This window comes from Halomonas sp. MMH1-48 (assembly GCF_022348105.1).
Lineage (GTDB): Bacteria > Pseudomonadota > Gammaproteobacteria > Pseudomonadales > Halomonadaceae > Vreelandella > Vreelandella piezotolerans.
Genome location: NZ_JAKRFL010000010.1, coordinates 1 through 113,163, shown reverse-complemented (window position 1 = coordinate 113,163; position 113,163 = coordinate 1). Strand labels below are relative to the sequence as shown.

Below are 113,163 nucleotides of genomic sequence, written 5' to 3'. Positions count from 1 at the left end.
GAAGTAACAGGGCCTCGAAAAGGCTCTTTAAGAGGCTGTTTTGATCACGTCCAGCATTGACTTTCACATGTGAAAGTTAATGAGCATTACCGCTTCACAAAATGATGCCGTGATGGTGGCGGGTGACAGCGGCCGTTCACATTTTCACCAGATTTCGCCCAAAAACCGATGAGGCTCCCATGAAAGCCGCCCTAATGAAAGAAATTAACCTTTAATTTCAGCCATTTATAATTTTTTCTCTTTGCGCCCCAAATGGCCAATTCCGCGGTTCTGGTCCTGACTCCTGATTACTAATAATCACTCCTGCCGTTAATCAACGAACCAGGAGTAGATAATGAAACACATGTTTTCCAGCGAGACCAGCGAGCGCTTGCTCACATATGAAGAATTGTGCGCCGTCACTCAGCTATCGCAAGCCACGCTGCGTCGGTACGTCCGATCAGGTCGCTTCCCCGCCCCCATCAAGCCCAACCCCACTGGGCGAGCCGTCAGATTTCGAATTCAGGATGTTCGTGACTGGCTGGACCGGTTATGACGGAGGTGCAAATGAAATTTCAGCTGAGGGATTCCGGCTTGTACAGCTACAGCTCTGAGCAGTGGCACTGGCTTGGCGGCTGGCTAGAGGTTGTCGCCCGGACTCGTCTTACCGGAAAGAAGCACGGTCACGGCGTGCTACTACAATGGAAAAACTTTGATAACGCCATGCTGAGGGAGGTGGTTTACGCCCGCGACCTGCACGGTGAGAACGCTCGTCAGATAAAAGAGCTTTTTGTCGACACGGGTTATCCGCTTAAGCCCGGCAACGCAGCTTGGTCGCAGATATTGCAATATTTGCTTGAGGCGATGGCAAAAGCGCCGCCGGCGACCACCGTCGACCGCACCGGCTGGCATGGCCCCATTTTCGCAACGAGTAGTTGGACGGCAGGTCAGGCGGATGAGCAGCATCACTTCGTTGGGCAGTTATCAACCGACCACATTTTGTCAGAAAAGGGCTCTCTCCAAGATTGGCAGGCTCACGTAGGCCGCCTTTGCGCTGGAAACTCTTTAGCGGTATTCAGCGTCGGCGTGGCATTGGCTGCACCGCTGTTGCAACCCGCTGACCTTGAAAACGGCGCTTATCACTTCGGCGGCCACTCCGGATCTGGAAAAACTACTTTATTGCAAATCGCTACCAGCGTTTGTGGCGCCCAGACGTTCATGCGTAGTTGGATATCGACGTCCAACGGACTGGCGGCAGTATCTGCAGTGCATAATGACATGCTGCTGGCACTCGATGAGATCGGCTTAGGCAAGCCTGAAGATGTTGATGTAGCCACTTATCAAATCCTTAACGGTACGAGCAAATTACGCGCCCAGAAAACCGGAGACCTTGCCCCTCAAACGCACTGGCGAACGCTGGGCCTCAGCTCGGGAGAAATCTGGCTTTCAGAGATTTTTCAACAACTCGGGAAGCCTGTAAGAGCGGGGCAAAAAACTCGCCTGGTTGAAATACCCGTTTTTGGGAAGTATGGCGCTTTTGATGATTTGCATGGGCTTCCGAGCTCTCAGGAGCTGGTAGACACACTAAAAAAGCACACGAAGAAATACTACGGTGCGCTATTCCGAGAATGGATAGAACGCCTGACCGACGACATTGATGAGCTACCTATATACATCCAGCGGGAAACTAAAAAGCTGCTGGACACCTGGGTCACTCCACATATGGCTTCCCAGGTAATCCGCGTGCTCAAGCGCTTTGCTCTCGTAGCCATAGCATTGTGTCTAGCCTGCAGAAATTATCTGCTGCCTTGGACGGAAACCAGCTCAGTGCAGGCAGTCGAGAGAGTCATAGCTGCATGGCTTCAGCGTCGTGGACATGTTTTTGACGCTGAGGAACATAGTATCCTGATTCGTCTACGTGACGCAGTCGAGCGCTGGAACCACAGATTCTCAAAATTCGAACGCGGGCACTATGGGAGACTGTTGGGCTTTAGGCGAGAGGTAAGCGGCGAGCTCCAATGGCTAGTCAGAAGGGAGACTTTCCTCAAAGAGCTAGGCTTACCGAGCCGGTACAGGGCCGACATTGAGCCCCTTTTTCAGAGGGGTTTTCTGGAGACAAACGAGCAAAACCGTGGAACACTGAAAGTCACGCTTCCGGACCGCTCCGAGCGCTTTTTTGCCGTCTGGCCCGATAGAGTGCGAACGTACTGGCAGAGTGTTCCAAATGGAGACACCCTTTCCCAGTTTCCCACTTTTCCCAGCGACAACCCGGAGGTGGTAGAGGATGAGTGACAAAATCTTCAGCCCGCCTCCGGAAGAGCTGCGAGCCAGGTTGCTGGCTCTTTCGGGACAGTGCGAGCGACTGGTCAGAGAGCCGGATCGCCGTGCGATTACCGGCGTCAGCCGAACTCAGTGGTGGTCGCTGGAGCGAAAGCAGGTTGCTCCGGCACGGCTCAAGCTGGGCTGTAACTCGGTGGCATGGCGGCTGTCGGATTTGCTAGCATGGATTGAGCAGCAAGGGGCCTGAAGGGGCCCCTTACTCTCCAGAACTAGCCTCACCTCTAACAATCGGGGCAAGCCACTCACAGAGCGCCTCGTGAGCCGCTCGCCGTTCCTCAAAGTATCCATGCTTGTTATAAACACGGTCTGTCCTGTTGCCGGGCAGCTGGTTCAGGCAGCGCTGGGCCAGATTGTCATCAAAACCAAGCTGCCCTAGTTTTGTTCTGGCGGTGCCACGCAGGTCGTGAACGCGACGTTTATCAAACGAGAAGAGCTTTTTCTCAAAGAGCTTCTTGAGCGCATGGTTCAGCGTATTCTCGCATACGTGCGGAGTCCGTGCTTTTTTGCTGATCCTGCGAGCTGGGAAGACCCACTCACTCCCACAGGAGCGTACTTTCAGTTCATTCAACCATTCCACGGCGGGTTCCGCCAACGGGATATCGATGGCCCTTCTCTTTTTGGTCCTTTCCTCGGGCAGGTACCAGATACGGTTCTCCAGATCGAATTCCGACCAAGGCGCGGCCAAAAGCTCCATCTTTCTCGTACAAGTCGCTATCAGCAACGCGCAGGCCAAGTAGTTCTCTCGACTGAACTGCGCCGGAATCACCCTAAGTTTGGTAAAGAACTCGGTGACTTCGTCTTCATTCATTGGGTAGTTGGCGGCCTTCTCCTCCCCGCCGGCGTCCCTGGGGCGGAATGGCGAAGCTGGATTGAACCTGGTGACGTCCAGTTTGATGCCATGATCAAACAGGTTCCTCAGCAGGCGCATCAAGTCATTTGAGAGGGTCGGGCGAGGCTTATTGTCCTCATAGCCATTGGCCACGTCGCGCAGGATTTCGCTGATATCCACTGGCCGGATCTTTTCAAGTTCCACCTTTCCGATGCGCCAGGCGACCTCACGCTCGTACAGGCTCTTCTCTTTATGGTGGGACGCGATTTCTCGTTTGCGAAGCTCGTAGTAGTCCGCGTACAGGTCATTGAGCGTTTTGAAGGGGTTTTGGTTGACCCTCTGCCGCTCCTGAACCGGGTCAGCACCCTCACGCTTGATCGCCAACCTCAGCTTCGCCGCCTCATCACGGGCGTCGGCCAATGACCAGTCGTCCACCTTGCCGATGGTGTATTCGCGCCGGAGCTTGGTAGCTGGCGTGGTGTATCGCAGCATCCAGTAAGCGTCGCCGCGCTTCGGGGTCATGAGGTAGAGGCCATTGCCGTCGGCATGTCGCACGGATGGCTTCTCTTTGATCAGTTTCTTGACGGTCTTGTCGTGTAGCTTGCCCACTTTCCTGCCTTAAAAAAATTGGGGAGTACAATCTCGCTGATACAATATAGCGAGAAAATACTCCCCAATCTACTACCCACCACTACCCAAACTTGGCAGAACTTACACGAACGCGGTGACCGTCAAAATTACATAACCATTTGATTTTTAAAGAGCTAAAGAACAACGACAAACACCCAAGAACATCACTCTATGTTTTGAATCTGCTCCCGCATCTGCTCGATCAACACCTTCAGCTCCACCGCGCAGCGGGTGGTCTCTGCCACCACGGATTTCGATGAGAGCGTATTCGCTTCGCGGTTGAGCTCCTGCATCAGGAAGTCCAAGCGGCGGCCTTTGGGGCCTTTTTGGGCGAGCTGGTGGCGCACTTCGTCGATATGCGCGGTGAGGCGGTCCAGCTCTTCGTCCACGTCGGCTTTTTGGGCCACCAGTACCAGCTCGGCTTCCAGACGCTGGGGGTCGAGTTCGGTTTTGGCGATGTCTAAACGCTCTAGCAGTTGGGCACGTTGGCGCTCCAAAATCTGCGGCAGCAGGCTGCGTACGGTGGCCACTTGCTCGCTGACCGCCTCCAGGCGGGTGGTGATCATCTCGGCGAGCTTGTCGCCTTCGCGGGCGCGGGCGTCGATCAGCTCGTCCAGGGCTTGGTCAAACAGCGCGTTGGCGGCGGCTTTGATGGCGTCTTGGTCGAGGTGCTGGGTTTCCATCACGCCGGGCTGGTTGAGCAGTGCTAGCGTGGTGGGCGGCACGGCGCCGGGCACCTGCTGCTGAATGGCGACCAGGGCATCGGCTATCTCTTTTAGTCGCTGGGCGTTCACGGCCGGTGCTTGGGCGGTATCAGCGCTCTCAAAGCGTACGCTGCACTCCACCTTGCCACGCGCCAGGCGCGTGCGCAGCGCTTCGCGCAGCACCGGCTCTAGATCCCGCAGGCTTTCGTGTAGGCGAAAGTGCGGCTCTAGGTAGCGCTGGTTCACCGAGCGAATCTCGACCTGCAGGGTGCCAAACGGGGCGGCCTGCTCGGTGCGGGCGAAAGCGGTCATGCTATGTACGTGGCGGGAAGCGGCCATAAGTGAGCATCCTATCCATCAATGTGATTCCGGACAGTCTAACCGATAGGCCCATCCACGCACGCTCAGACGTGTACAATAGAGGGCTTTCCACTTTTAACATGATGTGAGGTGCTATGCGTCCTGATGTTGTTCGCCCCAGCGGTCGCGAGGCCGACCAGCTCCGTGAGATTCGCTTGACCCGTGACTACACCCGCCATGCGGAAGGCTCCGTGCTGGTGGAGTTTGGCGATACCAAGGTGCTGTGCAACGCGAGCGTGGAAGCGGGCGTGCCGCGCTGGCTGCGAGGTAAGAATCAGGGCTGGATTACCGCCGAGTACGGCATGCTGCCCCGCGCTACCCACTCCCGCAGCGGCCGCGAAGCGACCCACGGCAAACAGGGTGGCCGCACGCTGGAGATTCAGCGGCTGATTGGCCGCAGCCTGCGTGCAGCGGTGAATTTGAAGAAACTGGGCGAATTCACCATTACCGTGGATTGCGATGTCATCCAAGCCGATGGTGGCACGCGTACGGCGGCGATTACCGGTGGCTGCGTGGCGCTGGTGGACGCGATTCGCTATCTGCAGCGGGAGAAGAAGATCAAAGGCGACCCCTTCAAGCAGCTGGTCAGCGCGATCTCGGTGGGTATTTACAAGGGCGTGCCAGTGCTGGACCTGGACTATCCCGAAGACAGCAAGGCCGACACCGACCTGAACGTGGTGATGACTGAAGACGCTGAGCTGATCGAAGTGCAAGGCACGGCGGAAGCGGGCGCGTTCAGCCGTAAAGAGCTGAATGCCATGCTGGACCTAGCCGAAAAAGCCGGTAATGAGCTGCGCGAGAAGCAGCGTGAAGCACTGGGCATTCGACCTTGAGCGAGCCAAACGCAACAGGCCAGCGGTAAGCTGGCCGGTTGGCGGTGCGACGCGGGAAGTAGCTAACGCTTAAAGCGCTAGATCGTACTCGACGATCAGCGGTGCGAACTCGGAGAAGGTCGCATCGTAATCGATCCACGCGTCGACCACGTGACGACGGAAGTTGGGGCCGACCAGCTGGTAGTCGATCCGCCAGCCCTCTTGGCGATCACGGGGCACGTCTTGGTCAAGCTTGGGCCACCAGGTGTATTCGCCAGCGTCGCGATTGATTTCGCGGAAGGTGTCGATAAAGCCGGTGGGGCCAAGCACCTGGTCCATCCAGGCACGCTCTTCCGGGCGGAAACCGGAGGTGAGCTGGTTGTCCGACCAGTTGGCCAAATCGACGGTTTTGTGGGCAATGTGCCAGGTGCCGCAGATGATGTATTCGCGGCGCTTGCGCGACATCTTCGTCAGGTACTCTTGGTACTGCTCCATGAACGCCTGTTTGGCTTTTTGGTCGCTGCCATCGGGCATCAGGAAGGTGGCAATACTGAAGCGGTCGTAGTCCGCCTGCAGAAAGCGCCCTTCGTGATCGCACTGAGGGAATCCCAGGCCGTACATGATGGCTTTAGGAATTTTGCGGCAATAGAGTGCCACGCCGGCGAAACCATCCTCCTCGGCATCCAGGAAGTAGCCTTCATAGCCTTCCGGATAGAGGATATGGTCTCCCAGTTCGAAACTTTTCGCCTTGATGTTCTGCACGCAGACCACGTCGGCATCCTGCTGAGCCAGCCAGTCCAGGAAGCCACGGTCGACGGCATCACGTATACCATTGACATTGATGCTGGCAATTTTCATAAATCGTCCCTTTTGCGTCGCTGCTGTATGATACCCGACGTTTAGACGTTTGGGTAAATAGACAAACCAAATCTTGCTATTTAGCCCCGTTTTATTGTTGCGTTTGACTTACATTCTTATCGACCACCCCTACCGACAAGAGAACACCGCCGTGGCCACCACTCTACAACCCTACCAACGCGATTTCATTGCCTTCGCTATTGAGCAGGGCGTGCTCAAGTTTGGCGAGTTCACGCTGAAGTCGGGGCGAGTAAGCCCTTACTTTTTCAACGCCGGGCTGTTCCAAACGGGCCGCGCGCTGGCCAAACTGGGCCGCTTTTACGCCCAGGCGATCGTCGATAGCGGTTTACGAACGGACGTACTATTTGGCCCGGCCTACAAGGGCATTCCGCTGGCGGCGGTCACCGCGGCGGCCCTGGCCGACCACCATGACCGCGACATGCCCTACGCGTTCAACCGCAAAGAGGCCAAGACCCACGGCGAAGGCGGCAACATCGTAGGGGCTCCGCTGGCCGGTGATATCTTGATCATCGATGACGTGATCACCGCAGGGACCGCCATCCGTGAAGTGATGAGTCTGATCGAGCAAAGCGGCGCGCGGGCAGGCGGGGTGATCATCGCCCTCGACCGACAGGAGCGCGGCCAGGGGGAACAGAGCGCCATTCAAGAAGTGCAGGCGCAGTACGGCATGCCGGTGGTCAGCATCGTCACCCTCGAACAAGTGCTCACGTATTTGGAAGAGCACGCAGGCGGCGAGATGCTCGCCTACGCTGATGCGGTACGCGCTTACCGCGACCAGTACGGTATTGCCGGGTAAAGCTAGATCGCGAGGGCGCCAGCGTAATTCTGCTGGCGCCACGCCTCATAACTCACCACCGCTACCGCGTTGGAGAGATTCAAACTACGGTTATTGGGCTGCATGGGAATACGCAGTTTATGCTCGGCAGGCAGCATGGCGTGCACCTCAGGGGAAAGCCCGGCGGTTTCCGAACCAAATAGCAGCACATCCCCCGGTGCGAAGTTGGCATCGCTGTGGGCGCGGGTGCCCTTGGTGGTAATCGCCCAGATGGTGCGCCCCTGCATGGCGGTGTAAAACGCCGTAAAATCCGCGTGTCGGGTCACGTTGGCGAGGTCGCGGTAGTCTAATCCCGCGCGGCGCAGCTTTTTCTCTTCGAGATCGAAGCCTAGCGGCTCGATCAAATGGAGTCGGCAGCCGTTGTTCGCCACCAGGCGCATAATGTTGCCCGTATTGGGAGCCATCCGCGGCTCGAATAGCGCTACTTCAAACATCACCACCTGCCTATGAGTTACCTGCTGTATTTGCCCGCTGCGCCTTCGTCAGCGCCGCTGATTGTAATGGAAATCGCTCCGAAACACTTGTAGAGGTCACCCTTCGCCATGACGCCCCAACCGCCAAAGAGCATTCTTAGCCGTATCAAAGGGCTCAACCCACGCCAGCAAGAGGCGGTGCGCTACATCGATGGCCCCTGCCTGGTGTTGGCGGGCGCGGGGTCGGGCAAAACCAGCGTGATCACCACCAAGATTGCCTACCTCGTGCAAGAGTGCGGCATGAGCGCCCGCAAAATCGCGGCGGTGACCTTTACCAACAAGGCCGCCCGAGAGATGAAAGAGCGGGTGGGCCAAATGCTGAAAGGCAAAGAGGGCCACGGGCTGACGGTCTCGACCTTCCACAACCTGGGGCTCAACATCATTCGCGGCGAGCTGAAGACGCTGGGCTACAAGCCGGGCTTTTCACTCTTCGACCCGGAAGACGCCAAGGCGCTGCTGCGCGACTTGATGAATAAAGACGCTCAGGTCGATGCCGAGCAGATCAACGCCGTGCAGGCCAAGATTTCCCAGTGGAAGAACGACTTGGTACTGCCGGGGGAGGCGCTCTCGTTCGCGGCGGACGATGACGAGCACTTCGCCGCGCGGGTGTACGAAGCCTACGTTCGCCACCTGAAAGCCTACAACGCGGTGGATTTCGACGACCTGATCCTGCTCCCGGTGGTGCTTCTACAGCGCGACCCCGAGGCGCTGGCCCGCTGGCGGCGTAAAATCCACTACATGCTGGTGGATGAGTACCAGGACACCAACGTCTCCCAGTACCTGTTGGTGAAACTGCTGATGGCGGAACGGGCCACCTTTACCGTGGTGGGCGACGACGACCAGTCGATTTACGCCTGGCGGGGCGCGCGGCCGGAGAATCTGGTCACGCTAGGGGAGGATTTTCCCCGTTTGAAGGTCATCAAGCTGGAGCAGAACTATCGCTCTACCGGCACCATCCTGCGTGCCGCCAACACGCTGATTGCCAACAACCCCCACGTCTACGATAAAACCCTGTGGTCGGACATGGGCGACGGCGCGCCGATTCGCGTGGTGGTGAACCGCCATGAAGAGGCCGAAGCCGAGCGGGTGGCTAGCGAAATGCTCACCCGGCGCATCAAAGAGAACGCCGAGTGGCGCGATTTTGCGGTGCTCTACCGGGGCAACTTCCAGGCGCGGCTGCTGGAATTGAAGCTGCAGCACTATCAAATCCCCTACAAGCTCTCCGGCGGTACGTCGTTTTTCTCGCGTAACGAGATCAAGGACGCCATGGCCTACCTGCGCCTGCTGATCAACCCCGCCGATGACAACGCCTTCTTGCGTATCGTCAACGTGCCCCGGCGGGAAATTGGCCCCGGCACGCTGGAAAAGCTCGCTAACTATGCCACCGAGCGCTCGATCTCGCTATTTGCCGCCTGCCACGAACTTGGGCTCGAGCAAACGCTGCCCACCCGCGCCGTGGAGCGGCTCTCGCGCTTTACCCACTTCATCGACGGCGTACGCAAACGGATGGACCAGGGCGATGCGATTGCCGCCATCCGCGATATGCTGCGGGATATGGATTACGAAGCGTGGCTCTATCAAAACGCCAGCGCCCCCACCATTGCCGAGCGGCGCATGGCCAACGTGTGGATATTGATCGACCAGTTGGAGAAGTCGCTGGATCGCGATCCGGAGGACGCAACGGACGCTGCGGCCACTGAAACCGACGGTGTGGAAGCGGCGATCTCCCGCCTGGTGCTGCGCGACATTCTCGAACAGCAGGCGGAGGAGGATGACTCGGACCGGGTGCAGCTCCTCACCATGCACGCCTCCAAAGGCTTGGAGTTTCCTCACGTCTACCTGATGGGCTTGGAGGAGGATCTGCTGCCCCACCGCAACGCCATCGAAATGGATACCGTGGAGGAGGAGCGCCGCTTGGCCTACGTGGGCATTACCCGCGCACGGCGCACGCTAACGCTGACGCTGGCCCGCCAGCGCAAGGCGTATGGCGAGCTGATGGACTGCCAGCCCAGCCGCTTTTTGGATGAGCTGCCCGCGGATGATTTGGAGTGGGAGGGCCGCGCCGATAAAGAGGACCCGGAGAAGAAGCAGGCACGAGGTAAAGATGCCATTGCCGGATTGCGTTCGCTGCTGGGATGAGCGTACGAAGCAAAGGGCGCACATAAAAATATCCACAGGGGGTTTTGAATGCCCACCTGTGGATATCTTATAAAGACTGATGCCCCCACCCTACGGTTAGGGTGAGGTATCCACTTACTGTACTTGTGAGACCATGTAGTCGACGACGGCCATGATCTCTTCATCGGACGCGCTGCTGCCACCGCGCGGCGGCATCACGCCCTTACCGTTGAAGACACTTTGGTAGAGTGCATCAGTGCCCTGCTCAAGGCGCGGGCCCCAGGCTTCCGCATCACCGATGGCGGGGGCACCCGCCACACCAGCGGCGTGGCACGCTGCGCAGCCAATGCTGGCGTAAAGCGCTTCACCGTCTAAACCGCTGTCACCACCGGATGCTTCGGCATCGCTGGCGGCGGTTTCCTCAGCGGGCGCTTCAGCGGTTGTTTCGTTAGCCGCCATGTCGTCGCTCGCGCCTTCGTCGGCGGCTTCTGCTGAAGCTTCTTCACCGCCGCCCAGCTCCGGGACTTCCATCACGGGAGAGACCAAGTGAGCAACGGCGGCTTCCACCTCTTCATCAGAGAGGTTGGGGTTGCCGCCACGGGCAGGCATCGCGCCAATACCGTTGATGGCGTGGTCTAGCAGCGTGGCAAAGCCTTGCTCGGTGCGCTCGGCCCAGGCCGCTTCATCGCCACGTACCGGGGCACCGGCTGCGCCCGTTTCGTGGCACGCCATACAGACGTTGTTGTAAATACCGGCACCGTCAATTTCACCACCACCGCCACTGCTGGCCGCGGCCGGTGCTGCGGCCGTACCACAGTCTTGGCCTTGAAGGCAGAGTTGTCCTACCGGCGCTAGGCGCTCAGCGATTGCGTCACGTTCAGCATCTTGGGCATAAGCACCGGATGTGCCTGCCATGACGCCGAGGGCCGCCAGCCCGCTCATGATCAGCTTAGATTTCACTCTCACCACCTCTTGAGTTTTATGTAATAAACGCGTTGCGCTTCAAAACGAGTGCGTCCGTTTTTGCTTATGCTGACTACCTAGCGCTTGGAGACACCGCTCTTGCCGAAGTGCGGCCATGCCACTGTCGATGAACTCTGCCACCGGGACACCGAAACGCCAAGACATACGTATAGAGTTAGTATACCGAGAACATAAAGGGTAAGAAAATGCTACTAAGCGCGGCAATTCAACCCACGGTAATGGTGCTCATTCGTTGCGACCGCTGAAGACGACTTCAATACCACCCTAACAGGCGCTCGCGCCCCCGTAGTTCGAAGCCTGTGTGGTCATATACACGCCGTGCGGGTGTGTTTTGCGCATCGACCGTTAAGCTCAGGCTCTGCGCCCCAGCCTCGGCGGCCAACGTTTGCGCATGGCCGATGATGGCTCTCCCCAGCCCTTGGCCCCGCCATTCGGGCACCAGCCCCATCAGTTGCAGGCTCCAGTGCGAGGAAGAGGTGCCCAGTAACAATACCCCCACCTCTCGCTGCTGGTACGTCAACCCAAACCAATGCGATGGTTGAGACGACCCCGCCTGAGCCTGGAACCCCGCCAGCAAAGTCGTCACGGGCAGTGCATCGCGCAGCGCTGGGCAATCCAACGACGCTTCCCCCACCCGCGCCAACAGCGCATGCTGTTCAGCCAGAGGAAACATCGTGAACGGACGTAACCCCAGAGATGGCTGGGGAGCAACGGAAGTTTGGCATGTCCATACCCGATGCTCCAGCGTGGCCATGGCCCGCATTCCGCCATGAACCAGCGTTCTCTCCCATGCGTCCCATGGCGAAGGCAGCACCACATGGCACAGCGCGATGGGCTCACGACTGACCCACTCTCGTAGGGCGTTTAACAAGGGCAGCGCGGCATCGACGTGCCTGGGCAACCATAGCTGCGCCGTTTGGCTCGACAGCGGCTGCACCCAAGCAGCCGCGAGAATATGCTCGCCCGCCATGGCCACCCATAGGCCTCGCCAATCGGCCGAGCGGGCCGTGGTCAGGGCGTGCTGCAAATCCGCCTGCTGGGTAGCGTCTTGAACGGCTGCCAAATGCAGCAGCGCCTCGCGCCGACGGTGGTCGGAGCAGGGTCGAACGACAAGGTGGCTGAGTGGCGAACGACGTGTCATGTTAGATAACCGGGTAATATGAAATAGCCCCTATGAGTCAAGGAGGGTCCCCCTACGTTATGCGCCTGTTATTAGTAGAAGACGACCCCAGCTTAGCATCGGGAATTCGCATCGCCCTAAAACCCGAACACTATACGGTGGATCATCTTACCGATGGAGAGAGTGCGCTCAACGCACTCCAAAGCGAACCCTTTGATGCCGTCATACTGGATCTCGGTTTACCCAACGTGGATGGTATAGAGGTATTACGGACGATTAGACGTCACGGCAATCACGTGCCCATTTTAGTACTCACTGCCCGTGATGCCGTGGATCATCGCATTGAAGGACTCGATTCAGGCGCCGATGACTATCTCACCAAGCCATTTGAGGTGGATGAACTCAAGGCACGTTTACGCGCCCTGCTACGTCGTAGCCAAGGCCACACGCATGACGTGTTGAGATTTCGCGGCATTAGCTTGGATCCTCAATCATTGATCGTGACCTATCAACACCAGACGGTTCCCCTGTCACGTCGTGAACTCGCGCTGCTTCAAGAGTTTATGAGTCATCCAGGACGTGTTTTCACCCGAGATACGCTCACTCGATTGATTTATGGGTGGGAAGAGGAGGTAGAGAGCAACGCCATTGAAGTTCATATCCATCATTTAAGGCGCAAGCTATTTCCCGATGTGGTGCGAACGGTACGAGGGATTGGTTATGTCATGGATAAACCCGAGCAGGTAGCTCCATGACCTCCATTCGCCGTCGCACGTTAGGCCTCGTCCTACTCGTCTTTGGCATTAGCATGCTGATCATTGGCTATATCAGCTATCGCTATGCCGCTCGCGAAATCGAGGCGTTGCATGATAGGAGCTTGGCGCAAAATGCCGTGTTGCTAGAGGGACTACTTCAAGCCCCTTTGCCCGAATACGAACAGTCATTGCTGATTAGTAGCCTAGAAAAAGCCCTATCGGCCCCCCACCAACGTGTTACCTCTGCGACAGCTGACACCCTGCGTGAACTCGCCTTTCAATTGTGGGAAGAGGACCGTCTGCTACTACGCTCTGCCAGCGGACCGAGCACGCCGCTGGTTCAGCAACCGACTGGCTACTCGACGATCACGGTGGATGAGTACGAGTGGCGCGTGTACGTCCTTGATGTTCCCAACAGCCCCAAACGCGTGGTGGTCAGCGAGCGCGAGGACGTGCGCGGCGAGCTGATCAGCGCCGTGGCGCTTCGCACGCTGCTGCCCGACCTCATCGGGCTACCCTTCCTGACGCTGCTGCTATGGTGGTCCATTGGCTGGGGACTGGCACCTTTGTCTCGCCTGGCAGAGCAGATTCGTAGTCGAGATCCGCACAATCTCAAACCATTACCGCTCTATCCGATGCCACAGGAGCTGGGCACCATCGCTGGCGCACTGAATAGGCTGTTGGAGCGGCTGCGTCAACTGCGAATACGCGAAAAACGGTTTATTGCCGACGCCGCCCATGAACTGCGCACTCCTTTGGCCGTGCTGGATCTTCACGCCCAAAATGCGCTAGCGGCCGATAACGCCGAAGATCGTGAAGCGTCGCTGCACTACTTGCGTAGCGGTGTCGCTCGCTCGACGCGTCTAGTGTCCCAGTTACTCACCCTAGCGCGCCTCGACCCCGAAGAGGAGCCGCTGCCAGAAATACGCTTCGCCAACGTGCTGCAGGAAACTCAGGAAACCCTGGCAAAGCTCTCGCCACTGGCCGCCGAACGCCAACAGCAGCTGCTGCTCAATGCCGATCAGCATGCCGACTGGCAGATGGAAGAGGAGCCTGGTGCCATCGAAACACTCATACAGAATTTGGTCGGCAATGCCATGCAACACTCCCCGGCTCAGAGCATCGTGACGGTGACGCTCGAAGCCGCTTCCCAGGGCATCACGATCATGGTCGATGACCAAGGTCCCGGCATCCCTGTCCAAGCGCGCAGTCGGGTCATCGAACGCTTCCAGCGTGCAGGCCCGGGAGCGGGTGCGGGACTTGGGCTTTCCATCGTCGAGCGTGTGGTCAAACGCCACGAAGGCTTGTTGCGGTTGGAAGAGGCTCCAAACGGCGGCCTGCGGGTGAGAGCGGTCGTGGCAAGAGATGCGTTGACGCAGCGCCAGGCAAAAGAATGAGAAAAAATGTAACACGAGGGATGTCTTAAGATTGTGATAAGAATTCCGTGCAAATGTGAAGGTACAAAGCAGGCGCGTGGTGAATGACCTGCTTCTTCACAACCACGGAGGTACCCCTCGATGAACCAACTCATGCACTCACATAAGCCGCTCGTTCAGTTTGGTGCGACTCCGGTGCTCACGACGCCGACGCCCAAGCAGTTGACGCCCGATAGCCCGGCCATGTCGGTACTCACCGACTTTACTCATGTCATGCCGCAATCGATCGCAGGCGACACGCCCATCGATGACGCTCATCTGAAAATGCGCCATGGCGGTATTCGTTTACTATTCGTGATGGACAAACAGTCCCACTGCGTGGGCGTGCTCACCGCCAAAGAGGTCATCGGTACCCGGCGCATCAATCTGGCCATGCAGCAGCGTAACCTAGAGCGCTCCGAAGTGACCGCCGCCATGATCATGACACCCTGGGAGAAACTCAGCGCCATGCCGCTGGAGCAGCTCGCGTCGCTCACCATCGAAGACCTCGTCCTCTCCATGGAAAGCTTTACCGAGCAGCATCTGTTGATTACCGAGCGCAAGCCAAACCAGGAGCTCAGCGTAAGAGGCATCATTTCTGCCGCTGATATCCAGTCGGCCATGGGCAGCCGTTTAAATACCCAACCACCCACGACGGTGGTTCCCATGGCGCGCAGCTTCGCCGATATCTGCCAAGTCATTACCGGCCACGACTTATAAGCCACCAAGGCGCGTGGTCTTAAATGCCACGCCGCCTGTCGACATATAGGCTCCTAACGAAACGCCCCTTATCCAACGATAAGGGGCGTTTTTATTGGCCTGCCTAACCAAGCGGCTAGGCAGGATAGCCAACCGCCTTAGAAAAGACTGGCGTTGATCAGCAGGTGTGCCACGATACTGGCTACGTAACCTAACAAAATAGCGGGCACCCAGCGCAAATGCACCGCAAACGTGTAGATACCACGGGCTTGCCCCATCAGCGCTACCCCGGCAGCCGATCCCATGGAGAGCAGGCTGCCCCCCACACCGGCCGTCAGAGTGATCAGCAGCCAGTTGCCTTCCGACATATCCGGCGCCATGGAGAGCACGGCGAACATCACTGGAATGTTATCCACCACCGCTGAGATCAGCCCCAGCACGACGTTGGCCCACACCGGGTCCCAGCCGCCGTAAAGCGTTTCCGAAAGCAGGCTGAGATAGCCCATGAACCCCAGGCCACCCACACACATCACCACCCCGTAGAAGAACAGCAGCGTGTCCCACTCGGAACGGGCAATACGGCTGAAGATATCGAACGGCACCACGCTGCCTAGCTGCTCCAGCTTTTTCCAATCTCCGCGGCGGGAGTAACGCTCACGTTTGCGCTCCAGCGAGCGGGGCAAACTGCGACGCAGGTAATAGCCAAAGAATTGCAGCAGGCCTAGACCAAACATCATGCCCATAGCGGGCGGCAGGTACAGAATCGAGTGGCACAGCACCGAGATCGCCACGGTGATCAAGAACAGTACGATGATGCGCCGGGCGCCCCGCTTCAACCACACGTTTTCGGTGAGCGCAGCGGGCTGACGATTGACGATGAAAAAGTTCATGATCACCGCAGGCACCATGAAATTCACGATAGCAGGTACCAACAGTGCAAAGAAGCCTTCGAAAGGCACCTGACCGGCTTGCCACACCATCAGTGTGGTGATATCGCCAAACGGGCTGAACGCACCACCGGCGTTGGAGGCCACCACCACGTTGACACAGCAGAGGCTGATAAACTTGTTATCCCCCTCGGCGACCTTTAGCACCACCGCACACATCAGCATGGCAGTCGTCATGTTGTTGGCGATGGACGAAATACCGAACGCCAAACAGCCGGTAATCCAGAATAGGCTCCGGTAGCTAAACCCCTTGCGCACCAGCCACGCACGCAGTGCATCGAACACACGACGCTCTTCCATGGCGTTGATGTACGTCATCGCCACCAGGAGGAACAGCAGCAGCTCGGTATACTCGAGCAGCGTCTCTTTGAAGGCGCTCTCAGCCTCATGGGGCATGCCCGCTTGTACGTAGACCCACGCGACCATGGCCCAGATCAGGCCAGCGGCCACCAGAACCGGTTTGGATTTACGCATGTGGATGATTTCTTCACTCATGACCAGGGCATAGGCCAGAATGAAAATGATCACGGAGGCAATACCGGCAAGCGAGGTGGTGAGATCGAGGGGGCCAGCAGCAGCAAAAGCAAGAGAAGGAAAAGCGAAGAGGCAGAGTGCGGTCAACAACCAAGCAACGCGGCAAGCGGGATGCCGAGTTGCAAGGACGTTAGGTGGTTTCATAGCAGCGTGATCCTGGCAGGGTTAGAGAGTACCGCCACGATCATAAGCACACTAACTATGTGCTGCAACGCAGCGATGGCGCATAAGATGCGGCTATTTGCCGCATCTTGTAAAGCGCTTTATTCATTCGATTGCAATTAATTGTGACGCTTCGATCATTCGACGGTCACGCTCTTGGCAAGGTTACGCGGTTGATCCACATCGGTGCCTTTCAGGACCGCCACATGATAGCTCAGAAGCTGCAGTGGCAAGGTATAGAGTAGCGGTGCCAGCGCTTCGTGAACATTCGGTAGCTCCAAAACGTGAATATCGTCTTGGGAGTTAATCCCTACCTTTTGATCGGCAAATACGAATAGCTGTCCCCCACGGGCGCGTACTTCTTGGAGATTGGATTTTAGCTTTTCCAGCAGGTCATCGTTGGGGGCTACCGAGATGACCGGCATCTCGCTATCCACCAGCGCCAGCGGGCCGTGTTTGAGCTCGCCGGCCGGATAGGCTTCCGCGTGGATATAGGAAATCTCCTTGAGCTTCAGCGCGCCTTCTAAAGCAATGGGGTAGTGCGCCCCACGACCCAGGAAGAGCGCGTGATGCTTCTCAGCAAATGCCTGAGAAAGCACTTCGATCTGCCGATCGAGACCCAACACCTGCTGACAGAGCGCGGGCAGTGCCTGCAGGGCGCCAATGATCTCTGGCTGCGCTGGCTGGCCCTTCGCTTTACTGACCGATAGCGTCAGCAGCATCAGCGCAATCAACTGAGTGGTAAACGCTTTGGTCGAGGCGACGCCAATTTCGGGGCCCGCGCGGGTCATCAGCGACATGTCGGACTCCCGCACCAGGGAGCTTCCGGGCACGTTGCAGATCGCCAGCGAGCCGACATAGCTCAGCGTCTTGGCAAAGCGCAGCGCCGCCAGCGTATCGGCGGTTTCGCCCGATTGGGAGAGCGTGACGAACAGTGTCCCTTCCGGCACGACTGGGTGACGGTAGCGATACTCGGAGGCCACTTCGACCTGTACCGGCACCCCGGCGTAGCGCTCCAACCAGTAACGCGCCACCAAGCCTGCATGATAGCTGGTGCCGCAAGCAATGATATGCACCTGCCGGGCTTTCTGGAACAACGCCTGGGCCTCTGGCCCAAAACTTTCGACCAGTACGCTGCTGGCGCTCAGCCGCCCTTCCAGAGCGGCTTCGATAACCTTGGGCTGCTCGAAAATTTCCTTGAGCATGTAGTGACGATACTCGCCCTTGCTGGCCGCGCCGTCGCCATGCTCGAAGGTATGCACCGGGCGCTCGGCCGTATCGCCCTGCCGATCGACGATGCGAAGGGCACCGCCCTCACGCAGCTCGACTACATCGCCCTCTTCCAGATAGATAAAGCGATCGGTCACCTGTAAAAGCGCCAGCGGGTCAGAGGCTAAAAAGGCTTCGTCGATCCCGACACCCACGACTAGCGGGCTTCCTTGGCGCGCGCCCACCACCACATTGGGTTCGGTCACGCTCATCACGCCCAGTGCGTAAGCACCGCCAAGACCCTGCACGATCTCCTGCGTCGCCTCGAACAGCGTTTTGCCCGCAGCGAGTGTTTCCGCCAGCAGGTGGGCGATCACTTCGGTATCGGTTTCCGAAGTGAACGTGTAACCGCTGCCTTGCAGCGTCTCTTTGATCTGCTCGTAGTTTTCGATGATGCCGTTATGAACCACGGCAACGGTATCGCTGCTGTGATGCGGATGCGCATTGGCCTCGGAGGGTTTACCGTGCGTGGCCCAGCGAGTGTGCGCAATACCGCTACTGCCCGGTAACGCCGCAATATCCAATCGTTCGGCCAATGCCGAGACCTTACCCAAGGCACGGTGCCGCGTTAAGGCACCGTCGTTCAGCACCGTCATGCCAGAGGAGTCATAACCGCGATACTCCAGACGTTTGAGTCCTTCCAGCAAAATTCCCTGCACATTGCGCTGTGCAACCGCTGCGACGATGCCACACATAACTCTTTCTCCTAGGGCGTTTGCACGCCGTATTATTCAACGTGTCGATGCACTTATTTAGTCGTTTTCACCGGGCGCGGCCAGTCGGGCTTCTCTAGCTGTCGGCTGCGGGTCACGGCCAGGGCGTGCTCAGCGACGTCTTTGGCAATCGTGGATCCCGCGCCGACGGTGGCCCCTTTGCCCACCGTGACGGGTGCCACCAGTGCGGTATTGGAACCGATGAAGGCATTATCGCCAATCTCGGTGCGGTGCTTGTTCACGCCGTCGTAATTGCAGGTGATGGTGCCGGCGCCCACGTTCACATCGCGCCCCAGACGAGCATCCCCCACATAACTCAAATGATTGATTTTGCTTCCTTCACCCACGTCAGCGTTTTTGGTTTCGACAAAATTACCGACCTTGGCTTTGACTGCCAAGCGGGTTCCGGGGCGCAGCCGCGCGTAGGGTCCCACCTGGTTAAGGCCTGCCGCCACGGTCGTATCGACCACGCTGTGGCTGTGAATCTCGCTTTCCGCGCCAATGGTGCTGTCCTTGATGACGCAGTAGGGCCCGACCCGCACGCCTTCGCCAAGTTCGACGTTCCCTTCGAACACGCAGCCTACGTCGATGAAGACGTCGTGACCGCAGGTGAGCTTACCGCGCACGTCGATGCGTGCGGGGTCGGCCAAGGCAACACCTTGAGCCATCAGCGTCTCCGCCGTTTGCTGCTGGTAGGCACGCTCTAGACGGGCCATTTGCACGCGATTATTGACCCCTTCCACCTCTGTGGCAGCGTGTGGCTGTGCGGTGGCGACCTTGATGCCCTCACTGGCCGCCATGGCGATCACGTCGGTCAGGTAGTACTCTCTCTGGGCATTCTCTGCCGAGAGTTGGGGCAGCCAACGCTTCAGTTGAGCGCTGGTCATGGCCATGATGCCGGTGTTGCACTCGTTAATCGCCAGCTGCTCCTCATTGGCATCTTTCTGCTCGACGATCGCCACGGCGTGGCCCTCGACATCGCGCACGATACGCCCATAGCCACTGGGGTCTTCCAGCGTGACGGTGAGCAGGCCCATGTGCTGCTCATCCACCTTGGCCAGCAGGTCGGCCAACGTATCGCGACGAATCAGCGGTACGTCGCCATACAGTACCAACACGATACCGCTGCCCAACTGAGGCTGCGCCTGAGCCACCGCATGTCCGGTGCCTTTTTGCTCTTCCTGCAGTGCAAACGAGACATCATACTCCGCCAACGCGTCGCGAAGTTGGTCAGCACCATGGCCAATCACCACGTGGGTACGACTCGGATTCAGGCCACTGGCCGTTGCCAGTACGTGCTCTACCATGGGCTTACCCGCTAGCGTGTGCAGTACTTTGGGCAACTGAGAGCGCATCCGTGTGCCTTTACCTGCGGCTAAGATGACGATATCGAGGTCGTGCATGTCATTCACCTGTTTGCATTTGGCGATTCGCTGAGGAGGCCGTCCAGGGCTCGATGCCCAGTTCATCGATCAGCGCATCACCGAAATAGTTGACGAAGGCGGGGCTCGCCAAGCTACGCCAACGCTCCCCCTCACGTACTAACATCAAAATATTGAGGTTGTTTTCGACGGCCAGCTGCATACCCTGCTCGCTCCCCACGACGGTGAGCGCCGTGGCCCAAGCATCGGCCCAGGCATTGGAGGGGTGGAACACCGATACCGACGCTAGCTGATGCTTGATGGGCTGACCGGTTCGCGGATCCAGAAGATGAGAAAAGCGCTCGCCATCGACTTCAAAGTAGTTGCGATAATCGCCCGACGTGGCCACTGACATCCCCTCCAGCGCCAACACGTGCTGCGCTTCCGGCACGCCGCTTTGCGGCACTTCAATGCCGACACGCCAAGGCGTTTGATCTTCGATGTCCCGGTAACCGCGGGCAATCAGCCCGCCACCGATATTGACCAGGTAATTATCGATGCCCTGCTGATCCAGATACGCCGCCACGCGGTCGGTGGCGTGGCCTTTGGCGACGCCGGAGAGATCGGCAAAGACATCACGCAGGCGACGTGCTTGCATGCGCTGGGTATCGACTTCCACCGCATCGAAACCAATGGTGGCCATACGCTCGCTGAGTTCGGCATCGCTGGGCACCTCTTCGGGACGTGCCTCGGGCCCAAAGCTCCATAGATTCACCACATCGCCAATGGTGATATCGAAGGCCCCTTCGCTTGCTTCCGACACCGAACGGCTAATCGCCAGCACTTCGATCAGCTCGTTGGAGAGCGGCTGCCACTCCCCAAGCGGCGCTTCGTTAAAAGCGACCAGCTCGGAGTCGTCGCGGTAGGTCGACATGGCGTGGTCCACGTCTTCCATCTCGGCTAGGATGCCCTCTTCCAATGCGTTCGCGTCGCCCTGGGTGAGTGGGTCGACCAGAGTCATTTGATAATACGTACCAAAAATACCGCCCTCGAAGCGCACCGGAGACTCCAGTGGCCGATCACTTTCCGAACAGCCTGCCAATAGCGTGCCGAGCAGTGCCACGACGCCCAGTCGCCTACACGCGGTTTGATAGCCCTTCATCCGATGTCCTTCATTGAACGCGCGGGTTAAAAATGAAAAAACCAGAGTAGCCAGGCACCAAACAGCACGCGGTATACCACGAACGGCTGCATCCCCAGCTTTTTGATTACGACGAGAAAGTAGTGAATACACACGAAGGCGCTGATACCCGATAAAAGCGCCCCTATTAGCATAGCGGGTACGTCGATCGAGTGAGGCGCTTTGAAGAGATTCACCGCTTCGAGGCCACCGGCGAGCACGATGACGGGAATCGAGAGCAAGAACGAGAAGCGCGCGGCGCCTTCTCGATTCATGCCAACCATCAGCGCCGCGGTCATCGTGATCCCCGAGCGCGACGTACCGGGGATCAGCGCTAATACCTGAGCGCCGCCGATGATCAGCACGTCTTTTAGCGTCAACTGATACTCGCTGCGGATACCACGCTTTTTCCAGTCGGCGTAGCCTAGCAGTAAGCCGAACCCGATCAGGCTAAGGCCGATGATCAGCGTCGAGCGCATGTAGCCTGCGATCAGGTCATGGAGAAGAAAGCCGACGATGCACACCGGCAAGGTGGCCACGACCACCCAAAACGCCAGACGCGCATCCTCATTGACGCCTTTGCCTCTTACCGCCGTGAGGCTGCTAGCGATCATTTGCCAAATTTCCTGGCGAAAATAGAGGACGACGGCGCTCAAGCTACCCAAGTGGAGTGCCACATCGAACGCGAGACCTTGGTCTTCCCAGGTGGTGAGCACCGGCACCAAAATCAGATGAGCGGAGCTGGAAATCGGAAGAAATTCAGTGAGCCCCTGCACCACCGCCAATACTACCACTTGGAGCCAATCCATAGGTCGTCCTGTCTATGTTCTGTGTTGCGTTATGAAATGAGGTCGTCTCACCTGCAGCGGCGCTTAGGATACACATCCCAACTTTCATTGTCCGCACCGGTAACGCCTGAGAATGCACAAGAGGGTATAGAGCTTGCCCGGCGGTAAGCTACAATGGGCATCTAATGGAAGTGTGCGTCCCTGCAGGTACCTCATGACTCAGACCGTAGAAACGCCAGTGGTTCCCAACCACGAGCTAGATAGCCAAGAAGCCAAGCGCGTGACCTATATCGGCGCTTGGCTAGACGGTTTCCTGAGCGTCATTAAAGTCGCTGTGGGCTTTTTGGTCGGTTCGGCAGCCCTCATTGCCGATGGTATCCATTCGCTCTCCGACCTCGTGACCGATGGGTTCGTGCTGGCAGCCATTCACTATGGCCGCCAAGAGCCCGATAACGACCACCACTACGGCCATGGCCGGATCGAAACCCTGACCACGCTGCTGCTCGGTAGCGTGCTGATTTTCGTGGCCGGGGGTATTGCCTGGTCGAGCCTGGATCGCCTGTTCAGCGGCACGGAAGTCAATGCCCCTGGCCTGATCGCCATTGCCATTACCGTTTTGGCCCTGCTTAGCAAAGAGTGGATCTTCCGCTACACCATGCGAGTAGCAAAGCGGGTGAAATCCAAATTGCTTGAAGCCAACGCTTGGCACTCGCGCAGCGATGCCCTGTCGACTGCCGTGGTACTGGTGGCACTGGTAGGCGCTCAGTTTGGCCTGGGTTGGCTAGACGCCATCGCCGCGATCATCGTCGGGCTGTTAGTGGGTAAGGTGGGTTGGGATTTATTGTGGGAGTCCGCACGCGAGCTGGTGGATACCGCGCTGCCCGAAGATATTCAGCAGCAGATGCACGACGTCGCCTGCAGCGTGCCGGGGGTGGATAGTGTCCACGACCTGCGCACTCGCCAGTCTGCCGGGTGGGTGATGGTGGATCTGCACGTGGTGGTCGGGCCGAAGATCACCGTGTCGGAAGCCCATGAAATCGGCAACGAAGTGAGCCGTCGCCTGCGCCATGAATTCCCACTGCTGACCGACGTCATCTTCCACGTCGACCCAGAAGATGACGCTGGTGAAGGCGACCCGAGCCGCCTACCCGGCCTGCCGCTGCGTCCAGAAGTGGAAGCGGCGCTGAACGAGCGATGGTACCGCCACCCGGTGTGGCGCACGCTGAATGACCTACAGCTTCACTACTTGGACGATAAGGTCTCGGTGTCGCTGATCATTGGCGACGCCGTTCACCAGCCGCCTCAGTGTTTGGCGAGCCAGCTCAAGGCGCTCGCCAGCGACATCGAGTGGCTGGGTCATGTGGAGGTCATGTTCATCACCCGGGCGGCCAGCAGCGCCATGCGCTAGGCTACCCTAACCCAGATCAGACGCCGGCAAGTATGGCCGTTGCAATACTGAAGTAAATCAGTACGCCGGTTGCATCGATCAGCGTGGTCACCAGCGGAGCCGAGGCCGTCGCGGGGTCTACTTTGAAGCGCTCCAAAACGAACGGTAAGCACATGCCGATCAAGCTGCCAAACAGCACGATGGTCACCATGCTGAGCGCCACGATGATGGCCACCGCTTCCCCGCCGCGAAAAATCCCAATGGGGGCGACGGCAATGGCCATGGTCAAACCCAATGAACCGGCCACCAACAGCTCACGCCCAAGCATCTTGCTCCAATCCTTCACGCCCACATCGCCGGTGGCCATGCCGCGCACCATCAGCGTGGCGGCCTGCGCTCCGGCATTACCGCCACTACCGATCAGCAGCGGTAAGAAAAATACCAGCGCCACCTGAGCAGCAATGGTCTCCTCGAAATAAGCGATGCCAGCCCCCGAAAAAAGGTTGGCAAAGACCAGTAAGACCAGCCAAAACACGCGTTTGCGGTAAAGACTCCACAGCGGTACCCGGCTCACGCCATCCTCTAGCTGACCGATGGACATCCCTTTGTGGATATCTTCGGTGGCTTCCGACTCAGCGACGTCCATAGCATCGTCGTGGGTCACGATGCCGACCATACGACCATCGGCATCGATCACCGGCAGCGCCAGCAAATCGTAGCGGGCCACGATACGCGCCACCTCCTCCTGCGCTTTGTCCACGGGCGTGTTGATGACGTCTTTGATCATGATGTCATCGACCACTGCCCCAGGTCGCGCGACCATGAGTTGACGCAGCGACATGGTGCCGATCAGATGGCCGTCGCTGTCCAACACATAGAGCTGGTAGACCGTTTCCGCATCGGGCGCGGTTTGGCGCACGCGCATCATTGCTTGTGACACCGTCATGCCACTGGCTATGGCAACATAGTCAGAGGTCATGATGGCGCCGGCAGTGCCCTCTTCATAGCTCGCCAAGCGCTTGAGATCCTCGCGCTCCTGGTGCGCCATACGACGCAACAGCGCTTCGCGACGGTCTTCCCCAAGCCGGTTGAACAAATCCGCCCGCTCATCGGAGCCCATCTCTTCGAGCAGCTTGAGCACCTGGGTATCGGACAGTTCACCTACGACCTCGAGCTGGCTCTCTTTGGGTAGATAGCCCAACACATTGGCGGCTCGTTCGGTGGAGAGAATGTCCAACACCGTCAAAGCGGCGCTTAACTCTTCATCCTCTTCGATCAGCTCTTCGAGCACTTCGCCGATGTCAGCCGAGCGGATTTCGGCGAGGCGTTCCGCCAATTGCGACTTACTGGGATCTTCCTTGACCAGCTCATCGAGCAGCTCGGTCTTCAACGCCTGTAAGGCCTCTTCGTTTAGCGCCATCGCTCGCTCCTGAGACGTTCAACTCTGGGATGACTCACCCGCATATTAACAGACAAAAAAAACGCCCCTTAAACCCTGAATCGGGTTTAAGGGGCGTTTGATTACGCAGAGCGTCTAACTAGCCTTTACCCGCCTTTTTACGCAGCTGCTGAATCGTTCGCAGCTGAGCAACGGCTTCGGCAAGTTCAGCGGCAGCACGGGTATAATCCAGCTCCGCTGACTTCTCGTTAAAGGCTTTCAGCGCCTGCTGACGCGCTTCCTCGGCAGCGGCCTCGTCGAGGTCGCTGGCACGCGCCGCAGCGTCTGCCAGGATCGTCACGACATCTGGCTGGACTTCCATGAAGCCGCCAGAGACAAAGAAGTTCTCTTCCTTGCCATCATCGTGGATCACGCGGATCGGGCCCGGCTGAAGCTCGGTCAGCAGCGGGGCGTGCCCCGGCAAAATGCCGAGGTCACCCATAATCCCGGAAGCAATCACCTGCTCAACCTTACCTGAGAAGATGGATGCTTCTGCGCTGACGATATTGCAAGTGAAGCTATTCGCCATAGCGAATCCCCCTAATGGACGGGATTACTTCTTCATCTGGTTGGCTTTTTCGACAGCTTCGTCGATGGAGCCGACCATGTAGAAGGCCTGTTCCGGCAGATCGTCGTAGTCACCCGCGAGGATGCCCTGGAAGCCACGAATGGTGTCTTTCAGCGACACGTACTTACCGGGCGAGCCCGTGAAGACCTCGGCCACGAAGAACGGCTGCGACAGGAAGCGCTGGATCTTACGCGCACGGGCAACGGCCAGCTTGTCTTCGTCAGACAGCTCGTCCATACCCAGAATCGCGATGATGTCCTTCAGTTCCTTGTAACGCTGCAGAACGTTCTGAACGCCACGTGCTACGTCGTAGTGCTCTTCACCGACAACCAGCGGATCCAGCTGACGCGAGGTGGAGTCCAGCGGGTCGATCGCGGGGTAGATACCCAGCTCAGCGATGGAACGCGCCAGTACCACGGTCGCATCCAGGTGCGAGAAGGTGGTGGCTGGCGAGGGGTCGGTCAAGTCATCCGCCGGGACGTAAACGGCCTGTACGGAAGTGATAGAGCCCGTTTTGGTCGAGGTGATACGTTCCTGCAGAACGCCCATCTCTTCGGCCAGCGTCGGCTGATAACCTACCGCAGACGGCATACGACCCAGCAGGGCGGATACTTCGGTACCGGCCAGGGTGTAACGGTAGATGTTGTCGACGAACAGCAGAACGTCGCGGCCTTCATCACGGAATTTTTCCGCAATGGTCAAACCGGTCAGCGCCACGCGAAGACGGTTACCGGGCGGCTCGTTCATCTGACCGTAGACCAGCGCTACCTTGTCGATAACGTTGGACTCGGTCATTTCGTGATAGAAGTCGTTACCCTCACGCGTACGCTCACCGACACCCGCGAAGACAGAGTAGCCGCTGTGCTCGGTGGCGATGTTGCGGATAAGCTCCATCATGTTAACGGTTTTACCAACACCCGCACCGCCGAACAGACCGACCTTACCGCCTTTCGCGAAAGGGCAGACCAGATCGATGACCTTGATACCGGTCTCGAGCAGCTCGTTAGACGCTGCCTGATCGGCATAGCTCGGCGCTTTTCGGTGGATCGGCATACGCTCTTGCTCACCGATCTCACCTGCTTCGTCGATCGGCTCGCCGAGTACGTTCATGATGCGACCCAGCGTTTCCTTACCGACCGGTACGGAAATCGCGGCACCTGTGTTGGTTACGTCCAAGCCACGTTTTAAGCCCTCGGTGGAGCCCATGGCAATGGCGCGTACTACGCCGTCGCCCAGCTGCTGCTGGACTTCGAGGATGGTCTCAACGTTGGAGACCTTCAGCGCGTCGTAGACCTTGGGCACAGAGTCCCGCGGAAACTCTACGTCAATCACCGCGCCGATGATTTGTACGATACGTCCGCTCATCTTGGTTCCTCTCAAAAACCTGCAAATGAAACCTGTTTGCCGGGAGCCACCTTAGCGATGGCAGGCTCCCTTGGCGTTATACGGCTGAAGCGCCGCCGACGATCTCGGAAATTTCCTGGGTGATGGCGGCCTGACGGGCCTTGTTGTACACCATCTCCAGATCGTCGATCAGGTTGCCCGCGTTATCAGTGGCACTCTTCATAGCGATCATTCGGGCGGCCTGTTCGCACGCACCGTTTTCGACTACCGCCTGATACACCTGCGATTCGATGAATCGAACCAACAGGCTGTCTAGCAACGCCTTGGCATCCGGTTCATACAGGTAGTCCCAGCTTCCGGGACGGGCGTTTTCTTCGTCATGCTTAGCGTCAGCGCCCATGTCAGGCGACAGCGGAAGAAGCTGACGCACGACGGGCCGCTGGGTCATGGTGTTGACGAACTCGTTATACACCACGTACAGACGATCCAGGCGTCCTTCGTCATACGCTTCGAGCATGACCTTGACACTACCGATCAGACCCTCGACGGTCGGTGCTTCCCCTAGTCCGCTCTTGGCCGCAATCAAGTTGCCGCCATAGTTGCGGAAGAAAGCACCGGCTTTCGAACCGAGGGCACAGAAGTCCAGCTCAGCGCCTTGCTGTTTCCAGGCAACGGCGTCTTTCACCACTGCCTTGAACAGGTTGACGTTCAAGCCGCCACACAGGCCACGATCGGTGGAGACCACAATGTAACCAACACGCTTTACCTCGTTACGCTCGACCATATAGTCGTGCTTGTACTCGGGGTTCGCGTCGGCAATGTGGCCTACCACGTTACGAATCTGCTTGGCGTACGGCTGGCCAGCCTTCATCAGATCTTGCGCTTTACGCATTTTCGATGCAGCCACCATTTCCATGGCGCTGGTAATCTTCTGCGTATTTTTAATGCTCCCGATCTGGGTGCGTATCTCTTTTGCAGCTGCCATAGCGATCTACCTTTCGTTCGTGGCTCTCAGAAAGCATGCAAGCCCGCCCGTAGGCGGGCCGGACATTACCAGCTCTGAGTCGCCTTGAACTTCTCGAGACCTGACTTCAAGCCGTCCTGAATCTCACCGTTGTAGTCGCCGGTCTGGTTGATCTTATCGAGCAACTCGCTGTGCTCGGACTTCATGTAGTCGTGCAGGGCACGTTCGAAATCCAGCACCTTGTCGACGCTCACATCGTCCAGGTGACCTTCGTTAGCGGCGTACAGAGACAGCGCCATTTCCGCCACTGACATCGGCGAGTACTGCTTCTGCTTCATCAGTTCGGTCACGCGTTGGCCGTGCTCGAGCTGCTTGCGCGTCGCTTCATCAAGGTCAGAGGCAAACTGCGAGAACGCCGCCAGTTCACGATACTGAGCCAGGGCCAGACGCACACCGCCCCCCAGCTTCTTGATGATCTTGGTCTGCGCAGCACCACCGACACGAGAAACCGAGAGACCTGCGTTGATCGCCGGACGAATACCGGAGTTGAACAGGTTGGTTTCCAGGAAGATCTGACCATCGGTGATAGAGATAACGTTGGTCGGAACGAACGCCGATACGTCACCACCTTGTGTTTCGATGATCGGCAGTGCGGTCAAGGAACCGGTTTTGCCCTTCACTTCGCCGTTGGTGAACTTCTCGACGTAGTCGGCGTTGACGCGAGCGGCACGCTCCAACAGACGCGAGTGGAGATAGAACACGTCACCCGGGTAAGCTTCACGGCCCGGCGGACGACGCAGCAGCAGCGATACCTGGCGGTAGGCAACGGCCTGCTTGGAAAGATCGTCATACACGATCAGCGCGTCTTCACCGCGGTCACGGAAGTACTCGCCCATGGTGCAGCCAGAGTAAGCGGCCAAGAACTGCATCGGTGCCGGGTCGGCAGCGCCCGCGGCCACGACGATGGTGTGATCCATCGCGCCGTGCTCTTCTAGCTTGCGCACCACGTTAGCAATGGTCGACTGCTTCTGACCGATGGCGACGTAGACACAGGTCACGCCTTTGCCTTTCTGGTTGATGATCGCATCGATGGCAATGGCGGATTTACCGATCTGACGGTCACCGATGATCAGCTCACGCTGACCACGACCGATCGGTACCATGGCGTCGATGGATTTCAGACCGGTTTGGATCGGCTCGTCAACGGACTGACGGGTAATGACGCCAGGCGCCACTTTTTCGACCGCGTCAGTCTGTTTGGCGTTGATGTCGCCTTTGCCGTCGATGGGGTTACCCAGCGCATCGACCACACGACCCACCAGCTCGGGGCCTACCGGCACTTCCAGAATGCGACCGGTACACTGGGCGGTCATGCCTTCTTCGAGCTGCAGGTAGTCACCCAGGACAACGGCACCCACGGAGTCACGCTCCAGGTTGAGTACCATGCCGAAGATGCTGTTGGGGAATTCGATCATTTCACCGAACATCGCGTCTTCGAGGCCGTGAATTTTCACGATACCGTCGGAAACGCTGACGATGGTGCCCTGATTACGGGCTTCGGATGCGACGTCAAGCTTCTCGATTCGCTGCTTGATGATGTCGCTGATCTCGGAAGGATTCAGTTGCTGCATGCCATGTCCCTCAGACTCAAGCGGTCAGCGCTTCGGAAAGTCGGTTCAATCGACCACGCACCGAACCGTCAATGACGGTATCGCCGGCACGCAGGATGACACCGCCAATCAGCGCCTTGTCCACCTGAGTAGTAATGGAGATTTCGCGATTCAGACGTTTCTTGAGCGCGTTTGCTAGCTTGGTCTGCTGTTGGCTGTCCAACTCGTAGGCGGACGTGACCAATACCTCGACTCGCTGCTCATGATCGGCACGCAGGTGCTCGAACTGTTCAGCGATGAAAGGCAGAGCCAACAGACGACCTTGGTCGGCCAGGGTATCCAGAAAGCGCGATACGTCGGTGCTCTGCTCCGGCAACATATCAGAGAGCAGAGCGACCTTTTTGTCGTTCTCGAGCTTTGGACTGCCCAGCAGGCGACGTACATCGCTGTTGGCAACCGCTGCGCTTAAAAAACCCAGCGCTTTGGACCAGCTATCAAGCGCCTCATGATCACGCGCGTATTCAAACGCCGCCTTAGCGTAAGGACGAGCGACGGTCAATAATTCCGCCATGGGTCACCTCCTTACAGTTCAGCAGCAAGCTCATCAAGTAACTTGCGATGTGCTTTCTCGTCGACCGAAGCTTCAAGGACACGCTCGGCACCTAGGATGGCGAGGTGAGAAACCTGGGCACGAAGCTCGTCTTTTGCACGATTCACTTCTTGCTCGATTTCGGAACGAGCGCTTGCCATCAGGCGTTCGCCTTCAGCGCGAGCCTGTTCGCGTGCTTCTTCGATCATTTGAGCAGAGCGCTTGTTGGCTTGCTCGAGAATTTGAGAAGCCTGCTCCTTGCTTTCACGCAGCGTTTGCTCAGCACGCTCTTGAGCAAGCTCAAGGTCGCGCGTCGCACGGCTGGCTGCGTCCAAGCCATCAGCAATTTTCTTCTGACGCTCGTGAAGCGCGTTGCTGATCGGAGGCCACACATACTTTATGCAAAACCAGACAAAGATCGCGAAGGCGATCGTCTGCCCGATAAGCGTCATGTTGATATTCACAGGGATGTACCTCTGACAAGTTCGTGGCGACCGGAGTGAAACAAAACCGAGCGGATGACCGCTCGGTCAAGCTGCATTAACCGGCGACAACGAAGATCAGGTACATCGCGATACCAACACCGATCATCGGAACGGCGTCCAGCAGGCCGGCCATGATGAAGGTTTTGGTTTGCAGCTGGTCGCCCAGTTCCGGCTGACGCGCAGTCGACTCGAGCAGTTTGCCGCCCAGAAGAGCGAAGCCAATACCGGTAGCCAGTGCGCCCAGACCGATGATGATAGCAGCTGAGAGATAAACCATTTCCATGATGTTGCTCCTGAGTTTAAGTTTTGGTTAAGGGTTGAGGGTTAATGAAAACGTCGTTGCTTGGTTTAGTGGTGTTCGTGCGCCGCGCTGAGGTAAACCACCGACAGCGTGGTGAAAATAAAGGCCTGCAGCGTTACCACGAGGATGTGGAAGATGGCCCATGGCACGTCCAACAGCCAGATTGCCCAGAACGGTAGTAGCGCAATCAGGATAAAGATAACTTCACCGGCGAACATGTTACCGAACAGACGCAGGCCGAGACCCAGCGGCTTCACAAGCAGGCCAATCACTTCCAACACCAGATTGAAGGGGATTAGCGCCCAGTGATTGAACGGCGTTAGTGACAATTCTTTGGCGAAACCACCGGCACCTTTGACTTTGATGCTGTAGTAGATGATCAAACAGAACACGCCTAGCGCCATACCCAGCGTGGCATTGGGGTCCGTAGTCGGTACGATTTTCATGTACTCGACGCCCAGACGCTTGAAGAGCTCGGGGCCATAGTCGACCGGGATGATCTTCAGCGTGTTCATGAGCAGAATCCACACGAACAGCGTGAGCGCCAGAGGCGCAATGATGGGGTTGCGGCCATGGAACGTGGCCCGCGTGAGGTTTTCGATGAACTCGACAACCATCTCAACGGCATTTTGCAGGCCGCTGGGAACGCCGGTGGTCGCCGCTTTACCGGCTTTACGGAAAATCCAGATGAACAGAAGGCCCATGGCGATGGACCAGCCCATGGTGTCCAAGTGAATGGCCCAAAAGCCCATTTCACGGGCTTCTTCGGCGGAGTGCGCCAGCGACCAGCCATTCTCTGGGTGTTTACCAAAGGTCAGGTTCTGCAAGTGGTGCTGGATATAGTAAGTCGATGAGACTTCGTTTCCTGCGGCCATAGACATGTCACCTCAATCAGTTGTGCGATTTCCCAGGCATTAGCCAAGGCGCAAGCCAATGCGTCAGAACAACCGCAACATAAGCACTAAAAAAGAAAGCGGGGTTTGAGGGGGGCACTACCACGAACACCAGCGCAAACAGCGCCACCGTCAAACCAAACTTGCCTGCCTCGGCACGAAACAGGTCCATTGCGCCCGATATTCGGCGCGTATTGCGAAAAATTCCTAACCGCTGTATGAAGAAAGCATGCGGTAGCAGTGCTACCAACGCTCCCGTTATGACCGACACGACCCCTGGCATCTGAGCAAAGGGGTAAACAAGCATTGCGCCGACTAGCATGACAACGAGCTGGGCGCAGATAAGTCGGACTACATAGGCTCGCCTGCGCTGGGTTTCAATTCGCTGCATATGCTTTCAACATCGTGCCTGTTCGCCAACGATTCCCCAGCGCGTTAAGCGGGTTGCTCACGGTGCCTTCTGGCATACCTATAAGCAACCTGCACAAATCTTGCGCGATTATAGGGAAGCGCTATCACACCTTCAACCGAAGTTGCACGGATTTCGCGCGTTTCAGCGCCGACTTGCGACCAAAGGGTGAAAAACTGGCCGCATCTTCCATTAGCCTGCTATTTAATATGCGCCAGGATTCCGTCCAACTCTTCGAGGCTAGTGTAGCGAATGGTGACCTTCCCCTTGCCCTTTTGGCCATGGTCGATCGACACCGGGGCACCCAGCAGTTCGCCTAAATGCGTCTCGAGCCGAGCAACGTCCGGTGTTTTGGAGACCTGCTTGGGAGATGAGGTAGACGCCTGTTGAGTCTGAACTTTTTTTACCAATGCCTCGGTGTCGCGCACCGTAAGATCTTTATTGACCACTTCGTGGGCCACCTGACGCTGCTGGGCACTGGACAGCGATAGCAGCGCTCGGGCGTGGCCCATATCGAGATCTCCCCGCTCCAGCAGTGTCTGCACTTCCGGGTCGAGGGCGAGCAGGCGCAGAAGATTGGCCACTTGGGTTCGGGATTTTCCTACTGCATCGGCGATCTGCTGCTGCGTTAGCTCGAATTCGTCGCCCAGGCGCTTCAAGGCCAATGACTCTTCGATCGCGTTGAGATTTTCCCGCTGAATGTTTTCGATCAGCGCCAGCGCCAGCGCTACCTCATCGCTAACGTGGCGAATGACGGCGGGAATGACGTCTAGCTCGGCCAACTGCGCCGCTCGCCAGCGCCGCTCACCGGCAATGATTTCGTAACGCTCTTGGCCAATGGGACGAACGACAATGGGTTGCATGACCCCTTGGGCGCGAATGGAGTCGGCAAGCTCTTCCAGCGCTTCGGGCTGAATGTCGCGGCGAGGTTGATACTTGCCACGTGTCAATTGACCCAGCGGCAGGCGCTCCAAACGTTCGGGGGCGTCATCCGACATGCCCTCGGGTAGGGACGCCTCAGCGTTGTCCAGCGTTGTCTCGCCGGTGAGATCCAAACTGTCACGACGACGGGCGCCCGCACCAATCAGGGCATCCAGGCCACGTCCTAGCGCGCGTTTACGCGTCATTCGCTTTCCCTCGTACTTTTTATGTTACGTACTGTTAACGCTACGGTAGCCACCGTTACAACGATAGGCGCCGAATCATCTCTTTGGCCAGCACGCGATAGGCTTGGCTACCCCGCGAGAAACGCGCATATTGGGTCACAGGAACACCATGGCTCGGCGCTTCAGCGACTTTGACGTTGCGCGGAATGGTCGTTTTGAGCAGCGCATCACCGAAAAAGTCGCGCAGTTGCTTATCCACTTCCCGAGTGAGGCTGGTGCGCTTGTCGTACATGGTGCGCAGAATGCCCGACACGGCAAGCTCGGGGTTCACACTTTGCTTGATCTGTTCCACGGTATCTAGCAATGCCGAGAGGCCTTCCAGCGCATAAAACTCGCACTGCAGCGGGATCAGCACGCCGTGGGCTGCCGTCAGAGCATTCACGGTCAGCATGTTCAGCGACGGGGGGCAGTCGATCAGCACCACGTCATAGTCGTTTGCAACGCTGGCGAGCGCTAGTGACAAGCGACTTTGGCGTTGGTCGCTATCCAGTAGTTCCACTTCTGCTGCGGTCAGGTCGCCGTTACCAGGGAGCACATCGTAGCGCACCGTCTGCCCGCGCACGATGACGTCACCGGCGGAGGCCTCGCCAAGCAGCACGTCGAGTACGCTTTTTTCAAGATCGTATTTATCGATCCCGCTGCCCATGCTGGCGTGTCCCTGGGGATCGAGATCCACCAACAGTACGCGGCGATCCAGAGCCGCCAGGCTCGCGGCCAGGTTAACGGCTGAAGTGGTCTTGCCCACGCCGCCTTTTTGGTTGGTCAGGGCAATGATCTGGCTCACTACGCAACTCCTTTTGGGGTCAGGATCAACAGCTGCCGCTCGGCGGTTTCGAAGGGTACATTCAACAGGTGGCGTTCACTCAGTGCAATGCCGTCGGGCAATTCACGTAGCTCGTCATCGGCACCGGGACCTTTCATCGCTAGCCACTGACCGTCGGCGGCAGGCAGCGAGTGGGTTAACGTCACGAAGTCGACCAGACTGGCAAACGCCCGCGAAATCACTTGATCGAACGATTGCCCGGTAAACTGCTCGACGCGGGCTTGGGTCGGGGTCACGTTCGTCAGTGACAGCTCCATCACTGCTTGACGCTGGAAACGTACTTTTTTGCCATTGCTATCCAACAGCGTTACCCGAAGCTCCGGGTTCATGATGGCCAGTACCAAGCCCGGCAGGCCTGGCCCCGCCCCTACGTCGAGAAGCTCAGGACCATGAACGTAGGGCGCCACGGCGGCGCTATCCAGCATATGACGGGAGACCATCTCCTCGACATCGCGCACTGCAGTGAGGTTATAAGCCCGATTCCACTTGTGCAACAGCGCTAGTAATCCGAGCAGTTGCTCTCGTTGCGTCGTCGTCACGGATACGCCCAGGTCGGCCAGCCCCTGGTCCAACTTAGGCGCAACGCCGCTGGGCAGCAGATCGATCAATGGCTGCAGTGCGCTCATCCGTTGGCGACCTCGGTATGACTGACCAAACGGCGCTTTTTCAGGTGAATCAACAGAATCGATACCGCCGCTGGCGTCACACCGGAAATACGTGCGGCTTGCGCGAGGGTTTCCGGGCGCGCAGCGCTGAGCTTTTGGCGGATCTCATGGGAGAGCCCTTCCACCGTCTGATAATCCAGTTCGGCGGGTAACGGGGTCGCTTCGTGGCGCTTCAGCTTATCGATTTCATCCTGCTGACGGTCGATATAGCCCTGATACTTGGCCTGAATCTGCACCTGCTCGGCGACCGCGTCGTCGTCGATATCGCCGCTCTCCATGCCAGGTAGCTCGGCGATATCGGCATAGGTTAGCTCGGGCCGCTTCAGTAGATCACTCAGATTGTACTCACGCGGCAGCGGTTTACCGGTCTTTTCGGCAATTTTCGCAGCGGCCGGGCTGTTGGGCTGTACCCAAGCAGTGGCCAGACGCGCCGTTTCACGCTCGATGGCGTCACGCTTTTGACTAAAGGCTGCCCAACGAGCATCGTCGACCAAACCCAAACTGCGGCCTTTCTCGGTCAAGCGCAGATCGGCATTGTCTTCACGCAGCAGCAAACGGTACTCCGCACGGGACGTGAACATACGGTAGGGCTCTTTGGTGCCCATGGTGATCAAGTCGTCTACCAGTACGCCCAAGTAAGCTTCATCACGGCGTGGGTACCACGCCTCGAGCTGCTTGGCGCGGCGAGCGGCGTTCAAGCCCGCCAAAAGACCTTGCGCGCCGGCTTCTTCGTAACCGGTGGTGCCGTTGATCTGTCCGGCAAAAAACAGGTTGTTGATAAATTTCGTTTCCAGAGAGTGTTTCAAATCCCGTGGATCGAAGAAATCGTACTCGATGGCGTAACCAGGACGCGTGATGTGCGCGTTTTCGAGCCCTTTGATCGAGCGCACCACCTGCAACTGCACGTCGAAAGGCAGCGAGGTCGAGATGCCGTTGGGGTAGAGCTCGTGGGTATCCAGACCTTCCGGTTCGATGAACACCTGATGGCTCGATTTGTCGGCGAAGCGATGCACCTTGTCTTCAATCGACGGGCAGTAGCGTGGGCCGATGCCTTCGATTACGCCGGAGTACATGGGGGAACGATCGAGGTTGTTCAGGATGATCTCGTGGGTGCGCTCGTTGGTGTGCGCAATATGGCAGCTCACCTGCCGGGGATGCATGTCGCGGGAGCCAAGGTAGGACATCACCGGCGTTGGCGTATCGCCTGGCTGCTCTTCCAATTGGGAAAAATCGACGGTCTTGGCGTCGATACGCGGCGGCGTACCGGTTTTGAGCCGGTCAACGTGAAGTGGCAGTGCCCGCAGTCGTTCAGCCAGTGCGTTGGAAGGCGGATCACCGGCGCGGCCGCCGCGGCTTTGATCGAGTCCAATGTGAATAACCCCACCCAGGAAGGTGCCGGTCGAGAGCACGACGGATTCTGCGTGGAAGCGAATGCCCGTCTCGGTCACGACGCCACGCACGGTGTCGTTATCCACAATGAGATCGCCAGCCGCCTGCTGAAAAATCGTCAGGTTGGGTTGGTTTTCCAACATGCCGCGAATGGCGGCTTTGTAGCGGACGCGATCAGCCTGGGCACGAGTTGCGCGCACCGCGGGCCCTTTACGTGCATTGAGCACGCGAAACTGGATGCCGCCTAAATCCGTGGCTAGCCCCATTGCACCGCCGAGCGCATCGATTTCTTTGACCAAATGACTTTTGCCAATGCCACCGATGGCCGGGTTGCACGACATTTGGCCGAGCGTCTCGATGTTGTGGGTCAGCAATAGGGTTTGACAGCCCATACGAGCAGAGGCCAGTGCGGCTTCGGTTCCCGCATGGCCACCGCCGATGACAATCACGTCAAAGCGGTCGGGGTAATTCAAGAGACACCTCGTCTTGCGCCTATTGGCACGATGATGTGGTCAGCGATTCGCCGCTGATGAAATTAGCCCGCCAGTATAAACCTCCTGTGGGTAACCGTCAGGTTTTTCCACACCCCGTATGCAACGCAGTGTCGTTATTAATAACAAAATAAAAATATATAAGAGAAGTTCTGTTAATGTTGTAACTACTGGTGTGGACAAAATCTGTTGATAAGTCAATATTCTCTATATTTTTTATAACCTTATATTGTTGACCTTTACGTGATTAAAGGGCGGAGTGCCTGCGTAGAAGCGGTGGTGGAGCTGTGGATTAAACATCGACTTACCCACAGCGCTGCTTGACAACGGGTTATCCACCTATGGATACCGTGCTTGTTACCGTACCTGTGAACAAGCCGGTCGATACGGCCGTATCGCTTGGAGAGCTGCTTATGCTGGGGGCCGTAGCGCTACGGCGGGACGCGTGTAAAAAATAGTATCCACAGGCAAAAAAATGGCCTGTCAGGAAGACAGGCCATCGGGTGAGTCGCTTTTTGTGCTTTGGTCGCCCTTAACAGAGCGGAGATCAAGTGCGTATCAGTGCTTGAGTACGCGCGCCAAAAACGATTGGGTGCGCTCGTGTTGAGGCGCATCAAAGAGTTGCTCGGGTGGGCCTTGTTCGGCAATTTCGCCCTTATGGATAAAGATGATGCGGTCGGCTACCTCACGGGCAAAGCCCATTTCGTGGGTCACGATCACCATGGTCATGCCCTCCTTAGCTAGCTCTCGCATGGCATCCAGCACTTCACCAATCATCTCGGGATCGAGCGCCGACGTTGGCTCGTCGAACAGCATGAGGCGCGGCTCCATCGCCAACGCACGCGCCAGCGCCACACGCTGCTGCTGGCCGCCGGAGAGCTGGCTGGGATACTTGTTGGCCTGATCGGCAATGCCGACGCGCTCCAGCAGCCGCTTGGCGGTCTCTTCGGCGTCTTGGCGGCTCCAGCCGCGGACCTTCATGGGTGCCAGCGTAATGTTGTCGAGCACGCTCAGATGGGGAAAGAGATTGAACTGCTGGAACACCATGCCCACTTCGGTACGGATGGTTTGCAGCGCCTGGCTGTTTTTACCGTTGGGCAACAGCGTGTTGCCGTCGACCTCTAAACTACCTGACTGAAACTCTTCCAAACCGTTGATACAGCGGATCAACGTGGACTTGCCGGAACCACTGGCTCCGATGACCACGACGACCTCACCCGGGACGATGTCCAGGTCGATATCCTTGAGAACGTGCAGACTGCCAAAGTGCTTGTGGAGCTTTTGCATACGCACAATGGGCGTTTGAGTAGAAGTCATCGTGCGCTCCTTATTGTCCGGCGAGGCCACGGCGCTCTAGTTGACGCAGCACCAGGGAAAGGGTCCAGGTAATGGCGAGATACATCAGCGCCACCATGAAATAGACCTCCAACGCGGTGAAGGTGGTCGCGATATAGATCTGTCCTTGGCGGACTAGCTCACTCACCCCGATGACGGAGAAGAGCGAGGTGTCTTTGATACTGATGATGCCCTGATTGCCGAGCGGCGGAATCATGCGGCGCAGTGCCTGAGGCCAGATGACATAGCGGAAGGCCTGTACCCTAGAGAGGCCAAGCGAAAGCGATGCTTCTCGCTGGCCGCGTTCGATGGATTGCACGCCGCCGCGCACGATCTCGGAGATATAAGCCCCAGAGTTGACGGCAATGGCGGCAATGCCCGCGACCAGGGCGTTGATGGGCCCACCCAGCAGTTGCGGCAAGCCGTAAAAGATGAAAAGCACCTGGACCAAGATGGGGGTGCCGCGGAATACCTCGACGTATACGATGGCAGGCCAGCGTAACCAGCGCACGGGACTAATGCGCAGCAGGCCGAAGAAAATACCGATGAAAAAGCCAATCGCTAGACCGCCAAAGGAGATCAGTAGCGTCCAGGGAATACCGGGTAATAAATAGGGGATCGAGCTAAACGCAGCCGACCAGTCGAACTGAAAGTTAACGTCCACGCGTTATCTCCAGGTAAAGAAAACAACGACACAGGGCCGGGGGAAATGGCCGCCCGGCCCTGTGGTGAGAATCGCTTCAAGCGTTGGCGATGAGCTATTGCGCGATTTAGTCAGCGCTAGGGGCTTCACCGAACCATTTGGTGTAGATCTCGTCGTAGGTGCCATCTTCACGCATAGCGGCTAGTGCCTCATTGGTCGGCTCTACCCACTCGCTGCCTTTGTGGAAGACGATGCCGTACTGCTGACCTTCGTATAGCGGGCCGACGACCTTAGTACGTCCCTCACCACGGGTTTGTGAGAAGTAAGCTACGTTGGGCGCATCGTAAAGTACGGCATCGACGTTACGGCCCAGCAGTGCCATGTACATATCGGCGGTGCCAGGATAGGGCGTGATGTCGGCGTTCTCGCCTAGCTCTTGTTGTAGGAAGTCGTAGCTGGTAGAGCCGATTTTAGTGGCCACTGACAGCCCTTCGAGATCCTCGATGGAGGAGACCTCTTCGTTGTCGGCGCGTACGATGATTTGCAGACCGGAGTCGTAGTAGGGATCGGAGAAGTCGACGACTTGAGCGCGCTCTTCAGTGATAGTGGTGCCCGCAATGGCGATTTCTTGACTGCCGGTTTGCACCGCAGGAATGATGCCCGAGAACTCCATGGTGGTGAGATTGACTTCGAAGCCAGCGCGCTCGGCCACTTCGTTGATGATGTCCATGTCGAAGCCGATCATTTCACCGGTATCGGGGTCGAGCATTTCGAAAGGCACAAAGCTTGGGTCAGTGGCCACGTTGACGGTAGGCGTTTGCGCAAACGCAGTGGTACTGCCCAAGCCCAGTGTAATGGCCGTGGCGATCGCAGAGGTAGTGAATAGGTGTTTCATTAGTTTCCCCATGTTTTATGTGGTTAGCCACGCAATTTATAGAATTTTTTTTCTTATAAATCGGCTAGGCAACCGTTATTGACCTTTCAACCTTGGCGAGAAACCGCCAAGGCGTCAAGTCATGGGGAGCGGTTGTCACCAACGCTGGTCACACCATAAACGAGGCGCCACACCCGCAAGTGGTGGTGGCATTGGGGTTTTGGACACGAAAACGCGCACCCGCCAGGCCCTCTTCATAATCGACCGTGGAGCCGACCAAGTACTGGTAGGAGAGCGGGTCGACGACCAGCGTGGCGTCGCCAAACTCGATCAGCGTGTCGTCGTCGGCAACGCTATCCGCGAAGTCGAAACCGTACTGAAAACCCGAGCAGCCGCCACCGGTGACGTAGACGCGCAGTTTTAGTGCCGGGTTACTCTCTTCGGCCATCAACGCTTTGATACGTTTGCGTGCGCTGTCCGACAGTAACAGGGGGGTTGGAACAAAAGCTTCTGCACCGCTCATGGGTACCTCCCGCGAGCTTTAAAAACGAATAATCCGCAATGAGGGACGATTATGGGTAATTCCCAGCAAATTGGTCAACTATTGCATCGGCATATCAAGCAGAGGGCAGCTCGCCGAGGAGGCGCTGTGAATCCTTCCATGGAAGCTACATTTGCCCCTTGGCAAATGACCTCCTCTCTGAGCTGCCCTCTGCATGCTGGTTTTGCGAGTTGTTTAAGGCATCAGCGCAGGAGCGTTCAGGCCCATGTGTTCGTCGAAGCCAAACATCAGGTTGAGGTTTTGGATGGCTTGACCCGAGGCACCCTTCACGAGGTTATCGATGACCGACAGGACCACGACCGTATTGCCGTCATTCGGGCGGTGGACGGCGATCCGGCAGGTATTGTTGCCTTTGACACTGCGGGTTTCCGGATGGCTACCGGCAGGCATCACGTCGACGAACGGCTCATTGGCGTAGCGTTGCTCGAACAGTGCCTGTAGATCCTCTGGCTCGGCGGTGAGCGTGCCATAGAGCGTGGCGTGAATGCCGCGGATCATGGGCGTTAGATGAGGAACGAAGGTCAATCCCACCGGGTGGGACTGCATGTCGCTCAAGCCTTGACGGATTTCCGGCAGGTGCCGGTGGCCGCTCGCGCCGTAGGCTTTCATGGACTCACTGGCCTCGGCCAGTAGCGAGCCGACCTTGGCACCGCGACCAGCGCCGGTTACGCCGGATTTACAGTCGGCAATCAGCTGGCTCGGATCGATCAAGCCAGCCTCCAATAGCGGTAAGTAACCAAGCTGAACCGCCGTGGGATAGCAGCCGGGCACCGCGATCAGGCGCGCTGTCTTGATCTTTTCGCGATGCATTTCAGGGAGGCCGTAGACGGCTTCTTCGAGCAGTTCGGGCGCGCCGTGGGGTTGGTCGTACCAGCGGCTCCACTCGTCGGCATCGCGCAGCCGGAAGTCGGCGGAGAGATCGATCACCCGAGTGCCGTTGGCCAGCAGCTCGCCGGCAAGCGCGTGAGCAACGCCATGGGGCGTGGCGAAAAAGACCGCATCCATCGCGCCCAGCGCCTGAGCGTCGGGTTCGCTAAACGCCAAGGTGTCATAGTGGCCGCGCAAATTAGGGTACATGTCGCACACTTTTACGCCCGTCTCCGAGCGCGAGGTAATGGCCTTGACGTTTACCTGAGGGTGCTGAGCCAGCAGTCTGAGAAGTTCGACGCCGGTATAACCGGTGCCGCCCACGATGCCAACGTTTATCACAAACCACTCCTTGTGCGCTTCGCGCAATCGACGCTTGAATAATTAACAGCCTAATGAGTGTGACCAGGCTGTCGAAGTGTATCCAGCTATGATACACAAGAGAGGCAGCGCTTGAGAGCGCTGCACAGCACGAGACAATGAAACGAACAACAAACGCAAGGACGGACGTTGTGGCACGTTTTTCTCGGTCAGACTTCACCCTAGAGAGCTTTCGCCGCCAATTGGCGAACGTGGATGCGTTGCCGCAGCTATGTGTGCTGGGGCTGGTGTCCGGGGTGATTACCGGGGCGGTGATGGTGGCGTTTCGCCTGCTGCTGGAAGCGGGGGCGGCGCTCTACATGCCGGACGGTGATCCGGAAGCCTTCGAAGGGTTGACGCCTTGGCTAAGAGCACTTCTGCCGATCATGGCCGTCACGTTGATTGGTCTGTTGCTCTATCGGCAGCGGTCTACCGCACGCAAACTCGGCGTCAGCCATGTGATCGAGCGACTGACCTATCATCAGGGTCGCTTCCCGCTGCGCAACTGGCTGAATCAATGGTGGGTGGGTGTGGTTTCGGTGCTTGGTGGTTTGTCCGCCGGGCGCGAAGGCCCGGCGATCCACTTGGGCGCGGCGGCGTCCAGCGGGTTAGGGCTTAAGCTGCGGCTGCCCAATAATAGCTTGCGGGTGTTGGTGGCTTGCGGCACGGCGGCGGGTATTTCCGCTTCGTTCAATACGCCCATTGCGGGGGTCATCTTTGCCATGGAAGTGGTGATGATGGAGTACACCCTGATGAGCTTCATGCCGGTGATCCTGGCCTCCACCATGGGCGCGCTGGTGGCGCAGGTGATGTATGGCAACGAGCCTGCGTTTCGCATTCCCGAGGTGGCGTTAGGCTCGCTGATGAATCTGCCCTGGATCGTGGTGATTGGCTTGGTCATAGGTTTGATGGCAGGGCTCTTCATCCATATTTCACGAAGTCAGCGCCTACAAACCCTGCCGCTGTGGTTGAGATTGGGCGTCGTGGGTGTCGGCACCGGGGTATTGGCGTGGTGGTTTCCGGAGATTCAAGGAATTGGCTATGACAGTGTCGCCGCGGCACTGAATAATCAGTTGGCTATCAACGTTCTGCTGGCGCTGATGGTGGCCAAACTGTTGATCACGGCGATAACCGTCGCAGGCGGTGTGCCGATTGGTATTATTGGCCCGGTACTGGTGGCGGGGGCAGCCACTGGGGCCCTGGGTGGCATGCTCGGCGGCTGGCTATGGCCCGAGAAAGCCGCTGACCCGGGCATTTACGCCATGCTCGGCATGGCAGCGATGATGGGGGCTGTTCTACAGGCGCCTCTCGCGGCGCTGATGGCGCTACTAGAGCTGACGCATACCCCCAATATCATGTTGCCGGGAATGCTGGTCGTGGTGGTGGCCTGCTTGACGTCGCGCCAGCTGACGGGCTGTGAAGGTTTCTTCATTAGCTCGGTACGCTACGGGTTACACCCCCTTCAGCAGCCGCTGATGCAGGCGCTTTCCCGGGTCTCAGTCCCAGCGGTCATGGAGCGTCGCTTAGTGCGCACTGAACGAATGATCACACCTGACCAAGCCCGCCGCTTGCTGGAAACCAACCCCATGTGGCTGGTGATCGAGCGCTCCAGTGATGACAAGCCCGTGCTGGCGCTGAAGGCGGCAGAGCTTGCTCGCTGGCTCTTGGAGCATGACGAAGCGCTCAATGGCGAAGCACCGCCGGAAGATGAGTTGGTGGATCTCTTGGAGATTCCCGGCCAACGGTTGGAAATGGCCCCGATTGGGCTACAGGCCACACTATCCGAGGCGTTTTTGAAGCTTCAAGACAGCGCGCTTGGGGCACTGTACGTCGTACATGGCTACCGACCAAAGCAGCAGCGAATTTCAGGTATCATTACTCGTGGCGCGATCGAGCGTTATTACCACTACACTGACGCTCGACAGCCGGATGTCCGTGATACTGATCCCTAATAAAGAGCCCACCGCCTAAGGAGAGACCATGTACGAATGGGTAAAGGCCATTCATTTGATGGCCGTTGTGACCTGGTTTGCCGCACTGTTCTATTTGCCAAGACTGTACGTGTACCACGCCATGGCACGCGACAAAGGCGATGAGCAAGCGATCACTTACTTCAAGACCATGGAGCGCAAACTCTATCGTGGCATCATGACGCCATCGATGATCCTGGTGCTGATTTTTGGGGGCTGGATGCTCTATTTGGTGCCCGCATGGTTTAGCCAAGGCTGGATGCATGCCAAGCTCACGCTCGTGGCGCTGCTGATTGCCTATCACCACGTTTGCTTGATTTATTTAAAACAGTTCGATCAGTCGCGCTGCACCAAGAGCCATGTCTTCTTTCGCTGGTTCAATGAAGCCCCGGTGATTGCACTGGTCGCGATTATTTTACTGGCGGTAGTGAAGCCCTTTTGATGCGTCGTCCCCTTCCCCCTGTCGTCTTAGTGTTAGCAGGCCATGATCCAACGGGCGGTGCCGGGCTGATGGCCGATAGCGAAGCCGTCGCCGCCTGTGGCGGGTGGGCCGTCACCATCCCCACGGCGCTGACTGTACAAAATTGTCATAACGTGTCCCGCGTGATGCCCGCTGACCCTGGGTCCATGCGGCAAATGGCCGAAGCCGTCAGTGACATGCAGATTGCGGCGATCAAGCTGGGGCTGCTGGCAGACGAGGCCACGCTGCGCGCTGCCGAGCAGATCATTCGCCGTTTTCCTGGCGTGCCGGTGGTGGCCGATCCGGTGCTGAAAGCAGGAGGGGGCGCTGTGTTATCCACAGCCGCTTTACAGACGCTTTACCGAGACCGGCTGTTGCCGCTTGTGGATATCTTGACGCCGAACCGCTTTGAGTTGGCGGCGCTGACACCGGAAATTCTAAAGTCCCATGACGACACTGCCCGGGCGGTGTCACTGCTGTCACAAGGTTGCCAAGCGGTGCTGGTGACGGCAACGGATGACCCCTTACCCGGTTCAGCCGAGCAGGTGGTGCATACGCTGCACTCGCCCGATACCACTCGCCAGTGGCAGTGGCCGCGCTTACCTGACGTCTTTCATGGTTCCGGCTGTACGCTCGCGTCTGCCCTAGCAGCCCGATTAGCGGTTGGTGAGCGCTTACCAACTGCCTGTGAACAGGCCCAGCACTTTACCTGGGAGAGCTTGTCTCACGGCTACCAGCCCCCGAGTGGCCAATGCTTGCCGAATCGCTTGCCACGTCCCGTGCGCTTTTGATCTCATTGGTAGTAAGTCATTTATACAGAGGATGCCATGACCACATCTGCTGAACTGTTCGACCTCGCGAGTCGCCATATCCCTGGGGGCGTGAACTCTCCCGTCCGTGCCTTCAAAGGGTTGCACCGCCCACCGGTCTTCATGGAACGTGCGCAGGGCGCTTACCTCTTCGATGTCGAGGGCAACCGCTACGTCGATTACATCGGCTCCTGGGGACCGATGATTACCGGTCACGCCGATCAAGACGTATTGGCGGCCGTACGTGCGCGGTTGGATAATGGGCTCTCGTTCGGTACCCCCACGGCCGTGGAAACCACCATGGCAGACCTGATCTGCGACATGATTCCCTCCATGGAAATGGTACGCATGACCAGTTCGGGCACGGAAGCCACCATGTCAGCGATCCGGCTGGCGCGGGGCACCACGGGACGGGATAAGATCGTCAAATTCGAGGGTAACTACCACGGCCACTCGGACTCCCTACTGGTGAAAGCGGGCTCCGGTGCATTGACCCACGGCGAGCCCAGCTCACCGGGCGTTCCGGCGTCGTTGGCCGAACACACCATTACACTCTCCTATAACGACCCGGAGGGGGTGGAAGCGTGCTTTGCCGAGATCGGTGAGCAAATTGCCTGCATCATCGTCGAGCCGGTGGCGGGCAATATGAACTGCATTCCCCCTCAGCCAGGTTTCTTGGAAACCTTGCGCCATGTCTGTAACGAGTACGGTAGTATTCTGATTTTCGATGAGGTGATGACGGGTTTCCGCGTAGCGTTGGGCGGTGCCCAGGCCTACTACGGTGTCACGCCGGATTTGACCTGCTTGGGTAAGATCGTCGGCGGTGGTATGCCGGTCGGTGCGTTTGGCGGCAAGCGCGACATCATGCAGAACATCTCGCCGCTGGGGCCGGTGTATCAAGCGGGCACGCTGTCGGGGAACCCGCTGGCCATGGCCGCCGGGGTGGCACTACTCACCAAGCTGCAGGTGCCGGGCTTCCACGATGCCTTGAGCCAGCGCGTACAAACGCTGTGTAACGGTCTACAAGAGCGCGCCAATGCAGCTCGCGTGCCGATGATGACGCAATCCGCAGGCGGCATGTTCGGTGTGTTCTTCACCTCACAATCCCGTGTGGATAACTTTGCTCAAGCCACGGCGTGTAACCCCGATGCTTTTCGTCGCTTCTTTGGCGCGATGCTGGATCATGGCGTGTACCTTGCGCCTTCTGCCTATGAAGCCGGCTTTATGTCTAGCGCACACACGCCCGAGGATATCCAGCTCACGCTGGATGCGGCCGAGAAAGCCTTTGCCGTTATGTAACGTTAAGTAACTATCTGGCCAAGTGCCTGCTACACTGCAAGAGCCGCTCTTATCGAGCGGCTCTTGTGGTTACCGAGGTAGCTAACATGAAACGATTATCGGCTTGGCACGCGTCACGACGATACGGTGCGTGGTTGACCACCGTTCTTACCCTTGGCTTGTCTTTCCCAGGGCTAGCCGCACAGGAGCAGGATATGACCCAAATCCACATCACCATGAGCGGCTCTCCCGGCGCTGAGTTTTCGGCCGAGTGGCGCATTACCCAGGACGGCGACACCATCGAACATCCTGAAACTCGAGGCACGGTGCCCGCAGAGTTCACCTTCGAAGGAGATACCCTAGAAGGTACCGTTAAACTCCTGAGCGACGATGAGCGGTTGGAAGTCGATATCGTCAAAGGCAGCAACCGTTCGCGCTCTTCTACCCAAGGCAAAGGCGGGACGCTGACGGTGGTGGTACGTTAGGTGACAGCACAAAAAAACCGCCCCCGGAAGGGGCGGTTTTGACGACAAGGCCAAATGTTAGTTGCCTTGACTGACCACGTTATAGTTGCCACTACCAGTGGTTAAGATTTGCGAGAAGTGCTGTCCAGCCCCCCCGAACGCACCACTTTGGTTTACAAAATGGGTGTTGCCATTGCCATTGGTACTGATGAAGGAGTCATGCCCGTAACCCGTTTGGGTCACCGCTGCATAGTTAAAGTCGCCGTCGAGGATGATGTCGCTGTCAAGCTCATCACCTGTTTGGGTGGTATATGTCCGGTTAAAGCTACCGTCAGCTTTCACGTAGCTATCGTTTAGCTCGCCGTCCTGGACGACATTCGACTCGTTGAACCAACCTTCCTGTTGTACCCAAGAGTCGTTTAGTCGGCCCTCTTGCATTACATTAGCCATATTAAATCGACCTTCTTGAACAACAATGGAATCGTTGGTAATGCCCTCTTGAGTTACATAGGCGGTATTTTTAAAGCCGTCTTGATCAATGCTGGAGTAGTTATTGCCTGGTGAAGTAAGGGCCTGACCTACAACATCGTCTTGAGTGACGTTGGCTTTGTTTGAAGTACCCTCTTGCTTGATGCGAGAGTCTTGTGTACCCCATTGTGTTACGGATGTACTGTTAAAATTACCATTTTGCTCGATTTGTGAGTCACTACCCACGGCGCTACCGTTGTAGAGAGAACCACCCATGCTGTCGATATCGGCACGCGAGCCGTTGAACTGCCAGCTCGGTGCAGTTTGAGCCATTGCAGCAGCGCTCATGGTCAGAGCAACGGCAGCAGCGATAGTGGTCATTTGAGTTTTCATGGTTACATCCCCTTTATGATGCTCTTACTTTAGTTATTACTGAGGCCGTATCGACTGCTCAGTAGGTGTCGACGGTGACTGGGCGCGCATTGCCTGAGTAGGCGCGTTGTTCGACGCTAATGCTGCGATAGCCACTCCCCGATTGAGAGACTTGAACATCGCTACGTTGGCCCAACTGAGTCACGTAGGTTTCAAGCGGTTGATCGTTGCCTGACTGGATGACATTAGCGGTGTGATAATTGCCCTTTTGCAAAATGACACCTGCATTATTGCCACCCACTTGTTCGATATTGGCGTTATTCCAATCTCCTCGCTGGCTAATGCGAGAGAAGTTACCTGTTTGATAACTCGCAGAATACGACTGGGTTACGTTCGTACGATTGTTGTTACCAATCTGTTGGATAATGCTGAAGTTACCTTGATAGCTCTGCGCATTGGTATCGTTGAAATACTGCTCAATGCGATGGCTAAAAGAGTCTGCAAAGGTAGGTAATGAAACTGCAGAAGCAATCAAGCAAGCAGCAATAGGTGTCGCTAAGCGAAATGTTGCAGTGCTTTGCTTCGAATCGTTAGGTTTCATTTTTATTCCCTCTGCAACAATTTGTATCTTTTTGTATTTCATGCGTTGAGTTTGGCTGATTTATATTTTGACGCCATAAGTAAAAAATGTATGTTGCAGGCGATTTTTTTAGTTAAATCGAGAAAGAATAGTATGAGAAAACTCATACTTTTATTGGCATATAAAAACGGCTTTGCGTGGTGGCAAAGCCGTCAATAGTTTTATATTGCGTTTCTTTGGTGATAAGTTCAGTAATTCTTATAAAAGCGGCGTGGGGGCATTTAAATAATCGGCCAATACTGAGTTTTGCAAGCTAGCCCCGTTCGATAAATTCCATAGGTTATTCTCTACGCCTCGAGCAATTAAGTGGATAACGGCAGATTCTATGGCTGACATGACGGCAAGCTGGACAGGTTCATTGGTCGTAATGCCGGCTTCCGCTTCCAGGAGCCGCCTAAAATCAATAAAGCGATACACTCCTGCCCGAAGCTCTTTAGAGTAAATGGTTTTGGTCGTCGTCACGTTAGCCAGTATTTCGCCTGTGGATATCTCGACGGCTCGTAAATTGACCGTTACCTGATCCACCTGATACTGCCCTGATGCTCCAATGCCGAAATATTCTGCACCCGCACCACCGGTTCTGACGTTGGACTCATAAGCAATGATGCCTCCTTCAAGCATGACCGATGCTGCTCTTAACGAGGGCAAAGTATCGGGTTGATTAAAGCGCTCAAATTCAGCACGAATGATACGTCGCTCGGTCAGCAGATTTTGCAGCCCCACGCGCTCCAAAGGGATAAACCAACCAGAGTCAGCTAATGCGCCTGTCAACATCGCTGCGGCACCTTGTGTCACGGCGGTGGAAAAAGTACTGGCTGGAGCAGGGCGGTACTGACCCGTTTGGTCTCGAAAATCATACACAGAGACGAAGATTTTCCCTGCCGGTGGAGGTAACGAGACTAAATCTTGATAGGTCGCTCCACGGGGCGTCAGGGTTGCCTGTGCACCCTCTAGATTTTCGGACGTAGCCACCATCCCCGCGCACCCACTTAGGAGACTGACCATTATAATTGAAGCGATGATTTTCATGTTGATCCCCTGGCGACACTTATAGCGTCAGTGTTCGGTTGTTAAACCGTTTTGATTTTCTTAAGTGCCTGTTTTGTTGTTAAGGATTAAATAATCCACCCACGCTAATGTTGGTGACATCCCCTGTTACTTTATCAACTACTCTTACAATAAGCTGTCCACCTTCATCGCGTACAACGACACTGAATTCTCCACTATCGAAAGAGCCTTCACCAATTTCGCCAGCGCCTACATCGCTAATGAGCTGCGAGATGAGTCTGCTTTCAAGACTTTGAATAAGCCGCTCAGTAGAGGATAGAGGTTCGATGCTTCTTGCATTAGGGTCGCTATTGGTGTCCTGTGATTGTGCCTTTCCTAGCAAATAGCTACCCATGAAGGGGTCACCGCCAAAAGATGGGTTGAGAGGCTCGTAAATAAGTTCTCCAGCGGTGCTTTTAAGAGAGAGCGACGCTGCCAAACCAGATATTATCAAGGCACTCAATGTGCTTTTTTTAAGGTTAGCACTCATTAGTTTAACTCCTCTTTTCCTAGGTCTTTGTCTGAGGTAAGCGCTGCCGTGAGCTGCTGTTGCAGAAGCGCTTCTTGGACAACTTGTACAGCTTCTCCTGCGACGCGATCAGCCTCGCTAATACGAGGAGAGAGCTGGGTTCTGAAGTACATTTTATTGCCTTCCATTATCCATAGTTGGCTACCCCAGCGTGCATCGGGGCGTTCCTGTATGGTGAGTGTTGCGTTCCCTATAATGCGGTTGTCCATGGCAAGTTGACTAAATGCACGATAAAAGGTCTTACCTGCCATTGTGATCGTGCGATCCACCATGATGCCGGTCAGCTCACTGCTGCCATGCAGACGGTTCTGTATTTCTGGGCCATCAGGGCTTGATAGCTGGTTAATGTCATCAACAGCTTGGGTATCGCTAACAGACTCTTCCTCGCTAGCGTTAGCACTACCCATTAGGAGTACAAAAAAAAGTAATCCCAATACGTTGGCTGAATGACTTAGGAGGGTTTTTAACATGTCATCAACCTTCATTTAGCTAACGATGGCGCTGCAAACTGCGCGCTGTTTCGATATTGGGTAAAATGGGGCCTAAGTTTTGGTGAATCCAGTTCAGCGCTTGTATACGGTTATGCACATTGATTTTTCTAAAAATATTGTAAAGGTGTGATTTAACCGTGTGCTCACTTACAAAGAGTTTGTCGGCAATCTGTTGATTGGAGGAGCCAGCACTAAGTAGCGAAATGATCTCCATTTCTCGATTGGTCAAGCCGCAGGCAGGTCGAAACGCGTTGCTTTGATATTTGCGGTAAAAAAGGATCAAACGGGCCATCAAATCGCGTGACATCCAAAGCTCACCTTCGAGTAACGCGTGAATCCCTTTACAGATCACTTCAAGACTCTCGTCACGGTAAAAGACGCCTTTGAGCTGGGCGCATGACAGCGCTTCCAGTGCATGGTCCATATCGCGAATATTGAAGGCGGCCAGCGAGGTTTTGGCCAAGTTATCAGGAAGATTTTCCTGCCACTCGGGTAGCTCTTCTACGCCGATATGGTCACTATCGATGAGTATTAACAGCTTGTTTGGAATGATCGTGGGTAGTGAACTTTTAGGTGAGTGAATGCTTACCGTACACCCTGTGTGTTCGTGTAAGTAATCGGCAAAAAGCTGCGCCTGTGGGCTTTTTTCGGTGATGATGTACACCAAGCCGTGCGTTTTTTCTTGGGACATTGGGGAGGCCTCATGAGCGTAAAGCGTGAGCAGGTGACTAAATGAGTGTTGCCTATAAGCTACATTTCGTAAAGATTTGTTATCAAAATAATTATAAAAGTAATTTGAACTTTATTATTACTTTTTGGAATATATAGTTCAAGCTATTGTTTTTATATACATTTACTAGTGGATAATGGTCAATGATTGCGCTGAGTGACAAGATACACTGAGTAACATTGTGTTGCCTTTAGCTGTGTTCTCGATAGGCGTAAACTGGCCCCATCATGTGAAGAGGTCGCCCCTATGAATGCAGCCAATACGCTCGTTTTAGCCAGTGGAAATTCTGGAAAATTAAAAGAATTCAATCAGTTGCTATCGCCCCTTGGACTGGATGTACGCCCCCAGGCTGAGTTTGGTGTGCACGATGTCGAAGAGACAGGACTGACGTTCGTTGAAAATGCGCTGTTAAAGGCCCGTGAAGCGAGTCGCGTAAGCGGGTTACCGGCGCTCGCCGACGACTCAGGTCTGGAGGTCGATGCGTTGCATGGAGCGCCTGGCATTTACTCTGCTCGCTATGCCGGTGAGCCGAAAAGTGACGAGCGTAACAACGAGAAACTGCTGGCAGCACTCAGTGAGTGCGCGGAAGGCCAGCGCACGGGCCGTTATTGGTGTGTCTTGGTCTATTTACGCCATGCAGCAGACCCGGTACCTGTGATCGTTCAACGAAGTTGGGAAGGAGAAGTATTGGCTCATCCCCGGGGAGAGGGCGGTTTTGGCTACGATCCGCTGTTCTGGCTACCCGATCAGGGGATGAGCGTGGCAGAACTGCCCAGTGAAACGAAGAACCGCTTGAGCCATCGCGGACGTGCGTTACACGCGTTGGTGGACATTCTGAAGGTGGCGCATGGCTAATCGATTGCCGCCGCTCTCGCTTTATATTCATACACCTTGGTGTGTACGCAAGTGCCCTTACTGCGATTTCAATTCTCACGAACCTGAATCTGGCGCCAATGACCTACCCGAAGCGGCCTATTTGGCCGCCTTGCTGAGTGATTTGGACGGCGATTTGGCGCTGGCGTCTGGCCGTACTCTTCAAACCATTTTTATTGGCGGCGGCACGCCTAGCTTGCTATCGCCGACGTTTTATCGACAGTTATTCGATGGCATTCGTGAGCGGCTCGCCTTTTCGCCTAGCATTGAAATCACCCTGGAAGCCAATCCAGGCACGACCGAGCAGCAGCGGTTCATTGGTTATCGGGAAGCCGGTATCAATCGATTGTCTTTGGGGGTGCAGAGTTTCCGCCCCACTCAACTGAGTGCGTTGGGGCGAATTCATACCGGCAACGAAGCGGTGACTGCCATCGGTGAAGCCAGAGCGGCGGGATTCGATAACCTCAACATCGATCTCATGCACGGCTTGCCCCAACAAACACCTGAGCAAGCCATGGAAGATATCGATCAGGCGCTTGCCCTCGATCCTGAGCATCTTTCGTGGTACCAGCTCACCCTGGAGCCCAATACGGCGTTTTTTTCTCACCCTCCTCCTTTGCCAGAGGAGGAGGCGTTGTGGGACATTCAGGAGGCGGGGCACCAGCGCCTGGAGCGAGCCGGGCTGCGTCGATACGAGATATCGGCCTACGCCCGTCCGGGATGTCAGAGTCGCCATAACCTAAACTACTGGCGATTTGGCGATTACCTAGGAATTGGGGCAGGCGCTCATGCAAAGCTCTCCTCCATAGATTCCCAAGGGAAGTGGCAGATCGAACGGCGTTGGAAGACGCGCCAACCTAATGCGTACTTGCGCCGTGCCAATGACCCGCGTGGCTTCCTGGCAGGCCAGCAACTCATCGAGCCCCGCGAACTACCACTGGAGTTTGCCATGAACGCGCTCCGACTGACCGAAGGGGTACCATTGGCGGATTGGGAGGCTCACACTGGCCAGCCAGAGGCACTGTTACTTGCGCGTTTACACAGTGCTCAAGAAAAAGGACTTTTAATGGAAATGCCTGAAAAGCTGCGTGCATCGCCCCAAGGTCTATTATTCTTGAACGAGTTGCTGGCCTTGATCAGCGAAGAGTGACCAGCGATCGATTCGGTACACCCTCAATCATAAACAAGGAGTGAGTGATGCGTATTTCTCGACTACTGACCCCACTGGCAGCGGCGATATTACTGGCTGGCTGCGCGACGTCCGATCCTTACGGCGGTCAAACGCAGCGCTCGAGCACCGCCATGGGCACCGGCATTGGTGCAGCGATTGGTGCAGCGGCGGGCGCTTTATCCGGTGATGGCAGTACGAGCCGTCGTGACCGTGCGCTAATTGGTGCCGCTGTGGGTGCGGCCGCCGGTGCAGGCGTGGGTGCCTATATGGACCGTCAAGAGCAGCAGCTTCGCAATAACCTGCAAGGATCGCGTATCGAGATCGATCGGCGCGGTGACGATATCGTGCTCAACATGCCCAGCAGCGTTACGTTCGGATTCGATTCTGCCGAGCTCACCTCGGATGCGCGCAGCGCTCTAAACGAAGTGGCGAATGTCCTCACTCAGTACACCGATACCCGCGTAAACATTGCTGGCCATACGGATAGCACCGGGGATGCCAGCTACAACCAGCGCCTCTCAGAGCGTCGTGCCCAATCGGTCGGCAGCTACCTGAGCCAAAATGGCGTCTCTTCCATGCGGTTGAATACCATGGGCTACGGTGCTAATCAGCCGGTGGCTAGCAATGCTACCGAGCAGGGCCGCGCGCAGAACCGTCGCGTAGAAATCACCCTGACGCCTACCGGCAACGGCCAGTAATATGCGTTAATCCCGGCATTGCCGCCCAACGCCCGCTATGCTCACATAGCGGGCTTTTTTTGTTCAATTGCTAGCGAGCTGCCATGCTGTCGTATCAACACGCCTACCACGCCGGTAACTTTGCCGATGTTCATAAGCATTTAACGCTTTACGCGGTGACAGATTATTTATTACGTAAAAAATCATCAATTACATATATTGATACCCATGCAGGCAGAGGGCTCTACCCGCTCGCCACGAAAGAGACTCAGCGGCTTCAAGAGTATCGAGAGGGCGTCGCACCGCTCTGGCAGGTTCGGCAGCAGTTGAGTGATCCGTTGCTTGGTAAATGGATGGCGTCGTTGGAAAGCGCGCAGCCCCAATCGACTGTGCTTTCGCACTACCCTGGCTCACCCTGGTGGCTGGCTCAAAGGCTGCGTGAGCAGGACTCACTGCGCCTATTTGAGCTGCACCCTGGTGAGCACGAGCATTTGAGCGGGCAAGCGTTGCCCAAACAGGCCCGACGCGTTTATGGGGATGGGTTGCTGGGCCTGAAGCAGCTGTTGCCGGTGGCAACGCCACGGCTGTGCGTGTTGATAGATCCGAGTTACGAGCGCAAAGTGGAGTATCAAGAGGTCGTCGACGCGGCGGCTTACAACCTCGAAAAAGCACGCCACGCCGTGGTGATGATCTGGTACCCGCTACTGCCCGCCGGGCATCATGACACGTTGCTCAGCGGCCTTGAAGCGAGCGGAATTCGCAAGATTTGGCACAGTGAGCTGCTGTTACGCGCCTCGGCGGAGGGCACGCATGGCATGTATGGAAGCGGCATGGTGGTGATCAATCCACCCTGGGGACTGGATGAGCAATTGTCAGCAGCGATGGCTCAGGTGGCACCGCTGCTGGGGAGTGACAGCCACTACCGCGCTAAATGGCTCGTAGGTGAGTAGTGGCGGTGAGTGGTGGGGACTATTTACCAATACAGAAGCTGCCAAAGATTTCACCCAGCAGGTCATCGGCACTGAACTCACCAGTGATCTCTCCTAGTGCTTGCTGCGCATCTCGTAAATCTTCGGCAAGAAGCTCGCCAGCACCGTAGCCATCCAGTTGGGCTCGCCCGGTGTCTAGCGCCGCCATGGCGCGGTCAAGCGCATCCAGGTGACGTCGGCGGGCAGAGAAGCGGCCTTCGGTCGTGGCAGAGAAGCCCATCACCTCCTTTAGGTGCGTTCTCAAACTATCCACACCCTCTCCGGTTTTCGCCGATAGGCGGATGATCGGTGTGGCTGTGGATAAGTCAATGCCTGGCGTTTCTGCACTCGCGTCGATCTTGTTGCGCACCAGCGTTAGCCGCCGTTGATCCGGAAGGCGCTCCACGAACTCTGGCCAGATGCTCATTGGGTTGGTGGCATCCGTGGTGGAAGCATCCACCATGAGCAGTACCCGGTCGGCCTTTTCGATTTCTTCCCACGCCCGGGCAACGCCGATTTTCTCTACCGCATCGGGCGTATCGCGCAGGCCAGCGGTATCGATGATGTGCAGCGGCATACCGTCTAGGTGGATGTACTCCCGAAGGACGTCCCGTGTCGTACCCGCGATATCCGTGACGATGGCGGTATCTTGCTCGGTCAGCGCGTTCAGCAGGCTCGATTTACCGGCATTGGGACGCCCTGCAATCACTACACTCATGCCCTCGCGTAGTAGCGCGCCCTGCCCAGCGGCTTTGCGAACGGCGACGAGTGCTTGCTGAACGCTCTCCAAATGCGTAGCGACATGGCCATCGGCGAGAAAGTCGATCTCTTCCTCTGGGAAATCGATGGCGGCTTCCACGTAAACGCGCAGTTCGATCAGCCGTTCTACCAGAGCCGATACGCGCTGGGAGAATTCGCCCTGTAACGAGCGCACGGCGTTTTCAGCAGCGGATCGGGAAGTGGCATCGATCAAATCGGCAATCGCTTCTGCCTGGGCCAAATCCAGCTTGTCGTTGAGGAACGCCCGTTCGGAGAACTCCCCCGGCCGGGCCAGGCGAGCACCGAGCTGCAGGCAGCGCTCTAGCAGCATATCCATGATGATGGGACCGCCGTGGCCCTGCAACTCCAGCACGTCCTCACCGGTGAAGGAGTGGGGGCCGTTAAACAGGAGCGCGATGCCCTCGTCAATAATGCCCTCAGCGCCGTGAAACGGACCGTAGTGGGCGTAACGGGGAGCAGGGCAATCACCCAGTATCTCAGCGGCTATCGAGCGGCAGGCGGGGCCTGATACGCGAATGATGCCCACGCCGCCACGGCCAGGGGGGGTTGCCAAGGCGGTAATGGTGTCTTGGGTATAGAGTCGGTCGGCCATGACGCTTCCTAAAGACGAAAGAGGGAGAGAGTGTTTCGCGATGGTGCTCATGATGAGTACCTTCGCCCTAAAACGCCAGACCCCCGCAAAGGCGGGGGTCTGGGAGTAGCAGAGGGGGGGGCTATTACTTGGTTCGCATCCCTTTGCCGACGCTTGGATCCTTCTCGATGCTGCGCGTAATGAAATACTGCTGCGCCACCGAGATGATGTTGTTGACCACCCAGTAGATGACCAGGCCGGCCGGGAACCACAGGAAGAAGAAGGTAAAGATGATCGGTAGCATCTTCATGATCTTCGCCTGCATGGGGTCTGGCGGTGTCGGGTTCAGCATCTGCTGAACGAACATCGAGATACCCATCAGAATCGGCAGGATGAAATAGGGATCTTTCACCGAGAGATCCTGGATCCAGAACATGAACGGCGCGTGGCGCAGCTCGACGGATTCCAGCAACATCCAGTACAGGGCGATGAATACCGGCATCTGTACCAGAATCGGCAAACAGCCGCCCAGCGGATTGATCTTCTCTTTCTGATAGAACTTCATCATCTCTTGAGACATTTTCTGGCGGTCGTCGCCATACATCTCTTTGAGACGCTGCATCTCTGGGCCCAGTTTGCGCATACGCGCCATGGACTTGTAGGCCTTGGCAGAGAGCGGGAAGAGCACCAGCTTCACCAATACGGTGAGCAGTACGATGGACCAGCCCCAGTTGCCCACGATGTCGTGGATCTTATCCAGCAGCCAGAACAGCGGGTTGGCAATGAACCACAACCAACCGTAATCCACGGTGAGCTTGAGGTTCGGTGCGACTTGCTCGAGGTAGTCTTGCACCTTCGGGCCCATGTAAAGCGTTGCGCTCAGCGTGGCTTCACCCTCGGCAGCCACGCTGCTGGTGGGGCCAGCGAAGGCCACTACGTTACGATCTCGAGAATCGGTCGTTACGTAGTAGAGATTCTGCTGATTTTGAGGCGGTGCCCAGGCGGACACAAAGTAGTGCTGGATGATCGCTATCCACCCGCCTTGGGCCTCGCGATTCTCGAAGTTACGTTTTTGGATCGTATCGAAATCGATCTTCTCGTAGCGCGCTTCAGGCGTGGAATAAGCAGCCCCTAGGTAAGAATTCATCCCCATGGCCACCCCGCTAGAGGGGTCAGGGCTATTGTCACGGGCTAGCTGGCCAATGAATCGAGCGGAAACCGGTGCTTCGGTATTGTTGGCCAGGTAGTAACTCACATTGACCGCATAGCTACCGCGGTCGAATGTCAGACGTTTGATGACGTCGACACCATTCACGTCAGCCGTCAAATCGACGCTGATCTGCTCTTCGTCATCGCCCAAGCGGTACTCGTTACGCTCGGGAGTAAAAGCAATGCGGCTTGCCTGACCATCCAGTTGAAGGCCGGAGCGAGCAACATAGCTGCGCGTGGCGTTATCTGACAGCAGCACGTAATTACGGTCGGAATCCAGCGTCAGTTTGTGCTGCGGCAAGGCTGCGTAGACGATATCGCCACCGAAGGGATCGATGCGTACGTCCAGAACATCCGTGGTGACCGCAATGAAATCACGGCTGGCGGTGTCGCTTTGCTCATCGCCAACGCCTTCGCTAATAGCGTTGTTAGGTGCCGAAGTACTGGGCACGGAGAGATCGTCGCTACCGCTTTCGTTCGCAGGAGCCCCATTGCTGCTTTGGGTGATCTCTGGCGTCGAATCGTAGGTGGTCTGCCCGTAATCCTGATTCCACTGTACAACCAGAAGGTAGGCTAGTACGGCCAGTGGAATCAGTAATAAAAGTCGTTTTACGTCCATGAGGGTTCTGCCCGATGGGTGGTGAACATGCTAATGGCGCAGTGTCATTTACTCGACCCATGACACACGAAAGCCTGCCAAGCGGCAGGCCGAGGTCGAGCGGCGAGGTGTGTCGTCAAGCGTCACGTGTTACGCCATGAGGCGGGAGAGGTGTTGATGCCGCCTGTGCGTCGCGCTGAAGCCGTTTCCACATGCCGTATAGCTGACGGCTGAGCGTTTCGTTATCGACATCCTGTAGGCCTCGCTTTGCCAATATCACGATATCCACAGAGGGTAAGTGATCTTGACGCAGACGAACGGATTCGCGAACGAGTCGCTTGAAGCGGTTACGATCGACAGCAAGCTTTACATTTTTTTTGCTAACGACCAGTCCGATGCGGGGGTACCCCCGGGTAGTCATGCGCGCTAGCGCCATCATACCTTTGCCATGGACTTTGAGGTCAGCCTGCTCAAACACGTGACTGAAATCCCCGGCAGTTAGCAACCGCAAGCACCGGGGAAACCCTTGAGGCGACACACGCAATCCGAGATCAGGCGCTCAGACGCTTGCGGCCTTTGGCGCGGCGGCGTGCGATCACGGCACGGCCGTTTTTGGTTGCCATACGAGCACGGAAGCCATGCGCGCGCTTGCGCTTGAGAACGCTGGGTTGAAAAGTGCGTTTCATAACTCGTTATTCCCACGTGGTTTAGGACGGAAAGTGAATTCCAAAAGACCCGGTCCAGTGAGGAACTAGCCGGGGAGTTTCAATTCAAGACCGGAAATTGTAGAGACTTCCCGCGCTGGGTGCAATTTTTCCTTGCATAAAAAGCTCGAAAAAGGCAATGGCGGCGCGGCTTGGCGCCCACCACTCGTTTTCTTGCATCGCACTACTATTACTAATGAAGTCATTTAAAACCTACTGTTATTAATAGTGGGGATACTATTTGTGGATAAGTCATTTTATGAGATTGTTATCAACAGCTTGAAGTAATAAAAAATCTGTGCATAAGCATCGAATAACGCGCGAATAAACTGTGAATTTGGTGTGGTCAGGCGGTGACAACTTGCTCGAAAGGAGGGTTGTACCCATGGCGTCACCGGGTTTTCCTAAGCCCTTACGGAAAGTTGTCCACAGGCGAAAAAGAGCCGTTAGCTCGTGTGGATAACCGTGTCGTTGGGCGCTACAATGGTCGGCCGTTTTCAACCGATGGTGAGATGAGTGTCACTCGCGCTTTGGCAACAGTGCCTGGACTACCTGCAGGACGAACTGAATTCACAGCAGTTCAATACCTGGATACGTCCGCTGCAGGCAGAAGAAGGAGACACCAATGAGCTGCGCTTGTTGGCGCCGAATCGCTTTGTGCGCGACTGGGTGAGTGATAAGTACGCCAAGCGTATTAGTGAATTAATGCGCGAGCTTGCACCCTCCAAGCCCCCTAAGGTCAGTTTGACGGTAGGTAGCCGCCGGGCCGCTGCTCCAGCCCCCCAGCCTCGCGATCTGGGTAATCCGGTGTCAGCCGCCCCGGCTCAGCCGACGTCGCCCGCCGTACATACCCCGCCCCGGGGTGATATTGCCGACGAGCGTGAAATCGATCAGCTGCGTGAAGAGAGTGCCTCTCATCGTCGTGGCAACGAGCGTCAGGTGCAGGTAGAAGGCAGCTTGAAACACAATAGCGGCCTAAACCCCAATTTCACGTTCGATACCTTTGTGGAAGGTAAATCTAACCAGTTGGCACGTGCGGCGTCTCGCCAAGTGTCTGAAAATCCTGGCGGTGCCTACAATCCACTGTTCTTATACGGTGGCGTGGGCTTGGGTAAAACCCACTTGATGCATGCCGTAGGCAATGCGTTGGCAGGTCGTCGGGAAAATGCCCGCGTGGTTTATCTTCACTCTGAGCGCTTCGTGGCTGACATGGTGAAGGCGCTGCAGCTCAATGCGATCAACGATTTCAAACGTTTCTACCGCAGTGTCGATGCCCTCCTGATCGATGACATTCAGTTCTTTGCCGGTAAAGAGCGCTCCCAAGAAGAGTTCTTCCATACGTTCAATGCCTTGCTAGAGGGCGGTCAGCAGATGATCTTGACCTCTGATCGCTATCCAAAAGAGATCAGTGGTGTCGAAGAGCGGCTGAAGTCGCGCTTTGGCTGGGGTCTCACCGTCGCCATCGAACCGCCAGAGCTCGAGACGCGCGTGGCGATTCTGATGAAGAAAGCCGATCAGGCCAAGGTGGACCTGCCCCACGATGCGGCTTTCTTTATCGCCCAAAAGATTCGTTCTAATGTGCGTGAATTGGAAGGTGCGCTGAAGAAAGTCATTGCTGATTCACATTTCATGGGCAAGACCATCACCCAAGAGTTCATCCGTGAATCGTTGAAAGATCTTTTGGCGCTACAGGACAAGCAGGTCGGGGTGGATAATATTCAGCGCACGGTGGCTGAATATTACAAAATCAAAGTGGCGGATCTGCTCTCCAAGCGACGCTCGCGCTCGGTGGCGCGCCCCCGGCAGGTGGCGATGGCACTGGCAAAAGAGCTCACCAATCATAGCTTGCCGGAAATTGGCGATGCGTTTGGTGGCCGTGATCACACCACCGTGCTGCATGCCTGCCGAAAAGTAAAAGCGCTGCAAGAAGAGAATGCGGATATTCGCGAGGATTACAAAAATCTTCTTCGCCTGCTAACAAGTTAACCTTTTTTCGTTTACGCCTGCCAAGCGGCAGGCCTTTCAGGATAGAAAACCGGAGTTTCGATGAAATTTACCATTTCCCGAGAGGCGCTGCTTCGCCCGCTGACTCTGGTGGCGGGCGTAGTGGAACGGCGCCAAACGCTGCCTGTGCTCTCTAACGTCTTGATTCAAGTGGAAGGTGACCAGGTCGCGCTGACCGGCACCGACTTGGAAGTCGAGCTGGTAGGCCGCACGGTGGCCAGCCAAGTGGACCAAGCAGGGGCAGCAACCGTACCGGCTAGAAAGCTGATGGATATTTGTAAGTCGCTGCCCGATCAGTCCGACATTCAATTAGCCGTCGAAGAGGGACGCGCCGTATTACGTAGTGGTCGTTCGCGCTTTACACTTTCTACACTTCCTGTGGCAGAGTTTCCTAATATCGAAGATGCCGATGGAAGTCAGGAGCTTAGCGTTCCCCGTGGCACGCTCAAGCATCTGATCGAATCCACTTCCTTCGCCATGGCTCAGCAGGACGTACGCTATTACCTCAACGGTATGCTGTTAGAGATTCAGAGCAACCTGCTACGCACGGTCGCTACTGACGGACACCGATTGGCGATGTGCTCGCGTCCTATCGAGGTCGCGGTGAGCCAAGCCCAAAAACTCATCGTGCCTCGCAAAGGTATCTTGGAGCTGTCCCGTCTTCTGGATGACAGCGACGAGCCGGTTAGCCTGACGCTTGGTTCGACCCATGTGCGTGCCCACACGGGTGACTTCACGTTTACGTCGAAGCTGATCGACGGCAAGTTTCCGGACTACGAACGCGTGGTGCCGCGTAACGGCGATAAAGTGCTCATCGCCGAGCGTGCCGAGCTTCGTCAAGTGCTGTCACGTACCGCCATTCTCTCCAACGAAAAGTATCGCGGGGTGCGCCTCTATCTGGAGGAGGGCAACCTCAAGGTCATGGCGAACAACCCTGAACAGGAAGAGGCCGAGGAGAATGTCGCCGTCGAATACAATGGCAGCGCCATGGAGGTCGGTTTCAACGTGGGTTATCTGGTAGACGTGCTTTCCGTATTGGATGAAGACCGCGTACAGATGACGTTAGCCGACCCCAATAGCAGCGCACTGCTGGAAGAGCCGGGCGGCGGCCATGCGCTTTACGTCGTGATGCCGATGCGCTTATAACGCAAGGAATAGGATGAAGAACGGCGCTTCTGGTTGCAGAAGCGCCGTTTTCGCATAGGGCACGTCTGGCGATTGGAACGGTCTTACAAGGTGCATTGACGGATGAGCGTGACACAACTCACTTTTCAGGGACTGCGCAATTTAGCGCCAGTCACGCTTCATCCCTCATCGCGTATCAACGTGATCCATGGCGTGAACGGTAGCGGAAAGACTAGCTTGCTAGAGGGGATTCACATCCTCGGCATGGGACGCTCTTTTCGCACGCGTCAGCTCAAGAATGCTATTCAAATGGACGCCCCTTATATGACGCTATATGGACGTTTAGCGGGGGATCCTGAGGTGACGCTTGGTGTCAGGCGTATGCGTGCTCAGCGTGAGCTGGAGCTACGTCTGAGGGGAGAGAAAGGCGTAAGGTTAGCCGAGCTCGTCGAAGCCATGCCGCTACAGCTCATCAACCCGGATGCGTTTCGTTTGCTGGAAGGTTCACCCGCCGGCCGTCGCGAGTTTTTGGATTGGGGAGTGTTTCACGTGAAACACCACTTTCTGGATGCTTGGCGTCGGACCCGGCGTGCGGTGAAACATCGGAATGCGCTTCTCAGGCGTGGTAGAATAGTGCCCAATGAAATAGCGGTTTGGGAGCAAGAGTTAGCACTCTGGGGCGAACAAATGGATGCGCTCCGCCAAGCATGGTTTAACGAATTTCTTCCCGTGTTCAACGAGACCCTGAAGACACTATTGCCGCTACCGGGATTAACGTTGCGCTATGCGCGTGGTTGGGATAGACAGCGCTCGTTGGCAGAAGTGCTGCACGATAGCCGTAACACGGACCAGCAGATGGGCTTTACCCAGCAAGGCCCTCAGCGTGCGGATTTGCGCATCCGGCTGAATAAACAGCCTGCCATTGAGGTGCTTTCCAGAGGCCAGCAGAAGCTCGTGGTGAGTGCATTGAAGCTTGCTCAAGGTAGGCTTCTGGAAAGTACCGCACAGCGGCACTGTATTTATTTGATTGACGATTTACCGGCAGAGCTAGATGAGCATCACCGCCGCCAGTTCTGTACGTTACTCGAAGAGATGCAGTGCCAAGCATTTATTACCAGCGTCGAACCCACCGCGCTGAGCGACGTCTGGCAGCCTTCTACAGCCGTGGAGTTGTTTCACGTGAAACACTCCACGCAAGGGCTTAGCCAATGTCAGCCAGATGGGTAGACGACACGGAACGAGACAGACTTCACGACGGAGTGGTCAATGAGCGAGCAGGCTTACGATTCATCAAGCATCAAGGTGCTCAAAGGGCTAGACGCAGTACGTAAGCGTCCAGGCATGTATATCGGTGACACCGACGACGGCACCGGGCTGCACCACATGGTTTTCGAGCTGGTGGATAACTCCATCGATGAAGCCCTGGCCGGCCACTGTAGCGAAATTCGTGTGGTGATCCACCCGGATGAATCGGTAACCGTAAGCGATAATGGTCGAGGGATTCCGACCGAGCTACACGAGGGCGAGGGTGTCTCTGCGGCGGAAGTCATCATGACGGTGCTCCACGCGGGTGGCAAGTTCGACGATAACTCTTATAAAGTATCGGGCGGCTTGCACGGTGTGGGTGTATCGGTGGTGAACGCACTCTCCGAAGAGCTGCGCCTGACGATTTGGCGCCAAGGGGAGGTGTTTGAGCAAATTTATCACCATGGCGTGCCGCAAGCGCCGCTAGGCGTCGTAGGCAAAACGGAAAAAAGCGGTACCCGCGTGCATTTTCGCCCGTCTCCGGCGACGTTTGCCAACATCGAATTCCACTACGATATTCTGGCGAAACGCCTGCGTGAGCTCTCCTTCCTCAACTCGGGTGTAGCCATTCGCCTGATGGATGAGCGTAGCGGCAAAGAGGAGCTGTTCCATTACGAAGGTGGTTTGAAAGCCTTCGTTGACCACTTGAACAAAAACAAAACCGTTCTAAATCCGGTATTTCACTTCAACGCTGGGCGTGATGATGGCGTGGAAGTCGAAGTGGCAATGCAGTGGAGCGATGCCTTCACAGAGAACATTTTCTGTTACACCAACAACATTCCTCAGCGGGATGGCGGTACCCACCTGGCAGGGTTCCGCGCTGCGCTAACGCGTACGCTAAACCACTATATCGAAGCGGAAGGCCTGCTGAAAAAAGCCAAAGTGAACACGTCGGGCGACGACGCCCGTGAAGGCCTGACAGCGATCATCTCCGTCAAAGTGCCCGATCCGAAGTTCTCATCGCAAACCAAGGACAAGCTCGTCTCGTCCGAGGTGAAGACGGCGGTGGAGCAGGAGATGGGTCGCTTGTTTGCCGACTACCTGATCGAAAAACCTAACGAAGCCAAAGCCATCGTCAACAAGATGCTGGACGCGGCCCGTGCCCGCGAGGCGGCGCGAAAAGCTAGAGACATGACCCGCCGCAAAGGCGCTCTGGATATCGCGGGTTTGCCGGGCAAACTAGCCGATTGCCAGGAGAAAGACCCCAGCCAGTCGGAGCTTTACCTGGTGGAGGGTGACTCGGCGGGGGGGAGTGCCAAGCAGGGGCGTGATCGTCGTACCCAGGCCATTCTGCCGTTGAAAGGTAAAATCCTGAACGTCGAAAAAGCGCGGTTCGATAAGATGCTCTCGTCCGCTGAAGTAGGGACGCTGATTACGGCGCTGGGGTGTGGCATTGGGCGCGAAGAGTTCAACCCTGACAAGCTGCGCTATCACTCGGTCATCATCATGACCGACGCCGATGTCGATGGATCGCACATTCGCACGCTGCTGCTGACGTTCTTTTTCCGTCAGATGCCCGAGCTTATCGAACGTGGCCACATTTTTATCGCGCAGCCGCCGCTTTACAAAATCAAGCGCGGTAAGCAAGAGCTCTATCTGAAAGATGAGCAGGCGATGATCGATTACCTGACCACCACCGCACTGGATGGAGCAGGGCTGCACGTCAATGCAGACGCGCCTGGCATTACCGGGTCGCAGTTGGAAGCACTGGTCAATCAGTACCGCAACGTGATGAAACGTATCGATCGCTTGGCACGGGTGTACCCCATCGAAGTGCTCAAGCAAGCCGTCAATGCGACAGCGTTGCAGGGTGAGACCAGCTTGAAAGATCGCGTCACCATGGAGAACTGGATCGCCGAGCTGCAAAAAGCCATGGACGACAGGGTGGCTTACGAGGGCGGCCCACGCTATCAGTTCTACCTGCAAGAAGACACCGAGCGTGGCCTGCATTTACCGGCGGTATCGCTGATTGCCCACGGCGTCACCACGGAATACGTATGGGGCCTGGACTTCTTCGAAAGCGCCGATTACCGCGCTATGGCAGGGTTAGGGGATACTCTCAACGGCTTGCTGGACGAAGGTGCCTACATCGCCCGTGGTGAGCGCCAGAAGCCCGTTGCCCACTTCTCTGAAGTGTTGACGTGGCTGATGCAGGAAGGCCAGCGTGGCCTCTCTGTGCAGCGCTATAAAGGGCTAGGTGAGATGAACCCGGACCAGCTGTGGGAAACCACCATGGACCCGGATAGCCGTCGTATGTTGCGGGTTACCATCGAAGATGCGGTAGCAGCAGATATGATGTTCAACACCCTGATGGGTGACGAAGTGGAGCCGCGTCGCGACTTTATCGAGACCAACGCGCTCGTTGCTAACCTCGACATCTAAGTGGCTTCTTCACTGTGTTTCACGTGAAACATTGAAAAGCAAAAACCGCAGGCAAAGTGCCTGCGGTTTTTTTATGGGTAGTATCAAGGCCAGCGTGAAAACCGTATCGAAAGATTAATCCAAGGCCTCTGCTAATAAGTCGTCAACAAATGCAGCCAAGTCAGCGTAGACCAAGGCGTGCTCCAGCCCGTTCCCATTTGCGAGGGTCTTTTCGCCTTTACCTGTCTTCACGAGAACGCTACGGCAGCCCATCACTTCACCCGCTTGCAGGTCGCGAAGGCTGTCACCCACCATCCAACTGCCTGTCAGGCTGGGAAGCGTCAGCTTGTCACGTATGTCGGTCAACAGCCCGGGCAGTGGTTTACGGCAGCCGCACTGATCATCTGGCCCATGAGGGCAGTAAGCGATATGCGCTATATGACCACCTTCCGCCTGCACCAGAGTATGCAAACGCTCGTGCATGGCACTGAGCGTGGCGTCATCGTAGTAACCACGAGCGATGCCGGATTGATTGGTGGCCACTGCCACGGTAAAGCCTGCCTGGGTTAACCGCGCAATCGCGCGAATGGCAGACGGGTAGGGGATCCACTCGTCCAAGGATTTGATATAGGCATCCGAGTCGTGATTAATCACGCCATCGCGGTCCAGTATCACGAGTTGCTGAGCGGTGATCATAAGGCTCCCTTCAAGAAAACGTCTCTGCTTAGCGTAAGCGCTGACGAGGCAATGAACGAGTGTTTCACGTGAAACACTCCATTACTCAATAGAAAGCCCGGCTTGTCAAAAGCCGGGCTGTCGGTTGTGCCTCTAGAGCAGTCGATGCGCTCAATCCTTCACCGTCTTACTGGGGTAGCTGAGAGATATCGGCTACTTCCAGGAACAGCGCTTGCAGGCTGGCCAGCAAGGCAAGGCGGTTACGGCGAATGGCATCGTCGTCCGCCATGACCATGACTTGATCGAAGAATGCATCGACCGGCTCGCGGAGGGTGGCGAGCGCGTCCAGTGCCTGCTGGTAATTGCCTGCGGCAAACAGCGGCGACACCTGCTGTTGGCTGGCCGTGACCGCTTCGAAAAGCGATTTTTCCGCCGCTTCTTGAAGTAGCGAGGCGTCGACCTGGGTGCTGCCGTCGTGCTCCTGCTTGCTCAAGATATTGGAAACACGCTTGTTGGCAGCGGCCAATGCCGCGGCTTCTTCACGCTGGGCGAAGGCTTTCACGGCACGTAAGCGGCGCGCAAAATCCAGCGGTTTGGTCACCGGGCGAGCACGAACGGCGAGATACATCTCAGCAGAGATACCCTCCTCCTGGCCCCAGGCGCGGAAGCGGTCGAGCATGTAGGTCAACACGTCTACTACGAGGCCCTCGGCTTTCGGGAGATTCTGGTGCTGGTCAGCAGTGATCTGCAGCAGCTCGCGCAGGTCGAGGTTCAACTCGCCTTTGACCAGGATGTTCAATACGCCAATGGACGCGCGGCGCAGGGCGAAGGGGTCCTTGGCGCCGGTGGGGCGTTGACCAATACCGAAAATGCCTACCAGCGTATCCAGGCGGTCGGCCAGAGCCAGCGCTTGGCCGGTCAAACTTTGCGGAATCGCATCGCTGGCAAAGCGAGGTAGATACTGCTCCTCCAGCGCCTGGGCAACCTCCGCCGGTTCGCCATCCTGCTCGGCGTAGTAGCGGCCCATAATGCCCTGCAGCTCGGGGAATTCGAGCACCATTTCGGTAACGAGATCACATTTGGCCAGGGCCACGGCGCGTTGCGCATGAGCCACGTCACCCTGGATGCGCTCAGCGATGAAAGTGGCGATGGCCGTGCTGCGGCGGGCCTTGTCCGCCAACGTGCCCAACTGCTGCTGGAAGACTACGCTTTCCAGTTGCGGTATGCGTGAGCCCAGCGTTTGCTTCCGGTCGGTATCGTAGAAGAAGGCGGCATCCGCCAAGCGCGGACGAATGACCTTTTCATTACCGGAGATCACCTGGTCGGGATCCTGGCTCTCGATGTTCGAGATGGTGATGAACAGCGGCTTCAACTTGCCCTGATCATCCAGCAGGTGGAAGTATTTTTGATTGGCCTTCATCGAGGAAATCAGGCACTCGGCAGGTACTTCCAGGAAGCGCTCGTCGAAGCTGCCGGTGAGCGCCACGGGCCACTCCACCAAACCGCTCACCTCGACCAGCAGGTCTTCATCGATGACGGCGTTGGCTTCCTGAACCTCGGCCTCGGCGAGCACCTGCTCACGAATACGCTCGCGGCGCTGTTGGCGGTCGGCCAGAACGTAGGCATTCTCGAGTGCCGCTAGATAGTCATCGGCGTGCTCGAGCTGGATGGCATCCGGCGCGTGGAAACGGTGGCCGTAGGTGGTACGGCTGGCTTCCAGCCCCAGCGCTTCTGCTGCAATGACGTCTTTGCCATACAGGGCCACGAGCCAGTGCACGGGGCGCGAGAACTCGACGCGGGACGCGCCCCAGCGCATATTCTTGGGCACTGGCAGCGAGTGTAGCGTCTTGCGCACCATCTCCGGTAGCAGCTCTTGAACGCTGTCACCTTGCTGCTGCTCGCGGTAGCCAAGCCAGGTGCCTTTATCGGTGTCCAGATGGATCAGATTCTCCACGCTGACACCGCAGGAGCGAGCAAAGCCTTCCGCCGCCTTGGTGGGGACGCCGTCTTTGAAAGCGGCGGCTAGCGCGGGTCCGCGACGCTCTACTTCGCGATCCGGCTGTTTGTCGGCGAGTCCGGTAACCTTCACGGCTAGGCGCCGCGGGGTGGCGTAGGCGGTCACCGCCTCGAAGGGAATCTCGGCGTCCTGTAAGCCTTTTTCGATGCCCGAGGCAAAGGCGTCTGAGAGCGTGTCTAGCGCGGTCGGCGGAAGCTCTTCTGCGCCCAGTTCTAATAAAAGCGTATTAACGGCCATTATGCGTCTCCCTGCTCGGCGAGCTCATCTTGTAACAGTTCACGGCGCAATTCCTCCGATGCCATGGGGAACCCTGCTGCTTTACGAGACTCGAAGTAGGCAGTGGCAACATCACGCGCCATGGTGCGCACGCGCAAAATGAAGCGCTGACGCTCGGTCACGGAAATGGCGTGGCGCGCATCCAGCAGGTTGAAGGTATGCGACGCTTTGAGCACCTGCTCGTAGGCGGGCAGCGGGAGGCTCGCGGCCAGCAGCTTGCTGCACTCTTTTTCCTGATGGTCGAAGGCAGCAAAGAGCTGGTCGACGTCGGCGTGCTCGAAGTTATACGCCGACTGCTCGCGCTCGTTTTGCAGGTAGACATCGCCGTAGCTGACTTTGCTGCCGTCCGGCGCGATGGCCCATACCAGATCGTAAACGCTCTCCACGTTTTGCAGGTACATGGCGATACGCTCAAGTCCGTAGGTCAACTCGCCGGTGACGGGGTAGCACTCGATACCGCCCGCCTGCTGGAAGTAGGTGAACTGGGTCACTTCCATGCCGTTGAGCCATACTTCCCAGCCCAATCCCCAAGCGCCGAGCGTCGGGGATTCCCAGTTATCTTCTACGAAGCGCACGTCGTGAATCAGCGGGTCAAGTCCTAAACGCTTCAGCGAACCCAGATACAGATCCTGCAAGTTGCTGGGCGAAGGCTTCATTACCACCTGAAACTGGTAATAGTGCTGCAGGCGATTGGGGTTCTCGCCATAGCGGCCGTCGGTTGGGCGGCGGGAAGGCTGAACGTAGGCAGCATTCCAGGTTTCTGGACCAATCGCCCGCAGGAACGTGGCGGGGTGGAAGGTGCCCGCGCCGACTTCCATATCGAGGGGCTGAAGGATGACGCAGCCCTGTTCTGCCCAATACTGTTGCAGAGCAAGGATCAAGCCTTGAAAGGTCGACACATCGGGTGTCGATTGGTTTGTCGAAACACTCATCGCGGAAAGCACCGTTGGCCATGAATTCATAAGCCGTCAAGTATACAATCACAGGCAGATGGGTTATAGGCACGTTAGCCAAAGAGCCGCTTTTGGTAAGGAGAACGAGATGATCGTGGTAACAGGCGGGGCCGGGTTCATCGGCGCCAATATTGTCAAAGCGCTAAATGCTCGCGGCCGTGACGATGTGATGGTGGTCGACGACCTGCGCGATGGCACCAAATTCGTCAATTTGGCGGACTGCACGCTGGCTGACTACTTGGATAAAGACGATTTCATCGCCCGCGTGAAAGCCGCGCTACGTGGTGAAACAGTGGACTTGCCCACCATCGATGCGATTTTCCATGAAGGGGCCTGTTCGGACACCACCGAGTGGGACGGGCACTATATGATGGAGAATAACTTCGAGTACTCCAAAGTGCTGCTCAACTACTGTGAAAAACTGGGCATCCCTTTTCTGTACGCATCGTCGGCGGCGACCTACGGTGGCAGCGAGGTGTTCAAGGAAGCGCCGGAGCATGAGAAGCCGCTCAACGTCTACGGCTACTCCAAGCTACTGTTCGATCAGCACGTTCGCTCGCGCTGGAACGAGCTGACGACTCAAGTGGTAGGTTTCCGCTACTTCAACGTTTACGGGCCGCGAGAGCAGCACAAAGGCAAGATGGCCAGCGTTGCCTATCACAACCATCTGCAGATCCGTAACGGCGAAACGCTGAAGCTGTTCGGTGCTTACGGTGGCTATGAGGCGGGCATGCAGAGCCGCGACTTCGTCTACGTGGGCGATGTGGTCGATGTGAATCTCTGGTTTTTGGATAACCCTCACGCATCAGGCATCTTCAATTTGGGCACCGGGCGTGCCGAGCCGTTCAAGGCGATTGGCGAAGCGGTCATCGATTTTTACGGTCAGGGCGAGATCGATTACATTCCCTTCCCCCAAGAGTTGAAAGGGCGCTACCAAAGCTACACGCGTGCCGATATTAGCCAACTGCGTGCGGCAGGTTGTGACGTGGAATTCAAAACCGTCGCCCAGGGCGTCAAGGCGTACTTGGAGTGGTTGAATGGCTAACTCGGCCAAGCGGCTGCTGGTCGTCGGTCCTTCCTGGGTCGGCGATATGGTCATGGCGCAGAGTCTGTTCATGACGTTGAAGGCGCGCTATCCAGGCGCTACGCTAGGTGTGGTCGCCCCGGGATGGTCCCAGCCGATCTTAGAGCGCATGCCTCAAGTGGACGAAGTGCTACCGCTGGCGGTAGGCCACGGAGAGTTTGGCCTTGCCAGCCGTCGCGAGCTGGCGGCACGGCTACGCGGTCGCTTCGATCGCGCCATCGTTCTGCCGCGCTCTTGGAAGGCCGCCTTGGTGCCCTTCATGGCCCGCATTCCTGAGCGCGTGGGTTTTTTGGGAGAGCACCGCTACGGCTTGCTAAAAGAGCGTCGCAAGCTCGACAAGCAGGTGCTGGATCAAACCGTCAAACGGTTCGTCTCGCTGGGGCTGCCATTGGAAGAGGCACAAAGCGGGCAGTTCTCGATTCCCAAGCCACGGCTCACCATTGACCGTGATAACTTGGTGAATTTGCGCCTGAGCCATACGCTGTCCTCTCGTCCCGCCATCGGCATGATGCCCGGCGCGGAGTATGGTCCTGCCAAGCAGTGGCCGTTGGCGTATTTTCATCAATTGGCTGCGAGACTGATCGACGACGGTTTCGAGATTCGCGTGCTAGGCGGAGCGAAAGATCACCCTGCAGGGCAGAGCATCGTGAATGGCTTGCCGCATGCGCATAATTTATGCGGAAAAACACAGCTGGCCGATGCCGTGGACCTTTTGGCCGACTGTCGCCAGGTCGTTACCAACGATTCAGGGCTCATGCACGTCGCGGCGGCGGTAGGGGTACGCATCCAAGCGCTATATGGCTCGTCATCGCCCGCCTATACGCCACCGCTAACGGATAACGCGGACATCCACTACCTTGGGCTCTCCTGTTCGCCGTGCTTTCAGCGTACCTGCCCGTTAGGCCATACGAACTGCTTGAACGAGCTAGGCGTAGAACGGGTGTATCAGGCCATGCGCACCTAGCGCATGATCTCCATTTCGTCAGCTTGATCGGCGGGTGTTTCGATGATCTGATCGGTGGCGCTCTCTTCAGGCGCACGCCGCTGAGGGGTTAGCCCGTCCCAAAGGCGATGCTGCAGCGCGGTCTCCTCCCGTAGACGTTCATTCAGCGCCTCCAGCCCATGAATCTCGACCAGCGTGGGTTGGCTGCCAAGTAGTGAAGCGCCAAGGCCCGCGCGGTGATCGTTCAATGTGAGGCCCATAGCGTCGAGGATCGTGGGGAAAACGTCTAGCATGGTGGCGCCTCGCCTTACTCGCTGCGGACGGATATCCTCGCCCAGCATGATGAGCGTATTGTCGCGATCCAAGGTGGTGAGCTGATCCCACACCGACACGCGCATGGTGAGATGATCACTGAGTACCACCACTAGCGTGTTTTCCAGCAGTCCTTCTTGCTCTAACCGTTCAACGAGGTCTCGGGCTTGGCGCGCAGAGCACTCTACCGAGTAGAGAATATCCTGACCATCGAATTCGCCCTGGCGGTCCAGACAGGTTTGCGAGGGAAAACCGCTGGGCGCATGGCCCGCAATGCTCAGGTTCACCACGGCCCAAGGACCGTCGTCCTCCTCGCTCAGTCGACGTATTTCGTCGACGGTCACATCGTATAGTGTATCGTCATAAAGACCCCAACTGTTCACATACTCAGGATCCTCGAGATCCGGTAGCAGTTCTTCTTTACCTTTGACGGTATCGAACTGGTGACCACGATAGAAAAGCCCTTTACCAGCAAACTGCGTGCTGGCGCCTCCCAAAAAACTGAGCCGGTAGCCCTGACCGGCCAGCACGTCTCCCAGACACTCAACGCCGGGTACGACTTGGCTGAGCGGTTCGAACTGACTATCGTGCAGCAGGCCGGCGGGCATGAGGGGGACGCCGCACTGGCTGGCGATCATCCCAGCCATGGTCCAGCCCGTATTCTCCATCTGCTGAATGCCCTCGAACACCAACCCGCGCTCGCCCAGTGCCGCTAAATCTGCGTAGGCGTCGCCAAATAGCTCGTTGCTATAAGTGCGCTCCATGCTCTCCAGGTACATCAGCAGTAGGTTGGGTGCATTGGGTTGGTCGCCGGTGGGTGGCGCAACATAGCGTCGATCTAGCCAAGCGCCATCGTCCGTCACTATCGCGGCGCTGCGTTGACCAATGCCGTAGAGCAGTGGGTTGGCCGCCAATAGCGCGATGGCAAAGAAGCGCTCGGTCAAACGCCAGCGCTGATCGTGGCGCGACAACCACGTCACCGATACCAGCACCGCCAACACGGTGAGCGTGTAGGTCAGTGCCAGCAGCATTTTACCTGCCCCGCCATGCTCCGCCATGCCCGCCTGTAAATGAAAAAACACCGCCCCGAGGTCGACGTTTCCGAAGCTGTCGGCCAAATAAACATAGACGCTGAATAGGCTAAGTGGCAGCAGCGACCATGGCCACATTGGACGGTAGCGTGCGTTGATCGGCGCGCCCCAGCGCAGCTTGAGCCCCACCCCAATCCATGCCGCTGCTATCAAAAAGAGCGTCCACCAGGGCAGACGCGTGAGTACGGTGACGGCATAGCCAAGGCTAAGACCCATGACGACGAGCGGTAGCCAAGGGGTGAGTTTGAGTGACCGTGAAGCGAACATCCTGTATCCCTTTTCAGAACGTGCTAAATGAAGCGTCAGCTTATCAAAAGTCGCGCCCCGTGGCCGTGTTAGCATGTCACTAAAATGGGCAGGATCACGGACGAGCCGTGTATGCCTCAAACTGAGTGGGTAAAGGTGAGACGTGTCTATTTCCGCTGTGTTGATTGTCAAAAACGAAGCGCACCACTTACGTGAGTGTCTGGAAACGCTGACGTGGGCTGATGAAATCGTCGTGCTGGATGCGGGCAGCCAGGATGCCACGTGCGAGATTGCGCGAGAGTTCACCCAGAATGTGAACGTCAACGCCGACTGGCAGGGGTTTGGCATTCAGCGCCAGCGGGCAGAAGCCCTGGCAAACGGTGAGTGGATTTTGATGGTCGATGCCGACGAGCGCGTGACGCCTGAATTGCGTGACAGCATTGAGGCGGCCATTCAGCAGCCTCCCGCTGCCTATAGCGTGAGCCGCCTATCGTGGTGCTTCGGCCGCTTCATCCGCCACTCGGGCTGGTACCCAGACCGCGTGCTGCGTCTCTACCCAAGAGGTCAGGCGGGCTATAACGCCGCGCTGGTGCATGAAAAGCTAGTACTCAACGAAGGCTTGGCCGAAAAGCCGCTATCCGGTGACCTGCTGCACTACACCTATCGCGACCTGCGCCACTATCTGGAGAAATCCGCCCACTATGCCCAGGCTTGGGCAGAGCAGCGCGCCGCCCAGGGGAAAACGGCCACGCTAGGGCAGGGCATGGGTCACGGGTTGGCTTGCTTCCTCAAGATGTACGTGCTGAAAGCAGGCTTTAAAGATGGCAAGCAGGGGCTATTGCTGGCGCTGCTCTCCGCACATTCCACTTTCGCCAAGTACGCCGATCTCTGGGTGCGTACCCGCACTGCCGATAAGCAGCGCTGAAATCCGTTCGGCGGCGTTGCCGAGGTCGATCGTGGTCATATCCTGTTGGTCGGCATCAGCAGGGGGGCTAAACGCCAGACGCTTTTCCGCTCGGTTGCAGGTTTGCCAGCGCAGCGGCGTAGCGGAGCGTTTGGCGGGATAAAAACCCGCCGTGGCGATATCGAGACAGCCTGCAATATGCAGCGGCCCGGTCGAGCCGGCAATCAGCATATCCGCTCCGCCAAGCTGCAGTGCAAAGGCATCCACGCTGGGAGTTGCTGGAAAGTGGTCTGCCTCGACGCCTTTTTCGGCTAGTTGTTTCCTCAAGTCTTGTGCCTGTGGCTGTTCACTGGGGCCAGCGCTGATGAGCCAGCGTAGTGGCAGAGGCTGGCACTGTCGGTGAACGTGAGCGATCAGCTCGGCGTACTGCGCAACCGATAGATTGACCGCCGAGCCGCCGCTGCCAGGATGAACCACCACCACGCGTTCTGAGGTGTCGTTGGCCAACGTTTGGCGTTGGACAAGACGCTGCGCGCCATCCATCGGCCAGAACGGGGGCGAAGGCAGGGTGGTCAGCGTTAACGACAGTCGAGCCAACAGTTCACAGGCCAAGTCGACGTTGTACTGGTACTCGGGTTTGGCGGAATGGGAGCGGCGTTGGCGTATTCGCACGTTATAAAACACCTGTGCCCACTTGGTTGCAGGGGCAACGCGCAGCGGAATGCCTGCTTTCATGCCTAGCCAACCGATACGCGGTGTCGAAAACAGCGTTAGCAGTGCATCGAATTTCGATTGTTTCACGTGAAACAATAGCGCCTGCTGCGTCGCTTTATCAGCCTGGCTACCGGGGTCGATGATGACGTCATCGACCCATGGGCACGCCTTGGCTAAGGGGGCTGTATAGGCAGGCACCAGCACGGTCACGTGGGGCATAGGCGAGGCCTGTTTCAAGCACGCTAGCGCTGGCCACGCCAGCATAAAATCGCCGATTTTGTCGTTACGGACGACAAGCAGTTTCTGCGCCATGATTTAGGCCCCGTTAAAAGCAGCCTGTATACTACAAGAGATTGTAAGGATTGTTTAACGGTGCGCGGCTAGGTAGGGCATGCGATGGCGAAGAAGGTACTGCAACTGTGTCTTTCTGATGGCAAAGGCGGAATGGAGCTGTATGTCGATCGGGTGATTGAAGACCTAGTGTCTGAAGGCTGGGAGGTCAGGGGCATCTGCCTGAAAGATACCAAGGTAGAGAGCTATATGCAGCGTAACGAAGTGCCCTATAAAGCCTTTTCGAGCAACGGCCAGGCGCTGTCCCAGCTATTCTCGATCCGCCGCTGGCTCATCAAGGAGGGCATTTCCGTCATTCACTGCCATAAATCGAGTGATCTGCGCCTCACCACCTTGTTGAAAGCACTGCTGCCGACACTAAGGATCATCTACACGGACCACGTGGGCGGGCAGCGGCCGAAAAAAAGCCCCTATCATCGCATGGCTTATGGCTGCGTGGACCGCGTGCTGTCTATCAGCCAGGCAACATACCAGCGCAATATCCGTAATTTGCCGCTTCCCCAGGAGCGGGTGGTGTGTTTGCCCCACGGCGTCGATATCGATAAGTACCAGCCCAATCGTGACCCCGCAGCCATCACGGCTAAGCGCGAAGCACTGAATGTTCCGGCCGATGCTGTATTGATCGGTCTGCCTGGCCGCGTGACGCCGGGTAAAGGCCAAGACATATGGGTAAAAGCGCTGCTGGAATTAGACCCCTCGCTCCATTTCTATGCGCTCTCGATCGGAGGCACGGACTATGCCTCGGGGGGTGTGGAGACATTTTATGCCGGGCTGCAGCGCACCATCGCGGGCACGCCGCTGGCGGATAAGATCGCCTTTCTAGGGCATCGCAGTGACCTGACGGAGATTCTACCCGTGCTGGACGTGGTGTGTATTCCTTCGGAAAACGAAGCGTTCGGTCTGACGATCATCGAGTCCATGGCCTGCGGTATGCCGATCATAGGCTCGAATACCGGGTCGTTGCCGGAGCTAGTAGATGCTGATTCCGGGGTGTTGGTAGGCCCGTTTGACGTGCCCGCCTGGCGCGATGCCATGACCACGTTGATTCGCGATGCCGACACACGCAAGGCCATGGGACTGGCCGCTCGGCGACGAGTCGAAGAGCGCTTCAGCAACAAGCAGCACGTAAAGCGCTTGATCGAGATCTACTCGGCGTCGGCATAGCCTGAGTAAAGCGGCGCCATCAGACGCTTCTCTTGGCCAGGGGCAAACTTCGCCACCGAGCGCTCCAGCCGCTGTAGGTTACGTGCCTGCCACTTGCCAGGCGGGCGCAGTCGGCAGCGGTCGAGATCGATCAGCCAGGGCTTGCCAGCCTCATCCATCAGAATGTTGCGGGCGTTGAGGTCGACATGGTCCAAGCCCGCTTGATGAAATCGCTTGATCATTGCGCCAACGCGCTTTAATAGCGCCTCGTCAGCCTCTTCATTGGTGAGGAGTGAGGCGAGCGCCCGAGCGCCGGGGATGCGCACGGTCAGCAGTGCCGCCTCATAAGTCAGCCCAAACCGGGTGACACAGCAGGCCACCGGACGCGGGACGGGCAGGCCTTGCTCATACAGTGCGGCGGTCAAACGCATTTCACGAAACGCCCGGGTTCGCTCGGCCCCCAGCCACACATAGCGCTGCTGGCTGAGCTTGGCGATGAGCCCGCCGCGCTGGTAAGGGCGCAGCACCCACTGCTCGTCGTCGCGCGCCTTCAGGAACAGGCTGCTACCTCGGCCCGGCGCTTCGCCGACCACCAGACCCCGCGTTCGCCAGTACGCTGCCTCGAACAGCGCCGCGCTTAGGGGGTGAACCGGGGAGGAGAGTTGGTGTGTTGCGCAGGCGTCACTTAAACTGTCTGCATCGTGTAGAATCAGCCCATTTTTCTGCCGGAGTGCCGCTAAGCGCATGAAGCCCTCTCTGCCTGTTCAACCAAACCATATTGCCATTTTGCGCCTCTCCGCGTTGGGAGACGTGTGCAATCTCGTGCCAACGGTGCGAGCGTTGCAGCGCCAGTGGCCGCATGCGCGCATTACCTGGATTATCGGCAAGGGGGAGCACAGTTTACTGGCCGGGCTTTCCGGGGTCGAGTTCGTCGTGTACGACAAAGCGACCGGGCTTACCGGCATGCGGGCCATCTGGCGTGAGCTGGCCGATACCCGCTTCGACGTACTGCTGCATATGCAACAGGCCATTCGCGCCAGCGTGCTCTCGCTTGGTCTCAAAGCCAACGTCCGGGTAGGGTATGACAAGGCCCGTGCCAAGGACGCTCAGCACTGGTTCACCCAGCACCAGTTGGCTCCCCATGCGAATGCCCATGTGCTGGAGTCGTTCATGGATTTTGCCCGTCTGCTGGGCGTCGAAGACGACCGCTTGGAGTGGAATCTTGCGGTGCCTGCTATCGCCTACGAAGAAGCCAGAGGGGTCAGTGGTGACACGCCTTACTTGGTGATCAACCCCTGTAGTAATGCGCGGCTACGTAATTTTCGCAACTGGTCGGTGGAAGGGTATGCGAGCGTGATTGAACACGCCTGGGTACAGCACGGTCTGAAGAGCGTACTCACGGGGGGCGGCAGCCCCTTGGAGCGCGAAATGGGCGACCAGATCGAAGCGCTCTGCCAGTCGGGTAGCGTCATCAACGCCATCGGCGGCACCTCATTGAAAGGTGTCCTGGCGCTGATCGATAACGCCCGCGCAGTGATTGCTCCGGATACCGGCCCTGCCCATATGGGTAATGCCATGGGCACGCCGACGCTTGGCCTCTATGCCACCACTAACCCTCAACGGGCTGCGCCCTATCTGTGGCGCGATTTTGCCGTCGATGCCTACCCCGATGCGGTACGCACTTATCTGCATAAATCGGTGGACGAAGTGAGCTGGGGGCAGCGGGTACGCCATGCCGATGCGATGGACCTGATCAAAGCGGACGACGTCATTGCCAAGTTAGACGCGCTGCTGGCGCACAGCGCAGCACACACCACAACAGGACTCTCGGATGAAAGTTGATCTAACCGCCCTGGAACATGCCCGCGTACTGGTGGTCGGGGATGTCATGCTCGACCGCTACTGGCACGGCGGCACCTCGCGGATCTCCCCGGAAGCGCCGGTGCCCGTGGTACGCGTGGAAGATGCCGATGACCGGCCCGGCGGCGCCGCTAACGTGGCGCTCAACGTGGCGTCCTTGGGCGGGCACGCCGCGCTGGCGGGTCTGGTGGGCGAGGATGACAATGCCGAGCTGCTCTCAAAGCGCTTGGCGGCAGCCAATGTAAGCACTTACTTCCAACGCAGCCCTGATGTACCCACGATTACCAAGCTACGCGTGATGAGCCGTAACCAGCAGCTGCTGCGCCTGGATTTCGAGCAGCGTCTCGACAGCGTCGATACCAGCGCCCTGCTGGCACAAGTGGAGCAGGCGCTGCCGGAGTGCGACGTGGTGATCCTGTCCGATTACGGCAAGGGTACGCTGAATCAGGTCGAGCGATTGATCGACATGGCGCGTCAGCACGGCAAGCGGGTGCTGATCGACCCCAAGGGGCAGGATTTCACCAAGTACCGAGGGGCTAGCCTGATTACCCCCAACCTCACCGAATTCGAGGCCGTGGCGGGGCCTTGCGCCACGGATGCCATCCTTGCCGAGCGTGGCGAAGCGCTGCGTGCCGAACTCGAGCTCGAAGCGCTGTTGATTACCCGCAGCGAAAAGGGCATGACGCTGATTCGTGAAGGCCATGCGCCGCTGCATCTGCCCACCCGAGCTCAAGAGGTCTTCGATGTGACCGGTGCAGGCGATACCGTGATTGGTCTGATGGGCCTGGCCTTGGCCGCTCACCATGCGCTGCCGGAAGCCATGATGCTGGCCAATCTGGGCGCAGGCCTGGTGGTGGCCAAGCCGGGGACCGCCACGCTCTCGATTGCCGAGCTTTACACGGCGCTGCATGGCGACAAACTGGCCGAATTCGGCGTGATCGAACAAGCGCCGCTGGTCGATGCCGTTCGCGCTGCGCAGCTGCGTGGCGAGCGGGTGGTGATGACCAACGGCTGCTTCGACATTCTCCATGCGGGCCATGTGGCCTACTTGGAACAGGCCAAACGCCTGGGCGACCGGCTGATCGTCGCGGTGAACGACGATGCCTCCATCGGCCGGTTGAAAGGGCCGAAGCGCCCTATCAACCCGTTGAACCGGCGAATGCAGGTGCTGGCCGGGCTTGGCGCGGTGGATTGGGTGGTGCCGTTCAGTGACGACACGCCTGCCGCCCTGATCGAGCAGGTACTGCCGGATATCCTGGTCAAAGGCGGTGACTACCGCCCCGAGGACATTGCTGGCGGCAGCGCCGTGATCGCCAACGGTGGCGAGGTCAAGGTGCTGGGCTTCGAAGATGGCGTGTCCACCACGGCAATGATCAGCTCGATCCTGGATCGCGAAAGCTAATGGCCCGCTGGCCACGGCTGGCCTACTCAGCGGCGCTGTATGGCTTAGCGCCGCTGATTGGCTGGCGCATCTGGCGTGAGCAAGTGCCCACTTACTCACGGCTCCAGCGGTTGGGGCTGCGCCTTGAACCACTGCCACCCGAACCGCGCCTTTGGCTGCACTGTGCCTCGGTAGGCGAGGTACGCGCTGCCCGCCCGCTGATCGAAGGGCTACTGGCGCGCTTTACTCACCACAGCCTGCTGCTGACCACCATGACGGCTACCGGCGCCAGACAGGCACAGGCGTTGATAGCAGAGCAGGGTACTGCCGACCAGACGCGTCTTGCCCACCGTTTTCTGCCGTTGGATTTTCCCGGCGCGGCCAGGCGTTTTGTGGCTTGCGTACAGCCGGACCTTGCCATCCTGTTTGAAACCGAGCTGTGGCCGAACCTGCTTCACGCTTGCCATCGGCAGGGGGTGCCCGTTGTCGTAGTGAACGGCCGACTATCACCCCGCGCGTTTGGCCGCTACCAGCGTTTGCGCCCGCTGATGCAGGGGGCCTTGGCCAACGTGACGTGGCTGGCCGCTAAATCACCAGAAGACGCCGAGCGTTTTCAAGCGCTGGGCTGTGCCGCTGAATCGATCTCCGTGGTGGGATCGCTGAAATTCGAGCAAGCCTTACCTGAAAGGGCGCTGGAAGAGAGTGAGCGCTTACTTCATGCGTGGGGTCAGCGTCCCGTCTGGGTCGCGGGCTCAACACGCGATGGTGAAGAAGCGCTGCTGCTCACGGCCCACCGCCAACTGCTTGAACGCTTTCCAGACGCACTGCTGGTGCTGGTGCCTCGCCATCCTCAGCGCTTTGACGAGGTGGCGGCCCTGTGTGAGCGTGAAGAGTTCAAGGTGAGTCGTCGAAGCCAGCAACAGCCCGTCACGCCCACCACCCAGGTCTACCTGGGAGATACGCTGGGCGAGCTGGCGATGCTGTACGGCGCGGGGAGCGTGGCTTACGTAGGCGGAAGCTTGGTGCCACTGGGCGGGCATAACGTATTGGAGCCTGCCGCACTGGGTAAGCCCGTACTGTGCGGGCCGTCGCTGGAGAACTTCAGTGATGTTGCCGAGCCGCTGTTGGTGGCCAAGACACTGACGGTGGTAGCTTCCCACGATGCACTCGCCAATGCGCTGGTAGATGCCTTTACCCACCCGGCCCGCGCCCTGCAGGCGGGCCAAGCGGGTAAGGCGGTCATTAAAGCCCAGCGCGGGGCGCTCGCGCGTACCTTAACGGGTATTGAGCAGATGATCTCGATGCCTTCTTGATAGTAAGCATTCACTCCCTTCTTGCCCTGGCGGCCTACTTATGGGGCTGCAGCATGAACGTTTGGAACGTCAGCTGCTCAAACTCATGATCGAGTACCGCAAGCCCCACCAGCGACGTAAACAGCAGTGACAGCGCATAGCCATAGCCGTAAAACACTGGCCCCAGCATCTGGCTGAGCAGGGTGAGAAGCACATTGGCGATGAAAAATAGCAGGCATAGCCACAGCGCGGGTTTTAGGCGGTCGAGATAAAACAGCACGTTGAGGATTGCCATAAACAGTACTTGTATGGCGACTGCCACGATGTCGATATTAAATAGCGGCAGATACCAGTGGGAAAAACCGAGCCAGGAAAAAAGCATCGGCCCGCTGAGCAGTAAGGCCACGACCGTTATGCCCTGCACTTTAAAGATGTCATAAATGCCGTGCCGCACGCTGGCCATCATCTCACCGCGCAGGTCCTCAATATGCAGCAGCGTATCGCCTTGGCGTATGGCGTCGTAATACGCTTGGCAGCGCTCTGCGAAATCCGTCTCCATACGCATGATGAATACGGCCATGCCCGGTACGATGGAGAGGTACGCCAAGAAGATCGGCAGGTCGTAAATGGGTGAGGCGCGCAGCGGGCCAATAATGGTCTCCGAGGTGCCAGGGTGAAACCAAAAGACGAGCTTGTCTGCCCAGATACCGAGCTGATAAAACAAGCCAATGGCCATCAGCGCCCGCTGACACTGCCCTGCGCGGTGCAGGTCAAAGGCCCATAGCCGATCGCTTGGGTAGTGGCGAATCACCATCGCCAGCAGCGTAAAGAGCAGCAGGCTCTGGCCCAGCACAAAGCCCCCCAGTAACCCGATCAATCCGTAGCTGCTCAGCAGCATGCCACCCACGAAGGTGGCGCCATAGCCAAACGCAAAGGCCCACAGGACTTGGCGATAGGCCTTAACACCGGCAACGAACACCGTGACGCACCAGATCATGCTCAGCACGATAAAGCTCATCAGCATTTCAAGCTGATAAAGCCATGGCGTGCCTTGAAAGGTGAACCATAGAAGGCTTGTCCCGACGCTGGCCGCGACGAGTACCACCAGCGTGAGCAGACCAAACAGGTTCGGCAGAATCGCGCTGTCGCGCTTTTCAAACAGGCGGTCGGCCACAAAGCGGGTAAACAGCAGCTGCACCAGTGACGTGAGAAGCAGTGAACTAGCCACCAGCCAAGTCACCGAGACCAAAAACTCCGTTACATGGGCACTGCCACTGGGGCTTGCCGCTGCCGACAACACCCCAAGCGCCATGACTGCCAGTATCGACAGCACCCATGGCCCGGAACTGATCAAGCCTGCGTAGCCATAGGCACGCAGCAGGCTGACGTAGCTGTCCTGGCGCAGTAACCGCCGAAGCTCAAAACCAATGCCTGCCATAAAGCCTCCTCGGATACGTGGCTAGTGCCTGCTGAGCGCGGTGAATAAGCGAGACGCCGCTGTCATCGGTGCGTTGGCGGGTGGGGTAATAACATCGTCATACAGCTGCTGATAGCGCGCCATCATTAAGGCCTCGGTATAGTCGGCCTCTACGCGGGCGATGCCTGCTGCGCGAGCGTCCAGCCATCTAGCGGGCTGCGTTAGCAGTTGCTCCATGGCATGGGCGGTGGCCATCGGGTTGGCGATAGGCACAATATGGCCCGCTGCCTGCTGTTGAGCAGGGTCGCCGATGACCAGCTCCCGGCAGGCGCCCACATCGCTGCACACCACCGGTATACCCGCCGCCATGGCTTCCAGTACCACCAGTGGCTGAGCCTCGCTAATAGAGGTCAGCACCACTAAGCGCACCTGGGCCAGTATCTCCTCGGTACGTTGGAAGCCGAGAAACCGCACCTGCTTTTCAACGCCTAGCTGCTGGACTAAATCGCGGCACTCTTGGGCGTAAGCTGGGTCTTCACTGTCGGGTCCGACAATCCAGCCCTGAGCGTCAGGGACTTGGCTGATAAGCTGGCGCATCGCGCGAATGAAGGTCTTGATATCTTTGATGGGGGTCACGCGGCCCAGCAGCGCCACGATCGGTTGCTGGTTGTGGGCGGTCGCGCTGCGCAACGGGGCAAAGCGCTCGATCTGAATCCCGTTGGGAATAATCCGCGTGCGCGCCTTCTCAGCACCGTCTTGTATCTGCCGTAGGCGGTTGCCTTCGTGTAGCGTGGTAATGTGCGAAGCGCTGGCATAGGTCATGCGGCCAAGGCCCTGGAAAAAGCGAATCCACATCTGGCGCAGGTAGCCCGTATCGATCTGAAAACCGTGGGATAGCGCATCGGTGGAGGTTTTGATCCACTTTGCCTCTAACAGGTCAATCTGCCGCTCCTTGGTATAAATGCCATGTTCGGTAATCGCGAAGGGGAGGTGGTGAATATGGTGCGCCAGTGCGCCGAGAAATCCCGCGTAACCGGTGGAAATGGCATGTAGGCAGCGCCCTTTAGGCAGTTTTTGCGCAATGCTGGCCAGCAAAAAGAGCGGCGCATGAATATTGCGCACCGACCAAAAGTAGTCGATGAACGAGGGCTCGGTGACGTGGGTCAGGTAGTGGTCAACGATTTGCTGCCAAGCCGCCTGGCTATGTAGAAAATCCTCGCGGCTCAAGCCGCCCCGTTGGCCAATCATTCGCGCCACATCACACAGGGCGCGTAGCGGGTCCTGCTGCTCAGGGTTGCGCAGGTTTTCGTGCAGCTCCTGCACGGTGTCGAACGTACTGAGATTGCCTCGACGCGCTTTGATGGCCGATAACGAGGGCAGGTCGTCCATTAGATAGTGGCACTCCAGATGCACCACGTTCGCGGGCCGCTCGAACAAAATACCCTGGTAGTGATCCGGTCGACTGCCCAAGAAAACCAATGCAAAGCGCAGTTGGGGCAGCCCTCGAATGAGCTGATCCACCCAAGCGCTCACGCCGCCTCGTACCATGGGGTAGGTGCCCTCGAGCAGTAAAATGACATCTGCCGGTGTATCGCGTTTACCCAGGGTGGGCCATGTCATCGCCAATACTCCATCAAGGGGTGTAGTACAGGGTGCTGCGCGGCGCTGGGGCTCAGCCGGGCAAGCTGCTCTTGCATGGCGTGGTAACGCCTGGTTTGGAAGGCCAGCTCCGCGCGGTAAGCGGCTAGGTCATCGTCCTCCATGCCTAGCAATGCGCACTGTGTAAACGCGGCGTCTGCGTCATCGAACGCTTTCAGTGCCAAGCACAAGCGACCGCGTAACAGCTGGCGATGGGCGGAGTTGGCAAGCCGAATGGCGGTATCGATCTCACTCAGTGCTTGGGTCAAATAAAAGTGTGCGGTGCTGCCTTGGGCGAGATGCAGATAGTCGTACTCCCAGTTCAGCATGGCGAGCGCTTCGGCATGATGGCCGTGAGGGTCACCGTGTTGGTCACGGGTGGCCGTCAGCCGCTGAATACGCTCGTCTAAATCGCGCTCAATGTTGCTTAGCATGGAGTAAGCCAGCAAACGCACATCATCGGTTGGGTCTGCCAGCCCTAAGCGCAGTAGGCCAATGGCCTGCCTGGGTGGTAAATGGCGGCAAGCTAGAATGGCTTCTTGGCGTGCCACCGGGCTATCGGAGACGTTCAGGACGCTAGTGAGCCCTTCGCGCATAGCCATCGAATCAGAATTCGGGGGTGTCAGCGGCCGATAGGGAAGGGAGGGTAAATCTAGCGGTTGCCAAGCGCTAGGGCGTGCCGGGGCGGATAAATAGAGCGCGGGCACGACGGCTAGCAGTAAGCCGATAAAGGCAATACCAGGCAGCAGAAACAGCAGCAAGAACAGCACCACTAGAGCGCCCAGTACGGGTTGCTGATAGTTGAGGGGTAGCGCCCGCCGAAGGCCTTCGGCCAGTAACACGCTTCCCGCCGCGTGCCCGGCCAGATGCGTTAGCGAGGGTGCCCCAACGCTTGCGCCCCAGCTATCCACTATCCCGTTATCCATTACCCAGCGATTGACTACCCACCCTTCTACCCCCAAGCCCGCTAACAGCCAGCACAGGCTTGTCAGCACGCGCCAACCGATATGGGGGCGCGCATTAGGACGGTACATGGGACACCTCGGCGTGATCGTGACGCGAGAGAAGCTTTTTGGCCGATAGTCGTCCGTCAATCACTTGGTAGCTGAGGCGAATGGCCTGACAGGCTTCGCCAAGACCAGGTTCAGAGGCCAAGCGTTCCTGCAGGCGCTCTGCGTATATGGTAAATGCGCGTGGCTGGGTTAAGGGTAGCAGCACATACAGGCGCCTTGGGAGACCTGCCTGACACACCATCCAGCTGCGATCCAGACCGCGCTGCTGCTGAGCGACGTTATCAACGGCCTGGTGCAGCTGGGCGTCGCTTAATGACTCCGCAAAATCGATGGCTACGAGCAGTGAGGTGAGCTGATGCTCTCGGGCATGCCGCACCCACTGCGCCACCAGCGAGCGCTGATGGCCCCCGCTGCCTTGGCTAGAGCGCTGGGTGTGTCGAAGCATGTCACCTAGCTGGGCACCTAATACCGCCAGGAGGTGTAAATGACCGCGATGAAAATCAATGAACGGCATCGCCGTCACCGCCACCACGGCGTGAATTTGCTCTTCAACGTCCATGAGCGGTACGACGGCAAGCAGGGGAGCGTTATCAATATTGATGCCCTGGGCCATGGCGCTTTTCAGGCAGATCATGCGGCGCTGTTCAAGGCAGGCCATTAGCATGGGGTCATGCCAATCCAGGGCTGTTTCCCCTCCGAACCACATTGCGGCCTGAGGCATAAGCCGTTGCTGCTGATCCACGGGCAACAGCACGGCTTGCTGAATGCGCGCGTGAAGCGCTAAAAAACCCAGCAGTTCATCACCATGCTGAGCCAGTGGATCCTGGTGTGAGGCAAGTGATAGGAACTTCTCTTCCAGTGCTCGCAGCGCATCACGCAAGGTAAACGGGTTGGCAGCCAGTCGCTCTGCCAGCTGATCGTGGGAGACACGCAGCAGCTGATAGTGGCGCACGAACTCCTCCAGGCGTGTTGATTGCGCACGGTGCAGAATGGCCATTTGCTGAAGACGCCGCCGCCACACATCCGCCATTTCACCTGCCACCATGCCCACCAAAATGAGCGCGATGGCAATCGGCAGCCGCTGGGCACGCTCGACGAACAAGTCGCCGTGATACCAAACACCTTCCAACCCCATGATGGTGACGCTGAGCAAGGCACTGACAAAGCCCAGGGCGAAACCGTAGCGCATCCCGACGAGCAGGGGGGCAATGGCCAGCAGCCACGTCAGGCCACTACCCAAAAGCAGCGGATCGTTTGGATTAATGATCCAGCCAATCACTGGCAGCGCTAGGGTGATGATGAGGGTTTCCAGATAGCGCAGCCAGCGGGGAGCAAGCGCGGGTTGCAGTTCGTCTATATGGGTGGCCATGGCAGACCCCTCTATTGCAAAGGCAGCGTGTCTAGGAGATCCGCCATGAGTTTCTGCGCGACGCCGCTAGTGGTACTAAACCCCCAGCCAGTGCGCGCGCCGCTGGCGCTCCACACGATGTCGCCGCTATTCACATCCACCACTCGCAGGCTCATACCAATCGCCGGTTCGCCATCTAATCCTGCTTTGTATTGCCACTCATCCACCGAGCCGGTGACGCCGTAGCGCACGCCTTGCTGCTGCGCCCAGGCAAGCGCTGCCTGGTAATCCTGGTCGCTGGGCAGGCTGAGTAAGTCCATGGCGTCTGGCCGTGGCGCTTGGCGGAGCGAGTGAATGCCGCGTTGCTGTAACAGGGTCATCAGGCTAGCTTCCGCTTTGTGTCCCGCAAGCGGTGTTTCAGAGTGATTGGCGAGGGGTAGCAGGGCCCAGCTGGCTTGTCGGCTGACGGGGTCAGAGCGATGCACATCGGTAACAGCGCAGCCGCTCAACCACAGGCTCAGCAGCACAAGCCACAAAAGAGGCTTTGATAGGTAGGTATGCATAGCGGTATCTCCGAGGGCGCTCGAGCGGCGCTGCAAGCAGTGGGTGGAGTAACGGCATGGCCGCTGGTTTACCTGTGACATGGCTAGTGCCCCAGAAAGTAGTGATAGGTCAGTGACACGCCCAGGCTAGTGTCACCCTCGCTGCCAGACCCTTGATCCGCTTCTAACTGCAGGCTGAGCGCATCGTTGCCAAATAGGCGACTACCGACAGCCAGGCGAGCGTTTAGCCCAATATCGTTATCGGGCAGCCGGTAGCCGGCCTCTAACCCGACTTCCAGCATGGGGGAGGCCAGCGTTGGCGATGTGGCGTACGGGTTGCCGCGGCGCAGTGTGACGCCCACCCCCATAAAGCTGCTGGTGTCGGTGAGTAAATCGGTGGCTTGGGTGTCTGCTGCGAGCCGCCGCTGAATATCGTCAGGCAGAGCGTCGTTGACACGGTAGTCGGCGTGGTTAGCGAGCAGGCTTATCTCTAGCTGCCGCGTTGCCCCTTTGATCAGCGCATGTCGCCAGGCGGCATCGACGCGGTAACCCTCTCCCAGGCTTGCGCGGGTTTCCCGGCTACGCAGGTCGATATGACTGGCGTTGAGGGTCAGGGTATCGCGGGCGGTGGGTGTCCACTCCAGCTGGGCTCCCACGCGATCCTCAATGGCCAGCAACCGTAGGCGCTCATTGATCTCTGAGGTTTGGCTAATCTCGCCATAGAGCGTACCGGCAAGGCGTGACGTAGCTTGCCAGCGCTGCGTCGCGCTGCTATAGGTGCGATTGACCCGGTCCGTTTGTAGTTGGCCCAAGTTGAGCTGGGTATCGAGCCTGGGGCCATTCCAGCCCAGGGTTAATTCGCCTCCGCGCTCATCGGTGATACCGCTGCTATCAACGTCATTAGAAGGAGCATCCAACTGGCGTTGTACCAGCGTTAGCTGGCCCCAGAAGCGTTCGCCGCTGAGTTGGTAAACGGCTTCTTGTTCGGCAATCTCCAGCTCTCCCAGGCGTTGATAGGAAGCGCTGCTGGATAGCCGATGGGGCATGTCCTGGGCGAGCTCCACAAGGTCTTGGCGATGGTCTTCCCCTGCCTGGGTCAGCGTTTCTGCCAGTGCACGGGCATCCTGGCGGCGGTCAAGCTGGCGCATGATGGCCAGCCGGTCGGTGGCAGAAAGCGTGCGGCCTAGATCACTCTCCAGCAGCTGTTTTAGCGTATCGCGATCATTTTTTTCCATCGCCACGGCGAGCACTTGCCATGGCGGGCTGGGGAAGCCCAGAGCCTGGGCGCGCAGCAGCACATAGCGGGCATGGAGTGGACGCTGCAGGGCGATGTTGGCGTCGAATAACCACTCGCTCTCACGGGCTTGGGCGGGGGTGGTCGCAAACGCGTCGGCCACGATATGACGATACCAGCCGTGTACGCTCTCTGGCCCCTGGCGCTGGGCGACCAGTGCCATCACTTGTATCTGTTCACGGCGTTGCTCACTGCTCAGCGGTGCGTCGAGATCTTTCAGCAGCCCAGGGGAGAATTGGTTAAGGGCGGCGATACGGCGGGTAAAGGCAACGTGATGCTGGCCGCTTTGGTCTAGCGCGTCGGCGTAATAAAGCTGCTGCCAGTCATCCAGCACGCGGGCATCGCTGGCCATGGCGTACCACGTCAATGCGTGGTCCAAATTGCCTAAATAGCGATGGCCCTCCGCCATGGCGCTCATCATGGCGGGCGTATTGGCAGCGGTGGGCTGCCACTCTACGAGGCGTTGGCGCAGCACGTCCGACTCGCCTGCTGCGGCCAGGGCGTAAAGCATGCCCGCTTGTAGGCTTGGGTTATCGGTTGAGAGCTCCAAGGCGCGTTGATAAGCCGCCATGGCCTCGCCTGGAGCTCGCTGCAACAAGGCTTGCTGCGCGACGGCTCCCCAGTAATCGGGCGACTGCGCAAACTGTTCTGGGGCTTGATCGGCCATGGCCAATAGCGTTTGTGTCAGCGCAGGCTGGCGCTCACGCTGGGCGAGGTACAGCATTTGGATTAAGGCATCGCCATCTTTCGCTTGTGTCCAGCGCTTTTCCGATACGCGCATGGCGAGGTCTAACTGTTGCTGATCGGCGGCGGTCTGGATAAGGCGTGAGGTGCCGTCTGCATCAAGGGCACCTTGCTCAAACAGGGCGGTATAGGCTTCTAAGCTGGCCGCACTGTCACCTAACTGCCATGCCAAGGCGGCCCGCTGTTGCCAGTAGCCGGTGGCGGCGTCTTGGGGAGTGGATGGCGCGTTGGCAAGCACGTCGAATGCGCTATCCAGCCGCCAGTTTTGTGCCAATACGTTGCTCTGTGCTTGAACAAACGCAGGCTGAGCGCCGTATTGCGCAGTGATGGCGGTCCAGGCCTCGTCTGCTTCGTCCAAGCGTCCAGTTTGCTCTAGCCAGGTAGCGGCGCGGATGGCCAGCGCCTGGTCGCGAATGCCGGCGGCTTGCCAGGATTGAATGCGGGCGATGGCGGTATCTGGATCGCCCAGCTGTTCCAGCAGGTCTGCCCAGAGACGGCGATCCTCTAGCGTGATGGTGCCATTGCTCTCCAGGCGGGTGAGCGCCTGCAGGGCGGCGTTGCGATCACGCACGCTGAGAGCCAGCGCCACGCCCCATCGATCATGCCGCTCTTCACCTGTCAGTCTCGCTAATGTTTGTGCACTCTGCATGGCCCCCGCCGCATCGCCCGCCCACTGCTGCGTTTGCGCAAACTGCTCTAAATAGCGCGGTTGCTCTGGGTGGCGTTGGCGGAGAAAAGTCAGCGCTTCAAGCGCAACGGCGAGCTCGTTAAGCCCCAGCGCGATGGTGACATGACGCTCCAGCGTTGCAGTGCCGGGCCGTACGTCGATGAGCCGCTGCGACCACGCTAGCGCCTGTTGAGGCTGGCCGTGGGCAAGGGCCAAACGAATGCCCAGGTCCAGCAGCTCAGGATCGTTGGGAAACACACTAAGGTATTCGCGGGCGTAACCAACGCCGTCGTCGTCCTGGCTTTGCTGTGCTGAGCGCAGCGCTTCAAGCGCAGCGGCCCGTCTCGGTGACTCGGGCGATGCTTCGCCAGCTTGAGCGTAGGCAGGGCTCACCAGCCAGCCTAGCCAGCCGAGTGTCATCACGGATGTTTCCGCCACTTGGTAAGCGCGGTGCCAAGCCGCAGCGGAACGATCAGGGTGTCCCGCACGCAGCCACCAGTGGCCTGCCAGTGAAAGCCAGTGGTATTGACGTTCCCGGTCCTGTTCTCCTAGCCGCTCATACAGGGCCGCTGCATGGGCTGGATGCTCCGTGGCCAACCAGTACGTAGCCATGGTTTCCAAATAATCCGAGGACAGAGCCGCATGACGTTGAAAGGCCAGCAGCAAGTGCTGAAAGTGCTGAACGGCGTTCAACCGGTCTGGATGGTCGGGAGCAATAGCCGCCAACAACTGCCACTCGATGCTGAGTCGCAACCACTGCACTGCTGTATCAGGGCTCTCATGCAGCGGTTCTAGGGTTGCGTTTGCGAGCGCAAACTCGCCCACCTGAAACAGTTTGTTGGCGAGGCTGATACGCAGCTCGCTATTGCCAGGGTTAGCGTTGAGCAGCGCCTGGGCGTAAAGGATTGATATCCGGCTTGGCATACTGTCGTTATTTTCCAGCGTGAGCAGATGATGCGCCGGAAAAAGCAGTACCAGTATCAAGGCCACGACGGCAGCAATGAGCCGTAGCGTGAGCGGTCGAATGAGCCGCCGCGAGGGTAGCGCCACCCCCTTACGCGCGGTGGTAGCAGGCTTATCGGTCAGCACAGCGCACCTCGATACGCTCACCCCGAGCGCTGCCATAGTGTAAGACGGTACTGGTACCACGCTGTTCTAGGCGCGCAGTCGGTGCTGAGACTTGGCAGCCCTGGGTGGCCGCAAGCTCCACCTGCAGAGGCACTTGCTCAGCTGCCAAGGAGAGGGTGATGTTGCCTGGAGAGAAGCGCTGCCATGTATCAATACGGCCGTTGGCATAGCGCAAGTGCGGTGTTTGCGGGGCATGAGGGGTGAGATACAGCTGGGCTTCGTTTGTACCTGAGAGTGCCACATAGCGACCTGACGCAATCTCGCGAACACCCGCCACATTCGTTGAGCGCTGCAGATCGGGCCAGCCAAGCGATGTCGGCAGGCGCAGGGTACGCATGTGTTGGGTACCCTGAATCACCCAGCCGCCGTCCAGGTGGCGTGCAACACCCGTGTGGTACCATTGGGTGGCCACATCGCTCCAGGTGCTGGTGTAGACCGGCAGTGTCTCTTGGGTGAGCACGTACTCGTACACTTGGTGCAGTGCCCGTAGCGCGCCGGGACTGGCGGCCGAATAAAAGTGGTAATAGATATCGATGGGCTTTAAGCGGCGAGGCTGATCGGTGATCTGGTAGGTTTCAATGGCGCGCCGATAGCCCCAGAGCGGGCCAAGCATATTGTTGGTGTAGACGTTTTCATTGATTTGCGGCGCGTAGACCTGCAGGTAGTGGCCCACGGGGCGCAGCATCGGAGACACCCGGGTCATAGTGGGGTTGCTATGGGTAACACTGGTGTTGCCGCCATTGATATTGCGAAGCCCCAGCTCATCGGCAATGGCCAAGGCTTCTTCCGGCGGCAGCGCGTTGCCTGTCCAGAGCACGACGCTGACCGGCTTGTCAGTGGGTGCGAGCGCGCGGTTGATGTAGCGGGCAGAACCTTCAATTTCTCGACGTAATGAAAACCGATAGTTGGGTATCGGCAGGTTGTAGTTGAAGCCTGCGGTGGTGGTTCCCTGACCCGCTAAATCATTTTCCTTGAGGCTTTCCCATTCGAAGGGGTGGCTGAAGGTATGGGTCGCCACCTCTACCCAAGGCAGCGCGAAGATACGACGTGCCAAGGGCTCGAGTACCGAGCGGTACTGCGGGTACAGGCCGTCTGGGCCTATTTCACCCTCGATGATCGATACCGTCGTAGGGACTTGGTAGCGCATCAGAATATCGGACAGCATCAATTCGCCGGTAAAGGGCGTGCCCGGCAGATCGGCTCGGCTGACAAAGGCGTCGCCATCGATCTGGGTCATCCAATAACGTGCGCCGTTCTCTGTGGTGGCGTCGGGCACTGGCATATCGGGAAGTGCCAGGGCGCGCTGCAAAAATTTGAATGGGTTGATGTTCCAGCGTTTTTGGTACTCGTTCGCCTCTTCAACCACCCATGGGTGGCTGGCCAAGCCTCCCCAGGCGCCGGTCACAATGGGCGAAAATTGGCGGCCCGTGCTGTCGCGATTGGTGAGGTGGGCGGTGAGCCCACTGCCCACAATTTCGTAGCTGGTTTGTGGCACGGGCGGCGGGGTTGGCATGCCCTCGAAATTGGCGACGTCATCATGACTGGCCAGGGTGAGGCCTTGAGGGTTGATGCCGTAGACCTCACGCAGCCCCATCAAGCGGCCTAGCGTGCCGGAAATCGGGATCCCCGGTATACCCACTATCGCGGCTCGCAAGCCGTTCTCCATCTGGTGCTGTAACCAGGCGCTATAGCGGGGAGCGTTCGCAATAGGTTCGTTGAACCAGGTCACGACACCGGCGTAACGGCCATGTAGCAGATCGCTGGGTAGTGGCCCATTGACGTCCAGATACTCTGCTCCATAACCCAGGTATTCCAGTGGCATCGCCAGGTAGCGATGCGCGTTGGTGTAGGCCAGCTCCCCAGCTTCCGTTTTAGCCTTATCGAAAAAGATCAGCACTCTGCGTGGGATGGGCTCAATGAGTCCCACGCCCATTTGATTGAGCTGCGGCACGCTAACCCAGGGAATAAACCCTTCACCATGAATCCGTTGGGCGGTTTCTCTGGCAAGCGTACGGTTATTGGCGGGTACATAATCAATGGCAATGGCCGGTAAGCGATAGTGGTCGCGCACGCGGGCGAGCTGCGTATACAGCCAGGCTCGATCGTTGTCGGGGACGGCACCATACACTTGGGTGGCCGGGTTCCAGCCGCGATAAAGCGATTCCGCCGCGACGCCAACGATCTGCCCTTGCACCTGGTTCAGCACTTCAAACCCACGGTTGAGGAGCAGCTGCATGTCGGGAAACTGCTGCTTGATGGAATGAATGATGTCCACCAGTGCGGCCTGCTGACGCTCGGCGGCCGGACCATCAGGTGCAAATAAGCGATAGCTGTCTAAGGTATCCAGAAACAGGCCGCGATAGCCTGACTCCCAGAGCGGACGAATGTGCTCCTCAATTAGGTAAGTACGCCACGCCGAGTGGGTGAGATCGGCCACCTGGCTATTCCAGGCGGTGTTAGAGGTGACGAGTGCATCAGCGGGCAGCGAGGTGGCAGCCCCCCGCCATGCGTCGAGCTCACCGATGCTGACATAGGCAAACGGCTGGCCTCCATGCTGCGCCAGCAGGCGCTGCTCGGCGCTGTCGACATTGGCGGCCTCCACCACGATCCAGTCAAACTGAGAGAGCAGTTCAACCGGGGGCTCGTTACCGTAGTAAAACGCAACGCTAGGCTGTTGGACGGGGGAGTTTGCGTAAACAGCGGAGCCGATAAGCCCGAGAAGCAGCCATGTCAGCGTGCGCATAAAAAGCTTCGCCATCGGTGCCACCTGTCGTGTCAAAAGTAGGTGAAGAAGGGCCTAAGCGTTTATGCGCGAGGGCTCATCAAGATAGCCGTGCGCAGGGCTTACATAACTAATCAGCTCGCTTAAGCCTTCTGTCAAGGTCCACGTTGGCTCGATCATTAACCACTCGGATAAACGTCGGTTGTTGCCGCACGAGTCCCGAATATCCTCGGCTTTGGCGGGCAGGTGCTGTGGGGTCAAATGGCAGTGGGTCAGTTGTCCCAACAGATCAATTAACGTGAGCAAATCAATCTGCTGACCAGTGGCTACGTTGCAGATGCCGCACTGGGGGCTAAATAAGGCGGCCACGTTTGCCCGGGCAATATCGCCCACATAAATAAAATCCCGCGATTGCAAGCCATCCCCGAACACTAGGGGGGGCTGATGGCTGAGAAGACGGTCGAGGAAGCGTGCAATGACGCCCGCATACGGGGAGTTAGGGTCTTGGCGGGGACCATACACATTGAAATAGCGAAGCCCTAGGCTGGGTAGGCCATGCAGACTACCTAATAGGGCCGCATAGCGCTCATCGATCCACTTCTCTAGTCCATACGGTGATAAAGGCTGCAGTTCGGCCTCTTCTGGCAATGGCAGTTGTGCAGGAATACCGTACACCGCAGCCGAGGAGGCGTAGACGAGTTTACTCACATGGGCCATAGACGCCGCATGCATGACGTTGAGGGCACCTAAAATATTATGGGTGGCAGAGCCCACAGGATCGGCAACGGAGCTTGCCACGGAGACTTGGGCAGCTAGATGCAAACAATGTGTCACCCCCTTCATGGCGGTTTGAACATCCTCTACGCTGCGAATATCGCCGACGACGACGTCTAGTAAAGGGTGTGTAGGGAGGTTGCTTAAACGCCCTGTGGAGAAGTTATCTAATACCCTGACGCGATGGTTGTCTTGCAACAGTCGCTCGACGGTATGGGAGCCGATGAATCCTGCGCCGCCAGTCACCAATACATGATGTGGGTACGTTAGCATGGTCTTTCTCCCGTGAGGCCCAAAACACCCGATAGTGTGACACTAAGGATTCGTGCTTTGAAACAGAATGTATCTTAATGTTTAATTGAATTACATTGAGATACAAGGAGAGAAAGGCTGATATTTCTCCTCAGTAAAAGAGGCTTCTTCTAAGTCTCATTGAATGAGTGGCAAGCCCCTTTGAATAAAAGAAAGGGCCAGCACTGGGCTGGCCCCTTAATGAGATGGGTGACTCAAGGTTAGCGTAACGCCTTGCGCTCTACGCCATCCGTCTTACCCAGTAGCAGCACATCGGCGCCACGCGCGGCAAATAGACCGTTGGTCACGACACCGACGATAGCGTTGATACGCGCTTCCATTGCCACCGGGTCCTCAATCATAAAGTTGAAGCAGTCAATAATATGGTTACCGTTATCCGTCACCACGCCTTGGCGATACACCGGCTCTGCCCCTAGCTTGACCAGCTCACGGGCGACGTAGGAGCGCGCCATGGGAATGACTTCCACGGGTAGCGGAAACTGGCCTAGCTGTGCCACGTATTTCGAACCATCGGCAATACAGATGAAACGCTTGGCGCAGGCAGCGACGATTTTTTCTCTCGTGAGCGCTGCACCACCGCCTTTGATCATATGTAAGTGTGCATTTACTTCGTCTGCGCCATCGATATAAAAAGGCACGTCGCCCACATGATTGAGCTCGAACACCTCTATGCCGAGACCTTTTAGTCGTTCGGCGCTGGCTTCTGAGCTGGCCACGGCGCCTTTGAAACGGTCGCGTAAGGGGCCTAGGCGGTCGATAAACAGGTTGGCCGTCGAGCCGGTACCAATACCCAGTACGGTCTCTTTTTCCAAGTGAGGCGTAATCTCGTCGATAGCAGCGTCGGCTACCGCCGCTTTCAATTCATCTTGTGTCATGATGGGTCCAATAGTCGGAGAGGCAGTCGCCCTTAGTATAACGGGCCAAGCGTCCAGTGCCGATGGAAACGCCGCTGGACGTTGCCCATTGTCATCTGCTACCAATAAAGGCTTTTCTCGCGCCCGCCAGGGTCACGTCATTTTTCTGGGATGTCAGCATGCTCGAAGCCACCGTCAAAAAGATCCTCCAAGCCCGCGTTTATGAAGCCGCTTGTGAGACGCCCATTTCGCCCGCTCCCTTTTTGTCGCGTCGCTTCAATAACCAGATTTTGATCAAACGTGAGGATTTACAGCCGGTCTTTTCGTTCAAAATTCGTGGTGCCTACAACAAAATGGCCCAGTTGACCGATGAGCAGAAGGCCAAAGGGGTCATCGCGGCGTCGGCGGGCAACCACGCTCAGGGGTTGGCTATGGCCGCCAAGCTGATGGGCGTGAAAGCGGTCATCGTCATGCCGCGCATCACTCCGGATATCAAGGTTCAAGCGGTGCGCGCTCGTGGCGCTAAGGTAGTCCTCAAAGGCGATGCCTTCGCGGCGGCTGCCGAGCATGCTCAGGAACTGATCAACGAGCACGGTTACACCTATATTCCACCGTTTGACGACATCGACGTGGTGGCCGGGCAAGGCACCATTGGTGTCGAAATTCTGCGCCAGCACGGAGGGCGTTTGGACGCGATTTTCATCCCCGTCGGCGGCGGTGGCCTGATTGCCGGCGTGGCAGCCTACGTAAAGTACCTGCGTCCAGACATCAAAATCATCGGCGTGGAAGCCGAGGATAGCGCCTGTCTCAAAGCCGCTATGGAGGCCGGCGAGCGCGTGGTGTTGGATCAGGTCGGTGTCTTTGCCGAAGGCGTTGCGGTAGCGCAAATTGGTGAAGTGCCGTTCTCGCTGGTGCGCGACCTCGTCGACGACGTGATTACCGTGAATACCGATGAGATGTGTGCCGCGGTAAAGGATATTTTCGAAGATACTCGCGCCGTTGCTGAAACCTCTGGCGCACTCTCGTTGGCAGGTCTCAAAAAGTACGTTCAGCAGACGGGGGCTGAAGGCGAGACGCTGCTGTGTATCAATTCGGGGGCCAATACCAACTTCGACCGCCTGCAGCACATTGCCGAACGTACCGAGCTAGGCGAGCAGCGCGAAGCCATCTTGGCCGTTACCATCGCCGAAAAACCCGGCAGCTTCAAGAAGTTCTGCCGCACGCTGGGGAAACGGATGGTGACCGAATTTAGCTACCGCTACGCCGATGATAGCGACGCGCATATCTTCGTGGGCGTTCAAATCAAGCCGGGCGGTGAGGATCGACAGGCGGTGATCGATAAATTGCGCGAAGGTGGTTATCAGGTGGAAGATTTAACCGATAATGAATTAGCAAAGCTGCATATTCGCCATTTAAGTGGCGGACGCCCCAGCGAGCGTTTTGAAGAGGAGCTTTATCGCTTTGAGTTTCCAGAGCGTCCTGGTGCACTGATGAATTTTTTAACTCAACTGCCACACGATTGGAATATCTCTCTATTTCACTATCGTAATCACGGTGCTGCTTATGGGCGTGTATTAGTGGGTATGCAAGTGCCGAGCGAGGATCGCACGCACGTCACCGAGTACTTGGATGCCATTGGCTACCGCTATTGGCAAGAGAGCGATAACCCCGCCTATCGACTCTTTATGGCGTAACCTAATGTAAGTAAGCGCTAACAGTATGGGCTAGAGCTGCTAGGCAGGTGAGAGTGACTGAAACGTTTAATTGAGGGCTTAAAATAGTGCTTTTAGCAGTTGTCATCGAGCCCCTTATGGCCCTATAGTCGTGAACGAAATTAATGAGGTGTGTCATCTTCTCGACATGAAAAGTTTGGTGGCGCACTTAAGGGTATTTGGCAACTGCGAAAGACGTTGGAGAAGAGGCATGCGGCGTAGAAAGCCTGATATGGTGATGGCGTTAACAGTGGTGTTTTTACTCGGCGTATTAGCCACTGGATATGCACAGGCGCTATCAGGAAGTTAACCAACGGTTAATGTGAGCGTCCTTGGCAACCATGCTGCACCTACTGGGTGAATAGACAATAAAAACGGGCTGATCCTTGTGATCAGCCCGTTTTTATTGGGCGTACCACGCCGGTATCGCTGGCGACCGCAGTGAGAGGAATATCCCAAGGTTCAACGGGCAGCGATGCTACTTGCTGACAGGCATGAGCCACGCCAATCAGCGCAGGGGCTGGCCCGGGATGACGCATGAACGACAAGCTGCGGTCGTAAAATCCACCGCCCATGCCCATTCGATTCGCCTGACGATCGAAACCCACTAGCGGCACGATGAGCGTGTCCAGTGCCCAGGCGGGCAGTCGATGGCGGCGCTGAACGGCAAATCGCGGACAAGGTTCGGCAATACCGAAGCGATTGTGGATCATGGGGGTGTTGGCGTCGTACGCCACGAACCAAAGGCTGTTGGCGCTAAACGGGCGAAGCACGGGCAAGTAGATGGCCACACGCCGTTTGCGTAGCCAAGGAATGAGTGGCGTAGGGTCAATCTCGCTATTGACCGGCAGGTAGAGGCTGATGCGCTTGGCGCGACGGATTTCAGGGAGCTGCTTCAAGCGCTGGCATAGCGCCAAAGCGGCTTGCCGCTGCTGTTCGGCGGAGAGCGCGCGACGACGACGTTTCAGCTCGCGCCGGAGGGCTGGCTTGTCATTAGGTGAGGTAAGGCTCATCTCATAAGACGTCATGGCAAAGTGTTCCCCAGAATGCCGCTGTCGTTCTGGCCCTGAACCTACTGGTTCAGGTGGGTGGCCGCAGCCAAACCGTCAGGCTTTCCGACGCACGGACATGCACACGGGTCTGGCTAGCATTTGGCCCCCTGGGTACTGCGCATAGGCTCGAGGGACTATAACGACTGGCGTACATCCCAGAGAACACCGCTATCCTAACAGAGCCGCTGCTAATGCCAAAGTCTCGGTTGCAAGAAGGCGTGGTTCAAGGCGCATTGCGCCGAGTGCCCGCTAGAGCACGCTCGAGCCGCTCGCTCAAACGGTTCAGATTGGCTTCACCGGCCCGGTGCTCATCCAGCGCTTCTAGCAATTCATGGGTAATATTGAGCGCGGCCATGATGGCGATGCGCTCACTTCCCAGGACGCTGCTTTGGGCGTGTATGCCGTGCATCGCGCGGTCCAAATAGCGAGCAGCGCGTTCGAGCTGGGCTTCTTCGCCGGTGTCGCAAGCAATCATATAGCTGCGACCCAGTAGGGTAATCTCTTTCGTTGGCCGCTTTGCGTGACTCATCAAAGACTCCAGCACGGGCCAGCAAGGGTCCCGATGCGTTAACATCACTACATAGGAAGGATAGACGGCGTTCACTATAAGAGAGCCGCTTGTGCGGGGTCAACGCGAAGGCTTCCCGCCCTATCCCTTTGGTCATACCCTTATCTTTGGTAAAGCGAGCAAGAATCATGTCATTGATTGACGAACGGCAGGATTTTTCTGACGTAGCGGATGTATTTTTACTCCACGGCAGTATGCAGTCTCCTGCCTTTCTGGACGGACGGCTGTGCGGCTTGTTGGCACTGCGGGATGTCACTGCCGACGCATGGCTGGAAGAAGTGTGTCTAAGCCTGGGGGTCGAGCAACCCCGTGATCAGGCTAGCGCCGAGCGCCTGTTGGGCTGGCGCCGCCAGACGTTGGAAGCGCTGAGCGCGAGCGACATGAATTACGCACCGCTGCTGCCCGACGAGCTGTTCTCTCTTGCCGAGCAGGCGCAAGGGCTGAAAGAGTGGACGTTGGGCTTCATGGAAGTCATCGAGGACGTCGTCGACGACGCGCTTCGGGAGCGCTGGTCGCAGACCTTGAAAGAAGCGATCGATGATCTGGAAGGCCTCGGCCAGATCGAGACCGACATCGACGATAGCCCGGAGAACGAGAACGACCTGTTTGCGCTGACGGAACACGCGCGAATGGCGGCCATGTTGCTCTACACCGAACAGCATCCCGGTCAGCCCCAGGTAGAGCAAACCGACGCCCCCGTTCATTGAGCCACCACGCGATAGGAGCCGTTATGCCCGCGCCATTGCCTCGCCCTGCTGCCATTTCGCCTGAAGAGTACCGTCAGCGCCGAGCGTCGCTGCTGGCCAAGCTGCCAAGCCATGCGGCGCTGCTGGTGCCTGGGGCGTCCTTGGTGACTCGTTCCCACGACAGCGAGTACCCGTTCCGCCAGCAGAGCGACTTTTACTATTTGACCGGCTTTCAGGAGCCGGACGCGCTACTGGTGCTGTTGCCGGGCCGTGGCGAAGGGCAAAGCGTGGTGTTCTGCCAAGATCGCGACCCCCATCTGGAAGCTTGGACCGGCCGTCGGCTGGGGGCTCAGGGCGTTGTCAGCCAGCATGGTCTCGACCAGGCATTCGAAAATGCCGAGCGCGACGCACGGCTACCCTCGCTGCTCGAAGGTCGTGAGCTGCTCTATGCGCCGCTGGATAACCCCGACGCGCTGGGCATTGCCAAAGAAGCGCTGGCTCAGGCTCAGTCGGGTATGCGTCGGGGCAAACCGCCGTTGAAGGGTTGGTTGGATAGCCGCCCGCTGATTCACGAAATGCGCCTGATCAAAAGCCCCGCCGAAATTGCGCTTTTGCGCCATGCGGCGGCGATTTCCGCTCAGGCCCATGTTCGCGCCATGCGCACCTGCCAGGCAGGAGTGTATGAGTATCAGCTCCAGGCCGAGCTGGAACACACCTTTGTTTGGCACGGGGCTAGCGGGCCAGCCTACAGCACTATCGTGGGCGGCGGGGCCAATGCCTGCGTGCTGCACTATATTGAAAACAGCGATGTGCTTGAAGAGAACACGCTCGTACTGATCGATGCTGGGGCGGAATTCGATCTCTACGCAGGCGACATCACACGCACCTTTCCGGTCGGTGGGCGCTTCAACGACGCCCAGCGGGAACTCTACCAAGTGGTGTTAGGCGCACAGGAGCGGGCGGTGAAAGCCATTACTCCAGGCGCTACGCTAGCAGATATCCACCAAGGCGTTGTGGAGGATCTTACCGCTGGCCTCATCGAGGTAGGCCTGCTGACGGGGGAGGTGCAAGCTCGCATCGACGACGAGAGCTATCGGCGCTTCTACCTTCACTCCACGTCTCACTGGTTAGGACTGGATGTGCACGACGTGGGCACCTATCGCCTCGATGAGGCCACACCACGGCCACTGATGCCAGGCATGGTGCTGACCGTCGAACCCGGTCTTTACATTCCCTGCGACGACGATATTCCAGAAGCTTATCGCGGTATCGGCATTCGTATCGAGGATAACGTAGTGGTCACCGAACAGGGCCATGACATTTTGACCGCCGACGTACCGAAGCAGGTGGAAGATATCGAGAAACTAATGGCTAATAAATAATCAGCTTCGTTAGACGCCTGGAAGTTTATGTAATCTACATTACGGAATTACGAATCGCTGTGGTCGCGCTGTATGAAGGAGGAGAGGCCAATGTATAGGGCTGAGCAGGAATCACGTCCACAAGCGCCGTCGCCCACCCATGACGTCGTGATCGTGGGCGGTGGGTTGGTGGGGGCCAGTTTGGGCTGTGCATTGGCACCGCTCATCGAGCGCTATGGCTGGCGGGTCGCCATCATCGAAGCCAATGCGCTATCGCAAAGTACGGAAGGCGCGACGTGGCAACCGAGCTTCGATGCCCGGGCGAGTGCCATCGCCGAAGGCTCGGCCCAGCGCTTTCGTCAGCTAGGGGTGTGGGAAGCGATGCAGGCCGAGGCCACGCCGATTCAGCGTATCCATATCAGCGAGCGGGGCCGGTTGGGCGCGACGCGCCTCAATGCGCAAGAGCTAGGCGTTGCTGCCTTGGGGCACGTGATTCCCAATGCCTGGATGGGGCGAGTGCTGCATCAGAAGCTGCAGCAACTGCCTATCGAGTGGCACTGTCCGGCCACGGTGGCACGGTTAACGCCCACGGCCAGCGGCCACCATTTACGGCTTTCCGATGGCAGTGAGCTGACGGCGGCGTTGACCATTTTGGCCGATGGCGGCCGCTCTGGGTTGAAAGAGCAGCTCGGTATCGCCAGTCGCCGCCACTCTTATGAACAAACCGCCGTGATTGCCCATGTGGGCATCAGTCAGCCCCACCAGGGCATTGCCTACGAGCGCTTTACCTCGGAAGGACCCATTGCACTACTGCCGTTGCCAGGTCAAGCCATGGAGCTGGTCTGGACGCACGCTAGCGGTAGCGAAACCGCTCGAATGGCGCTGTCTGACGCGGCGTTCTTGAGAGCGCTTCAGCGGGCGTTCGGCGACCGGGTCGGCCGATTTACCAAGGTGGGCCAGCGGTTTAGCTATCCGCTCTCGCTAGTGACCGCGGAGGAGCCCGTGCGGCCCGGCTTGGCTGTGTTAGGCAATGCCGCCCATGCGCTGCATCCTGTGGCAGGCCAAGGCTTCAACCTGGCGCTGCGCTCGGTGATGGATTTGGTCGAAGCCCTTGCCCAAGGTGCCGAGCAGCAGCGCGCCCTGGGAGATATGGCGACGCTGCAGGCGTTCGAGCGACGCCGAGCTCAAGACCGCGCCAACGTGATTCGTTTTAGCGATGGCTTGGTGCGCCTGTTTGGCTACTCGCTGCCGCTGCTACCGCACGCGCGGGGAGCAGGGCTGATAGGCCTCAATTTGATCGGCCCGCTGCGCCGCCGTTTGGCACGCCGAGCTATGGGGTTAGAACGCTGATGCGCGGCGACAGCGCACGAATCCCTCAACGATGGCTCTCATCTACCCAAGCCAAGGAGTGTTATGACTACGTCAGCAGACGCGGCTAAGCCTTCCATCATCCCTTTTGATGCCGTGATCGTAGGAGCGGGCATGGTGGGCACGGCGCTGGCCGGGCTATTGGCCGAGGCGGGTATGCAGGTGGCGCTAGTAGAAGCCAAGCCGTCACCGCTGCGCTTGCAGGATGTGGCCGACGGTGTTCCCGCCCCACGCGTTAGCGCACTGACGCCGGTGTCACAGCGGCTGCTCACCTATTTGGGGGCTTGGCCCGCCATGGAGGCGGCGCGCGTAACACCTTACCGGTACATGGAGGTGTGGGATGCCGAGGGCAGCGGTCGTATTCGTTTTTCGGCCGACGAGGCAGGCACTGCCACGCTGGGGCACATCGTCGAGAACGAGGTGACGCTGGCGGCGCTTAACGAGCAAGTGGCCAAGCAGCCGACGTTGACGCGGTTGGATGGTGTGCGGGTGGAGGCGCTGCAAACCACGGCGCGTGGCCGCTGGCTGGTGCTCGACGATGGCAGGCAGCTACAGACGCCGCTGCTTGTCGCCGCCGATGGCGCGCGCTCTGCGCTACGAGCGCTAGCGGGCATCCCGGTGGCCGAGGAGTCGATGGCGCAAGAGGCGGTGGTCACCACGGTGCGCTGTACTCATCCCCACGGCGGTACCGCACGGCAAGCTTTCCTGGGCGGTCGTCCGCTGGCGTTCTTACCGCTCACCGTGAACGGAGACGACCGCTACTGTTCCATTGTCTGGTCCACCACGCCCGAGCATGCCCAAGGGCTGACCGAGCACTCGCCAGAAGCGTTGGGGAAGGCGCTCGGCGAGGCGTTCGAGCATCGTTTGGGGGAGGTCGTGCCAGTGGATCGTGCCTATCGTTTTCCGCTGGTACAGCGCCACGCCCAGCATTATGTGCAGCCCAACTTCGCGTTGGTAGGTGATGCCGCCCACAGTCTGCATCCGCTGGCCGGGCAGGGCGTTAATTTGGGCTTGATGGACGCTGCGGTATTGGCGGAAGAAGTCGTTGGGGCGTGGCGGCGCGGCGCGCCGTGGGGCAGCGTGACGACACTCAGCCGTTTCGAGCGTCGAAGGCGTTTGAATAACGCCACCATGCTGGGGCTGATGAAAGGCTTCAAGCAGCTGTTTGGTAGCCAGCAGCCGGTGCTGACGCTGGCGCGCAATGTCGGGATGAGCGGCATGAACAAGTTCGTACCGCTTAAGCGCTTGGTGATGCGGCAGGCGACCGGAGAGCGGGGTCGCCTGCCGATCTCCTGCCGTTAGCCGCGGCGGCGATCCACGACGTTCAGCGCTTTCAGCAAATTAAGCGCCTCGCTAAGCTGGTAGTCGTCGCGTAACCGCTGAGACATGGCGGCACGCTCGGGAGGCATGTCGCTTTGGCTACCGAGGTGTCCGTCCAAGTCCGCCTCACGAATGGCGCGTCGCGCTTCCGCCACTTCCAGGCGGCCACGCACCACTTCTACGTCGGGTTCGATACCTTGCGCCTGGATCGAGCGGCCATTGGGGGTGTAGTACAGCGCGGTCGTCAGCTTTAAGCCTTCGCCATTGCCCAGCGGCATGATCTGCTGCACGGAGCCTTTACCGAAGCTTTCTGTTCCCATGATGACACCCCGGCGCTGGTCTTGCAGGGCGCCCGCGACGATTTCCGCAGCCGATGCGCTACCGCTGTTGATGAGGACCACGAGCGGCACGTCACCGGCGGGGGTGTCGGGAGACGCCGAAAACGACATCTCGGTGTCCGAAAGACGTCCTTCGGTGTAGACGATGAGCCCGTCATCGAGGAACAGATCGGCCACGCCGACCGCTGCCTGCAAGACGCCGCCAGGATTATTGCGCAAATCGAGAATCAACCCTTCCAGAGGCTGCTCTCGCGCCATGCGCTCCAAGGCTCGGCGAGCCTGCTCGGGCGTGCGGGACTGGAATTGGCTAATGCGTAAATAGCCGTAGCCGGGTTCCAGCGTCTCCTGTTTGACGCTCTCACTGCGGATCACTTCACGGGTGAGGGTAAACTCCCGTGGTGCCTCTTCGCCAGAACGCAAAATCGTCAGGCGCAGCGTGGTGCCTGGCTCACCGCGCATCAGATTGACGGCTTCCTGCAGTGAGAGGCTATCGGTGGGGGTGCCATCGATGGCCACAATGATGTCCTGAGACAGCAGGCCTGCCCGGGAGGCGGGCGTGTCATCGATGGGCGTGACGACCATCAGTTGGCCATTTTGGGTGCCGACTTCGATACCGATGCCGCCAAACTCGCCTTGGGTAGACTCCCGCAGGCTTTGGTACTCCTCTTCATCCAAGTAGGCCGAATGAGGGTCGAGCTCGCTGAGCATGCCCCGCATGGCGTTACGCAGCAGCGTACGGTCGTCGACCTCTTCGACGTAGCCGCGCTTGATACGCTCGAAGACCTCGGCGAACGTTTGAATCTCCTCCAACGGCAGATCATCAGCGGCGCTGTTCGACGGCTGGGCTGCCAGAGGGAGCGGGGCCGCCAGCAGCGCGAGCGGTAGCAGGGTGGCCAATAAGCGCTTGGCAGGGGCCGATACCTCGGTAACAGATAGCGTCATGCGGACTCCGCTAGGCGAAAGGCAGTGCCAGTGGCACTGCACGGGTTGTGAGGTTCATGGTAAAGAGAGCGACAATAAAGAACGTGACTATAAAGAGAGTAGCACCAGCTTATCCCGTCAACGGCGCGCAATCCAACGTTGCGGATTAATAGGTTCTCCGCCTCGTCGCACTTCGAAATAGAGGGCGGGTCGGGATTGTCCTCCACTATTGCCCACTCGGCCTATGGCATCGCCACGACTCACCTGTTGACCGGGACGGGCGCTGAACTGTTGCAGGTGCGCATACAGCGTCATGATCTGATCGCCGTGGTCGATGATCAATAAGTTACCGAACCCTCGCATCCAGTCGGCAAACACCACACGGCCCGAATGAACCGCCGTGACCGCCGTGCCTTCGCTGGCCTGAATCACGATGCCGTTGTAGTGAACCCCGTTCCGCCGCTGAAAGCTGGCGGTGATGCTGCCTTGCACGGGCCAAGGCAAATCCCCTTGCGTGCGGGTGATGTGCGTGGTGGGCGTGGGCTCTGCCATGCGGGCCAGTTCGGCCTGAATCGCGCGGAGCTGTTGCTCGGCCTGTTCGCGACTCTGGTTCAGGTCGGCCAGTCGGTCCGCCTCGCTCCCGTAGCGGTCATCCAGCGTCTCCACCACGCCACGGCGCGCTTCGGTGCGCTCGGCGAGCAGAGCGCTTTGGGTTTCCAGCTCGTTCGCCAACGTATCCAAACGCGCTTGGCGCTCCGCCAGTGCCCGTTCGGTATCGGCAAGCGCCGTGTCCAGCCGCGCAATATCGGTGAGACGCTGCTGGCGCGCCTGCGTCAGCCGATTCAAGTAGGCCTGCATGCGGTCCAGTTCGGCAGGGTCGCTTTGATTGAGCAGCAGCTTGAGTTGGGGCGTCGGCCCTAACCGGTAGAGCGCGGCGAGCTGCTGACCGAGCGCCTGATACTGAGACTCCCGTTCGCTCTGCAAGCGTTCGCGATGTTGGCGTAATTGAGTAGTTTCATCGTTGAGTTGACGCCGCTCGGCCTGAAGTTGATCCAGCCGCTGGTGCGTCTCGGCGAGCTCGGTTTCCACGGCCTGCAGCTCGCGTTGAGCGCTATCGCGGGCTTGACCGGTCGCGCTGAGCCGCTCGGCCATGGCGTCGATCTCCTGCCCGAGCGCGTCGAGTTGCTCCCGGGCGGCGCGTTCGTTCTGCTGCGCCAAGGCGGGCTGCTGGCTCAAGGCCAGCAGCAGAGCGGCGAGGGCGAGTGGTCGCCACATGGGCATTAGGTAAAACGCAGCAGCGGCTTGCCCGTCATCGCCTCAGGCTGCGGCTGGTCCATCATGGTCAGCAGCGTGGGGGCCAGGTCGCACAGGCGGCCGTCGTCGAGCTCTGCCGCCCGCTCACCCACGTATACCAGAGGCACCACGAAGGTGGTGTGTGCGGTTTGTGGGGCGCCGGTGTCCGGGTGGACCATCTGTTCGGCATTGCCGTGATCGGCGGTAATCAGGCAGGCACCGCCTGCGCGCTCGATGGCCTCCACCACGCGACCAACGCAAATGTCGACGGTCTCGATCGCTTTCACGGCGGCATCGAAATCCCCGGTGTGGCCGACCATGTCGCCGTTGGCGTAGTTACACACCATGAGATCGAAACGGCCGCTATCGATCGCTTCAACGAGCTTGTCGGTGATCTCGAACGCACTCATTTCGGGCTTTTCGTCGTAGGTTTTGACGTCGCGAGGGGAGGGCACCAAAATGCGCTCTTCCCCTTCGTACTCGGCCTCGTTACCGCCAGAGAAGAAGAACGTTACGTGGGGGTACTTCTCCGTTTCCGCAATGCGTAACTGAGTGAGGCCGCGCTTGGCCACTACCTCACCCAGCGTATCGGTGAGATCGGTGGGCGGAAACGCGGCAGGCGCATCGATGTCGGCGGCATACTGGGTCATCATCACCAAACTATCGCCTGCCAGCGTTGGGCGTGCCTGACGTTCGAAGCCGGTAAACCCCGATTCGGTAAAGGCGCGCGTGAGTTCGCGGGCGCGGTCGGAGCGAAAATTCATAAAGATCGCCGCGTCGCCATCGTGTAACGTCACGGCATGACCGTTGACCGGCACGCTGGTTGCGGCCACGAATTCGTCGGTTTCACCGCGCTCGTAAGCATCACGCAAGCCGCTTTCCGCGCTGGTGGCCGTGTACTCCGCGTGGCCGTCGGTGAGCAACCGGTAGGCTTGCTCGACGCGCTCCCAGCGGTTGTCGCGGTCCATGGCGAAGAAGCGTCCAATGATGGAGGCGACAAAACCGTTATCGGCGCCGACGAGTTCGGATAACCGTGCGTTGGCGCGCTCGATGGACGCCAACGCGCTCTGTGGGGGCATGTCGCGACCGTCTAGAAAGGCGTGCACGTAGATGCGCTGGGCACCGCGCCGCGCTGCCAGCTCGGCCAGGGCGATGAAGTGATCTTCGTGGCTGTGCACGCCGCCTGGTGAGAGCAAGCCGAGCAGATGCACGGCGCGGCCATTGGCAACGGCGTCGTCGATCGGCTTGGTGAGCACCTCGTTGGTGTCCAGGTCGCCCTCTTCGATGGCTTTGGTGATGCGGGTGAAGTCCTGGTAAACGATGCGTCCGGCCCCCAAGTTCATATGGCCGACTTCGGAATTACCCATCTGCCCGTCGGGGAGCCCGACATGGCGGCCATCGGTATGCACGAAGGCGTGGGGACGGTTGGCCCACAGTGCGTCCATCACCGGTGTGTTGGCCGCTGCCACGGCGTTATGAGCGCTATCGGGGTTGTGGCCGTAGCCGTCTAGGATGATCAGCGCCACGGGGCGCGGTGCAGATGATGCCATGAAAGAATCCCTCTTTTGTGGGTCAGCCAAGCGACGTGAGGTACGGTTTGAAAGCCTGGCGAGGGCGGCTCTACCAGTTTTCAGACAGCACCTGATAATCGGGGTCGCGACAGGCGCGCGCTTGGGGCATCATAACGCAGGCAGCCGTCGGGCGTCATGGCCTGCGCGGTATGCCCTGTGACGTGTATACTCGTCGTGTTTCTGAGGGCGGCTAGGCCGCTTTTTTCTGCATAGACCAAGAGATTGTGTTCGCGATGATCGATCAGCTGTTCGAATTCGTAATGAACCACCCCCTCCTCGTGGGGGCATTTTTGCTGGTGCTCATAGCGTGGATCGTTTATGAAACGCGCAGCGCCGCTTCGAATGCGGTGTCCTCCACGCAGGCCACTCAGCTCATCAACCGTGAAGATGCGGTAGTGCTGGACATTCGTGAGAGCAAAGACTTCAAAGCCGGGCATATCGCTGGCGCTCGCAATATTCCCCAAAGCAGCCTCGACAGCCGCATGAGCGAGCTGGATAAAGTGAAAAGCCAGCCAATCATCGTGGTGTGCAAGCATGGCCAAAGCTCTGGCGCTGCCCAAGCGAAGCTCGCCAAAGCCGGATTCGAGCGGGCGATGAAGCTGCGTGGTGGCATGGCGCAGTGGCAGGCGGATGGCCTCCCGGTGGTCAAGAAGTAAACGAGAGCATACGTCGCGGTAACGCCGCACCTTTTTTAATGGAAGAACGATTAGGAGTATCCCATGGCGGAAGATAACAACACCCCGCAGGCAGGCGCCGCAGAAGGCGAAAAACCTCAGCTGAAATTCTCGTTACAGCGTATCTACGTGAAAGACATCTCTTTCGAAGCGCCGAACTCTCCCTCCGTGTTCAAGCAAGCGTTCAAGCCGAAGGTCAACCTGGACCTCAACACCACCAGCCAGAAAGTGGCCGACGACCAGTACGAAGTCGTGGTGAAAGTGACCGCGCAGGTCAACGACAGCGAAACCGGCACGACCTCTTTCTTGGCGGAAGTCGAGCAGGCGGGCCTGTTCCGTATTTCGGGCATCGAAGGCGCGCAGCTCGATCAGACATTGGGTGCGTTCTGCCCCAATCTGCTGTTCCCGTATGCCCGTGAGTGCGTCGATAACCTGGTCAACCGTGGCGGTTTCCCGCCGCTGATGCTGGCACCGGTCAACTTCGAAGCGATGTACGCACAGCGCAAGCAGCGCGAAGCGCAGCAGGCTAGCCAAGCGGCTGAGAACACGCACTAAGCCATGTCGGACACGCTGACCGCCGCCGACTGGCAGGCCCGACACGGTAAAATGCCCCGTCTCTATGTGCCTGACGAGCTGTTGGCGGGCACGACGCTAGCGCTGCCCGACGGCCCGGCCAAGCACGTGACTCGCGTGCTGCGTATGGGCGAAGGCGCGCCGCTGATCGTATTCGACGGCCGTGGCCAAGAAGCAGGCGTGCGGTTAGCCGAGGTGAGCCGCAAGCAGACGACCGTGACCGTGGAAGCGGTATGGGCGGGTAGCGGCGAGTCACCGCTGGCGGTGCATCTTGGGCAAGCGATTTCCAAGGGCGATCGCATGGATTACGCCATTCAAAAAGCCGTCGAACTCGGCGTGGCGGCGATTACCCCGCTCTATACCGAGCGGGGCGATGTACGTTTGAAAGGCGACCGTGAAGAAAAGAAGCTGGCGCATTGGCAGGCCGTGGCGGCCAGCGCCTGCGAGCAGAGCGGCCGGGCGGTAGTGCCACCCGTGCACCCCCCGCAGACGTTAGGCGAGTGGCTGGCCGAGCGCCAGGAGCCCCTGCGCTTGATGCTGCACCTAGCGACGGGTAATGGCTTTGCTCAGTCAGAGTGCCCGGCGTCTGCCGCGCTGCTGATCGGCCCGGAGGGCGGCTTGAGCGAGGCAGATATTCAGGCCGCGACCGCCAGCCACTTTATGCCTCTGACGCTGGGCCCGCGTGTGCTGCGTACGGAAACGGCCCCTGTCGTTGCGCTAACGCTTCTACAGCATCACTTCGGCGATATGTAAGCGCTTACTATCAAGCCGCTGCCGTGTTTGCTTCGGCAGCGGTTTTTTGTACCTGGCGCTCTCTTCATCCGACGCCGCTTTGCCTAGCTTTGGCAAGGTACCATAATGACGTTCTACTTCCTGTAAGGACAGCACCCATGGTCCGTGAATCACACGCCACCCCTCGATCTGTCAGCGATGCGTCGGCCCAGCTGGGCGATGTGGCCTATTTAACCGTGACGGCGGTGAATAGTACCGGAGCCTTTTTGCGCTGGGGGCAGCCCAAAGACGTGCTGCTGCCTTACAGCGAACAGCGTTTTCGCCCCGACCCTGGCAAGCGGGTGTTGGTGATGCTGTACAGTGACGATCAGGGGCGCCCGGTCGCTACCATGCGCCTCGATCGTTTTCTGACGGATGACGCCTGGGCGTTAGAGAAGGGCGACGAAGTCGATGTGGTAGTGGCCGACCGCACGGACCTAGGCATGAAAGTGGTGGTCAATCACCGCTATTGGGGTTTGATCTATCAGGACGACATTACCCAGCCGCTGCGTCGTGGGCAGTCGCTAAAAGGCTTTGTGAAACAGCGCCGCAAGGATGGTCGCGTGGATATCTCGCTGCTACCGCCCGGCGCGGCACGCCTGGACGTCGTGGGGGATAAAGTGCTGAAGGCGCTGCGCGAAAGCGGCGGCTATTTACCGTTAGGTGATAAAAGTTCGGCGCACGATATCAAAACGCGACTGGGCGTGAGCAAAAGCGCGTATAAACAGGCGATTGGCCGACTCTATAAACAGCAGTTGATCACCCTGGCGCCGGATGCGATCCGCCTGGTACCCGGTGCGCTCTCCGATACGTCGGATCAATAGCCGCGGTTGGAGCCGTGCCTGCAGTGCGGCATACTGATGACTTATTGATCCTGCATGGACTGTATTTCGATGAGCCAATCAACGTTGCACCTCGGTGTGGTGATGGATCCCATCAGCGACATCGCGTACAAGAAAGACACTACCTTGGCCATGCTGTGGGCTGCCCAAGAGCGTGGCTACACGCTTCACTATATGGAGCAGGAGGATCTTTTCTTGCAAGCGGGCCAGGCCTATGCGCGGATGCGCCCTCTCACAGTGCACCGAAACCCCGAACACTGGTACGACCTAGGCGAGGCGACTCAACGCCCGCTGGCCGAACTGGATGTAGTGCTGATGCGGAAAGACCCGCCGGTGGATGCCGAATTCATCAACGCGGTGCATCTGCTGGGCTTTGCCGAGCGTGAGGGCGTGTTGATCGTCAATCCCACGGCAGCCCTGCTACAGTGTAACGAGAAGCTCTTTGCCCAGCAGTTTCCCCAGTGCTGCGCGCCGACGGTCGTCGCCAGCCGCGATGACGTGCTGCGCGCTTTCCATGCCGAGCATGGCGATGTGATCTTCAAGCCGCTCGATGGCATGGGGGGTACAGGAATTTTTCATATCGGCCCCGAGGGCCGCAACATTGGCGCGGTGATCGAGCAGCTGACGCTGCGCGGTCAGCGTCAAATAATGGCCCAGCGCTATCTGCCGGCCATAAAGGATGGCGATACGCGGATTCTCTTGGTCGATGGGGAACCGGTGCCGTTTGGCCTTGCGCGCATTCCCTCGGCGGGCGAAACCCGCGGCAACCTGGCTGCCGGCGGGCGCGGCGTGAGTCGCGAACTGACCGAACGCGACCACTGGTTGATTCAGCAGGTGCAGCCGATGATTCGCGAGAAAGGACTGATGTTCGTCGGTTTGGACGTGATTGGCGGCTATATCACCGAAATCAACGTGACGAGCCCTACCTGTGTTCGTGAAATCGACGACCAGCGCGGCACCGACATTGCCGGAATGCTGCTGGACGCGATCGAGCGTCGCTTGGCTTAACCGGTGACGGCTCAACCCGCCCTATGACGCAAGGCTTGCCGAGCGATTGGCAAGCCGCAGGAGACGCATGCAAAGTTTAAAACACCACTTTTTGATGGCGATGCCCCACTTGGAAGACCCCAACTTCGCGGGCAGCCTGATTTATCTATGTGATCACGACCACAACGGCTGCATGGGCGTGATCGTCAATCGCCCGATGGAAATCACCCTGGATGCGCTGTTCGAGCAGCTTTCATTGGGAGGCGACGACAGCCCCTACCGCAATGCGCCGGTCTACTACGGTGGCCCGATGCATAAAGATCGCGGCTTCATTCTCCATGTTGGCGACAGTCAGGCGTGGGACTCCAGCGTTCAGGTGGAAGACGGCATTGCCCTGACGACCTCCATGGATATCCTCCAAGCGCTTGCCGATGGTAACGGACCTGAGCACTTCTTAGTATGCTTGGGCTGTGCCGGTTGGGATGTGGGTCAATTAGAGGATGAGTTGAAAGAGAACGCCTGGCTCACCGTAGAGGGCCACAGCAACGTGCTTTTTGATACGCCACCGGCTGAACGTCTTGCGGCCGCTGCAGGTATCCTTGGGGTCGACCTAAACCTCATGACACGCAATGCAGGGCACGCGTGAGCGTGTGGCTGGATGAGGCGTAAGACGCATGGCAAGTAACGGGCAGCGTCTGATCTTGGCATTTGATTTTGGAACGCGGCGCATCGGCGTGGCCGTGGGCAACGAGCTGCTTCACAGTGCGCGGGAGCTGGCGCCGCTGCCTGCGCGTGACGGTATACCCGACTGGAACGTGGTCACGCGCCTCATCGACGAGTGGCAGCCCGATCTGTTCGTCGTCGGCTTGCCGCTCAATATGGATGGCAGCGAGTCGCTCATGAGCACGCGGGCGCGCAAGTTCGGCAACCGTTTGCATGGTCGCTACGGCAAACCATGCGAAATGGTCGATGAGCGTGGTTCCACCCAAGAAGCCAAGCGAATTGCCCACGGGGCGGGGCACCGAGGGAATTACCGAGAAGAGAGCGTGGATGGCATTGCGGCGGTGCTGATTTTGGAAGGCTGGTTCGCCCACCAGGAAGGCCTTCCCGGCGGGCGCACGACACATTAACGCGATTAGCGGTCCAGCGTGCCGGTTTGTGATGGCACAAACCAACGCACGGGCCGCAGATCCTTTTCAATCAACTCGTCTACTTTTAGCAGCGTGGCAAAGATCGCCATCCGCATGGGAATACCGTTATCGGTTTGGCGGAAAATCGCCAGCCGAGGGTCGCCGTTCAAATCGACGTTCAAGTCGTTGGCGCCCGGGCGGCTATCACGGGGCAACGGGTGCATCACGATCGTGCTTTGGCTGCAACGCTGGTCAAGAAAATCACGATTGACCATGAAGTCATCGGAGAGCCCCTGGAAGCTCTCGTTCATCTCATCGGTAAAACGCTCCTTCTGAATACGTGTGGTGTACACCACGTCCAGGTCGCTGAAATCGCTGGCCAGCGAGTCCCGCTGTTCGACGCGGTGACCGCGCGACGTCACTAGATCGATCAGATGGGTGGGCATCTCCAACCCCGGTGGGGACACCAGCGTTATGCGCAGCGGGTCATAGAGCGACAGCAGCTTGATGAGCGAATGCACCGTACGCCCGTACTTCAAATCACCGGTCAACAGAATGTGTGCCCCGCTCAAGCGCTTGCCCAACCGCTGAAACTCCTTATCGATCGTATAGAGATCCAACAGTGCCTGACTGGGATGTTCGCCTGGGCCGTCGCCACCGTTGATGACCGGAACGTGAGTTGCCGCAGCAAATTCGGCGACCGACCCTTGGTCAGGGTGACGCATGACGATGGCATCGCAGTAACCGCTCATGACGCGGCTGGTGTCGTACAGCGACTCGCCTTTCGCCATGGACGAGAAGGTAAAGCCCGTGGTGTCGCATACGCTTCCCCCCAGTCGGCAGAAGGCGGCATTGAAGCTCACCCGCGTACGGGTGCTCGCCTCGAAAAACAAATTGCCCAGAACCGCTCCTTCCAGCACCCGCGTCACCTGACGGCGACTCGCAATCGGCTCCATGCGAGCTGCTACGCGCAATAGGTGATCGACGCTATCGCGGTTTAATGAATCGACAGTTAATAGGTGCTGGCTCATCATGGACCTCATCATTAGTGGGCGTGGGTGAAGGTGGCCGCCGTATAAAGCGCTAAGTGTAACCGCCAAACCAGACGTGCCGAAGCGGTTTCCGCCCCCTGATATGAGAGAACAGATGATCTGGCCGAGACTTTTTTCGACTATTAGATAATTAGCCCTTGCCAACCCGGCTTTGAGCCCGTAAAGTACGCATCCGCTGCCGGGGACGCCCAGCGTTACCAGCGGTGATGAGGTTGAAAAACCTCTTGTTTGTCAGGAAGTTAGAGCTCTGTGGTAGGTTGGTCAGATCGCTCGCTTCGCCCGCTGAAAACAGCGGTTGACAAATACCACGGAATGCGTAGAATACGCCTTCCTCGCTGAGGCAACACGGGTCAGGTCATCGAGCCCGCCGCAGCGACATTAAGAAAGTTGCTCTTTAACAATTTGATCAGGTAATTCATGTGGGCGCTTGCCGATGAGGGTGATAAATCACCTATTATCAAGGCAAGCGACTCGTCAAACAGGCTTCGGCCTAATGAATGAATTCGTTTGACCCTTGAGCCAAGTTTGGTTCGCTTCTGTTGCTTCGGCGACAGGCAAGAACCGCATTGATCTTAAACTGAAGAGTTTGATCATGG

103 protein-coding genes and 1 other RNA gene are annotated in these 113,163 nt (G+C 58.0%); 42 read left to right on the top strand and 62 right to left on the bottom strand.

The window, feature by feature from the left end:
- The first annotated feature begins 343 nt into the window (after positions 1-343).
- The 3 genes from MHM37_RS10900 to MHM37_RS10890 are packed head-to-tail and all read left to right on the top strand — an operon-like array spanning position 344 to position 2,506.
- Positions 344-535, top strand: a complete 192-nt coding sequence (locus MHM37_RS10900; protein WP_239296688.1) for a helix-turn-helix domain-containing protein — start codon at positions 344-346, stop codon at positions 533-535.
- Positions 536-546: 11 nt separating this feature from the next.
- A complete protein-coding gene (locus MHM37_RS10895) occupies positions 547-2,271 on the top strand; it encodes a DUF927 domain-containing protein (protein WP_239296657.1) in 1,725 nt (574 codons plus the stop codon).
- A complete protein-coding gene (locus MHM37_RS10890) occupies positions 2,264-2,506 on the top strand; it encodes an AlpA family phage regulatory protein (RefSeq protein ID WP_239296656.1) in 243 nt (80 codons plus the stop codon). Before MHM37_RS10895 ends, MHM37_RS10890 begins: the two co-directional genes overlap by 8 nt.
- 9 nt (positions 2,507-2,515) lie before the next feature.
- Here MHM37_RS10890 and MHM37_RS17185 read toward each other — a convergent pair whose 3' ends face one another.
- Together MHM37_RS17185 and MHM37_RS10880 are read right to left on the bottom strand one after the other, a co-directional pair.
- Complete coding sequence (locus tag MHM37_RS17185; protein ID WP_239296655.1) at positions 2,516-3,757, bottom strand: site-specific integrase; 1,242 nt, start codon at positions 3,755-3,757, stop codon at positions 2,516-2,518.
- 185 nt (positions 3,758-3,942) lie between these two features.
- Positions 3,943-4,821, bottom strand: a complete 879-nt coding sequence (locus tag MHM37_RS10880) for a YicC/YloC family endoribonuclease (protein WP_139526140.1) — start codon at positions 4,819-4,821, stop codon at positions 3,943-3,945.
- Positions 4,822-4,937: 116 nt separating this feature from the next.
- On the opposite strand from MHM37_RS10880, the gene rph reads away from it, so the two are divergent.
- Positions 4,938-5,675, top strand: coding sequence for a ribonuclease PH (gene rph, locus MHM37_RS10875; protein WP_239296654.1), 738 nt, complete (start codon positions 4,938-4,940; stop codon positions 5,673-5,675).
- A 69-nt stretch (positions 5,676-5,744) separates the two neighbouring features.
- Here the strand turns inward: rph and MHM37_RS10870 are convergent, their stop codons facing one another.
- Complete coding sequence (locus MHM37_RS10870) at positions 5,745-6,512, bottom strand: exodeoxyribonuclease III (protein ID WP_139526142.1); 768 nt, start codon at positions 6,510-6,512, stop codon at positions 5,745-5,747.
- Positions 6,513-6,663: 151 nt separating this feature from the next.
- Here MHM37_RS10870 and pyrE point away from each other — a divergent pair, with 151 nt between their 5' ends.
- Positions 6,664-7,329 carry an orotate phosphoribosyltransferase gene (gene pyrE / locus MHM37_RS10865; RefSeq protein ID WP_239296686.1) on the top strand — a complete coding sequence of 222 codons (666 nt, stop codon included), beginning with the start codon at positions 6,664-6,666 and terminating at the stop codon, positions 7,327-7,329.
- Positions 7,330-7,331: 2 nt separating this feature from the next.
- Here pyrE and MHM37_RS10860 read toward each other — a convergent pair whose 3' ends face one another.
- Entirely contained in the window at positions 7,332-7,802 is a 471-nt protein-coding gene (locus MHM37_RS10860; protein ID WP_153843646.1) for a tRNA (cytidine(34)-2'-O)-methyltransferase, read from the bottom strand.
- 108 nt (positions 7,803-7,910) lie between these two features.
- On the opposite strand from MHM37_RS10860, the gene rep reads away from it, so the two are divergent.
- Positions 7,911-9,980 carry a DNA helicase Rep gene (gene rep, locus MHM37_RS10855; protein WP_239296653.1) on the top strand — a complete coding sequence of 690 codons (2,070 nt, stop codon included), beginning with the start codon at positions 7,911-7,913 and terminating at the stop codon, positions 9,978-9,980.
- Between the two features lie 114 nt (positions 9,981-10,094).
- On the opposite strand, the gene MHM37_RS10850 is transcribed toward rep, so the two are convergent.
- Positions 10,095-10,919, bottom strand: a complete 825-nt coding sequence (locus MHM37_RS10850) for a c-type cytochrome (RefSeq protein ID WP_239296652.1) — start codon at positions 10,917-10,919, stop codon at positions 10,095-10,097.
- 277 nt (positions 10,920-11,196) lie between these two features.
- Entirely contained in the window at positions 11,197-12,084 is an 888-nt protein-coding gene (locus tag MHM37_RS10845) for a GNAT family N-acetyltransferase (RefSeq protein ID WP_239296651.1), read from the bottom strand.
- A gap of 59 nt (positions 12,085-12,143) precedes the next feature.
- Between MHM37_RS10845 and MHM37_RS10840 the strand changes: the two genes are divergently transcribed.
- The 3 genes from MHM37_RS10840 to MHM37_RS10830 all read left to right on the top strand — a co-directional run bounded on the left by MHM37_RS10840 (position 12,144) and on the right by MHM37_RS10830 (position 14,953).
- Positions 12,144-12,818, top strand: coding sequence for a response regulator transcription factor (locus MHM37_RS10840; RefSeq protein WP_239296650.1), 675 nt, complete (start codon positions 12,144-12,146; stop codon positions 12,816-12,818).
- Positions 12,815-14,215, top strand: coding sequence for an ATP-binding protein (locus tag MHM37_RS10835; protein ID WP_239296649.1), 1,401 nt, complete (start codon positions 12,815-12,817; stop codon positions 14,213-14,215). Before MHM37_RS10840 ends, MHM37_RS10835 begins: the two co-directional genes overlap by 4 nt.
- A gap of 120 nt (positions 14,216-14,335) precedes the next feature.
- Positions 14,336-14,953, top strand: a complete 618-nt coding sequence (locus MHM37_RS10830) for a CBS domain-containing protein (protein ID WP_239296648.1) — start codon at positions 14,336-14,338, stop codon at positions 14,951-14,953.
- 137 nt (positions 14,954-15,090) lie between these two features.
- Here MHM37_RS10830 and nhaD read toward each other — a convergent pair whose 3' ends face one another.
- From nhaD to MHM37_RS10805, 5 genes are all read right to left on the bottom strand, one after another.
- Positions 15,091-16,557, bottom strand: a complete 1,467-nt coding sequence (gene nhaD / locus MHM37_RS10825) for a sodium:proton antiporter NhaD (RefSeq protein WP_239296647.1) — start codon at positions 16,555-16,557, stop codon at positions 15,091-15,093.
- Between the two features lie 155 nt (positions 16,558-16,712).
- Positions 16,713-18,539: a glutamine--fructose-6-phosphate transaminase (isomerizing) gene (glmS, locus tag MHM37_RS10820; protein ID WP_239296646.1), complete on the bottom strand. Its 1,827-nt coding sequence runs from the start codon at positions 18,537-18,539 to the stop codon at positions 16,713-16,715.
- Positions 18,540-18,592: 53 nt separating this feature from the next.
- Positions 18,593-19,960 carry a bifunctional UDP-N-acetylglucosamine diphosphorylase/glucosamine-1-phosphate N-acetyltransferase GlmU gene (gene glmU, locus MHM37_RS10815; protein ID WP_239296645.1) on the bottom strand — a complete coding sequence of 456 codons (1,368 nt, stop codon included), beginning with the start codon at positions 19,958-19,960 and terminating at the stop codon, positions 18,593-18,595.
- Position 19,961: 1 nt separating this feature from the next.
- Positions 19,962-21,080, bottom strand: coding sequence for an FAD:protein FMN transferase (locus MHM37_RS10810; protein ID WP_139526151.1), 1,119 nt, complete (start codon positions 21,078-21,080; stop codon positions 19,962-19,964).
- A 26-nt stretch (positions 21,081-21,106) separates the two neighbouring features.
- On the bottom strand, positions 21,107-21,907 hold the full coding sequence (locus MHM37_RS10805) for an undecaprenyl-diphosphate phosphatase (RefSeq protein ID WP_058577339.1): 801 nt from the start codon (positions 21,905-21,907) through the stop codon (positions 21,107-21,109).
- A 193-nt stretch (positions 21,908-22,100) separates the two neighbouring features.
- Between MHM37_RS10805 and MHM37_RS10800 the strand changes: the two genes are divergently transcribed.
- Entirely contained in the window at positions 22,101-23,294 is a 1,194-nt protein-coding gene (locus tag MHM37_RS10800; protein WP_058577338.1) for a cation diffusion facilitator family transporter, read from the top strand.
- Between the two features lie 16 nt (positions 23,295-23,310).
- Here MHM37_RS10800 and mgtE read toward each other — a convergent pair whose 3' ends face one another.
- The 19 genes from mgtE to argC all read right to left on the bottom strand — a co-directional run bounded on the left by mgtE (position 23,311) and on the right by argC (position 41,031).
- Positions 23,311-24,693 (bottom strand): magnesium transporter, encoded by a 1,383-nt coding sequence (gene mgtE, locus MHM37_RS10795; protein ID WP_058577337.1) that lies wholly within the window; start codon positions 24,691-24,693, stop codon positions 23,311-23,313.
- 118 nt (positions 24,694-24,811) lie between these two features.
- Positions 24,812-25,240 carry a F0F1 ATP synthase subunit epsilon gene (locus tag MHM37_RS10790; RefSeq protein ID WP_044628606.1) on the bottom strand — a complete coding sequence of 143 codons (429 nt, stop codon included), beginning with the start codon at positions 25,238-25,240 and terminating at the stop codon, positions 24,812-24,814.
- A gap of 24 nt (positions 25,241-25,264) precedes the next feature.
- On the bottom strand, positions 25,265-26,644 hold the full coding sequence (gene atpD, locus MHM37_RS10785; protein WP_058577336.1) for a F0F1 ATP synthase subunit beta: 1,380 nt from the start codon (positions 26,642-26,644) through the stop codon (positions 25,265-25,267).
- Positions 26,645-26,720: 76 nt separating this feature from the next.
- A complete protein-coding gene (atpG, locus tag MHM37_RS10780; RefSeq protein ID WP_058577335.1) occupies positions 26,721-27,608 on the bottom strand; it encodes a F0F1 ATP synthase subunit gamma in 888 nt (295 codons plus the stop codon).
- Positions 27,609-27,673: 65 nt separating this feature from the next.
- The gene (atpA, locus tag MHM37_RS10775) at positions 27,674-29,218 is read right to left on the bottom strand and encodes a F0F1 ATP synthase subunit alpha (protein ID WP_058577334.1); all 1,545 of its coding nucleotides are present in this window, start codon (positions 29,216-29,218) and stop codon (positions 27,674-27,676) included.
- Between the two features lie 16 nt (positions 29,219-29,234).
- Positions 29,235-29,768 (bottom strand): F0F1 ATP synthase subunit delta, encoded by a 534-nt coding sequence (locus MHM37_RS10770; RefSeq protein ID WP_058577333.1) that lies wholly within the window; start codon positions 29,766-29,768, stop codon positions 29,235-29,237.
- A gap of 11 nt (positions 29,769-29,779) precedes the next feature.
- Positions 29,780-30,250, bottom strand: coding sequence for a F0F1 ATP synthase subunit B (locus tag MHM37_RS10765; RefSeq protein WP_044628601.1), 471 nt, complete (start codon positions 30,248-30,250; stop codon positions 29,780-29,782).
- A 76-nt stretch (positions 30,251-30,326) separates the two neighbouring features.
- Positions 30,327-30,554, bottom strand: coding sequence for a F0F1 ATP synthase subunit C (gene atpE, locus MHM37_RS10760; protein ID WP_007112217.1), 228 nt, complete (start codon positions 30,552-30,554; stop codon positions 30,327-30,329).
- A 65-nt stretch (positions 30,555-30,619) separates the two neighbouring features.
- A complete protein-coding gene (gene atpB / locus MHM37_RS10755) occupies positions 30,620-31,447 on the bottom strand; it encodes a F0F1 ATP synthase subunit A (protein ID WP_058577370.1) in 828 nt (275 codons plus the stop codon).
- Between the two features lie 16 nt (positions 31,448-31,463).
- Positions 31,464-31,856, bottom strand: coding sequence for an ATP synthase subunit I (locus MHM37_RS10750; protein ID WP_153843635.1), 393 nt, complete (start codon positions 31,854-31,856; stop codon positions 31,464-31,466).
- A 218-nt stretch (positions 31,857-32,074) separates the two neighbouring features.
- Positions 32,075-33,001, bottom strand: coding sequence for a ParB/RepB/Spo0J family partition protein (locus MHM37_RS10745; protein ID WP_058577331.1), 927 nt, complete (start codon positions 32,999-33,001; stop codon positions 32,075-32,077).
- Between the two features lie 55 nt (positions 33,002-33,056).
- A complete protein-coding gene (locus MHM37_RS10740; protein ID WP_058577330.1) occupies positions 33,057-33,824 on the bottom strand; it encodes a ParA family protein in 768 nt (255 codons plus the stop codon).
- Entirely contained in the window at positions 33,824-34,489 is a 666-nt protein-coding gene (gene rsmG, locus MHM37_RS10735) for a 16S rRNA (guanine(527)-N(7))-methyltransferase RsmG (RefSeq protein WP_239296644.1), read from the bottom strand. The genes MHM37_RS10740 and rsmG overlap by 1 nt, the downstream gene beginning before the upstream one ends.
- The gene (gene mnmG, locus MHM37_RS10730) at positions 34,486-36,390 is read right to left on the bottom strand and encodes a tRNA uridine-5-carboxymethylaminomethyl(34) synthesis enzyme MnmG (RefSeq protein WP_239296643.1); all 1,905 of its coding nucleotides are present in this window, start codon (positions 36,388-36,390) and stop codon (positions 34,486-34,488) included. Before mnmG ends, rsmG begins: the two co-directional genes overlap by 4 nt.
- 576 nt (positions 36,391-36,966) lie before the next feature.
- Positions 36,967-37,725, bottom strand: coding sequence for an amino acid ABC transporter ATP-binding protein (locus MHM37_RS10725; RefSeq protein ID WP_275437436.1), 759 nt, complete (start codon positions 37,723-37,725; stop codon positions 36,967-36,969).
- Positions 37,726-37,735: 10 nt separating this feature from the next.
- Positions 37,736-38,407, bottom strand: a complete 672-nt coding sequence (locus tag MHM37_RS10720; RefSeq protein ID WP_058577326.1) for an amino acid ABC transporter permease — start codon at positions 38,405-38,407, stop codon at positions 37,736-37,738.
- Positions 38,408-38,513: 106 nt separating this feature from the next.
- Positions 38,514-39,281, bottom strand: coding sequence for a transporter substrate-binding domain-containing protein (locus MHM37_RS10715; protein ID WP_058577325.1), 768 nt, complete (start codon positions 39,279-39,281; stop codon positions 38,514-38,516).
- 148 nt (positions 39,282-39,429) lie between these two features.
- Complete coding sequence (erpA, locus tag MHM37_RS10710) at positions 39,430-39,783, bottom strand: iron-sulfur cluster insertion protein ErpA (protein WP_058577324.1); 354 nt, start codon at positions 39,781-39,783, stop codon at positions 39,430-39,432.
- 213 nt (positions 39,784-39,996) lie between these two features.
- Positions 39,997-41,031: an N-acetyl-gamma-glutamyl-phosphate reductase gene (argC, locus tag MHM37_RS10705; RefSeq protein ID WP_139526155.1), complete on the bottom strand. Its 1,035-nt coding sequence runs from the start codon at positions 41,029-41,031 to the stop codon at positions 39,997-39,999.
- 170 nt (positions 41,032-41,201) lie between these two features.
- On the opposite strand from argC, the gene MHM37_RS10700 reads away from it, so the two are divergent.
- The 5 genes from MHM37_RS10700 to MHM37_RS10680 all read left to right on the top strand — a co-directional run bounded on the left by MHM37_RS10700 (position 41,202) and on the right by MHM37_RS10680 (position 46,051).
- Entirely contained in the window at positions 41,202-43,001 is a 1,800-nt protein-coding gene (locus MHM37_RS10700) for a chloride channel protein (protein WP_139526156.1), read from the top strand.
- Between the two features lie 28 nt (positions 43,002-43,029).
- Entirely contained in the window at positions 43,030-43,461 is a 432-nt protein-coding gene (hemJ, locus tag MHM37_RS10695) for a protoporphyrinogen oxidase HemJ (RefSeq protein ID WP_058577321.1), read from the top strand.
- Positions 43,461-44,270, top strand: a complete 810-nt coding sequence (locus MHM37_RS10690; RefSeq protein ID WP_239296642.1) for a hydroxymethylpyrimidine/phosphomethylpyrimidine kinase — start codon at positions 43,461-43,463, stop codon at positions 44,268-44,270. Before hemJ ends, MHM37_RS10690 begins: the two co-directional genes overlap by 1 nt.
- A gap of 36 nt (positions 44,271-44,306) precedes the next feature.
- Complete coding sequence (gene hemL / locus MHM37_RS10685) at positions 44,307-45,587, top strand: glutamate-1-semialdehyde 2,1-aminomutase (protein ID WP_058577319.1); 1,281 nt, start codon at positions 44,307-44,309, stop codon at positions 45,585-45,587.
- A gap of 194 nt (positions 45,588-45,781) precedes the next feature.
- On the top strand, positions 45,782-46,051 hold the full coding sequence (locus tag MHM37_RS10680) for a hypothetical protein (protein WP_231125630.1): 270 nt from the start codon (positions 45,782-45,784) through the stop codon (positions 46,049-46,051).
- Between the two features lie 57 nt (positions 46,052-46,108).
- On the opposite strand, the gene MHM37_RS10675 is transcribed toward MHM37_RS10680, so the two are convergent.
- The 6 genes from MHM37_RS10675 to MHM37_RS10650 form a co-directional block, all read right to left on the bottom strand.
- Positions 46,109-46,891, bottom strand: coding sequence for a curlin subunit CsgB (locus tag MHM37_RS10675; RefSeq protein ID WP_153843628.1), 783 nt, complete (start codon positions 46,889-46,891; stop codon positions 46,109-46,111).
- A gap of 58 nt (positions 46,892-46,949) precedes the next feature.
- A complete protein-coding gene (locus MHM37_RS10670; RefSeq protein ID WP_153843627.1) occupies positions 46,950-47,471 on the bottom strand; it encodes a hypothetical protein in 522 nt (173 codons plus the stop codon).
- A 237-nt stretch (positions 47,472-47,708) separates the two neighbouring features.
- On the bottom strand, positions 47,709-48,539 hold the full coding sequence (locus tag MHM37_RS10665) for a CsgG/HfaB family protein (RefSeq protein ID WP_139526161.1): 831 nt from the start codon (positions 48,537-48,539) through the stop codon (positions 47,709-47,711).
- Positions 48,540-48,618: 79 nt separating this feature from the next.
- Positions 48,619-49,047: a curli assembly protein CsgF gene (locus MHM37_RS10660; RefSeq protein WP_139526162.1), complete on the bottom strand. Its 429-nt coding sequence runs from the start codon at positions 49,045-49,047 to the stop codon at positions 48,619-48,621.
- A complete protein-coding gene (locus tag MHM37_RS10655) occupies positions 49,047-49,556 on the bottom strand; it encodes a CsgE family curli-type amyloid fiber assembly protein (protein ID WP_139526163.1) in 510 nt (169 codons plus the stop codon). Before MHM37_RS10655 ends, MHM37_RS10660 begins: the two co-directional genes overlap by 1 nt.
- A 19-nt stretch (positions 49,557-49,575) precedes the next feature.
- Positions 49,576-50,268 carry a LuxR C-terminal-related transcriptional regulator gene (locus tag MHM37_RS10650; protein ID WP_139526164.1) on the bottom strand — a complete coding sequence of 231 codons (693 nt, stop codon included), beginning with the start codon at positions 50,266-50,268 and terminating at the stop codon, positions 49,576-49,578.
- A 285-nt stretch (positions 50,269-50,553) separates the two neighbouring features.
- Here MHM37_RS10650 and rdgB point away from each other — a divergent pair, with 285 nt between their 5' ends.
- The 4 genes from rdgB to rlmJ all read left to right on the top strand — a co-directional run bounded on the left by rdgB (position 50,554) and on the right by rlmJ (position 53,978).
- Positions 50,554-51,162 (top strand): RdgB/HAM1 family non-canonical purine NTP pyrophosphatase, encoded by a 609-nt coding sequence (gene rdgB, locus MHM37_RS10645; protein ID WP_139526165.1) that lies wholly within the window; start codon positions 50,554-50,556, stop codon positions 51,160-51,162.
- A complete protein-coding gene (gene hemW, locus MHM37_RS10640) occupies positions 51,155-52,330 on the top strand; it encodes a radical SAM family heme chaperone HemW (RefSeq protein ID WP_239296641.1) in 1,176 nt (391 codons plus the stop codon). Before rdgB ends, hemW begins: the two co-directional genes overlap by 8 nt.
- Before the next feature lie 47 nt (positions 52,331-52,377).
- Positions 52,378-53,049: an OmpA family protein gene (locus MHM37_RS10635; RefSeq protein WP_139526167.1), complete on the top strand. Its 672-nt coding sequence runs from the start codon at positions 52,378-52,380 to the stop codon at positions 53,047-53,049.
- A gap of 83 nt (positions 53,050-53,132) precedes the next feature.
- Complete coding sequence (gene rlmJ / locus MHM37_RS10630; protein ID WP_153843625.1) at positions 53,133-53,978, top strand: 23S rRNA (adenine(2030)-N(6))-methyltransferase RlmJ; 846 nt, start codon at positions 53,133-53,135, stop codon at positions 53,976-53,978.
- Positions 53,979-53,997: 19 nt separating this feature from the next.
- On the opposite strand, the gene mnmE is transcribed toward rlmJ, so the two are convergent.
- From mnmE to rpmH, 4 genes are all read right to left on the bottom strand, one after another.
- Entirely contained in the window at positions 53,998-55,368 is a 1,371-nt protein-coding gene (gene mnmE / locus MHM37_RS10625) for a tRNA uridine-5-carboxymethylaminomethyl(34) synthesis GTPase MnmE (RefSeq protein ID WP_239296682.1), read from the bottom strand.
- A 124-nt stretch (positions 55,369-55,492) separates the two neighbouring features.
- The gene (gene yidC, locus MHM37_RS10620) at positions 55,493-57,175 is read right to left on the bottom strand and encodes a membrane protein insertase YidC (RefSeq protein ID WP_139526169.1); all 1,683 of its coding nucleotides are present in this window, start codon (positions 57,173-57,175) and stop codon (positions 55,493-55,495) included.
- Between the two features lie 115 nt (positions 57,176-57,290).
- The gene (gene rnpA, locus MHM37_RS10615) at positions 57,291-57,692 is read right to left on the bottom strand and encodes a ribonuclease P protein component (protein ID WP_239296639.1); all 402 of its coding nucleotides are present in this window, start codon (positions 57,690-57,692) and stop codon (positions 57,291-57,293) included.
- A 13-nt stretch (positions 57,693-57,705) separates the two neighbouring features.
- The gene (gene rpmH, locus MHM37_RS10610) at positions 57,706-57,840 is read right to left on the bottom strand and encodes a 50S ribosomal protein L34 (RefSeq protein WP_009723348.1); all 135 of its coding nucleotides are present in this window, start codon (positions 57,838-57,840) and stop codon (positions 57,706-57,708) included.
- Between the two features lie 534 nt (positions 57,841-58,374).
- On the opposite strand from rpmH, the gene dnaA reads away from it, so the two are divergent.
- The 4 genes from dnaA (at position 58,375) to gyrB (ending at position 64,674) form a co-directional block, all read left to right on the top strand.
- A complete protein-coding gene (gene dnaA, locus MHM37_RS10605) occupies positions 58,375-59,844 on the top strand; it encodes a chromosomal replication initiator protein DnaA (protein WP_239296637.1) in 1,470 nt (489 codons plus the stop codon).
- A 60-nt stretch (positions 59,845-59,904) separates the two neighbouring features.
- A complete protein-coding gene (gene dnaN / locus MHM37_RS10600) occupies positions 59,905-61,008 on the top strand; it encodes a DNA polymerase III subunit beta (protein ID WP_239296635.1) in 1,104 nt (367 codons plus the stop codon).
- Positions 61,009-61,110: 102 nt separating this feature from the next.
- Positions 61,111-62,214: a DNA replication/repair protein RecF gene (gene recF, locus MHM37_RS10595; RefSeq protein ID WP_139526173.1), complete on the top strand. Its 1,104-nt coding sequence runs from the start codon at positions 61,111-61,113 to the stop codon at positions 62,212-62,214.
- Positions 62,215-62,253: 39 nt separating this feature from the next.
- Complete coding sequence (gene gyrB / locus MHM37_RS10590; protein ID WP_239296633.1) at positions 62,254-64,674, top strand: DNA topoisomerase (ATP-hydrolyzing) subunit B; 2,421 nt, start codon at positions 62,254-62,256, stop codon at positions 64,672-64,674.
- Between the two features lie 114 nt (positions 64,675-64,788).
- Here the strand turns inward: gyrB and gmhB are convergent, their stop codons facing one another.
- The 3 genes from gmhB to glyQ all read right to left on the bottom strand — a co-directional run bounded on the left by gmhB (position 64,789) and on the right by glyQ (position 68,553).
- Positions 64,789-65,349 carry a D-glycero-beta-D-manno-heptose 1,7-bisphosphate 7-phosphatase gene (gmhB, locus tag MHM37_RS10585; RefSeq protein ID WP_139526175.1) on the bottom strand — a complete coding sequence of 187 codons (561 nt, stop codon included), beginning with the start codon at positions 65,347-65,349 and terminating at the stop codon, positions 64,789-64,791.
- Positions 65,350-65,515: 166 nt separating this feature from the next.
- Positions 65,516-67,582, bottom strand: a complete 2,067-nt coding sequence (glyS, locus tag MHM37_RS10580) for a glycine--tRNA ligase subunit beta (RefSeq protein ID WP_239296631.1) — start codon at positions 67,580-67,582, stop codon at positions 65,516-65,518.
- The gene (gene glyQ / locus MHM37_RS10575) at positions 67,582-68,553 is read right to left on the bottom strand and encodes a glycine--tRNA ligase subunit alpha (protein ID WP_153843618.1); all 972 of its coding nucleotides are present in this window, start codon (positions 68,551-68,553) and stop codon (positions 67,582-67,584) included. The genes glyS and glyQ overlap by 1 nt, the downstream gene beginning before the upstream one ends.
- A 109-nt stretch (positions 68,554-68,662) precedes the next feature.
- Between glyQ and rfaD the strand changes: the two genes are divergently transcribed.
- Together rfaD and waaF are read left to right on the top strand one after the other, a co-directional pair.
- Positions 68,663-69,619, top strand: a complete 957-nt coding sequence (rfaD, locus tag MHM37_RS10570; protein ID WP_139526178.1) for an ADP-glyceromanno-heptose 6-epimerase — start codon at positions 68,663-68,665, stop codon at positions 69,617-69,619.
- Positions 69,612-70,622: a lipopolysaccharide heptosyltransferase II gene (waaF, locus tag MHM37_RS10565; RefSeq protein ID WP_139526179.1), complete on the top strand. Its 1,011-nt coding sequence runs from the start codon at positions 69,612-69,614 to the stop codon at positions 70,620-70,622. Before rfaD ends, waaF begins: the two co-directional genes overlap by 8 nt.
- Here waaF and MHM37_RS10560 read toward each other — a convergent pair.
- The gene (locus tag MHM37_RS10560) at positions 70,619-72,271 is read right to left on the bottom strand and encodes a sulfatase-like hydrolase/transferase (protein WP_139526180.1); all 1,653 of its coding nucleotides are present in this window, start codon (positions 72,269-72,271) and stop codon (positions 70,619-70,621) included. The genes waaF and MHM37_RS10560 overlap by 4 nt on opposite strands.
- A 142-nt stretch (positions 72,272-72,413) precedes the next feature.
- On the opposite strand from MHM37_RS10560, the gene MHM37_RS10555 reads away from it, so the two are divergent.
- A complete protein-coding gene (locus tag MHM37_RS10555) occupies positions 72,414-73,175 on the top strand; it encodes a glycosyltransferase family 2 protein (protein WP_139526181.1) in 762 nt (253 codons plus the stop codon).
- On the opposite strand, the gene MHM37_RS10550 is transcribed toward MHM37_RS10555, so the two are convergent.
- Positions 73,086-74,180, bottom strand: a complete 1,095-nt coding sequence (locus MHM37_RS10550; protein WP_239296629.1) for a glycosyltransferase family 9 protein — start codon at positions 74,178-74,180, stop codon at positions 73,086-73,088. The genes MHM37_RS10555 and MHM37_RS10550 overlap by 90 nt on opposite strands.
- 84 nt (positions 74,181-74,264) lie before the next feature.
- Between MHM37_RS10550 and MHM37_RS10545 the strand changes: the two genes are divergently transcribed.
- Entirely contained in the window at positions 74,265-75,383 is a 1,119-nt protein-coding gene (locus MHM37_RS10545; RefSeq protein WP_239296627.1) for a glycosyltransferase family 4 protein, read from the top strand.
- On the opposite strand, the gene MHM37_RS10540 is transcribed toward MHM37_RS10545, so the two are convergent.
- Positions 75,365-76,108, bottom strand: a complete 744-nt coding sequence (locus MHM37_RS10540) for a 3-deoxy-D-manno-octulosonic acid kinase (RefSeq protein ID WP_153843615.1) — start codon at positions 76,106-76,108, stop codon at positions 75,365-75,367. The genes MHM37_RS10545 and MHM37_RS10540 overlap by 19 nt on opposite strands.
- Here MHM37_RS10540 and MHM37_RS10535 point away from each other — a divergent pair.
- The 3 genes from MHM37_RS10535 to waaA are packed head-to-tail and all read left to right on the top strand — an operon-like array spanning position 76,107 to position 79,916.
- The gene (locus MHM37_RS10535; RefSeq protein ID WP_239296626.1) at positions 76,107-77,204 is read left to right on the top strand and encodes a glycosyltransferase family 9 protein; all 1,098 of its coding nucleotides are present in this window, start codon (positions 76,107-76,109) and stop codon (positions 77,202-77,204) included. The genes MHM37_RS10540 and MHM37_RS10535 overlap by 2 nt on opposite strands.
- The gene (gene hldE, locus MHM37_RS10530; protein WP_239296624.1) at positions 77,194-78,624 is read left to right on the top strand and encodes a bifunctional D-glycero-beta-D-manno-heptose-7-phosphate kinase/D-glycero-beta-D-manno-heptose 1-phosphate adenylyltransferase HldE; all 1,431 of its coding nucleotides are present in this window, start codon (positions 77,194-77,196) and stop codon (positions 78,622-78,624) included. Before MHM37_RS10535 ends, hldE begins: the two co-directional genes overlap by 11 nt.
- Positions 78,624-79,916, top strand: coding sequence for a lipid IV(A) 3-deoxy-D-manno-octulosonic acid transferase (waaA, locus tag MHM37_RS10525; protein WP_239296622.1), 1,293 nt, complete (start codon positions 78,624-78,626; stop codon positions 79,914-79,916). The genes hldE and waaA overlap by 1 nt, the downstream gene beginning before the upstream one ends.
- A gap of 34 nt (positions 79,917-79,950) precedes the next feature.
- On the opposite strand, the gene pelG is transcribed toward waaA, so the two are convergent.
- The 9 genes from pelG to rpiA form a co-directional block, all read right to left on the bottom strand.
- On the bottom strand, positions 79,951-81,333 hold the full coding sequence (gene pelG / locus MHM37_RS10520; protein WP_239296620.1) for an exopolysaccharide Pel transporter PelG: 1,383 nt from the start codon (positions 81,331-81,333) through the stop codon (positions 79,951-79,953).
- 21 nt (positions 81,334-81,354) lie between these two features.
- Positions 81,355-82,932: a GT4 family glycosyltransferase PelF gene (pelF, locus tag MHM37_RS10515; protein WP_239296619.1), complete on the bottom strand. Its 1,578-nt coding sequence runs from the start codon at positions 82,930-82,932 to the stop codon at positions 81,355-81,357.
- Positions 82,929-83,984, bottom strand: coding sequence for a hypothetical protein (locus MHM37_RS10510; RefSeq protein WP_239296618.1), 1,056 nt, complete (start codon positions 83,982-83,984; stop codon positions 82,929-82,931). The genes pelF and MHM37_RS10510 overlap by 4 nt, the downstream gene beginning before the upstream one ends.
- The gene (locus MHM37_RS10505) at positions 83,971-85,332 is read right to left on the bottom strand and encodes a PelD GGDEF domain-containing protein (protein ID WP_153843609.1); all 1,362 of its coding nucleotides are present in this window, start codon (positions 85,330-85,332) and stop codon (positions 83,971-83,973) included. Before MHM37_RS10505 ends, MHM37_RS10510 begins: the two co-directional genes overlap by 14 nt.
- Before the next feature lie 11 nt (positions 85,333-85,343).
- On the bottom strand, positions 85,344-85,955 hold the full coding sequence (locus MHM37_RS10500; RefSeq protein ID WP_231125629.1) for a hypothetical protein: 612 nt from the start codon (positions 85,953-85,955) through the stop codon (positions 85,344-85,346).
- Between the two features lie 2 nt (positions 85,956-85,957).
- On the bottom strand, positions 85,958-89,647 hold the full coding sequence (locus MHM37_RS10495; RefSeq protein WP_239296617.1) for a tetratricopeptide repeat protein: 3,690 nt from the start codon (positions 89,645-89,647) through the stop codon (positions 85,958-85,960).
- Entirely contained in the window at positions 89,634-92,444 is a 2,811-nt protein-coding gene (locus MHM37_RS10490; RefSeq protein ID WP_239296616.1) for a bifunctional glycoside hydrolase 114/ polysaccharide deacetylase family protein, read from the bottom strand. Before MHM37_RS10490 ends, MHM37_RS10495 begins: the two co-directional genes overlap by 14 nt.
- A 39-nt stretch (positions 92,445-92,483) precedes the next feature.
- Complete coding sequence (locus tag MHM37_RS10485; RefSeq protein WP_139526193.1) at positions 92,484-93,455, bottom strand: NAD-dependent epimerase/dehydratase family protein; 972 nt, start codon at positions 93,453-93,455, stop codon at positions 92,484-92,486.
- 239 nt (positions 93,456-93,694) lie between these two features.
- On the bottom strand, positions 93,695-94,369 hold the full coding sequence (rpiA, locus tag MHM37_RS10480; RefSeq protein WP_139526194.1) for a ribose-5-phosphate isomerase RpiA: 675 nt from the start codon (positions 94,367-94,369) through the stop codon (positions 93,695-93,697).
- Between the two features lie 158 nt (positions 94,370-94,527).
- On the opposite strand from rpiA, the gene ilvA reads away from it, so the two are divergent.
- Complete coding sequence (gene ilvA / locus MHM37_RS10475; protein WP_139526195.1) at positions 94,528-96,042, top strand: threonine ammonia-lyase, biosynthetic; 1,515 nt, start codon at positions 94,528-94,530, stop codon at positions 96,040-96,042.
- Between the two features lie 410 nt (positions 96,043-96,452).
- On the opposite strand, the gene MHM37_RS10470 is transcribed toward ilvA, so the two are convergent.
- The 3 genes from MHM37_RS10470 to MHM37_RS10460 all read right to left on the bottom strand — a co-directional run bounded on the left by MHM37_RS10470 (position 96,453) and on the right by MHM37_RS10460 (position 97,641).
- Positions 96,453-97,088, bottom strand: a complete 636-nt coding sequence (locus MHM37_RS10470) for a 5-formyltetrahydrofolate cyclo-ligase (RefSeq protein WP_231125627.1) — start codon at positions 97,086-97,088, stop codon at positions 96,453-96,455.
- Between the two features lie 6 nt (positions 97,089-97,094).
- A non-coding RNA gene (gene ssrS / locus MHM37_RS10465) (6S RNA) lies at positions 97,095-97,277 on the bottom strand.
- Between the two features lie 58 nt (positions 97,278-97,335).
- A complete protein-coding gene (locus MHM37_RS10460; RefSeq protein WP_139526197.1) occupies positions 97,336-97,641 on the bottom strand; it encodes a cell division protein ZapA in 306 nt (101 codons plus the stop codon).
- 167 nt (positions 97,642-97,808) lie between these two features.
- On the opposite strand from MHM37_RS10460, the gene MHM37_RS10455 reads away from it, so the two are divergent.
- From MHM37_RS10455 to MHM37_RS10440, 4 genes are all read left to right on the top strand, one after another.
- Positions 97,809-98,387 (top strand): YecA family protein, encoded by a 579-nt coding sequence (locus MHM37_RS10455; protein WP_139526198.1) that lies wholly within the window; start codon positions 97,809-97,811, stop codon positions 98,385-98,387.
- 23 nt (positions 98,388-98,410) lie between these two features.
- Positions 98,411-99,748: a Xaa-Pro aminopeptidase gene (gene pepP, locus MHM37_RS10450; RefSeq protein ID WP_239296615.1), complete on the top strand. Its 1,338-nt coding sequence runs from the start codon at positions 98,411-98,413 to the stop codon at positions 99,746-99,748.
- A gap of 90 nt (positions 99,749-99,838) precedes the next feature.
- Positions 99,839-101,077, top strand: a complete 1,239-nt coding sequence (ubiH, locus tag MHM37_RS10445; protein ID WP_139526200.1) for a 2-octaprenyl-6-methoxyphenyl hydroxylase — start codon at positions 99,839-99,841, stop codon at positions 101,075-101,077.
- A gap of 63 nt (positions 101,078-101,140) precedes the next feature.
- The gene (locus tag MHM37_RS10440; RefSeq protein WP_239296614.1) at positions 101,141-102,397 is read left to right on the top strand and encodes a UbiH/UbiF/VisC/COQ6 family ubiquinone biosynthesis hydroxylase; all 1,257 of its coding nucleotides are present in this window, start codon (positions 101,141-101,143) and stop codon (positions 102,395-102,397) included.
- Here MHM37_RS10440 and MHM37_RS10435 read toward each other — a convergent pair.
- The 3 genes from MHM37_RS10435 to gpmI form a co-directional block, all read right to left on the bottom strand.
- Positions 102,394-103,695: a S41 family peptidase gene (locus tag MHM37_RS10435; RefSeq protein WP_139526202.1), complete on the bottom strand. Its 1,302-nt coding sequence runs from the start codon at positions 103,693-103,695 to the stop codon at positions 102,394-102,396. The two genes, MHM37_RS10440 and MHM37_RS10435, sit on opposite strands and share 4 nt — an antisense overlap.
- Positions 103,696-103,812: 117 nt before the next feature.
- Positions 103,813-104,955: a peptidoglycan DD-metalloendopeptidase family protein gene (locus tag MHM37_RS10430; protein WP_139526203.1), complete on the bottom strand. Its 1,143-nt coding sequence runs from the start codon at positions 104,953-104,955 to the stop codon at positions 103,813-103,815.
- A complete protein-coding gene (gene gpmI / locus MHM37_RS10425) occupies positions 104,955-106,517 on the bottom strand; it encodes a 2,3-bisphosphoglycerate-independent phosphoglycerate mutase (RefSeq protein ID WP_239296613.1) in 1,563 nt (520 codons plus the stop codon). Before gpmI ends, MHM37_RS10430 begins: the two co-directional genes overlap by 1 nt.
- Positions 106,518-106,771: 254 nt before the next feature.
- Between gpmI and MHM37_RS10420 the strand changes: the two genes are divergently transcribed.
- From MHM37_RS10420 to ruvX, 7 genes are all read left to right on the top strand, one after another.
- Positions 106,772-107,194 (top strand): rhodanese-like domain-containing protein, encoded by a 423-nt coding sequence (locus MHM37_RS10420; RefSeq protein ID WP_139526205.1) that lies wholly within the window; start codon positions 106,772-106,774, stop codon positions 107,192-107,194.
- 63 nt (positions 107,195-107,257) lie between these two features.
- The gene (gene secB, locus MHM37_RS10415; RefSeq protein ID WP_239296612.1) at positions 107,258-107,767 is read left to right on the top strand and encodes a protein-export chaperone SecB; all 510 of its coding nucleotides are present in this window, start codon (positions 107,258-107,260) and stop codon (positions 107,765-107,767) included.
- Positions 107,768-107,770: 3 nt separating this feature from the next.
- Positions 107,771-108,538 carry a 16S rRNA (uracil(1498)-N(3))-methyltransferase gene (locus MHM37_RS10410; protein ID WP_239296611.1) on the top strand — a complete coding sequence of 256 codons (768 nt, stop codon included), beginning with the start codon at positions 107,771-107,773 and terminating at the stop codon, positions 108,536-108,538.
- Positions 108,539-108,675: 137 nt separating this feature from the next.
- A complete protein-coding gene (locus MHM37_RS10405) occupies positions 108,676-109,380 on the top strand; it encodes a S1-like domain-containing RNA-binding protein (RefSeq protein ID WP_239296609.1) in 705 nt (234 codons plus the stop codon).
- A gap of 69 nt (positions 109,381-109,449) precedes the next feature.
- A complete protein-coding gene (gene gshB, locus MHM37_RS10400; protein WP_239296607.1) occupies positions 109,450-110,406 on the top strand; it encodes a glutathione synthase in 957 nt (318 codons plus the stop codon).
- 67 nt (positions 110,407-110,473) lie between these two features.
- Positions 110,474-111,031 (top strand): YqgE/AlgH family protein, encoded by a 558-nt coding sequence (locus tag MHM37_RS10395; protein WP_139526210.1) that lies wholly within the window; start codon positions 110,474-110,476, stop codon positions 111,029-111,031.
- A gap of 28 nt (positions 111,032-111,059) precedes the next feature.
- Complete coding sequence (gene ruvX, locus MHM37_RS10390) at positions 111,060-111,515, top strand: Holliday junction resolvase RuvX (RefSeq protein ID WP_139526211.1); 456 nt, start codon at positions 111,060-111,062, stop codon at positions 111,513-111,515.
- A gap of 5 nt (positions 111,516-111,520) precedes the next feature.
- On the opposite strand, the gene pyrB is transcribed toward ruvX, so the two are convergent.
- Positions 111,521-112,546: an aspartate carbamoyltransferase gene (gene pyrB, locus MHM37_RS10385; RefSeq protein WP_139526262.1), complete on the bottom strand. Its 1,026-nt coding sequence runs from the start codon at positions 112,544-112,546 to the stop codon at positions 111,521-111,523.
- Between the last annotated feature and the right edge of the window lie 617 nt (positions 112,547-113,163).

What these genes read in the sequence shown, in the direction of transcription:
- MHM37_RS10900 (WP_239296688.1), top strand. Translation starts at nt 344, where the DNA reads ATGTTTTCCAGCGAGACCAGCGAGCGCTTGCTCACATATGAAGAATTG.
- MHM37_RS10895 (WP_239296657.1), top strand. Translation starts at nt 547, where the DNA reads ATGAAATTTCAGCTGAGGGATTCCGGCTTGTACAGCTACAGCTCTGAG.
- MHM37_RS10890 (WP_239296656.1), top strand. Translation starts at nt 2,264, where the DNA reads ATGAGTGACAAAATCTTCAGCCCGCCTCCGGAAGAGCTGCGAGCCAGG.
- MHM37_RS10880 (WP_139526140.1), bottom strand. Translation starts at nt 4,821, where the DNA reads ATGGCCGCTTCCCGCCACGTACATAGCATGACCGCTTTCGCCCGCACC.
- rph (WP_239296654.1), top strand. Translation starts at nt 4,938, where the DNA reads ATGCGTCCTGATGTTGTTCGCCCCAGCGGTCGCGAGGCCGACCAGCTC.
- MHM37_RS10870 (WP_139526142.1), bottom strand. Translation starts at nt 6,512, where the DNA reads ATGAAAATTGCCAGCATCAATGTCAATGGTATACGTGATGCCGTCGAC.
- MHM37_RS10860 (WP_153843646.1), bottom strand. Translation starts at nt 7,802, where the DNA reads ATGTTTGAAGTAGCGCTATTCGAGCCGCGGATGGCTCCCAATACGGGC.
- rep (WP_239296653.1), top strand. Translation starts at nt 7,911, where the DNA reads ATGACGCCCCAACCGCCAAAGAGCATTCTTAGCCGTATCAAAGGGCTC.
- MHM37_RS10845 (WP_239296651.1), bottom strand. Translation starts at nt 12,084, where the DNA reads ATGACACGTCGTTCGCCACTCAGCCACCTTGTCGTTCGACCCTGCTCC.
- MHM37_RS10840 (WP_239296650.1), top strand. Translation starts at nt 12,144, where the DNA reads ATGCGCCTGTTATTAGTAGAAGACGACCCCAGCTTAGCATCGGGAATT.
- MHM37_RS10835 (WP_239296649.1), top strand. Translation starts at nt 12,815, where the DNA reads ATGACCTCCATTCGCCGTCGCACGTTAGGCCTCGTCCTACTCGTCTTT.
- MHM37_RS10830 (WP_239296648.1), top strand. Translation starts at nt 14,336, where the DNA reads ATGAACCAACTCATGCACTCACATAAGCCGCTCGTTCAGTTTGGTGCG.
- nhaD (WP_239296647.1), bottom strand. Translation starts at nt 16,557, where the DNA reads ATGAAACCACCTAACGTCCTTGCAACTCGGCATCCCGCTTGCCGCGTT.
- glmS (WP_239296646.1), bottom strand. Translation starts at nt 18,539, where the DNA reads ATGTGTGGCATCGTCGCAGCGGTTGCACAGCGCAATGTGCAGGGAATT.
- glmU (WP_239296645.1), bottom strand. Translation starts at nt 19,960, where the DNA reads ATGCACGACCTCGATATCGTCATCTTAGCCGCAGGTAAAGGCACACGG.
- MHM37_RS10810 (WP_139526151.1), bottom strand. Translation starts at nt 21,080, where the DNA reads ATGAAGGGCTATCAAACCGCGTGTAGGCGACTGGGCGTCGTGGCACTG.
- MHM37_RS10805 (WP_058577339.1), bottom strand. Translation starts at nt 21,907, where the DNA reads ATGGATTGGCTCCAAGTGGTAGTATTGGCGGTGGTGCAGGGGCTCACT.
- MHM37_RS10800 (WP_058577338.1), top strand. Translation starts at nt 22,101, where the DNA reads ATGACTCAGACCGTAGAAACGCCAGTGGTTCCCAACCACGAGCTAGAT.
- mgtE (WP_058577337.1), bottom strand. Translation starts at nt 24,693, where the DNA reads ATGGCGCTAAACGAAGAGGCCTTACAGGCGTTGAAGACCGAGCTGCTC.
- MHM37_RS10790 (WP_044628606.1), bottom strand. Translation starts at nt 25,240, where the DNA reads ATGGCGAATAGCTTCACTTGCAATATCGTCAGCGCAGAAGCATCCATC.
- atpD (WP_058577336.1), bottom strand. Translation starts at nt 26,644, where the DNA reads ATGAGCGGACGTATCGTACAAATCATCGGCGCGGTGATTGACGTAGAG.
- atpG (WP_058577335.1), bottom strand. Translation starts at nt 27,608, where the DNA reads ATGGCAGCTGCAAAAGAGATACGCACCCAGATCGGGAGCATTAAAAAT.
- atpA (WP_058577334.1), bottom strand. Translation starts at nt 29,218, where the DNA reads ATGCAGCAACTGAATCCTTCCGAGATCAGCGACATCATCAAGCAGCGA.
- MHM37_RS10770 (WP_058577333.1), bottom strand. Translation starts at nt 29,768, where the DNA reads ATGGCGGAATTATTGACCGTCGCTCGTCCTTACGCTAAGGCGGCGTTT.
- atpE (WP_007112217.1), bottom strand. Translation starts at nt 30,554, where the DNA reads ATGGAAATGGTTTATCTCTCAGCTGCTATCATCATCGGTCTGGGCGCA.
- atpB (WP_058577370.1), bottom strand. Translation starts at nt 31,447, where the DNA reads ATGGCCGCAGGAAACGAAGTCTCATCGACTTACTATATCCAGCACCAC.
- MHM37_RS10750 (WP_153843635.1), bottom strand. Translation starts at nt 31,856, where the DNA reads ATGCAGCGAATTGAAACCCAGCGCAGGCGAGCCTATGTAGTCCGACTT.
- MHM37_RS10745 (WP_058577331.1), bottom strand. Translation starts at nt 33,001, where the DNA reads ATGACGCGTAAACGCGCGCTAGGACGTGGCCTGGATGCCCTGATTGGT.
- rsmG (WP_239296644.1), bottom strand. Translation starts at nt 34,489, where the DNA reads ATGAGCGCACTGCAGCCATTGATCGATCTGCTGCCCAGCGGCGTTGCG.
- MHM37_RS10725 (WP_275437436.1), bottom strand. Translation starts at nt 37,725, where the DNA reads ATGACTTCTACTCAAACGCCCATTGTGCGTATGCAAAAGCTCCACAAG.
- MHM37_RS10715 (WP_058577325.1), bottom strand. Translation starts at nt 39,281, where the DNA reads ATGAAACACCTATTCACTACCTCTGCGATCGCCACGGCCATTACACTG.
- erpA (WP_058577324.1), bottom strand. Translation starts at nt 39,783, where the DNA reads ATGAGCGGTGCAGAAGCTTTTGTTCCAACCCCCCTGTTACTGTCGGAC.
- hemJ (WP_058577321.1), top strand. Translation starts at nt 43,030, where the DNA reads ATGTACGAATGGGTAAAGGCCATTCATTTGATGGCCGTTGTGACCTGG.
- MHM37_RS10690 (WP_239296642.1), top strand. Translation starts at nt 43,461, where the DNA reads ATGCGTCGTCCCCTTCCCCCTGTCGTCTTAGTGTTAGCAGGCCATGAT.
- hemL (WP_058577319.1), top strand. Translation starts at nt 44,307, where the DNA reads ATGACCACATCTGCTGAACTGTTCGACCTCGCGAGTCGCCATATCCCT.
- MHM37_RS10680 (WP_231125630.1), top strand. Translation starts at nt 45,782, where the DNA reads ATGACCCAAATCCACATCACCATGAGCGGCTCTCCCGGCGCTGAGTTT.
- MHM37_RS10675 (WP_153843628.1), bottom strand. Translation starts at nt 46,891, where the DNA reads ATGAAAACTCAAATGACCACTATCGCTGCTGCCGTTGCTCTGACCATG.
- MHM37_RS10670 (WP_153843627.1), bottom strand. Translation starts at nt 47,471, where the DNA reads ATGAAACCTAACGATTCGAAGCAAAGCACTGCAACATTTCGCTTAGCG.
- MHM37_RS10665 (WP_139526161.1), bottom strand. Translation starts at nt 48,539, where the DNA reads ATGAAAATCATCGCTTCAATTATAATGGTCAGTCTCCTAAGTGGGTGC.
- MHM37_RS10660 (WP_139526162.1), bottom strand. Translation starts at nt 49,047, where the DNA reads ATGAGTGCTAACCTTAAAAAAAGCACATTGAGTGCCTTGATAATATCT.
- MHM37_RS10655 (WP_139526163.1), bottom strand. Translation starts at nt 49,556, where the DNA reads ATGTTAAAAACCCTCCTAAGTCATTCAGCCAACGTATTGGGATTACTT.
- MHM37_RS10650 (WP_139526164.1), bottom strand. Translation starts at nt 50,268, where the DNA reads ATGTCCCAAGAAAAAACGCACGGCTTGGTGTACATCATCACCGAAAAA.
- rdgB (WP_139526165.1), top strand. Translation starts at nt 50,554, where the DNA reads ATGAATGCAGCCAATACGCTCGTTTTAGCCAGTGGAAATTCTGGAAAA.
- hemW (WP_239296641.1), top strand. Translation starts at nt 51,155, where the DNA reads ATGGCTAATCGATTGCCGCCGCTCTCGCTTTATATTCATACACCTTGG.
- MHM37_RS10635 (WP_139526167.1), top strand. Translation starts at nt 52,378, where the DNA reads ATGCGTATTTCTCGACTACTGACCCCACTGGCAGCGGCGATATTACTG.
- rlmJ (WP_153843625.1), top strand. Translation starts at nt 53,133, where the DNA reads ATGCTGTCGTATCAACACGCCTACCACGCCGGTAACTTTGCCGATGTT.
- mnmE (WP_239296682.1), bottom strand. Translation starts at nt 55,368, where the DNA reads ATGGCCGACCGACTCTATACCCAAGACACCATTACCGCCTTGGCAACC.
- yidC (WP_139526169.1), bottom strand. Translation starts at nt 57,175, where the DNA reads ATGGACGTAAAACGACTTTTATTACTGATTCCACTGGCCGTACTAGCC.
- rpmH (WP_009723348.1), bottom strand. Translation starts at nt 57,840, where the DNA reads ATGAAACGCACTTTTCAACCCAGCGTTCTCAAGCGCAAGCGCGCGCAT.
- dnaN (WP_239296635.1), top strand. Translation starts at nt 59,905, where the DNA reads ATGAAATTTACCATTTCCCGAGAGGCGCTGCTTCGCCCGCTGACTCTG.
- recF (WP_139526173.1), top strand. Translation starts at nt 61,111, where the DNA reads ATGAGCGTGACACAACTCACTTTTCAGGGACTGCGCAATTTAGCGCCA.
- gyrB (WP_239296633.1), top strand. Translation starts at nt 62,254, where the DNA reads ATGAGCGAGCAGGCTTACGATTCATCAAGCATCAAGGTGCTCAAAGGG.
- gmhB (WP_139526175.1), bottom strand. Translation starts at nt 65,349, where the DNA reads ATGATCACCGCTCAGCAACTCGTGATACTGGACCGCGATGGCGTGATT.
- glyS (WP_239296631.1), bottom strand. Translation starts at nt 67,582, where the DNA reads ATGGCCGTTAATACGCTTTTATTAGAACTGGGCGCAGAAGAGCTTCCG.
- glyQ (WP_153843618.1), bottom strand. Translation starts at nt 68,553, where the DNA reads ATGAGTGTTTCGACAAACCAATCGACACCCGATGTGTCGACCTTTCAA.
- rfaD (WP_139526178.1), top strand. Translation starts at nt 68,663, where the DNA reads ATGATCGTGGTAACAGGCGGGGCCGGGTTCATCGGCGCCAATATTGTC.
- waaF (WP_139526179.1), top strand. Translation starts at nt 69,612, where the DNA reads ATGGCTAACTCGGCCAAGCGGCTGCTGGTCGTCGGTCCTTCCTGGGTC.
- MHM37_RS10560 (WP_139526180.1), bottom strand. Translation starts at nt 72,271, where the DNA reads ATGTTCGCTTCACGGTCACTCAAACTCACCCCTTGGCTACCGCTCGTC.
- MHM37_RS10550 (WP_239296629.1), bottom strand. Translation starts at nt 74,180, where the DNA reads ATGGCGCAGAAACTGCTTGTCGTCCGTAACGACAAAATCGGCGATTTT.
- MHM37_RS10545 (WP_239296627.1), top strand. Translation starts at nt 74,265, where the DNA reads ATGGCGAAGAAGGTACTGCAACTGTGTCTTTCTGATGGCAAAGGCGGA.
- MHM37_RS10535 (WP_239296626.1), top strand. Translation starts at nt 76,107, where the DNA reads ATGAAGCCCTCTCTGCCTGTTCAACCAAACCATATTGCCATTTTGCGC.
- MHM37_RS10540 (WP_153843615.1), bottom strand. Translation starts at nt 76,108, where the DNA reads ATGCGCTTAGCGGCACTCCGGCAGAAAAATGGGCTGATTCTACACGAT.
- hldE (WP_239296624.1), top strand. Translation starts at nt 77,194, where the DNA reads ATGAAAGTTGATCTAACCGCCCTGGAACATGCCCGCGTACTGGTGGTC.
- waaA (WP_239296622.1), top strand. Translation starts at nt 78,624, where the DNA reads ATGGCCCGCTGGCCACGGCTGGCCTACTCAGCGGCGCTGTATGGCTTA.
- pelG (WP_239296620.1), bottom strand. Translation starts at nt 81,333, where the DNA reads ATGGCAGGCATTGGTTTTGAGCTTCGGCGGTTACTGCGCCAGGACAGC.
- pelF (WP_239296619.1), bottom strand. Translation starts at nt 82,932, where the DNA reads ATGACATGGCCCACCCTGGGTAAACGCGATACACCGGCAGATGTCATT.
- MHM37_RS10510 (WP_239296618.1), bottom strand. Translation starts at nt 83,984, where the DNA reads ATGTACCGTCCTAATGCGCGCCCCCATATCGGTTGGCGCGTGCTGACA.
- MHM37_RS10505 (WP_153843609.1), bottom strand. Translation starts at nt 85,332, where the DNA reads ATGGCCACCCATATAGACGAACTGCAACCCGCGCTTGCTCCCCGCTGG.
- MHM37_RS10500 (WP_231125629.1), bottom strand. Translation starts at nt 85,955, where the DNA reads ATGTCACAGGTAAACCAGCGGCCATGCCGTTACTCCACCCACTGCTTG.
- MHM37_RS10490 (WP_239296616.1), bottom strand. Translation starts at nt 92,444, where the DNA reads ATGGCGAAGCTTTTTATGCGCACGCTGACATGGCTGCTTCTCGGGCTT.
- MHM37_RS10485 (WP_139526193.1), bottom strand. Translation starts at nt 93,455, where the DNA reads ATGCTAACGTACCCACATCATGTATTGGTGACTGGCGGCGCAGGATTC.
- rpiA (WP_139526194.1), bottom strand. Translation starts at nt 94,369, where the DNA reads ATGACACAAGATGAATTGAAAGCGGCGGTAGCCGACGCTGCTATCGAC.
- ilvA (WP_139526195.1), top strand. Translation starts at nt 94,528, where the DNA reads ATGCTCGAAGCCACCGTCAAAAAGATCCTCCAAGCCCGCGTTTATGAA.
- MHM37_RS10470 (WP_231125627.1), bottom strand. Translation starts at nt 97,088, where the DNA reads ATGACGTCTTATGAGATGAGCCTTACCTCACCTAATGACAAGCCAGCC.
- MHM37_RS10460 (WP_139526197.1), bottom strand. Translation starts at nt 97,641, where the DNA reads ATGAGTCACGCAAAGCGGCCAACGAAAGAGATTACCCTACTGGGTCGC.
- MHM37_RS10455 (WP_139526198.1), top strand. Translation starts at nt 97,809, where the DNA reads ATGTCATTGATTGACGAACGGCAGGATTTTTCTGACGTAGCGGATGTA.
- pepP (WP_239296615.1), top strand. Translation starts at nt 98,411, where the DNA reads ATGCCCGCGCCATTGCCTCGCCCTGCTGCCATTTCGCCTGAAGAGTAC.
- ubiH (WP_139526200.1), top strand. Translation starts at nt 99,839, where the DNA reads ATGTATAGGGCTGAGCAGGAATCACGTCCACAAGCGCCGTCGCCCACC.
- MHM37_RS10440 (WP_239296614.1), top strand. Translation starts at nt 101,141, where the DNA reads ATGACTACGTCAGCAGACGCGGCTAAGCCTTCCATCATCCCTTTTGAT.
- MHM37_RS10435 (WP_139526202.1), bottom strand. Translation starts at nt 103,695, where the DNA reads ATGACGCTATCTGTTACCGAGGTATCGGCCCCTGCCAAGCGCTTATTG.
- MHM37_RS10430 (WP_139526203.1), bottom strand. Translation starts at nt 104,955, where the DNA reads ATGCCCATGTGGCGACCACTCGCCCTCGCCGCTCTGCTGCTGGCCTTG.
- gpmI (WP_239296613.1), bottom strand. Translation starts at nt 106,517, where the DNA reads ATGGCATCATCTGCACCGCGCCCCGTGGCGCTGATCATCCTAGACGGC.
- MHM37_RS10420 (WP_139526205.1), top strand. Translation starts at nt 106,772, where the DNA reads ATGATCGATCAGCTGTTCGAATTCGTAATGAACCACCCCCTCCTCGTG.
- secB (WP_239296612.1), top strand. Translation starts at nt 107,258, where the DNA reads ATGGCGGAAGATAACAACACCCCGCAGGCAGGCGCCGCAGAAGGCGAA.
- MHM37_RS10410 (WP_239296611.1), top strand. Translation starts at nt 107,771, where the DNA reads ATGTCGGACACGCTGACCGCCGCCGACTGGCAGGCCCGACACGGTAAA.
- MHM37_RS10405 (WP_239296609.1), top strand. Translation starts at nt 108,676, where the DNA reads ATGGTCCGTGAATCACACGCCACCCCTCGATCTGTCAGCGATGCGTCG.
- gshB (WP_239296607.1), top strand. Translation starts at nt 109,450, where the DNA reads ATGAGCCAATCAACGTTGCACCTCGGTGTGGTGATGGATCCCATCAGC.
- MHM37_RS10395 (WP_139526210.1), top strand. Translation starts at nt 110,474, where the DNA reads ATGCAAAGTTTAAAACACCACTTTTTGATGGCGATGCCCCACTTGGAA.
- ruvX (WP_139526211.1), top strand. Translation starts at nt 111,060, where the DNA reads ATGGCAAGTAACGGGCAGCGTCTGATCTTGGCATTTGATTTTGGAACG.
- pyrB (WP_139526262.1), bottom strand. Translation starts at nt 112,546, where the DNA reads ATGAGCCAGCACCTATTAACTGTCGATTCATTAAACCGCGATAGCGTC.